This window comes from Mycobacterium sp. DL440 (assembly GCF_011745145.1).
Classification (GTDB): domain Bacteria; phylum Actinomycetota; class Actinomycetes; order Mycobacteriales; family Mycobacteriaceae; genus Mycobacterium.
Window position 1 is genome coordinate 4,342,688 of the sequence record NZ_CP050191.1, and the last position, 111,591, is coordinate 4,454,278.

General features: G+C 66.3%; 120 protein-coding genes, 1 tRNA gene and 2 pseudogenes (2 of these 123 only partly in view). 59 read left to right on the forward strand and 64 right to left on the reverse strand.

Annotated features, from left to right (window positions below):
- A protein-coding gene (locus HBE63_RS21240) for a MarR family winged helix-turn-helix transcriptional regulator (protein WP_166906513.1) crosses the window boundary here: on the reverse strand, positions 1–383 show its 5' portion. Its footprint begins 136 nt before the window's first position; only the first 383 of its 519 coding nucleotides appear in the window; its start codon is at positions 381–383; its stop codon lies beyond the left edge, outside the window.
- A gap of 88 nt (positions 384–471) precedes the next feature.
- On the opposite strand from HBE63_RS21240, the gene HBE63_RS21245 reads away from it, so the two are divergent.
- Entirely contained in the window at positions 472–1,446 is a 975-nt protein-coding gene (locus tag HBE63_RS21245; protein ID WP_166906514.1) for a zinc-binding alcohol dehydrogenase family protein, read from the forward strand.
- A 99-nt stretch (positions 1,447–1,545) separates the two neighbouring features.
- Here HBE63_RS21245 and pstB read toward each other — a convergent pair whose 3' ends face one another.
- From pstB to HBE63_RS21275, 6 genes are all read right to left on the reverse strand, one after another.
- A complete protein-coding gene (gene pstB / locus HBE63_RS21250; protein ID WP_003884662.1) occupies positions 1,546–2,322 on the reverse strand; it encodes a phosphate ABC transporter ATP-binding protein PstB in 777 nt (258 codons plus the stop codon).
- 9 nt (positions 2,323–2,331) lie between these two features.
- Positions 2,332–3,246, reverse strand: coding sequence for a phosphate ABC transporter permease PstA (pstA, locus tag HBE63_RS21255; protein ID WP_166906515.1), 915 nt, complete (start codon positions 3,244–3,246; stop codon positions 2,332–2,334).
- The gene (pstC, locus tag HBE63_RS21260; protein ID WP_166906516.1) at positions 3,246–4,298 is read right to left on the reverse strand and encodes a phosphate ABC transporter permease subunit PstC; all 1,053 of its coding nucleotides are present in this window, start codon (positions 4,296–4,298) and stop codon (positions 3,246–3,248) included. Before pstC ends, pstA begins: the two co-directional genes overlap by 1 nt.
- Positions 4,299–4,352: 54 nt before the next feature.
- Entirely contained in the window at positions 4,353–5,480 is a 1,128-nt protein-coding gene (gene pstS / locus HBE63_RS21265) for a phosphate ABC transporter substrate-binding protein PstS (RefSeq protein ID WP_166906517.1), read from the reverse strand.
- Between the two features lie 121 nt (positions 5,481–5,601).
- Positions 5,602–6,480 (reverse strand): mycothiol synthase, encoded by an 879-nt coding sequence (mshD, locus tag HBE63_RS21270; protein WP_166906518.1) that lies wholly within the window; start codon positions 6,478–6,480, stop codon positions 5,602–5,604.
- Positions 6,477–7,274, reverse strand: coding sequence for a response regulator transcription factor (locus tag HBE63_RS21275; protein ID WP_166906519.1), 798 nt, complete (start codon positions 7,272–7,274; stop codon positions 6,477–6,479). The genes mshD and HBE63_RS21275 overlap by 4 nt, the downstream gene beginning before the upstream one ends.
- A 164-nt stretch (positions 7,275–7,438) precedes the next feature.
- On the opposite strand from HBE63_RS21275, the gene lmeA reads away from it, so the two are divergent.
- From lmeA to HBE63_RS21310, 8 genes are all read left to right on the forward strand, one after another.
- The gene (gene lmeA / locus HBE63_RS21280) at positions 7,439–8,251 is read left to right on the forward strand and encodes a mannan chain length control protein LmeA (protein ID WP_166906520.1); all 813 of its coding nucleotides are present in this window, start codon (positions 7,439–7,441) and stop codon (positions 8,249–8,251) included.
- The gene (locus HBE63_RS21285; protein ID WP_166906521.1) at positions 8,251–8,673 is read left to right on the forward strand and encodes a thioredoxin family protein; all 423 of its coding nucleotides are present in this window, start codon (positions 8,251–8,253) and stop codon (positions 8,671–8,673) included. The genes lmeA and HBE63_RS21285 overlap by 1 nt, the downstream gene beginning before the upstream one ends.
- A 50-nt stretch (positions 8,674–8,723) precedes the next feature.
- The gene (locus HBE63_RS31960) at positions 8,724–8,795 is read left to right on the forward strand and encodes a putative leader peptide (protein ID WP_371815049.1); all 72 of its coding nucleotides are present in this window, start codon (positions 8,724–8,726) and stop codon (positions 8,793–8,795) included.
- Positions 8,796–8,886: 91 nt separating this feature from the next.
- Positions 8,887–9,366: a DUF4395 domain-containing protein gene (locus HBE63_RS21290; protein WP_166906522.1), complete on the forward strand. Its 480-nt coding sequence runs from the start codon at positions 8,887–8,889 to the stop codon at positions 9,364–9,366.
- 47 nt (positions 9,367–9,413) lie between these two features.
- On the forward strand, positions 9,414–10,250 hold the full coding sequence (locus HBE63_RS21295; protein WP_166906523.1) for a sulfurtransferase: 837 nt from the start codon (positions 9,414–9,416) through the stop codon (positions 10,248–10,250).
- A gap of 1 nt (position 10,251) precedes the next feature.
- Positions 10,252–10,554, forward strand: coding sequence for a DUF1416 domain-containing protein (locus tag HBE63_RS21300; protein WP_029110402.1), 303 nt, complete (start codon positions 10,252–10,254; stop codon positions 10,552–10,554).
- A 283-nt stretch (positions 10,555–10,837) separates the two neighbouring features.
- Positions 10,838–11,521 (forward strand): FABP family protein, encoded by a 684-nt coding sequence (locus HBE63_RS21305; protein WP_166906524.1) that lies wholly within the window; start codon positions 10,838–10,840, stop codon positions 11,519–11,521.
- On the forward strand, positions 11,521–11,769 hold the full coding sequence (locus HBE63_RS21310; RefSeq protein WP_166906525.1) for a hypothetical protein: 249 nt from the start codon (positions 11,521–11,523) through the stop codon (positions 11,767–11,769). The genes HBE63_RS21305 and HBE63_RS21310 overlap by 1 nt, the downstream gene beginning before the upstream one ends.
- A 310-nt stretch (positions 11,770–12,079) precedes the next feature.
- On the opposite strand, the gene HBE63_RS21315 is transcribed toward HBE63_RS21310, so the two are convergent.
- Positions 12,080–12,958: an aminodeoxychorismate lyase gene (locus HBE63_RS21315; RefSeq protein WP_166906526.1), complete on the reverse strand. Its 879-nt coding sequence runs from the start codon at positions 12,956–12,958 to the stop codon at positions 12,080–12,082.
- 66 nt (positions 12,959–13,024) lie between these two features.
- On the opposite strand from HBE63_RS21315, the gene HBE63_RS21320 reads away from it, so the two are divergent.
- Positions 13,025–14,119 carry a folate-binding protein YgfZ gene (locus tag HBE63_RS21320; RefSeq protein ID WP_166906527.1) on the forward strand — a complete coding sequence of 365 codons (1,095 nt, stop codon included), beginning with the start codon at positions 13,025–13,027 and terminating at the stop codon, positions 14,117–14,119.
- 263 nt (positions 14,120–14,382) lie between these two features.
- The gene (locus HBE63_RS21325; RefSeq protein ID WP_082449106.1) at positions 14,383–14,556 is read left to right on the forward strand and encodes a DUF3073 domain-containing protein; all 174 of its coding nucleotides are present in this window, start codon (positions 14,383–14,385) and stop codon (positions 14,554–14,556) included.
- Between the two features lie 82 nt (positions 14,557–14,638).
- Here HBE63_RS21325 and purM read toward each other — a convergent pair whose 3' ends face one another.
- Complete coding sequence (gene purM, locus HBE63_RS21330; RefSeq protein ID WP_166906528.1) at positions 14,639–15,730, reverse strand: phosphoribosylformylglycinamidine cyclo-ligase; 1,092 nt, start codon at positions 15,728–15,730, stop codon at positions 14,639–14,641.
- Between the two features lie 101 nt (positions 15,731–15,831).
- Positions 15,832–17,373 (reverse strand): amidophosphoribosyltransferase, encoded by a 1,542-nt coding sequence (purF, locus tag HBE63_RS21335; RefSeq protein ID WP_166906529.1) that lies wholly within the window; start codon positions 17,371–17,373, stop codon positions 15,832–15,834.
- Positions 17,374–17,674: 301 nt separating this feature from the next.
- On the opposite strand from purF, the gene HBE63_RS21340 reads away from it, so the two are divergent.
- Positions 17,675–18,937, forward strand: a complete 1,263-nt coding sequence (locus HBE63_RS21340) for a DoxX family protein (protein WP_166906530.1) — start codon at positions 17,675–17,677, stop codon at positions 18,935–18,937.
- A 1-nt stretch (position 18,938) separates the two neighbouring features.
- Here the strand turns inward: HBE63_RS21340 and HBE63_RS21345 are convergent, their stop codons facing one another.
- Positions 18,939–19,334, reverse strand: coding sequence for a sterol carrier family protein (locus tag HBE63_RS21345; protein WP_166906531.1), 396 nt, complete (start codon positions 19,332–19,334; stop codon positions 18,939–18,941).
- 51 nt (positions 19,335–19,385) lie between these two features.
- Here HBE63_RS21345 and HBE63_RS21350 point away from each other — a divergent pair, with 51 nt between their 5' ends.
- The gene (locus tag HBE63_RS21350) at positions 19,386–20,558 is read left to right on the forward strand and encodes an MCE family protein (RefSeq protein ID WP_166910033.1); all 1,173 of its coding nucleotides are present in this window, start codon (positions 19,386–19,388) and stop codon (positions 20,556–20,558) included.
- A gap of 62 nt (positions 20,559–20,620) precedes the next feature.
- Positions 20,621–21,886, forward strand: coding sequence for an APC family permease (locus HBE63_RS21355; protein WP_166906532.1), 1,266 nt, complete (start codon positions 20,621–20,623; stop codon positions 21,884–21,886).
- On the opposite strand, the gene HBE63_RS21360 is transcribed toward HBE63_RS21355, so the two are convergent.
- The 5 genes and pseudogenes from HBE63_RS21360 to HBE63_RS31965 form a co-directional block, all read right to left on the reverse strand.
- Positions 21,807–22,457, reverse strand: coding sequence for a CPBP family intramembrane glutamic endopeptidase (locus tag HBE63_RS21360; RefSeq protein WP_166906533.1), 651 nt, complete (start codon positions 22,455–22,457; stop codon positions 21,807–21,809). The genes HBE63_RS21355 and HBE63_RS21360 overlap by 80 nt on opposite strands.
- Positions 22,457–24,184, reverse strand: coding sequence for an alpha/beta-hydrolase family protein (locus HBE63_RS21365; RefSeq protein ID WP_166906534.1), 1,728 nt, complete (start codon positions 24,182–24,184; stop codon positions 22,457–22,459). The genes HBE63_RS21360 and HBE63_RS21365 overlap by 1 nt, the downstream gene beginning before the upstream one ends.
- Positions 24,181–26,487 (reverse strand): phosphoribosylformylglycinamidine synthase subunit PurL, encoded by a 2,307-nt coding sequence (gene purL / locus HBE63_RS21370; protein WP_166906535.1) that lies wholly within the window; start codon positions 26,485–26,487, stop codon positions 24,181–24,183. Before purL ends, HBE63_RS21365 begins: the two co-directional genes overlap by 4 nt.
- A gap of 61 nt (positions 26,488–26,548) precedes the next feature.
- Complete coding sequence (locus HBE63_RS21375) at positions 26,549–26,896, reverse strand: VOC family protein (RefSeq protein WP_166906536.1); 348 nt, start codon at positions 26,894–26,896, stop codon at positions 26,549–26,551.
- A gap of 15 nt (positions 26,897–26,911) precedes the next feature.
- Positions 26,912–27,034 (reverse strand): annotated as a pseudogene (locus tag HBE63_RS31965) (hypothetical protein); the annotation flags it as partial.
- A gap of 193 nt (positions 27,035–27,227) precedes the next feature.
- Here HBE63_RS31965 and HBE63_RS21385 point away from each other — a divergent pair.
- Positions 27,228–27,809 (forward strand): LGFP repeat-containing protein, encoded by a 582-nt coding sequence (locus HBE63_RS21385; RefSeq protein ID WP_166906537.1) that lies wholly within the window; start codon positions 27,228–27,230, stop codon positions 27,807–27,809.
- Between the two features lie 57 nt (positions 27,810–27,866).
- Here the strand turns inward: HBE63_RS21385 and HBE63_RS21390 are convergent, their stop codons facing one another.
- On the reverse strand, positions 27,867–29,132 hold the full coding sequence (locus tag HBE63_RS21390) for a M18 family aminopeptidase (RefSeq protein WP_166906538.1): 1,266 nt from the start codon (positions 29,130–29,132) through the stop codon (positions 27,867–27,869).
- Between the two features lie 50 nt (positions 29,133–29,182).
- Between HBE63_RS21390 and HBE63_RS21395 the strand changes: the two genes are divergently transcribed.
- Both HBE63_RS21395 and HBE63_RS21400 read left to right on the forward strand, forming a co-directional pair.
- The gene (locus HBE63_RS21395; RefSeq protein ID WP_166906539.1) at positions 29,183–30,193 is read left to right on the forward strand and encodes a Dyp-type peroxidase; all 1,011 of its coding nucleotides are present in this window, start codon (positions 29,183–29,185) and stop codon (positions 30,191–30,193) included.
- On the forward strand, positions 30,190–30,987 hold the full coding sequence (locus tag HBE63_RS21400; protein ID WP_166906540.1) for a family 1 encapsulin nanocompartment shell protein: 798 nt from the start codon (positions 30,190–30,192) through the stop codon (positions 30,985–30,987). Before HBE63_RS21395 ends, HBE63_RS21400 begins: the two co-directional genes overlap by 4 nt.
- Positions 30,988–31,152: 165 nt before the next feature.
- On the opposite strand, the gene purQ is transcribed toward HBE63_RS21400, so the two are convergent.
- Genes purQ through HBE63_RS21415 form a run of 3 tightly spaced genes read right to left on the reverse strand, consistent with a single transcriptional unit; the run spans position 31,153 to position 32,709 of the window.
- The gene (gene purQ, locus HBE63_RS21405; RefSeq protein ID WP_166906541.1) at positions 31,153–31,827 is read right to left on the reverse strand and encodes a phosphoribosylformylglycinamidine synthase subunit PurQ; all 675 of its coding nucleotides are present in this window, start codon (positions 31,825–31,827) and stop codon (positions 31,153–31,155) included.
- Positions 31,824–32,063, reverse strand: coding sequence for a phosphoribosylformylglycinamidine synthase subunit PurS (gene purS / locus HBE63_RS21410; protein ID WP_166906542.1), 240 nt, complete (start codon positions 32,061–32,063; stop codon positions 31,824–31,826). Before purS ends, purQ begins: the two co-directional genes overlap by 4 nt.
- Before the next feature lie 10 nt (positions 32,064–32,073).
- A complete protein-coding gene (locus HBE63_RS21415; protein ID WP_166910035.1) occupies positions 32,074–32,709 on the reverse strand; it encodes an ATPase in 636 nt (211 codons plus the stop codon).
- Between the two features lie 46 nt (positions 32,710–32,755).
- On the opposite strand from HBE63_RS21415, the gene HBE63_RS21420 reads away from it, so the two are divergent.
- Positions 32,756–33,394, forward strand: a complete 639-nt coding sequence (locus HBE63_RS21420) for an MBL fold metallo-hydrolase (protein ID WP_166906543.1) — start codon at positions 32,756–32,758, stop codon at positions 33,392–33,394.
- Positions 33,395–33,407: 13 nt separating this feature from the next.
- Here the strand turns inward: HBE63_RS21420 and HBE63_RS21425 are convergent, their stop codons facing one another.
- The gene (locus HBE63_RS21425) at positions 33,408–35,048 is read right to left on the reverse strand and encodes an FAD-binding dehydrogenase (protein WP_166906544.1); all 1,641 of its coding nucleotides are present in this window, start codon (positions 35,046–35,048) and stop codon (positions 33,408–33,410) included.
- Positions 35,049–35,110: 62 nt separating this feature from the next.
- A complete protein-coding gene (locus HBE63_RS21430) occupies positions 35,111–36,319 on the reverse strand; it encodes an RNA-guided endonuclease TnpB family protein (protein WP_166906545.1) in 1,209 nt (402 codons plus the stop codon).
- Positions 36,320–36,342: 23 nt separating this feature from the next.
- Here HBE63_RS21430 and HBE63_RS31970 point away from each other — a divergent pair, with 23 nt between their 5' ends.
- A complete protein-coding gene (locus HBE63_RS31970) occupies positions 36,343–36,750 on the forward strand; it encodes a transposase (RefSeq protein WP_208301175.1) in 408 nt (135 codons plus the stop codon).
- A gap of 76 nt (positions 36,751–36,826) precedes the next feature.
- Here HBE63_RS31970 and HBE63_RS21440 read toward each other — a convergent pair whose 3' ends face one another.
- The 3 genes from HBE63_RS21440 to HBE63_RS21450 all read right to left on the reverse strand — a co-directional run bounded on the left by HBE63_RS21440 (position 36,827) and on the right by HBE63_RS21450 (position 38,674).
- On the reverse strand, positions 36,827–37,531 hold the full coding sequence (locus HBE63_RS21440) for a DUF2334 domain-containing protein (RefSeq protein WP_166906546.1): 705 nt from the start codon (positions 37,529–37,531) through the stop codon (positions 36,827–36,829).
- 80 nt (positions 37,532–37,611) lie between these two features.
- Entirely contained in the window at positions 37,612–38,100 is a 489-nt protein-coding gene (locus HBE63_RS21445) for a glutathione peroxidase (RefSeq protein WP_166906547.1), read from the reverse strand.
- Between the two features lie 28 nt (positions 38,101–38,128).
- Positions 38,129–38,674, reverse strand: coding sequence for a TetR/AcrR family transcriptional regulator (locus HBE63_RS21450; protein ID WP_166906548.1), 546 nt, complete (start codon positions 38,672–38,674; stop codon positions 38,129–38,131).
- A gap of 85 nt (positions 38,675–38,759) precedes the next feature.
- On the opposite strand from HBE63_RS21450, the gene HBE63_RS21455 reads away from it, so the two are divergent.
- Positions 38,760–39,206 carry a DoxX family protein gene (locus HBE63_RS21455; protein ID WP_166906549.1) on the forward strand — a complete coding sequence of 149 codons (447 nt, stop codon included), beginning with the start codon at positions 38,760–38,762 and terminating at the stop codon, positions 39,204–39,206.
- On the opposite strand, the gene HBE63_RS21460 is transcribed toward HBE63_RS21455, so the two are convergent.
- Together HBE63_RS21460 and HBE63_RS21465 are read right to left on the reverse strand one after the other, a co-directional pair.
- Entirely contained in the window at positions 39,135–41,282 is a 2,148-nt protein-coding gene (locus HBE63_RS21460) for a S9 family peptidase (protein WP_166906550.1), read from the reverse strand. The two genes, HBE63_RS21455 and HBE63_RS21460, sit on opposite strands and share 72 nt — an antisense overlap.
- Positions 41,279–42,166 (reverse strand): phosphoribosylaminoimidazolesuccinocarboxamide synthase, encoded by an 888-nt coding sequence (locus HBE63_RS21465; protein WP_166906551.1) that lies wholly within the window; start codon positions 42,164–42,166, stop codon positions 41,279–41,281. The genes HBE63_RS21460 and HBE63_RS21465 overlap by 4 nt, the downstream gene beginning before the upstream one ends.
- 30 nt (positions 42,167–42,196) lie before the next feature.
- Between HBE63_RS21465 and HBE63_RS21470 the strand changes: the two genes are divergently transcribed.
- Positions 42,197–42,820, forward strand: coding sequence for a hypothetical protein (locus tag HBE63_RS21470; RefSeq protein ID WP_166906552.1), 624 nt, complete (start codon positions 42,197–42,199; stop codon positions 42,818–42,820).
- A gap of 39 nt (positions 42,821–42,859) precedes the next feature.
- Here HBE63_RS21470 and HBE63_RS21475 read toward each other — a convergent pair whose 3' ends face one another.
- Genes HBE63_RS21475 through purB form a run of 4 tightly spaced genes read right to left on the reverse strand, consistent with a single transcriptional unit; the run spans position 42,860 to position 46,989 of the window.
- Entirely contained in the window at positions 42,860–43,459 is a 600-nt protein-coding gene (locus tag HBE63_RS21475; protein WP_166906553.1) for a DUF1707 domain-containing protein, read from the reverse strand.
- Entirely contained in the window at positions 43,440–44,354 is a 915-nt protein-coding gene (locus HBE63_RS21480) for a tellurite resistance/C4-dicarboxylate transporter family protein (protein WP_208301176.1), read from the reverse strand. The genes HBE63_RS21475 and HBE63_RS21480 overlap by 20 nt, the downstream gene beginning before the upstream one ends.
- Positions 44,351–45,574 (reverse strand): cytochrome P450, encoded by a 1,224-nt coding sequence (locus tag HBE63_RS21485; RefSeq protein WP_208301177.1) that lies wholly within the window; start codon positions 45,572–45,574, stop codon positions 44,351–44,353. Before HBE63_RS21485 ends, HBE63_RS21480 begins: the two co-directional genes overlap by 4 nt.
- Positions 45,571–46,989, reverse strand: coding sequence for an adenylosuccinate lyase (purB, locus tag HBE63_RS21490; protein ID WP_166906555.1), 1,419 nt, complete (start codon positions 46,987–46,989; stop codon positions 45,571–45,573). Before purB ends, HBE63_RS21485 begins: the two co-directional genes overlap by 4 nt.
- 50 nt (positions 46,990–47,039) lie before the next feature.
- Between purB and relZ the strand changes: the two genes are divergently transcribed.
- Positions 47,040–48,764: a bifunctional ribonuclease/(p)ppGpp synthase gene (gene relZ, locus HBE63_RS21495; RefSeq protein ID WP_166906556.1), complete on the forward strand. Its 1,725-nt coding sequence runs from the start codon at positions 47,040–47,042 to the stop codon at positions 48,762–48,764.
- On the opposite strand, the gene HBE63_RS21500 is transcribed toward relZ, so the two are convergent.
- Both HBE63_RS21500 and HBE63_RS21505 read right to left on the reverse strand, forming a co-directional pair.
- Positions 48,761–50,215: an APC family permease gene (locus tag HBE63_RS21500; RefSeq protein WP_166906557.1), complete on the reverse strand. Its 1,455-nt coding sequence runs from the start codon at positions 50,213–50,215 to the stop codon at positions 48,761–48,763. The genes relZ and HBE63_RS21500 overlap by 4 nt on opposite strands.
- 10 nt (positions 50,216–50,225) lie before the next feature.
- Complete coding sequence (locus tag HBE63_RS21505) at positions 50,226–50,864, reverse strand: TetR/AcrR family transcriptional regulator (RefSeq protein ID WP_166906558.1); 639 nt, start codon at positions 50,862–50,864, stop codon at positions 50,226–50,228.
- Positions 50,865–50,989: 125 nt separating this feature from the next.
- On the opposite strand from HBE63_RS21505, the gene HBE63_RS21510 reads away from it, so the two are divergent.
- Complete coding sequence (locus HBE63_RS21510) at positions 50,990–51,823, forward strand: alpha/beta hydrolase family protein (RefSeq protein ID WP_166910039.1); 834 nt, start codon at positions 50,990–50,992, stop codon at positions 51,821–51,823.
- Between the two features lie 11 nt (positions 51,824–51,834).
- Here HBE63_RS21510 and purD read toward each other — a convergent pair whose 3' ends face one another.
- Positions 51,835–53,103: a phosphoribosylamine--glycine ligase gene (gene purD / locus HBE63_RS21515; protein ID WP_166906559.1), complete on the reverse strand. Its 1,269-nt coding sequence runs from the start codon at positions 53,101–53,103 to the stop codon at positions 51,835–51,837.
- 101 nt (positions 53,104–53,204) lie between these two features.
- Between purD and HBE63_RS21520 the strand changes: the two genes are divergently transcribed.
- On the forward strand, positions 53,205–54,449 hold the full coding sequence (locus HBE63_RS21520; protein ID WP_166906560.1) for a cytochrome P450: 1,245 nt from the start codon (positions 53,205–53,207) through the stop codon (positions 54,447–54,449).
- Between the two features lie 38 nt (positions 54,450–54,487).
- Entirely contained in the window at positions 54,488–55,117 is a 630-nt protein-coding gene (locus HBE63_RS21525; protein ID WP_166906561.1) for a TetR/AcrR family transcriptional regulator, read from the forward strand.
- A 14-nt stretch (positions 55,118–55,131) separates the two neighbouring features.
- On the opposite strand, the gene HBE63_RS21530 is transcribed toward HBE63_RS21525, so the two are convergent.
- Positions 55,132–55,830: a M15 family metallopeptidase gene (locus HBE63_RS21530; RefSeq protein WP_166906562.1), complete on the reverse strand. Its 699-nt coding sequence runs from the start codon at positions 55,828–55,830 to the stop codon at positions 55,132–55,134.
- 146 nt (positions 55,831–55,976) lie between these two features.
- Here HBE63_RS21530 and HBE63_RS21535 point away from each other — a divergent pair, with 146 nt between their 5' ends.
- The 3 genes from HBE63_RS21535 (at position 55,977) to HBE63_RS21545 (ending at position 58,553) form a co-directional block, all read left to right on the forward strand.
- The gene (locus tag HBE63_RS21535; RefSeq protein WP_166906563.1) at positions 55,977–56,528 is read left to right on the forward strand and encodes a sensor domain-containing protein; all 552 of its coding nucleotides are present in this window, start codon (positions 55,977–55,979) and stop codon (positions 56,526–56,528) included.
- Between the two features lie 259 nt (positions 56,529–56,787).
- The gene (locus tag HBE63_RS31185; protein ID WP_208301178.1) at positions 56,788–58,065 is read left to right on the forward strand and encodes an EspA/EspE family type VII secretion system effector; all 1,278 of its coding nucleotides are present in this window, start codon (positions 56,788–56,790) and stop codon (positions 58,063–58,065) included.
- Entirely contained in the window at positions 58,062–58,553 is a 492-nt protein-coding gene (locus HBE63_RS21545) for a hypothetical protein (protein ID WP_243858206.1), read from the forward strand. The genes HBE63_RS31185 and HBE63_RS21545 overlap by 4 nt, the downstream gene beginning before the upstream one ends.
- A gap of 9 nt (positions 58,554–58,562) precedes the next feature.
- Here the strand turns inward: HBE63_RS21545 and HBE63_RS21550 are convergent, their stop codons facing one another.
- The 5 genes from HBE63_RS21550 to HBE63_RS21570 form a co-directional block, all read right to left on the reverse strand.
- A complete protein-coding gene (locus tag HBE63_RS21550; RefSeq protein WP_166906564.1) occupies positions 58,563–59,789 on the reverse strand; it encodes a hypothetical protein in 1,227 nt (408 codons plus the stop codon).
- Positions 59,779–60,222, reverse strand: a complete 444-nt coding sequence (locus HBE63_RS21555; protein ID WP_166906565.1) for a carboxymuconolactone decarboxylase family protein — start codon at positions 60,220–60,222, stop codon at positions 59,779–59,781. Before HBE63_RS21555 ends, HBE63_RS21550 begins: the two co-directional genes overlap by 11 nt.
- An 11-nt stretch (positions 60,223–60,233) precedes the next feature.
- Positions 60,234–61,112, reverse strand: a complete 879-nt coding sequence (locus HBE63_RS21560) for an NAD(P)-dependent oxidoreductase (RefSeq protein ID WP_166906566.1) — start codon at positions 61,110–61,112, stop codon at positions 60,234–60,236.
- A complete protein-coding gene (locus HBE63_RS21565; RefSeq protein WP_166906567.1) occupies positions 61,109–61,861 on the reverse strand; it encodes an SDR family oxidoreductase in 753 nt (250 codons plus the stop codon). The genes HBE63_RS21560 and HBE63_RS21565 overlap by 4 nt, the downstream gene beginning before the upstream one ends.
- Positions 61,862–61,944: 83 nt before the next feature.
- The gene (locus HBE63_RS21570) at positions 61,945–63,414 is read right to left on the reverse strand and encodes an aldehyde dehydrogenase (protein ID WP_166906568.1); all 1,470 of its coding nucleotides are present in this window, start codon (positions 63,412–63,414) and stop codon (positions 61,945–61,947) included.
- Positions 63,415–63,602: 188 nt separating this feature from the next.
- Here HBE63_RS21570 and HBE63_RS21575 point away from each other — a divergent pair, with 188 nt between their 5' ends.
- The 9 genes from HBE63_RS21575 to HBE63_RS21615 all read left to right on the forward strand — a co-directional run bounded on the left by HBE63_RS21575 (position 63,603) and on the right by HBE63_RS21615 (position 70,984).
- Entirely contained in the window at positions 63,603–64,214 is a 612-nt protein-coding gene (locus HBE63_RS21575; RefSeq protein ID WP_166906569.1) for a TetR family transcriptional regulator, read from the forward strand.
- Positions 64,211–65,413, forward strand: coding sequence for a cytochrome P450 (locus tag HBE63_RS21580; protein WP_166906570.1), 1,203 nt, complete (start codon positions 64,211–64,213; stop codon positions 65,411–65,413). The genes HBE63_RS21575 and HBE63_RS21580 overlap by 4 nt, the downstream gene beginning before the upstream one ends.
- A gap of 27 nt (positions 65,414–65,440) precedes the next feature.
- A complete protein-coding gene (locus HBE63_RS21585; RefSeq protein WP_166906571.1) occupies positions 65,441–66,250 on the forward strand; it encodes an SDR family oxidoreductase in 810 nt (269 codons plus the stop codon).
- Positions 66,251–66,258: 8 nt separating this feature from the next.
- Positions 66,259–67,620: a cytochrome P450 gene (locus HBE63_RS21590; protein ID WP_166906572.1), complete on the forward strand. Its 1,362-nt coding sequence runs from the start codon at positions 66,259–66,261 to the stop codon at positions 67,618–67,620.
- 10 nt (positions 67,621–67,630) lie between these two features.
- Entirely contained in the window at positions 67,631–67,837 is a 207-nt protein-coding gene (locus tag HBE63_RS21595; RefSeq protein WP_166906573.1) for a ferredoxin, read from the forward strand.
- Positions 67,838–67,839: 2 nt separating this feature from the next.
- Positions 67,840–68,379, forward strand: coding sequence for a nuclear transport factor 2 family protein (locus HBE63_RS21600; RefSeq protein ID WP_166906574.1), 540 nt, complete (start codon positions 67,840–67,842; stop codon positions 68,377–68,379).
- 92 nt (positions 68,380–68,471) lie between these two features.
- Complete coding sequence (locus HBE63_RS21605; protein ID WP_166906575.1) at positions 68,472–69,605, forward strand: NDMA-dependent alcohol dehydrogenase; 1,134 nt, start codon at positions 68,472–68,474, stop codon at positions 69,603–69,605.
- A 96-nt stretch (positions 69,606–69,701) separates the two neighbouring features.
- Positions 69,702–70,127, forward strand: a complete 426-nt coding sequence (locus HBE63_RS21610) for a nuclear transport factor 2 family protein (RefSeq protein WP_166906576.1) — start codon at positions 69,702–69,704, stop codon at positions 70,125–70,127.
- 29 nt (positions 70,128–70,156) lie between these two features.
- A complete protein-coding gene (locus HBE63_RS21615) occupies positions 70,157–70,984 on the forward strand; it encodes an SDR family NAD(P)-dependent oxidoreductase (RefSeq protein ID WP_166910042.1) in 828 nt (275 codons plus the stop codon).
- A gap of 21 nt (positions 70,985–71,005) precedes the next feature.
- Here HBE63_RS21615 and HBE63_RS21620 read toward each other — a convergent pair whose 3' ends face one another.
- Positions 71,006–71,974, reverse strand: coding sequence for an acyl-ACP desaturase (locus HBE63_RS21620; RefSeq protein WP_166910044.1), 969 nt, complete (start codon positions 71,972–71,974; stop codon positions 71,006–71,008).
- 163 nt (positions 71,975–72,137) lie between these two features.
- Here HBE63_RS21620 and HBE63_RS21625 point away from each other — a divergent pair, with 163 nt between their 5' ends.
- A complete protein-coding gene (locus HBE63_RS21625; RefSeq protein ID WP_166906577.1) occupies positions 72,138–72,554 on the forward strand; it encodes an HIT family protein in 417 nt (138 codons plus the stop codon).
- On the opposite strand, the gene HBE63_RS21630 is transcribed toward HBE63_RS21625, so the two are convergent.
- The gene (locus HBE63_RS21630; protein WP_166906578.1) at positions 72,514–73,947 is read right to left on the reverse strand and encodes a cell wall metabolism sensor histidine kinase WalK; all 1,434 of its coding nucleotides are present in this window, start codon (positions 73,945–73,947) and stop codon (positions 72,514–72,516) included. The genes HBE63_RS21625 and HBE63_RS21630 overlap by 41 nt on opposite strands.
- A gap of 29 nt (positions 73,948–73,976) precedes the next feature.
- Positions 73,977–74,696, reverse strand: a complete 720-nt coding sequence (locus tag HBE63_RS21635; RefSeq protein WP_166906579.1) for a response regulator transcription factor — start codon at positions 74,694–74,696, stop codon at positions 73,977–73,979.
- 96 nt (positions 74,697–74,792) lie between these two features.
- Between HBE63_RS21635 and HBE63_RS21640 the strand changes: the two genes are divergently transcribed.
- The 3 genes and pseudogenes from HBE63_RS21640 to HBE63_RS21650 all read left to right on the forward strand — a co-directional run bounded on the left by HBE63_RS21640 (position 74,793) and on the right by HBE63_RS21650 (position 76,157).
- Positions 74,793–75,608 carry a hypothetical protein gene (locus HBE63_RS21640; protein ID WP_166906580.1) on the forward strand — a complete coding sequence of 272 codons (816 nt, stop codon included), beginning with the start codon at positions 74,793–74,795 and terminating at the stop codon, positions 75,606–75,608.
- Positions 75,609–75,634: 26 nt separating this feature from the next.
- Positions 75,635–75,709: transfer RNA gene (locus tag HBE63_RS21645), tRNA-Thr, on the forward strand.
- Positions 75,710–75,751: 42 nt separating this feature from the next.
- A pseudogene (locus HBE63_RS21650) lies at positions 75,752–76,157 on the forward strand (HNH endonuclease).
- A gap of 3 nt (positions 76,158–76,160) precedes the next feature.
- On the opposite strand, the gene HBE63_RS21655 reads toward HBE63_RS21650, so the two are convergent.
- Positions 76,161–76,316 carry a hypothetical protein gene (locus HBE63_RS21655; protein ID WP_166906581.1) on the reverse strand — a complete coding sequence of 52 codons (156 nt, stop codon included), beginning with the start codon at positions 76,314–76,316 and terminating at the stop codon, positions 76,161–76,163.
- Positions 76,317–76,400: 84 nt separating this feature from the next.
- Between HBE63_RS21655 and HBE63_RS21660 the strand changes: the two genes are divergently transcribed.
- The gene (locus HBE63_RS21660; RefSeq protein WP_166906582.1) at positions 76,401–78,140 is read left to right on the forward strand and encodes a DUF885 domain-containing protein; all 1,740 of its coding nucleotides are present in this window, start codon (positions 76,401–76,403) and stop codon (positions 78,138–78,140) included.
- On the opposite strand, the gene HBE63_RS21665 is transcribed toward HBE63_RS21660, so the two are convergent.
- The 3 genes from HBE63_RS21665 to HBE63_RS21675 all read right to left on the reverse strand — a co-directional run bounded on the left by HBE63_RS21665 (position 78,137) and on the right by HBE63_RS21675 (position 80,834).
- Positions 78,137–79,282, reverse strand: coding sequence for a cellulase family glycosylhydrolase (locus HBE63_RS21665; RefSeq protein WP_208301180.1), 1,146 nt, complete (start codon positions 79,280–79,282; stop codon positions 78,137–78,139). The genes HBE63_RS21660 and HBE63_RS21665 overlap by 4 nt on opposite strands.
- A gap of 91 nt (positions 79,283–79,373) precedes the next feature.
- Entirely contained in the window at positions 79,374–80,075 is a 702-nt protein-coding gene (locus HBE63_RS21670; protein ID WP_166906583.1) for a cutinase family protein, read from the reverse strand.
- A gap of 84 nt (positions 80,076–80,159) precedes the next feature.
- The gene (locus HBE63_RS21675) at positions 80,160–80,834 is read right to left on the reverse strand and encodes a M15 family metallopeptidase (protein WP_243858208.1); all 675 of its coding nucleotides are present in this window, start codon (positions 80,832–80,834) and stop codon (positions 80,160–80,162) included.
- Between the two features lie 117 nt (positions 80,835–80,951).
- On the opposite strand from HBE63_RS21675, the gene HBE63_RS21680 reads away from it, so the two are divergent.
- The 4 genes from HBE63_RS21680 to HBE63_RS21695 are packed head-to-tail and all read left to right on the forward strand — an operon-like array spanning position 80,952 to position 85,435.
- Positions 80,952–83,348: a xanthine dehydrogenase family protein molybdopterin-binding subunit gene (locus HBE63_RS21680; RefSeq protein WP_166906584.1), complete on the forward strand. Its 2,397-nt coding sequence runs from the start codon at positions 80,952–80,954 to the stop codon at positions 83,346–83,348.
- A 2-nt stretch (positions 83,349–83,350) separates the two neighbouring features.
- Positions 83,351–84,052: an SRPBCC family protein gene (locus tag HBE63_RS21685; RefSeq protein WP_166906585.1), complete on the forward strand. Its 702-nt coding sequence runs from the start codon at positions 83,351–83,353 to the stop codon at positions 84,050–84,052.
- Positions 84,049–84,936: a xanthine dehydrogenase family protein subunit M gene (locus tag HBE63_RS21690; protein WP_166906586.1), complete on the forward strand. Its 888-nt coding sequence runs from the start codon at positions 84,049–84,051 to the stop codon at positions 84,934–84,936. Before HBE63_RS21685 ends, HBE63_RS21690 begins: the two co-directional genes overlap by 4 nt.
- On the forward strand, positions 84,929–85,435 hold the full coding sequence (locus tag HBE63_RS21695; protein ID WP_166906587.1) for a (2Fe-2S)-binding protein: 507 nt from the start codon (positions 84,929–84,931) through the stop codon (positions 85,433–85,435). Before HBE63_RS21690 ends, HBE63_RS21695 begins: the two co-directional genes overlap by 8 nt.
- Here the strand turns inward: HBE63_RS21695 and HBE63_RS21700 are convergent.
- Complete coding sequence (locus HBE63_RS21700) at positions 85,413–85,847, reverse strand: YdeI/OmpD-associated family protein (RefSeq protein WP_166906588.1); 435 nt, start codon at positions 85,845–85,847, stop codon at positions 85,413–85,415. The genes HBE63_RS21695 and HBE63_RS21700 overlap by 23 nt on opposite strands.
- A 41-nt stretch (positions 85,848–85,888) precedes the next feature.
- On the opposite strand from HBE63_RS21700, the gene HBE63_RS21705 reads away from it, so the two are divergent.
- Complete coding sequence (locus HBE63_RS21705; protein ID WP_166906589.1) at positions 85,889–86,776, forward strand: NAD(P)-dependent oxidoreductase; 888 nt, start codon at positions 85,889–85,891, stop codon at positions 86,774–86,776.
- Between the two features lie 4 nt (positions 86,777–86,780).
- Here HBE63_RS21705 and HBE63_RS21710 read toward each other — a convergent pair whose 3' ends face one another.
- Positions 86,781–87,629, reverse strand: coding sequence for an SDR family oxidoreductase (locus HBE63_RS21710; protein WP_166906590.1), 849 nt, complete (start codon positions 87,627–87,629; stop codon positions 86,781–86,783).
- A gap of 11 nt (positions 87,630–87,640) precedes the next feature.
- A complete protein-coding gene (locus HBE63_RS21715) occupies positions 87,641–88,549 on the reverse strand; it encodes an enoyl-CoA hydratase (protein ID WP_166906591.1) in 909 nt (302 codons plus the stop codon).
- Between the two features lie 268 nt (positions 88,550–88,817).
- Here HBE63_RS21715 and HBE63_RS21720 point away from each other — a divergent pair, with 268 nt between their 5' ends.
- From HBE63_RS21720 to HBE63_RS21740, 5 genes are all read left to right on the forward strand, one after another.
- The gene (locus HBE63_RS21720; RefSeq protein ID WP_166910049.1) at positions 88,818–89,201 is read left to right on the forward strand and encodes an intersectin-EH binding protein Ibp1; all 384 of its coding nucleotides are present in this window, start codon (positions 88,818–88,820) and stop codon (positions 89,199–89,201) included.
- A gap of 56 nt (positions 89,202–89,257) precedes the next feature.
- Complete coding sequence (locus HBE63_RS21725; RefSeq protein ID WP_166906592.1) at positions 89,258–89,590, forward strand: hypothetical protein; 333 nt, start codon at positions 89,258–89,260, stop codon at positions 89,588–89,590.
- Between the two features lie 106 nt (positions 89,591–89,696).
- Positions 89,697–90,086 carry an intersectin-EH binding protein Ibp1 gene (locus HBE63_RS21730; RefSeq protein WP_166906593.1) on the forward strand — a complete coding sequence of 130 codons (390 nt, stop codon included), beginning with the start codon at positions 89,697–89,699 and terminating at the stop codon, positions 90,084–90,086.
- 45 nt (positions 90,087–90,131) lie between these two features.
- Positions 90,132–90,296, forward strand: a complete 165-nt coding sequence (locus tag HBE63_RS21735) for a hypothetical protein (RefSeq protein ID WP_166906594.1) — start codon at positions 90,132–90,134, stop codon at positions 90,294–90,296.
- Positions 90,297–91,748 carry a trehalose-6-phosphate synthase gene (locus tag HBE63_RS21740; RefSeq protein ID WP_166906595.1) on the forward strand — a complete coding sequence of 484 codons (1,452 nt, stop codon included), beginning with the start codon at positions 90,297–90,299 and terminating at the stop codon, positions 91,746–91,748.
- Positions 91,749–91,780: 32 nt separating this feature from the next.
- Here HBE63_RS21740 and HBE63_RS21745 read toward each other — a convergent pair whose 3' ends face one another.
- The 12 genes from HBE63_RS21745 to HBE63_RS21800 form a co-directional block, all read right to left on the reverse strand.
- Positions 91,781–92,266, reverse strand: a complete 486-nt coding sequence (locus HBE63_RS21745) for a mammalian cell entry protein (RefSeq protein WP_166906596.1) — start codon at positions 92,264–92,266, stop codon at positions 91,781–91,783.
- Positions 92,266–92,964, reverse strand: a complete 699-nt coding sequence (locus HBE63_RS21750) for a mammalian cell entry protein (RefSeq protein ID WP_166906597.1) — start codon at positions 92,962–92,964, stop codon at positions 92,266–92,268. Before HBE63_RS21750 ends, HBE63_RS21745 begins: the two co-directional genes overlap by 1 nt.
- Complete coding sequence (locus HBE63_RS21755; RefSeq protein ID WP_166906598.1) at positions 92,964–94,655, reverse strand: MCE family protein; 1,692 nt, start codon at positions 94,653–94,655, stop codon at positions 92,964–92,966. The genes HBE63_RS21750 and HBE63_RS21755 overlap by 1 nt, the downstream gene beginning before the upstream one ends.
- A complete protein-coding gene (locus HBE63_RS21760; protein WP_305848708.1) occupies positions 94,656–95,852 on the reverse strand; it encodes an MCE family protein in 1,197 nt (398 codons plus the stop codon).
- Positions 95,849–97,225, reverse strand: a complete 1,377-nt coding sequence (locus HBE63_RS21765) for an MCE family protein (protein ID WP_166906599.1) — start codon at positions 97,223–97,225, stop codon at positions 95,849–95,851. The genes HBE63_RS21760 and HBE63_RS21765 overlap by 4 nt, the downstream gene beginning before the upstream one ends.
- Complete coding sequence (locus HBE63_RS21770; RefSeq protein ID WP_166906600.1) at positions 97,222–98,280, reverse strand: MCE family protein; 1,059 nt, start codon at positions 98,278–98,280, stop codon at positions 97,222–97,224. The genes HBE63_RS21765 and HBE63_RS21770 overlap by 4 nt, the downstream gene beginning before the upstream one ends.
- Entirely contained in the window at positions 98,273–99,322 is a 1,050-nt protein-coding gene (locus HBE63_RS21775) for an MCE family protein (RefSeq protein ID WP_166906601.1), read from the reverse strand. Before HBE63_RS21775 ends, HBE63_RS21770 begins: the two co-directional genes overlap by 8 nt.
- A complete protein-coding gene (locus tag HBE63_RS21780) occupies positions 99,322–100,524 on the reverse strand; it encodes an MCE family protein (protein WP_166906602.1) in 1,203 nt (400 codons plus the stop codon). The genes HBE63_RS21775 and HBE63_RS21780 overlap by 1 nt, the downstream gene beginning before the upstream one ends.
- Before the next feature lie 6 nt (positions 100,525–100,530).
- A complete protein-coding gene (locus HBE63_RS21785) occupies positions 100,531–101,373 on the reverse strand; it encodes an ABC transporter permease (RefSeq protein WP_135452328.1) in 843 nt (280 codons plus the stop codon).
- Complete coding sequence (locus tag HBE63_RS21790; RefSeq protein WP_166906603.1) at positions 101,370–102,134, reverse strand: ABC transporter permease; 765 nt, start codon at positions 102,132–102,134, stop codon at positions 101,370–101,372. The genes HBE63_RS21785 and HBE63_RS21790 overlap by 4 nt, the downstream gene beginning before the upstream one ends.
- A 270-nt stretch (positions 102,135–102,404) precedes the next feature.
- A complete protein-coding gene (locus HBE63_RS21795) occupies positions 102,405–103,322 on the reverse strand; it encodes a 3-oxoacyl-ACP reductase (RefSeq protein ID WP_166906604.1) in 918 nt (305 codons plus the stop codon).
- Positions 103,323–103,334: 12 nt separating this feature from the next.
- Positions 103,335–103,526: a ferredoxin gene (locus HBE63_RS21800; RefSeq protein ID WP_036391771.1), complete on the reverse strand. Its 192-nt coding sequence runs from the start codon at positions 103,524–103,526 to the stop codon at positions 103,335–103,337.
- A gap of 165 nt (positions 103,527–103,691) precedes the next feature.
- On the opposite strand from HBE63_RS21800, the gene HBE63_RS21805 reads away from it, so the two are divergent.
- The 4 genes from HBE63_RS21805 to HBE63_RS21820 all read left to right on the forward strand — a co-directional run bounded on the left by HBE63_RS21805 (position 103,692) and on the right by HBE63_RS21820 (position 108,550).
- Entirely contained in the window at positions 103,692–104,870 is a 1,179-nt protein-coding gene (locus tag HBE63_RS21805) for an acyl-CoA dehydrogenase family protein (protein WP_166906605.1), read from the forward strand.
- Between the two features lie 13 nt (positions 104,871–104,883).
- Positions 104,884–105,981, forward strand: coding sequence for an acyl-CoA dehydrogenase family protein (locus HBE63_RS21810; RefSeq protein ID WP_166906606.1), 1,098 nt, complete (start codon positions 104,884–104,886; stop codon positions 105,979–105,981).
- 2 nt (positions 105,982–105,983) lie between these two features.
- Positions 105,984–107,495, forward strand: a complete 1,512-nt coding sequence (gene fadD17 / locus HBE63_RS21815; protein WP_166906607.1) for a long-chain-fatty-acid--CoA ligase FadD17 — start codon at positions 105,984–105,986, stop codon at positions 107,493–107,495.
- An 80-nt stretch (positions 107,496–107,575) separates the two neighbouring features.
- Positions 107,576–108,550, forward strand: a complete 975-nt coding sequence (locus HBE63_RS21820; protein ID WP_166906608.1) for an NAD(P)-dependent oxidoreductase — start codon at positions 107,576–107,578, stop codon at positions 108,548–108,550.
- Here the strand turns inward: HBE63_RS21820 and HBE63_RS21825 are convergent.
- Entirely contained in the window at positions 108,536–109,090 is a 555-nt protein-coding gene (locus HBE63_RS21825; RefSeq protein WP_166906609.1) for a TetR/AcrR family transcriptional regulator, read from the reverse strand. The genes HBE63_RS21820 and HBE63_RS21825 overlap by 15 nt on opposite strands.
- Before the next feature lie 43 nt (positions 109,091–109,133).
- Here HBE63_RS21825 and HBE63_RS21830 point away from each other — a divergent pair, with 43 nt between their 5' ends.
- A complete protein-coding gene (locus HBE63_RS21830) occupies positions 109,134–109,850 on the forward strand; it encodes a helix-turn-helix domain-containing protein (protein ID WP_166906610.1) in 717 nt (238 codons plus the stop codon).
- On the opposite strand, the gene HBE63_RS21835 is transcribed toward HBE63_RS21830, so the two are convergent.
- Positions 109,787–110,182, reverse strand: coding sequence for a VOC family protein (locus HBE63_RS21835; protein WP_166906611.1), 396 nt, complete (start codon positions 110,180–110,182; stop codon positions 109,787–109,789). The genes HBE63_RS21830 and HBE63_RS21835 overlap by 64 nt on opposite strands.
- A 90-nt stretch (positions 110,183–110,272) precedes the next feature.
- On the opposite strand from HBE63_RS21835, the gene HBE63_RS21840 reads away from it, so the two are divergent.
- A complete protein-coding gene (locus HBE63_RS21840) occupies positions 110,273–111,016 on the forward strand; it encodes an SDR family NAD(P)-dependent oxidoreductase (RefSeq protein ID WP_166906612.1) in 744 nt (247 codons plus the stop codon).
- 74 nt (positions 111,017–111,090) lie between these two features.
- Positions 111,091–111,591: the 5' portion of a succinic semialdehyde dehydrogenase gene (locus HBE63_RS21845; protein ID WP_166906613.1), read on the forward strand. It continues 1,053 nt past the right edge of the window; 501 of the gene's 1,554 nt are visible here — the first part of the coding sequence; it begins with the start codon at positions 111,091–111,093; its stop codon lies beyond the right edge, outside the window.

Below are 111,591 nucleotides of genomic sequence, written 5' to 3' on the forward strand. Positions count from 1 at the left end.
TCCTCGTGCAGTTGCCGGTGCAATTCGACGACGAGTTCGCCGTCGGCGGTCAGGCCGAGTTCGATCTCCTTGCGGTTGCCGGGTACCGGCGTACGAACCGCGAGCCCGGCCTCGACCAGCCGCTGTACGTGCTTGGACACCGTGCCCTTGAGCCGGCCGGTCCGTGCCGCCAGCCCGACCACGCTGACCGGACCGTCGCCGATCTCCGCCAGCAGGTGCATCGCCGACGTCGGCAGCCCCCGCACGGCGGCCTGCAACCGCTGTGGGCATTCGGCGGCCATGAAGTCGCGTTCCGCGTCGCCCTCCCCGTCATTCCCGAGCCGATCGCCCACCGTGGCCATGAGTCCGGTGATGGCGTCGATCAGCTCGAGTTTGGTTTTCACAGAAACCATCTTGCCATCCGCGGCAGTGCTCAGTAGATTGTTTCCGCAGAAACCATATCTCTGGAAACAGACCCTCGAAGGAGTCGCCATGAAGGCCGCACTGGTCACCGAATGGGGCAGGCATCCCGTCTACACCGACGTACCCGAGCCCCAGTCGCGCGACGGAGCCGAGGTGGCCGTCGTCGAAGCATCGGCCCTCACCAACATCACCCGGGGACTGGTGTCGGGAAAACACTACGCCAGCAAGGAGATTGCGCTGCCGGCCATTCCCGGGGTCGACGGCGTCGCCCGTCTCGCCGACGGCCGACGCATTTACACCGGAGCCCTCGGATACTCGGGAATGATGGCGCAGCGCGCACTCGTCGACTCCCGCGCAGGCGTCGAGATCCCCGCCCACGTCGACTCAGTGACCGCCGCCGCCCTGCCCAACCCAGGCGTCTCGGCCTGGACCGCCCTGTCGTACGCCGCAGCGGTCAAGCCCGGCGATCACGTGCTGGTGCTGGGGGCCACCGGCGTAACCGGTTCGATGGCAGTGCAATTGGCCACCGCAATGTTCGGTGCCGAAAAGGTGGTGGCCGCCGGTCGCAACACCGAACGGCTGGCGTGGCTACAGTCGGCCGGCGCGCACGACACCATCTCCCTCGGAGAGCAGGACCTGGGCGCCCAAGTCGCCGAAATGCATGCCCGGCGACCGTTCGACGCGGTACTCGATTACCTGTGGGGCGAGCCCGCCGCCCAGGTGCTCACCGTGCTGGCGGCCAGCCATCCGGCCGCGCACTACCATCCGACCCGGTTCGTGCAGATAGGGTCGATGACGGGGCCGACGCTGCCCCTGGATGCCGGGGTGCTGCGCGGTACCGGGATCACCCTGTGCGGCGTCGGCATCGGCAGTGTCCCGCCCGAGGTGCTGACGCAGGCGCGCACCGCGGCATTGCCGAAGTTGTTTCAGATGGTCGCCGACGGACAGCTCGAATTACGCACCCAGGCAAGGCCATTGGCGGACGTCGCCGAGGCCTGGGCCGGTGCTGAACCCTCGGGGACACGCGTCGTGCTCACGCCCTGACCGAGTCGCGCCCCCTTGCACGAGCAGACGCGTAGGTACCCGGGAACCCCCGAATTGGGGTACGTACACGTCTGCTCGCGGAGAAAATGCGGGAGAAACTCAGCCGAAGCGACCGGAGATGTAATCCTCGGTCGCCTTCTGAGTGGGGTTGGAGAAGATCTTCTCGGTGTCGTCAATCTCGATCAGCTTGCCGGGCTTACCGGTGGCCTCCAGATTGAAGAACGCGGTCTGATCGCTCACCCGGGCGGCCTGCTGCATGTTGTGCGTGACGATGACGATCGTGAAATCCTGCTTGAGCGTGGAGATCAGATCTTCGATTGCCAGCGTCGAGATCGGGTCGAGCGCCGAGCAGGGCTCATCCATCAGCAGCACATCGGGCTGCACTGCGATGGCGCGGGCGATGCACAGCCGCTGCTGCTGACCGCCCGACAAGCCACCACCGGGCTTGTCCAGCCGATCCTTGACCTCGTTCCACAGGTTGGCGCCGCGCAGCGAGCGCTCCGCCACCTCGTCCAGGGTCTTCTTGTTGCGCACGCCCTGCAGCTTCAGCCCGGCCACCACATTGTCGCGAATCGACATGGTGGGGAACGGGTTCGGACGCTGGAACACCATGCCGATGGTCTTGCGCACACCCACCGGGTCCACGCCGGCGCCGTAGATGTCCTCACCGTCAAGCAGCACGGAGCCCTCGACACGGGCCCCAGGGATCACCTCGTGCATGCGGTTCAGCGTCCGCAGCACCGTCGATTTACCGCAACCCGACGGGCCGATGAAAGCCATCACGCTGCGCGGCTGCACCGACAGCGAAACCTCTGAAACGGCATGGAACGCGCCGTAGTAGATGTTGACGTCCTTGAGATCCAGCCGCTTGGCCATGGATAGCTCCTACACCTTCTTGGGGGAAAAGAGTTTGGCGACCGCGCGAGCGCCGACATTGAGCAGGGCGATCAGCAGGATCAGCGTCAACGCCGCGCCCCACAGCCGGTCGGTGGGCACCGGGTTGGCGCCTGCCCCCGCCGAGATCTGGTCGTACATCATGCCCGGCAGCGATCCCATGAACCCGCCGAACATGTCGAAGTTCATCGCCTGGGCGTAGCCGACAAGGATCAGCAGCGGCGCGGTCTCGCCCATCACGCGGGCCAGTGACAGCATGATTCCGGTGACGATGCCCGACACGGCCGTCGGGATCACGATTCGGACGATGGTCTTCCACTTCGGCACACCCAGCGCATAACTCGCCTCGCGCAGATCCATCGGGACGATGCGCAGCATCTCCTCGGTGGCCCGGACGATCACCGGAATCATCAACAGCACCAACGACAGTGACACCGCGAACCCCGACCGGCCGAATCCGAGCGTGGCCACCCACAACGCGTAGATGAACAGCGCGGCGACGATCGAGGGCACACCGGTGAGGATGTCCACCATGAAGGTGGTGACCTTGCCCAGCCGGGTACCACCGCCGTACTCGACCAGATAGACGCCCACCATCACGCCGATCGGAATGGAGATCAGCGAACACACGATGCCCTGTAGCACGGTGCCGACGATCGCGTGGTAGGCACCGCCACCGGCGATGAACGTCGTCATCCCGGCCTGGGAATTGGTGAACCACGTGGCTGAGCTCAATGCGGCCCAGCCCCGGACGATCACCGAGTACAGCACCCAGACCAGGGGCACCAGGGCGACCAGCAATGACAGGGTCACCAGAACCGTGGCAAGGTGGTTGGTCAGCTTGCGGCGCAGACTCACGCCCTGGAATGCAGGCGCCTTGACCGGCCGCTCGAGGGTGGAGGTCATCAGCGCCCCTTTCCGGACACCGCAGCGCGGGCCAGCGAGTTCACCACGAAGGTCAGGACGAACAACACCAGGCCGGCGGCAATGTAGGCGCCCGCCTTGTACTGATCGTTGAATTCGCTTGCGGTGGCGGCGATCTTGCTCGCGAAGGTGTAACCGCCGTCGAACAGCGACCAACCGAACGCGGTCTGGGTGCCGCGCAGGATGATCAGCAGGGCGATGGTCTCACCGAGCGCGCGCCCCAGACCGAGCATCGCGCCGCTGACGTAGCCGGACAACCCGAAAGGCAGCACCGTCGTGCGCACCACTTCCCAGCGGGTGGCGCCGAGCGCCAGCGCGGCCTCGATCTGGCCCCGCGGGGTCTGGGTGAACACCTCGCGGGTCACCGCGGTGATGATGGGCAGGATCATCACCGCCAGCACGATGCCCGCAGTGAAGATGGTGCCGCCACCGGCCACCGAGGCATTGCCGGTCTGGAACAGGAACAGCCAGCTCAAGTTCGAATTGAGCCACACTGCAAAGGGTTTGATCGCCGGCGCCAGTACGTACAGACCCCAGACGCCGTAGACGATCGACGGCACGGCGGCCAGCAGATCCACCAGATAGGCCAGCGGGCCCGCGAGTCGCCGCGACGAGTACTGGGTGAGGTAGATCGCGATGCCCAGCGCCACCGGCATCGCCAGCACCAGGGCGAACAGGGAGACGAACACCGTCACCTGCAGCAGATCGAAGATGCCGAAGTGCATCGCGGAGGTGTCGGTGGTGATCCAGTTGCCGCCGTAGAGGAAGAAGTTCTCCTCGTTACGGGCCAGTGCCGGGATCGCGCGCCAGAGCAGGAACACCCCGATCGCCGCGATCAGCGCGACGATCAGGATGCCCGAACCCTCGGCGAGCGAACGGAAGATTCGGTCACCGAGGCGGACCTTGGCTCCCTTGGACGGATTGGTGGAGATAGGCGCCGGCTCGGGGTGGGGGGACGCGAGCGTCTCCCCCGACCCCGAATCAGCTGGATTCGGCGTTGTCACTATTGTCCCGTCGGGGCCCCTGGTCGTCATGCGGTCGGTAAATCCATCCTCGCCCAAATCCGTCCTCTAAAGCCAGTCCGGCTACTAAGCGATGGCCTCGACCGAGGTCAGCAGGCGCTGCTTGAACTCATCGGGGAGCGCGATGTATCCGGCCTGCGACAGGCTGGCCTGGCCCTCGTTGGCGGCCACCGTCAGGAAGGACTTGACGGCCGCGGCGGTGTCGGCGTCGTAGCCCTTGGAGCAAACGATCTCATAGGTGGCCAGCACCAGCGGATAGACGCCGGCTTCCTTCGAGGCGTACAGCGCGTTCAGGTCGAGGACGAGGTCCTTGCCCTCACCCTTGAACGTGGCGGCGCCGACGGCCTTGGTGGTCGACTGGTCGTCCAGCGCCACCGCGCCGGCGCCACTGTCGATCTGGGCGTAGGGCAGTCCGGCAGCGGTGGCCGGGCTCTTCTCGACGTAGCCGATCGAGCCGGGGGTGGCCTGCACGGCCTGCACGACGCCGGAGGACTTCTGCGCACCCTCACCGGCACCGCCCTGGAACTCCTTGCCTGCACCCTTGGTCCAGGTCTGCGGAGCGGCCGCGGCCAGGTACTTCTGGAAGTTGTCGGTGGTGCCCGAGGAATCCGACCGGTAAATCGGCTTGATGTCGATGTCCGGCAGGGTGGCGCCGGCGTTGAGGGCGGCCACCGCCGGGTCGTTCCACTTCTTGATCTGGCCCTGGAAGATCTTGGCGAGCACGTCCGGGTTGACCACGAGCTTGTCGACGCCTTCGACGTTGTAGGCCAGCGCGACGGGGCCGAACACCAGTGGCAGGTTCCAGGCCTCATTGCCACCGCAGCGCTCGGCGGCCTTCTTGACCTGATCGTCATTGAGCGCCGAGTCGGAGCCGGCGAAGTCGACCTGCTTGGCGATGAACTGATCCACGCCCGCGCCCGATCCGGTCGGGTTGTAGGACAGGTTCTTGCCGGAGCAGACCTGGCCCCACACCTTGTTGAACTCAGCAATGGCGTTCTGCTGCGCCGTCGAGCCCTCGCCCGTCAGCGAGTTCTTGCCGCCGCACTCCGCTGATGCGGCCGAGCTGCTGCCCGCGGCCGACGAGGTGGTGCCGGCAGCGTTGTTGTCGCTACCGCACGCGGTCAGCGTGAGCGCCGCGATCGCCGTCGCGGAAAGCGCAACACCGAACGGCTTGCCAATGCTGATGAGCTTCACTTGTCCCACTTTCAGTTGACGGCTTCGAACTCTCCGGCAACGTATTCGGCCGCAGTGGACGGCTCGCGGACGGCAGGTGAATCAGCAGTGAATAGGTTCAGCGTGCTCACAGCTAAACGGGTTAACCGGCGGCGTACGCCACGTCGACACCGAACACCTCGAAACCCAAGTTTCGGTAGGTCGCCACGGCCGCCGAGTTATCTGCCTCGACGTAAAGTAGCACCGTCGACAGGGACCGCGCGGCGAGGTGGTGCAGACCGAGCAGGGTGAGTACCGAGCCCAGGCCTCTCCCCTGCGCAGCGGGGTCGACGCCGACGATGTAGACCTCGCCGAGGTTGCCGTCATGGACCTTCGTCCAGTGGAAGCCCAGCAGTTGGCCGGTGTGTTCGTCGAAAGCCTCGAAGAGGCCGTCCGGGTCGAACCACGGCTCGTTCCGCCGTTCGACAATTTCCTGTTCGGTCCAGCCGCCCTGTTCCGGATGCCAGGCGAAGGCGGCGTTGTTGACCCGCAGGATCTCGGCGTCGTCCTGTGGCCCCGCGTAGGTACCGATCCGCACGCCCTCGGACGTGCGCAGTGGCGGCAGGTCGGTCAGCGGACGACGCATCTGCAGCAGTTCGCGGACCATCTTGAGGTCCAGCTCGGCTGCCAGGGCGCGGGCCGCCTCGAGGTTGCCGTGGGCCCAGATGCGCGTGCCTGCCGCGCCCTCGGCGAGCCCCGCACGGGCCAGCGCCGCACCGATACCGCGCCGTCGGGTGTCCGGATGCACCACCAGTTCGGCCATCGCCGGGTCCTCGTCGCCGGCCGGGGCCAGGTTCAGGTACCCGACGAGATCTGCCCCCTCGGTCGCCAACAGGTGGCGGGTTCGGTCATGGCCGAGCTCGCGCAGGACCTGATCGCCGACCGGGGCCACGCCGTCAGCCGCGGTGGCTGCGGCGATGAGGGCACGGATCCCGGCCTGTTCGGCTTCTGACAGCTCGGTACGCCAGTCGAGTTCGGTCACTGGCTGGGCAACCGCTCGGCCAACGGCTCGTCCACGTCGTCGGTTGCCGGGTCGTAGTCGTCGTCGCCGTGGTCGTCCTGCGGGGCTTCGCCGGCGCCGCTCGCCTCGGCGGCGGGCGTGCGGCCGCGTGACGGGCGTACCGCCTTGTATCCGACGTTGCGGACGGTGCCGATCAGCGATTCGTACTCGGGGCCGAGCTTGGCGCGTAGACGGCGGACGTGCACGTCGACTGTGCGGGTACCGCCGAAGAAGTCGTAGCCCCATACCTCCTGCAGCAACTGCGCACGGGTGAAGACCCGCCCGGCGTGCTGCGCGAGGTATTTGAGCAGCTCGAATTCCTTGTAGGTGAGATCGAGGGGACGCCCCCGCAGGCGCGCGGTGTAGGTGCCCTCGTCGATCGCGAGTTCACCGAGGGTGATCTTGCCGACGTTCTCCTGGTTGGCGCCGCCGGCACGCCTGCCGACCAGTAGCCGCAGGCGGGCATCGATCTCGGCCGGGCCGGTGCCGGGGAGCAGGATCTCGTCCAGGCCCCATTCGTGGTTGACCGCCACCAACCCGCCCTCGTTGATCACCGCGACGACCGGGACTGAAGTGCCCGTCGTTCCCAGTAGCCGGCACAGGCCGCGGGCGGCCGCGAGATCGGTACGGGCGTCGACGATCGCCACGTCGGCGCTGCCTGCCTCCAGCAGCGAGGACACCTCGGTCGGTGCGGTGCGCACAGTGTGCGCCAGCAGGGCCAGGGAGGGCAGCACCGACTCTGGATGCGGGTCGACGGTCAGTAGCAGTAGATCCAAGGGGGTCCTCCGGCGCGCCGGCAATCACTTCCAACGATCGCCCGGACCCCGATGTCCACACGGTCGGATTCATGACTGACATGTAGCCGTTACCGGCCTTTTGCGTGTTAACGATAACGCCTCACCTGCTGATCAGCCGCGCCGAACGCTTCCATCAGATTGCCGTGGGCGACAATGTGGCGGTGCGCAAACTGCTGATCGGGCTCACCGCGACCGTGACCGCGCTCATCGTCGGGGTTGTCGGGGCCGATTTCGGCTCCGCGATCTATGCCGAGTACCGACTGGCCCGCAACGTCCGCACTGCCGCCGGCCTGAACTGGGACCCGTGGGTCGCGATCCTGGGTTTCCCCTTCCTCACCCAGGTCCGCAACCATCGCTACAAGGAGATCGAGATCCGTGCCGCCGGCGTCGATCACCCGGTGGTCGGCAGGGTCTCGCTGGAGGCCACCCTGCACGGCATCGACACCATCGATTCGTCGTGGCTGATCCCGCCCGACGCGAAACTGCCCGTCACGAAGGCCGAGAGCCGCATCATCATCGACTCCACCCACATCGGCAGGTTCATGGGCATCGACGACCTGTTGGTGGAGGCTCCCTCGCGGGAAACCAACGACGCCACCGGGGGCACCACCGAGTCCGGCATCTCCAGCAGTCAGGGGCTGGTGTTCACCGGAACCCCCAAGGGCTCCGGGTTGGACAAGCGGGTCAGCGTCGCGGTCGACCTGTCCTTCGCCGACCGGGACGACACTACCCTGGTCCTGACCGCGACCGGGATCCTGACCGGCCCTGGAACCGCTGACGAGCCGGTACCCGACGAGAAGACCGCAGCGGTGCTGGCCGAGTTCAGCCACACCATCACCGGGCAGAAACTGCCGTTCGGGATCGCCCCGACCACGGCGGGTGCGCGTGGCTCCGACGTGATCATCGAGGGGATCGCCTCGGGAGTAACCATCGACCTGGCGGGGTTCAGACAGTAATGAGCTCTTCGATGGTGCTGGCGATCGTGGTGCTGATCGCCGCGCTCGGGGTGGCCTACGTGATCGGTCGCCTGATCACGCTGCGCTCCGGCCTGATCAGGGCGGGTGACGAGGCTGCCAGCATCGACACCAGTGACCTCGGGCTGTCCCACACCGGCCCGACGGTGCTGCACTTCACGGCCGAATGGTGCGGGCCCTGCGCCGGGGTGCGGCGTGTTGTCGACCAGGTCTGTGCCGAGCTACCCGAGGTTGCTCACGTCGAAATCGACATGGACGCCAATCCCGAAGCCGCCAGGCGGCTTTCGGTGCTGTCGCTCCCCACCACCATCATCTTCGACAGTGATGGACGGCCCCGATACCGCACCAGCGGGGTCCCCAAGGCCGCTGACCTGCGCTCCGCGCTGGAACCACTGTTGGCTTGACGCGGCGGTTATTGGGTAAGCTGTCGGTCGTGTCAGCCCGCCTTGAGCTTGTGCTCACCAAGCGCCGCGCAGTAGATCTGTGCCGCGTCGCGGGTTGCTGCTGTTGTTGTTGCTGCTGTTGAGCGCAGCCGCGCGCTTTTGCGCGCCCGCTCGGGCCTTGTGCCCTGAGCCTGCACACAACCGGACCTTCGACAACACCAGGAGTTTGTTCACATGCCATCGACATCAACCCCTATCGCTGGCGTTCAGCCTGCCCAGGTGGACGTGCGGGGGCCGCGGTTCGCGGCCTGGGTCACCACCGCGGTACTGATCGGCACGCTGCTGGTCGCCGGGGTCAATGAGCTCGCGGCCGCGGCGCTTTTGGGCGCCCAGGCGGTGGTGTTCGCGATCGGCGCGGTCGGCGGCCCGCGCAAGCATCCGTACGGCCGGTTGTTCGCCACCTTCATCGCACCGCGCCTGGCGCCCGTTGCCGAACGTGAGCCGGTGCCGCCGCTGAAGTTCGCCCAACTGGTCGGCTTCGTGTTCGCCGTCGTGGGTACCGCAGGGTTCGCCTTCGGCATCACCGCGCTCGGCCTGACCGCCACCGCGTTCGCGTTGGTGGCGGCCTTCCTCAACGCCGCCTTCGGCATCTGCCTGGGTTGCCAGATCTACCCGCTGGTGGCCCGGTTGCGCCGCGCCCCCAGTCCCGCATGACATCCGCCCGACATATCAAATAGCAAGCAACCGAAAGGAATTCGTACATGGCACGTTCCGACGTCCTGGTCTCGACCGAATGGGCCGGGAGCAACCTCGACACCGCCGGCGTGGTGTTCGTCGAGGTCGACGAGAACACCAGCGCTTACGACGACGAGGGGCACATCCCCGGCGCCGTGAAACTCGACTGGAAAGACGATCTGCAGGACGCCGTCAAGCGTGACTTCGTCGACCAGCAGCAGTTCTCGAAGCTGTTGTCCGACAAGGGCATCGGCAACGACGACACGGTGGTCCTGTACGGCGGCAACAACAACTGGTTCGCCGCCTATGCCTACTGGTACTTCAAGCTGTACGGCCACGCCGACGTCAAGCTGCTCGACGGTGGCCGCAAGCGCTGGGAGCTCGACGCACGTCCGCTGGTCAAGGACGCCGTCAGCCGCCCCGCCACCTCCTACGCCGCCCAGCCCCTCGACAACAACATCCGGGCGTACCGCGACGAGGTCATCGACGCGATCGGTACGAAGAACCTGGTCGACGTGCGTTCGCCTGACGAGTTCTCCGGCAAGATCCTGGCGCCGGCGCACCTGCCGCAGGAGCAGAGCCAGCGGCCCGGGCATATCCCCAGCGCCATCAACGTTCCGTGGAGCAAGGCAGCCAACGAGGACGGCACCTTCAAGTCCGACGAGGACCTGGCCAAGCTCTATGCGGCGGCGGGTCTCGACGGCGAGAAGGAGACCATCGCCTACTGCCGGATCGGTGAGCGTTCCTCGCACACCTGGTTCGTGCTGCAGGAGCTGCTGGGACACCAGAACGTCAAGAACTACGACGGCAGTTGGACGGAATACGGCTCCCTGGTGGGCGCCCCGATCGAGTTGGGAAGTTGATATGTGCTCTGCACCGAAGCAAGGACTGACGTTGCCGGCCGGCGTCGACCTGGAGAAGGAAACCGTCATCACCGGTCGCGTGGTGGACGGCTCCGGCCAGGCGGTCGGCGGCGCCTTCGTGCGCCTGCTGGACTCAAGCGACGAGTTCACCGCTGAGGTTGTGGCCTCGGCAACCGGCGATTTCCGGTTCTTCGCCGCTCCGGGCACCTGGACGCTGCGCGCCCTGTCCCCCGCGGGCAACGGCGATGCCAGCGTGGCCCCGTCCGGCGCCGGCATCCACGAGGTCGACGTCAAGGTCGCCTAGCGACGATCAAGGCGAGGCACGAGCCGATGAGGAGCTAGGCCATCGGCACCGCTTAACACCCAACCGCTCGAACGTGGGCTTGTGTACGAGGATTCGCACGTTTCCCGCACACAGGCCCGCGTTCGGCTGGTATAGGGCGTCCCGACCCGGGGCGCCGACACCCTCGACTAGGAACTAGACTCTCTCCCGTGGTGCTCTTCTTCGAGATAATGCTCGTCGCGGCCGTCGTGGTTATCACGTGGTTCGCGTTGTACGCGCTGTACCGCCTCGTCACCGACGAGTCGTGACCTCCGACCGAGACATTCCACCCGACGCCCCGGCCACGCAGCCGGGGTCCGGTGACCGCGCCGTAGCGGCAGCCGCCGAACGGGCCAAGGTCACGGCCGCCCGCAACATTCCGGTCTTCGACGATCTGCCGATGCCTGCCGATACCGCGAATCTGCGCGACCGCGTCGGTCTCAACGACGCGCTGCTGGCGCTGCTGCCATTGGTCGGCGTCTGGCGCGGTGAAGGCGAAGGCCGCGACACCCACGGCGACTACCGGTTCGGTCAGCAGATCGTCGTCTCCCATGACGGTGGCGACTACCTGAACTGGGACTCTCGGTCGTGGCGGTTGAGCGAATCGGGTGAATACGACTCACCGGGCCTCCGCGAAACCGGGTTCTGGCGATTCGTGACCGATCCCGACGATCCGACCGGCCGCGACGAGTCACAGGCCATCGAACTGCTGCTGGCCCATTCGGCCGGCTATGTCGAACTTTTCTACGGCAAGCCCCTCACACAGGCTTCCTGGGAGCTGGTCACCGATGCGCTGGCCCGCAGTAAGTCCGGGCTGCTGGTGGGCGGCGCCAAACGGCTCTACGGCATCGTCGAAGGCGGCGACCTGGGCTACGTGGAGGAACGTGTGGACGCTGACGGCGGTCTGGTACCGCATCTGTCGGCCCGGCTGTCACGGTTTGTCGGCTGATGCGCCGGCCCATCATCGCGGCAGGTCTGCTTGCCGCAGCAGCATTCCTCGGTGCGTGTTCGTCGGAAGGGCCGCAACCGGCTCCGACTTCGCCGCCGCCCGAGCACGGGACCTATGCACACTGCCTGTCCGAGCACGGTGTGCCCTCGGCGCCGGGCCCGGTCGCCGGGCCACCGTCGGGGGTCGACGAGCAGACCTGGCAGCAGGCCATCAAGGCATGTTCGACGCTGGCGCCGGGCCCGAGTTAGTTCTCGCCTTAGTTCTCGCCGCGGCGCCGCACCGTCCTGGGGTCGCGAAGGCCCGTTGGACGCACCAGGTTCGGCCTGCCCCAGACATGGGGCGGCCCCCGAGCCTTGGTACCTGGTTGGACTGACCGAGGGGCTCGGGGGCCGGGTGGCTGCGGGGAATTCGCCAGCGCGCGCAGGCAATACCCCGGCGCTGCTAGCGGGCAGCCACCTCACATGTCCATAAGTCATTCACTTGACGGACCACCTCCTTCCCTGTGTGTCCACGAAGGTACCCCCGTCTGACCAGCCCGACAAGCGATTTAACTGCAGCTCAGCGATCGCAGACGATCGCCGCGTCCACCAGGCCGGAGATGTCGGCGGCGAGCGGCGCATCGGGCAGTCGCTGCCCGTCCAATGTGTGCACGCGAGCTGCGAGGGTGATACTGGAAACCAGCCAAACCCCTTGCGCGGTAAACAGATCCGCCGGTTTGAGCGCGCGGAAGTCGCAGTCGTAGCCTTTGTTGCGGGCCACCTCGAACAGGGCCTGCTGAGTGGTGCCGCGCAGGATCGGGTACCAGGGCGGCGGTGTGAGCAGCAGTGGCTGGCCGTCGGGGCCTTCGCTCGCGATCACCACGGTGGAGCGCGGGCCTTCCAGCAGATAGCCGTCGGAGCTCACGAAGATCACGTCGCCGGCGCCGTGACGTTCGGCGTGCCGCAGCGCGGCCATGTTCACCGCGTAGGACAGGGTCTTGGCACCCGCTGCCAGCCACGGCATGTCGCCGGCCCCCAGCGGCAACCCGCGGTCCAGGGTGATCGCCGCCAACCCGTCGCGTCGCACGCCGGCCACCCGGTCGGCCAGTGCGCCGATGGTGGTGAATGCGGTCGCCGGGCCGCCGCTCTCGCGGCCCCGGCTGTACACCAGGCGCAGCACGCCGTCGCCGTCGTTGTCGGCGATCCAGCACTCGGTCCCCAGAGCTATCGCCGCTCGCCAGGCGTCCAGGTCCGGCTCGGGCAGATCCAGCATCTTGGCGGATTGGGCCAGCCGGGCCAGATGCGCCTCCAGCAGGCAGGGGCTGCCGTCGCGCACCAGCAGCGTCTCGAAGACCCCGTCGCCGCGTACCGCGGCCAGGTCGTCGGCGTGCAGCAGCGGGGCGTTGGGGTCGTGGATCTGCCCGTCAAGGGTGACCAGCACGGCTGGTGGGCTCGCCATGGGGCCCCAGCGTAGTTTGCGCCCGCGAGCAGCTTGGAGGAAGAGCGACAAACGTACAGTTGGCCTATGACTGCACTACCGTCAGCGGTTCCGGCGCCCGAGGCAGGTCCAGACGCGGGCGCCATTTGGCATTACGGTGATCCGCTCGGGGAACAGCGCGCCGCAGCAGACGCCGCGGTCGTGGTGGACCGGTCACACCGGGCAGTCCTCACCCTGGCCGGCAAGGACCGTCAGACGTGGCTGCACAGCATCTCCAGTCAGCACGTCAGCGCGTTGCCGGACGGTGCGGTCACCGAGAATCTGAGCCTGGACCTGCAAGGCCGTGTCGAAGATCACTGGATCCAGACCGACCTCGGCGGCACCACCTACGTGGACACCGAACCGTGGCGGGGCGAGCCGCTGCTGGCCTACCTACGCAAGATGGTGTTCTGGGCCGACGTGCAGATCGAGCCGGCCGATATGGCGGTGTTGTCACTACTGGGGCCGGGGCTGGCCGATGAGCAGGTCATCACGGCCCTGGGTTGCGAGGAACTGCCACAGGAGTCGACGGCGGCGGCGCTGCCCGGCGGCGGCTTCCTGCGCCGGCTGCCTGCCCCCGGATTCGAACTCGACCTGGTGGTGCCGCGTGCGTCAGTCGCCGAATACACCCGGCGGCTCACCGACGCCGGGGTCCGGCCGGCCGGGGTGTGGGCCTATGAGGCGCACCGGGTGGCGGCCGGAAGGCCGCGGCTGGGGGTGGACACCGATGAGCGGACCATCCCGCACGAGGTCGGTTGGATCGGCGGCCCCGGTTCCGGTGCGGTGCACCTGGACAAGGGCTGCTACCGCGGCCAGGAGACCGTCGCGCGGGTGCACAACCTCGGCAAACCACCCCGGATGCTGGTGATCCTGCAACTCGATGGCTCCGCTGACCGACCAGTGACCGGCGACACGGTGACCGCGGGCGGGCGCAATGTCGGCCGCATCGGCACCGTCGTCGAGCATGCCGACGACGGACCGATCGCGTTGGCCCTGCTCAAGCGGGCATTGCCGGTCGATACCGAGCTGGTCGCCGGGGCCGAGGCGCAGGCGCCGGCCGTGATCGACCCGGATTCCATGCCCGGCGCCGATGCCACCGCCGGAGCCGGCCGGGCTGCAGTCGAGCGGCTCCGGCGCCGTTAGCCCGTGAAACTGCGCATCAGCACGTAAGCTCACCCGGTCAACGACGACGTGACGTCCGTCTCTTCGCGAATTCTGCGTTCCTGGTGACGGTCGTGAAGCTGTGCGACGACGCAGGGCAGCCGGGCCCCCTCCGCTCACCGTGAGGCAGGGCCTGACAGCACTTCGCGGGCGGGCACGGTAAAGTGTCGGCAGGACAATAAAGACACACAGATCGGAGCCGCCTAGCTATTGGGCCGCTCCGTTATTGCGCGAGGGGGTCCCCCATGGGCCGCGGCCGGGCTAAGGCAAAGCAGACCAAGGTTGCACGTGACCTGAAGTACAGCTCGCCGAATACCGACTTCAGTCAGCTCCAACGTGAGCTGTCGGGATCTCCCGATTCCGGTGACGCCAATGACGACGCCGAAGACTGGTCGGGCGAGGATGACTGGCGGCGCTGAGCCGTCGCCACTCCGTTTTAGAACTTAGATCCAGGTCGCGCTGACTGCGTACGTTGCTTATCAGCGCGACCTGTCTAATCACCTAAAACCGCGGATGCTGTCCAACCAGCTGGGCGCGCACACTGTCCTTGCCGCCCTTCTTCACGGTTCCCAGCGTCCAGCAGTTCAGGTGACGTGCGGTCAGGATTGCCAGTGCACGGTCGGTGTCCTCAGGGGCGACGACCGCGACCATCCCGATACCCATGTTGAGCGTCTTCTCCATCTCGGCACGCTCGACGCGGCCGCGCTGGGCGATCATCTGGAACACGGGTGCCGGTGTCCACGTGCCGCGATCCAGTTCTGCGGTCAGTCCGTGGGGCACGACGCGCTCCAGGTTGCCCGCCAATCCGCCACCGGTGACGTGGCAGAACGTGCGGACCTGTGTCTCGGCGGCCAGCGCCAGGCAGTCCTTGGCGTAGATGCGGGTCGGCTCCAGCAGCTCCTCGCCGAGCGTGCGGCCGAATTCCTCGACGTGGCCGGCCAGGTTCATCCGGTCGATCTCCAGCAGCACCTTGCGGGCCAGCGAGTAGCCGTTGGAATGCAGTCCGCTGGATGCCATGGCGATGATCACGTCGCCGGGTCGGACCCGGTCGGGACCGAGCACGTTGTCCGCTTCGACGATGCCGACGCCGGTCGCGGAGATGTCATAGTGGTCGGGTTCCATCAGTCCGGGGTGTTCGGCCGTCTCGCCGCCCAGCAGGGCGCAGCCCGCCTGGACGCAACCCTCGGCGATACCGGACACGATCGCGCTGACCCGCTCCGGAACGGTGCGGCCGACAGCGATGTAGTCCTGCAGGAACAGCGGTTCGGCACCGCACACTACGAGGTCGTCGACCACCATGGCGACCAGGTCCAGCCCGACGGTGTCGTGCTTGTCCATGGCCTGTGCCACGGCGAGCTTGGTGCCCACGCCGTCGGTCGAGGCGGCCAGCACCGGCTCGCGGTACCCGCCCCGCAGGGCGAACAACCCGGCAAAGCCGCCCAGGCCACCCCTGACCTCCGGACGGGTCGCCTTCGCGGCGAGAGGTTTGAAGAGTTCGACGGCGCGGTCACCGGCTTCGATGTCCACTCCGGCCGAAGCGTAGGAAATGCTGCTGTGTTCGGCGATGCCGTGCTGTTCGGCGCCCTTAGTCATCGCAAGCAAGGCTACCGCCCCGCCATTGCACGGGTATAGCGCAGGAGGCGTTAAGGCCTCTTCAAGGCTGAGCCGTCAAGGACGCCACGACGGCTGAGCCGTCAAGGACGCCTGAGCGCCGATGCGTTGTCGTTGTCGGGCTGCAGCGGGATACCGGTGCGCGCCGCGGTGGCCAGCATCTGCTCGACGACGTTCTTGCCCAGCGCGGTCTCGCCGGGCAGCTCGATCGGGTAGTTCCCGTCGAAGCAGGCCGAACACAGCCGGGTCGGGGGTTGTTCGGTGGCCGCGATCATGCCCTGCTGGGAGATGTAGCCCAGGCTGTCGGCTCCGATGGCGTGCCGTACCGCCTCCAGCATCTCGCCCTGGTGCTCGGCGGGTGCGGCGTTGGCGATCAACTCGGCCGGGGTGGCGAAGTCGATGCCGTAGAAGCAGGGCCAGCGCACCGGCGGCGAGGCGATCCGGACGTGGACCTCCAGCGCTCCGGCCTCGCGCAGCATCCTGACCAGTGCGCGCTGGGTGTTGCCGCGCACGATCGAATCGTCGACGACGATCAGCCGTTTGCCGCGGATCACTTCCCGCAGCGGGTTGAGCTTGAGCCGGATGCCCAGCTGCCGAATGGTCTGCGAGGGCTGGATGAACGTGCGGCCCACGTAGGCGTTCTTCATCAGGCCCTGGCCGAACGGGATCCCGGATTCCTGCGCGTAACCAACAGCGGCCGGCGTTCCCGACTCGGGGACGCCGATCACCAGGTCCGCGTCGATCGGGTGCTCGCGGGCAAGCCGACGGCCGATGTCCACGCGCGTGGCATGCACAGAGCGGCCACCGATCACGCTGTCCGGGCGGGCCAGGTAGACGTACTCGAAGACGCAACCCTTGGGTTCGGGGTTGGCGAACCGGGTGGAGCGCACCCCGTCGGCGTCGATGGCCAGCAGCTCACCGGGTTCGATATCGCGGACGAACGAGGCGCCGACGATGTCGAGCGCGGCGGTCTCGGAGGCGACCACCCAGCCGCGGTCGAGCCGGCCCAACGCCAGTGGACGCACCCCGTGCGGGTCACGCGCGGCGTAGAGGGTGTTCTCATCCATGAAGGTCAGGCAGAAGGCGCCCCGCACGGTGGGCAGCAAATCCAGCGCGGCCTGCTCCAGGGTTGCGTCGGCGGCGCCGTGGGCCAGCAGTGCGCCCAGGATGTCGGAGTCCGTTGTGGCGGCGATGGTGGCCGTCGACGATCTCGTGTCGATCAGCCCGGCTTCGCGGGCCCGGGCGGCCAGTTCGGCGGTGTTGACCAGGTTGCCGTTGTGGCCGAGTGCGACGCCGGTGCCGACGGCGGTATTGCGGAACACCGGCTGGGCGTTCTCCCACGTGGTGGACCCGGTGGTGGAGTAACGGCAGTGCCCGACGGCGACATGGCCCGGCATCGCGGCCAGAGTCTGCTCGTCGAACACCTGGCTGACCAGACCGAGATCTTTGAACACCAGGATCTGCGAACCGTCGGAAACTGCGATGCCCGCGGCTTCCTGGCCACGGTGCTGCAACGCGTACAGGCCGTAGTAGGTGAGCTTGGCGACGTCTTCGCCCGGGGCCCAGACCCCGAATACACCGCACTCTTCGCGCGGTTCGTTCTCGTCGAGTTGCTGACCAGTCACGATAGGGCTGCTCCCGGGGCGGCGGTTGGTGACATAACCGAGTCTACGGTCCAGGTGGGCCAAGGAAAGAATCGAATGGCCGCTCTGGCTCCGGCATTTACAACAGCGGACGGCATGATCGCGATTCCCGCGCCGCTGCCCGGTGGTGTGGCCGGCCACACCCGAATCCGTCGGGATAACCCCATCGACCCACCACATGCCAACGGCAAGGATGGTTTTCGTGACGCGCCACCTCTCGGAGAAACCGACAACCGAACCCCTCGATTCCGACGCGGCGACTGGGCGGCAAACGTGGCCGGAGGTGACGAAGATCGCATTCCGGTTCTGCTTCCTGTACTTCGGCCTGTTCTGTCTGTTGTTCGCGCAGATCACCTTTACCTTCCTGGGGGTTGTCAGCCGCTGGCTGCCGGAGCAGGCGGTGATGTGGCAGATGACTGTGCTGGACCCGGTGCTGCGCTGGGTCGGCAGCCATGTCTTCGGCGTCGAGGCGGCGCTGCATCAGGACTCGGGCAGCGGGGACCAGGCCGCGATCTGGGTGATGACCTTCTGCCTGCTCGCGTTTTCGGTCGTCGGCACTGCGGTGTGGTCGTGGGTGGACCGGCAGCGGCAGGACTACTCGAGGCTGTGGGCCTGGTTCCTGACGTTTGTGCGGCTGTGTGTGGCCGGTCAGATGCTGTTCTACGGATTCGCCAAGCTGATCCCGACACAGATGCCGGCTCCGCCGCTGGCGGCTCTGCTGCGCCCGTACGGCGACTTCAGCCCGGCCTCGGTGCTGTGGCTGCAGGTCGGTAGCTCCTATCCGTACGAGATGACGCTGGGTGCGGTCGAGGTTCTCGCCGGGCTGCTGTTGTTCCTGCCGCGGACCGCGACGCTGGGCGCGTTGCTCGGGGTGGCCAGCATGGTGCAGGTGTTCCTGCTGAACATGACCTTCGACGTGCCGGTGAAGATTCTGTCCGGACATCTGCTGTTGATGGGTCTGATCCTGCTGGCCCCGCAAGGCCGGCGGCTGGCCGACTTCCTGGTGCTGCAGCGCAACACCGAACCAGCCGTGCAACCCGAACTGTTCGCCGGTGCCCGGGCCAACAGCATCGCGACGCGGTTCCAGGCCGTACTCGGCATCTGGATGGTGGTCGGCTGTCTGCTGACCGGCTGGCAGAGCTGGAGCGAGTACGGCGGTGGCCGCGCCAAACCCGAGTTGTACGGGATCTGGACGGTGAGCCGGTTCGATGTCGACGGCAGGACGGCACCCCCGCTGACCACCGATCAATACCGTTGGCAGCGAGTCGTTTTCGATTTGCCCGAGGTGCTGACCTATCAGCAGATGAACGGCGAATTGGTGGATGCCCCGGTCGAGGTCGACGGGGATCGGCTGACGGTGTCGGGACCGGACGGCTCACCTCTGGCCAACCTGACCGCATCGCGACCGTCACCGCAGGAATTGCAGCTCACCGGTGAGTTGTCCGGCCGGAGCGTCATGATCCGGCTGGACCGGATGGATCTCCACCAGTTCACTTTGCGTAACCGGGGCTTCCACTGGGTGCAGGAGTACCCGTACTTCAGGTGAATCAGTGAGGTCGGTCCGCCAACGGCACCAGCGGCAACCACCGCGCCAGTTCACCGGCCCGCGATCCCGACATCTGCACCGCGGAACCGGCTGCGTCGAGATCGAGCAGTCCGGTGGCCAGCAGCAGCCAGGTCCGCGGGTCGGTTTCCACCACGTTGGGCGGATTGCCGCGGGTGTGCCGCGGCCCGGCGATGCACTGCACCGCGACGAAGGGGGGCACCCGCACCTCGACGCTGGCACCCGGGGCCATCGCCGCCAGGGTGCGCGCGGTCAGCCGGACCGCCTCGGCAAGTTCGGTGCGGGCGGGTTTCGGATGGCTGGGTGCGCGCAACCAGTCGGCCACGACGGCGACCGCCGCCCTGGTCTTTTGCGGATCAACACTGCCTCGCGGGGCCATGCCATAGAGTCTCGCAAAGTGTTTGCCGATCACCGAAATCCGCCGTACCGCATGGCCGGTGCAGTGTTTCTGGCGATCATTGCGCTGATCCTGGGGTTGATCGTGGCGCAGTTCCGGGGCACTTTCGAACCCAAGGCTCCGCTGATGCTGCTGGCCTCACGCGCAGGCCTGGTCCTCGATCCGGGTTCGAAGGTGACCTTCAACGGGGTTCCGATCGGCCGGGTGGGCGCGGTGAGCGCCGACTCTGATCCGGTCCGGGCTCTGGTACGTCTCGACATCAACCCGAAGTACCTGGACCTGCTGCCGGCCAACGTGCAGACCTCGATCCAGGCAACCACCGTGTTCGGCAACAAGTACGTGGCCTTCACATCACCGGAACATCCGAGCCCACAACGGGTTTCGAGTTCCACCCCGCTCGACGTCACGGCAGTCACCACCGAGTTCAACACGTTGTTCGAGACGATCACCGCGATCACCGAACAGGTCGACCCGATCAAGCTGAACCAAACCCTGTCCGCCACCGCCCAGGCGTTGTCCGGGCTGGGCAGTGCTTTCGGACAGTCGCTGGCCGACGGCAACACCATCCTCGACGATGTGAACCCGCGCATGCCTGCGCTGCGCCACGACATCGCCGCGCTGGCCGATCTCGGCGAACGCTATGCGGCGGCCGGACCTGACCTGTTCGACGGCCTCGCCAACGCCGTGAGCAGCGCCGCCACGTTCAACTCCCAACGCGGTCACCTCGACGCCGCGCTGGTCGCGGCGATCGGTTTCGCCGGAACCGGTTCCGACATCCTCGAGCGCGGTGGCCCGTATCTGCAGCGCGGGGCGCAGGATCTGATCCCGACGTCGACGCTGTTCGACAAGTACCAGGGGCAGTTGTTCTGCACTATCCGCAACTACCACGACGTCGCGCCCGCCTTCTATGCGACGTTCGGCGGCGACAACGGATATTCCTTCGAAAGCACGGGGACCTTGTCGAGCATCGGTGTGGGCAACACCTACGTGTACCCGGACAACCTGCCCCGGGTGAACGCCAAGGGCGGGCCCGAGGGTAAGCCCGGCTGCTGGAAGCCGATCACCGCCGACCTGTGGCCTGCGCCGTATCTGGTGATGGACACCGGGCTGTCGATCGCGCCGTACAACCACGTCGAGCTGGGCTCGCCGATCTTCGTCGACTACGTCTGGGGGCGGCAGATCGGTGAGCCCACGATCAATCCGTGACCGCTCTACGATCTTGACCCAGAGGATTCGGGCGAGAGGGGACTTTGTGAACGGTAGTGCGGATGCCTAAACGCGCAGTATCGGCGAGCCCGGAGTCGCCCGCAGCCTGGCCGCCCGCCCTGCCCGCGTGGCGCGCCATCGGCCTGTCCCTCGCACCGATCGGCGCCGCGATCTTCAACGGGGTGGCTGGCTTGTGCGCTACGGCGATCGCGGCGGTATTGGTCTTCGCGTTCGCCCGCCTGCACCGGTACGCGCCGCAGGCGGTGTCGACTGGCGACCTCGTCGCCGCCACCGTCGGTCCGGCGGCCGGGCGGTTCACCAGCCTCGTCCAGCTGGCGGCATATGCGTTGTTGGGTGTGGGCGCCGCCCTGACGCTCGCGCTGCAACCGTTGACTGGCGCACCCGACCTGGAGACGGCGCTGGCCGGCTGGTGGTGGCCCGGTTGGTCGGTGGCCGTGGTGGTCATCGCCGGTGCGGTGGTGGCCTACCTGCCCACCCGGGCGGTGGGTGCGACGGCCGGCGTGCTGGCCGGCGTGGGCCTGTTGGTCTTCTTCTATCTGGCACTGGCGATCTTGGCTCGGGTGGCAGCGGGCACACCGCCGATGATGATGGGCGGCTCCCATGTCGATTCGGTCCTGCTGGCCACGGCGGCGGCCATACCGCTCGGCCTCGGCCTGGTTGGTTTCGAGGCTGCGACGGTGGTGAGTGGCCGCCTGGAGTCGGTGGCGCGACCGGTGGGCACCGCGGTGGGGATCACCGCGCTGGGCGCGGCGACGCTGTTGGTGGCCGCAAATGTGGGCGCGACGGGTGGTTTTCACAACACCGCGGTGAATCTTTCACTGATCATCTCGCAGTTCTTCGCCGATGCCGGGTACTACTGGTTCACCACCGGGGCGTTGTGCCTGGGCTCGGCCGCATTGCTGGCCCTGATGTGGGCGGCAACCCGGGTCGCGGGGCGACTGTTCGGCGCCGGCCCGGAGGTGGCGCTACTGGTTCCTGCGGTGATGTGCGTGCTGGCCTTGGCGTTCTCCCGGTTCCAGGATTACCTCGGCAGGCTGCAGATGGCGGTCCCCGCGCTGCTCCTTCTGGTGGTCTATGTGCTTGTCACCGAAGCCAATTCGCGTATCGAGGGTTCGGCTGCGGCACAGCAGACACCGCGGCTCATCCTGGTCGTGGTGGGGGTCGGTGTGGTGTTGATCCCATTGCGGGTCACCGATTTCTCGATGCCCGCGTTGTGGCCCCTGGTCGTCACGGCCGCGATCCTCGCGGTGGCAGCGCTGCTGGCGCGGCTTGGTAGGCCAGTGCAGCCAGCGCGCCCGCCTCATTGATCGCCAGGTGCGCCAGCATCGGCGCGGCCAGACTCGCCGATCGCTGCGCGAGCCAGCCGAACACCCACCCGGCTACCCCGGTGACCAGCACGGTCGGAATCACGGGTTGGCCTGCGGCGCGGGCGTCGGCAATGTGTGACAGCCCGAAGGAGGTGGCCTGCAGTACCTGACCGCCGGCCGGACCGAACGCTTCCGCGCCGACCTTGCCCAGTGCACCGCGGAAGGCGGCCTCCTCCGGCCAGACGGTCCCGAGCGGGATCCGCAGCGCCAGCCAGCTGCCGGGCGCTGCGGGCAGGACCTTTTCGCGCATCCCGGCGCGGACGATCGGCACCGCCGAGGTCGCCGCCACACCGGCGCTCACCGCCGTCGCGGCCGCAGCGCCCAGCCGCACACCCGACCACAACGCCGGTGGCCGCAGACCCGGCCGTGCCCCGGTTCCGAGCAGCAGTGCACTGCCGAGGGCCGCCCGCACCAGCGGCTGCCACCGGGCCGGCAACCTCGGATCAACGAGGCCGTTCCACGTCACCAGACCCGCCGCCAGCGCCACGGCGCGAATCCGGCCGGGCGCCATCAGTATTCGGGTCCGTCGTTGGCTGTGGTCTTCTCCAGCGCCAGCCGGATACGTTCGGTGTCGTCGGGCTTCCAGCCCTCGGGCGGGGCCACCGCAGCCCAGCCGTCGAGCACCGATTCGCCGTAGTTGTGCCCGTGTCCGTTGGGCACGCTGGATGCGTTGGTGATGTCGGCGGCCACCTGCCAGAACGTGATGATCGGATACCAGCGCATCGAGGCAGTGCGGTCCCCACCCGGCGGCTCGGCCAGCCAATCCGGTTCGGAGAACAGCAGATCCGCCGACCACCAGATGATCGGGTCGGACGGGTGTTGCAGGAACAGGACCCGGGTACCTTCCCACGGCGCAGCGGCGTCGTCGGCGATCTCGGCGGCGTCGGCGGCCTCCGAGAACCGCACGGTGCGACCGTTGTCGTAGCGGGGGCGCACCTGCGGGGTGCCCGGATCCCGGCGCGCGATCAGGCCGCGCCACAGCGGGCTGGCGTTGGGCGGGCCGACCCACAGCACCGAGGAGAAGCCCATCCTGGAGATGTCGGGCAGCCAGCTGAATGCGCCCTGCCCTGCCATGGATCCCAGGCTCTCCCCGTAGAGCACCAGCCTGGGACGGTGCTCGGGGGGCAACTGCTCCCAGCGGCCGTGGATCGCGTCGATCATCAACCGGCCGTTGTTCATCGACTTTTCCTGATCGCCCATGAACGAGATCCAGCTCGGCAGATAGGAATACTGCATGGCGACCAACGCGGTGTCACCGTTGTACATCAGCTCGAGCGCGCGGGCGGCCACCGGGTTGACCCAACCGGTACCGGTGGTGGGGACGATCACCAGCAGCTTGCGGTCGAAGGCGTGAGTGCGTTCAAGCTCGCTGAGCAGCACCGCGATCCGCTGATCGTCGGTGTCTGCGGTGGACAGGCCTGCGTACACCCGGATGGGTTCTCTGGCCGGCGCACCGTTGACGTGTTCGAGCTCGGCGGCCCGCGGGCCGGTCGCCACGAAATTGCGGCCCTGGAAGCCCAGAGAATCCCACGCCGCGAATGAGTCTGGGCTGCCCGACCTTTCGAGCTCGGACGGCTGGACGATGCCCTCGCCGGTGGTGGTGTTCTGCGGTTGGAACACCCGGCTGGCCCCGGCCAGAAACCCGCGGTAGAGCACGCCGTTGACCAACGTGACCACCAGCACCACCACGATCGCGGTGCCGATGAACTGGGCCACCTCCCGGTGCAGATGCCAGCGTCGGATGAACACCTTGGCCAGTAGTCGCACGGCATCGCGCAACACGCGTGCGGTGCCGATCAACGCGCCCCCCACCGCCAGCGCAATGATCAGAGTGCGCAGATAGCCAAGGGTCGCCGGGCCTTCCATGCCCATCAGCGCCGAGACCTGCCGCTGCCAGGCCGCCGCGGGGATCAGCATCAGGATGGATGCCGTGATCGCCCCGGCGATGACGACTGCCTTGAGTCCGAGCAATACGCGCTTACCCGGGGGCCACCACGCCCTGCGCCGTAACGCAAAGCGGTACAGCGCTTTTCCCAACACCACCCCGATGCCGTAGCCGATCGCGGCGTTGATTCCGCCGATCAGCCCGGCGAACAGCCAGTCACGCGGCAGCAGCGATGGGGTCAGTGAGAGGCAGAAGAACAGGGCTCCGACGGCGATACCGGTGAAGTCCAGTCGCACCAGGCTCCAGGCCCAGCGCAGCAGAGGATGACGTTCGTCGAGGGTCTTCCCCGTCACCCGAACAGCCCGGGCAGCACGCCCTCCGACGTGCTCCGTAGCTCCGCGAGGGTGATGCTGAACTGTCCCTGGACCTCGATCGAATCGCTCCCCTGGTCCACCACGCCGACCCGCGTGACGGGTAGGTCCCTGGCCTCACACATCGATCGGAACCGGCTCTCTTCGGTGCGCGGCACGGCCACCAGCACCCGGCCGGCGGACTCCGAGAACAGGAACACGAACGGATCGATGCCTTCCGGCAGATCCTCCGGAAGGATGACGCGGCAACCGGTTTCACCCGCCAGCGCGGCCTCCACCACGGCCTGGATCAACCCGCCCTCGGACAGGTCGTGCGCCGCGGAGATCAGTCCGTCGCGCGAAGCCGCGGTAAGCACCTCGGCCAGCAGTTTCTCGCGGGCCAGATCCACCTTCGGCGGAACTCCGCCGAGGTGGTCGCCGGTGACCTGCGCCCAGACCGATCCGTCGAACTCGTCGTGGGTGTCACCCAGCAGCAGCAGCGTCTCACCCGGCTCATGACCCAGGCCGGTGGGGATACGTCGTTTCACGTCGTCGATCACGCCGAGCACCCCCACCACAGGGGTGGGCAGGATAGCGGTGGAGCCGGTCTGGTTGTAGAAGCTGACGTTGCCGCCGGTCACCGGAATGCCAAGGGCGGCACAACCATCGGCCAATCCGCGGACGGCCTGGCTGAACTGCCACATCACGCCGGGATCCTCGGGGGACCCGAAGTTGAGGCAGTTGGTCACCGCGACCGGGGTGGCCCCGGTGACCGCGACGTTGCGGTAGGCCTCGGCCAATGCCAGTTGTGCGCCGGTGTACGGGTCGAGCTGGGTGTAGCGGCCCGACGCGTCGGTGGAGATCGCGACGCCGCGGCCGGTGGTCTCGTCGATGCGCAGGACGCCACCGTCGGCGTGCTCGGCCAGCACGGTGTTGCCGCGCACGTAGCGGTCGTACTGCTCGGTGATGAACGCCCGGCTGCACAGGTGCGGGCTGCCGATCAGCGCCAGCAGAGTGGCCTTGAGCTCGTCGCCGGTCTTGGGCCGCGGCAGCTTGGCAGAGGTATCGGCGACCAGGGCGTCCTGGCTGTCGGGGCGGGCCACCGGACGCTGGTAGACGGGGCCCTCGTGGGCCACGGTCCGCGGCGGCACGTCTACCACGGTGTCGCCGTGCCAGGTGATCTGCAGCCGGTCGCCGTCGGTGACCTCACCGATGACCGTGGCCAGCACCTCCCACTTGCGGCAGACGGCCATGAACGCGTCGACGTTCTCCGGCGTGACCACGGCGCACATGCGTTCCTGCGACTCGCTGGAGAGCACCTCGGCCGGGGTCATGTCCTTGGCCCGCAGCGGCACCTGATCCAGTTCGATGTGCATGCCACCGTCGCCGGCGGAGGCGAGTTCAGAGGTGGCACAGGACAATCCGGCACCGCCGAGGTCCTGGATACCGACCACCAGGCCGGCCGAGTAGAGCTCGAGGCAACACTCGATGAGCACTTTCTCGGTGAACGGGTCGCCCACCTGAACGCTCGGCAGCTTCTTACGCCCGGCACCGGATTCGTCACCGCTGAAGGTGTCCGACGCCAGCACCGAAACCCCGCCGATGCCGTCCAGGCCGGTGCGCGCACCGAACAGGATGATCTTGTTGCCGGTGCCCGAGGCGAAGGCCAGGTGCAGGTCTTCCTTACGCAGGGCACCCACGCACAGCGCGTTGACCAACGGGTTGCCCGCGTAGGAGGGGTCGAAGATCGTCTCGCCGCCGATGTTGGGCAGGCCCAGCGAGTTGCCGTAGCCGCCGACACCGCGCACCACGCCGTCGAGCACACGGCGCGTGTCCGGTGCGTCGGCCGCGCCGAAGCGCAGCTGGTCCATGACCGCCACCGGTCGGGCGCCCATCGCCATGATGTCGCGGACGATGCCGCCGACGCCGGTGGCCGCACCCTGGTAGGGCTCCACGTAGGACGGGTGGTTGTGCGACTCCACCTTGAAGGTGACGGCCCAGCCGTCGCCGATGTCGACGACGCCGGCGTTCTCGCCGATACCGGCCAGCATGCCGGCGCGCATCTCGTCGGTGGTGGTCTCACCGAAGTAGCGCAGGTGCACCTTGGAGGACTTGTAGGAGCAGTGTTCGCTCCACATCACCGAGTACATGGCCAGCTCGGCGTCGGTGGGGCGGCGACCCAGGATCTCGCGAATCCGCTCGTACTCGTCGTCCTTGAGGCCGAGTTCGCGGTACGGCTGGGGCTGATCAGGGGTGGCGGCTGCCCGCTGCACCGTGTCGATATCGTGGGTGAGCTCAGACGTCACGCCCAAGAGTCTATCGTTGCCGATCTCGCACGTCCGACCGGCGATTGCTTCCGTCTCGGCGCTATGCACCCGCGATACAGAACGCGTTGCCTTCGGGATCGGCCAGCACGACCCAGTTGAACTCGGGGCCGAAGCTGTGCCGCCCGGTCTCGGTGGCCCCGAGGCCCACGAGCCGGGCCACCTCGGCTTCCATGTCCGCAGCGTGGAAGTCGACGTGTACGCGGTTCTTGCCCGGAGTCGGGTCGTCGACGTGCTGAAAACCGAGGTTGGGCCCGTTGGACAGGTCGACGAGGACGAATTCGCCTGGGACAACGGCATTTACCGTGCCGTTGACAGCCTGCGCCCACCATTGGGCCAGCGCATCGGGATCGATGCAGTCGACTGTGATCATCTCCACGGAAAGTGCCATGGAGCCGACCCTAGATCAGGCCGGTGACAAGAATCCTTGTAACGCGGCCGAGTAGGCGGCGACATCCCGGGCGCCCATGAACTCGCGCGCGGAATGCATGGCGAGCTGAGCCCCGCCGACATCGACGGTCGGGATCCCAGCGAGCCGAGGTCACCTGAGCAGCCCATTCGGTGTCGTTTTCGACGATGCCCTCCTCGGTCGGAAGCCACCGTCGGACCGGCAGTCGAATTACGCGAGTCCAGCAAAGGTGCCCACAGGCCGCGTTCGGGTCGATAACATCGCCAACGGCTACGGCCTGGCCGTGGCCAGCCAACTCCGAAAGGGAATGCCAATGCAGCTAGCAACGAAACGAACCGTCACCGTCACCGCCGCCGTACTCGGGATCGCCCTGGCCGGCGCCGGCTGCCAGTCGGCCAAGGACACCGCCGAAGGTGCGGCCAGTTCAGCGAGTTCAGTGGCGTCGTCGGTCTCGTCGTCGGTCGCCGCTCCCGACGAGACCACCGCCGGTGCGGCCACCACCCCCGCCGAGGCAGGCAGCACCGAAGAAACCAAGATGAAGGGCGCCGACGGCACCGAGTTCACCGTCGCCGGGCCGATCCTCGCCAAGTACAACACGCTCGACGACGCGGCCAAGACCTCTCTCGGCGCACCGACCGGTGCGGAGCAGAAGAACGAAGACGGCGGCGTCTACCAGCAGTTCGCCGGCGGCGTGATCATTCACTCCACCAAGTCCTATGTGGTGTGGGGCAAGATCCGCGACAAGTGGAACGAACTGGGCGGCTCACAGGGTGAGCTCGGCTACCCGACCAGCGATGAGACCACCAACCCCGACGGCAACAAGCAGACCACGTTCGAGCACGGCATCGTGACCTGGAATCCGACGACCGACGAAGTCGTCCTCACCAAGCACTAAACACCGAGCCAAGCCGAGGAGGTCGGGCGACCCGTCGGGGCGCCCGACCTTTCTGCGTTACCGGTCCGGCGCCAGGAAGGCTTGCAGCGCCGCGGAGTAGGCCGCCACATCCTTGGCTCCCATGAACTCGCGCGCCGAGTGCATGGCCAACTGTGCCGCGCCCACGTCGACGGTCGGGATCCCGGTGCGCGCCGACGTCATCGGCCCGATCGTCGACCCGCACGGCAGATCGGCGCGGTGCTCATAGCGTTGCAGCGGCACCCCAGCCTGATCGCACGCCAGCGCGAACGCCGCCGCGGTGCGGCCGTCGGTGGCATAGCGCAGGTTGGGCTGCACCTTGAGCACGGGCCCGGCGTTGACCTCGATGAGGTGTCCGGGCTCGTGGCGGTCCGGGTAGTTCGGGTGCGTCGCATGCGCCATGTCCCCGGACGCCACCATGGAACCGGCTGCACGGCGCAGGAAGTCCTCCCGGGTACCGCCCGTGGCGAGCACGATGCGCTCCAGCACGGTCGGCAACAGTTCGGACTGGGCGCCGTGATCCGAGGTCGAGCCGACTTCCTCGTGGTCGAAGAGCGCCAGCACCGGCACATGGGTGCCGGTACCCGTGGCCAGGAACGCCTCCAGTCCCGCGTAGCAGGTGGCCTGGTTGTCCAGTCTGGGCGCGCTGACGAACTCCCCATCGGCGCCGGTGATCGCCGACGGCGTCAGGTCGTGGGTCATCAGGTCGAAACCCAGCACGCCGTCCTCGCTGACCCCGGCCCGCTCGGCCACGAATCCGACGAAGGACCGCGGACGCTCCCCCAGGCCCCACACCGCGTTGACGTGGCGCTGTGGGTCGGGGCTGACGCCCTTGCGGTCCTCGGACAGGTGGATGGCGAGTTGCGGCACGCGCAGGATCGGATCATCGATCCGGATCAGGACGTCTTCGATCGCGCCGCCCCGGCGTACGGAGAGCCGACCGCTGATCCCGAGGTCGCGGTCCAGCCAGGAATTCAGCCAGGCACCGCCGTACGGCGCCAGCGCGACCACCTGCCAGCCCGCGACGACGCGGTCCGGGTGCTGTTTGACCCGGAGATTAGGGCTGTCCGTATGGCCGCCGACCACCCGGAACGGGGCATGAGGGTCGGCCCCCTCGGCATTCCAGGCGACCAGCGAACCCGCCCGGATCGTGAAGAACTTTCCTCGCGAGCCCGGCCAGCTGTCGATTTCGGCCAGCTCGGTGTATCCCGCGTCACGCAGCCGGTGCGCGGCGGTGGCGCACACGTGGAACGGAGACGGGGAGGCGTCGATGAACTCGCACAGGCCCTGAGCGCTAGCTGGCATCTTTTCATCTTGACCGGCGAACCGGTCGCCGGTGTCGGTAGGGTCGGTTTGTGCCCGATCCGATCCCGCAGCCGGTGCTGAACCTTCTGACGCGGGCGGCCATCTTCCTGGTACTGACGATCGAAGACGACGGTGAGCAAGCCGTTCACGACGTGCTTCCCGACATTTCGGGCATCGTCCGCTCGATCTGGTTCCGCGATACCACCAAGGAGCTGTCGCTGGTGGCTGGGATCGGTTCGGCGGCCTGGGATCGCCTGTTCGCCGGGCCGCGTCCGGCCAATCTGCATCCGTTCCTCGCTCTCGACGGCGGACGACATCAGGCACCGTCCACCCCGGGTGATGTGTTGTTGCACATCCGCGCGGACACCATGGACGTGTGTTTCGAGTTGGCCGACCGCATGCTGCAGGAGTTCGGCAGTGCCGTCACGGTTGTCGACGAGGTGCACGGGTTCCAGTACTTCGACAACCGGGACCTCCTCGGCTTCGTCGATGGCACCGAGAACCCCAACGGGTCCACCGCGGCGGCCGCCGTTCAGATCGGGGCCGAGGATCCCGATTTCGCCGGGGCCAGCTATGTCCACATCCAGAAGTACGTGCATGCGATGAGGGACTGGCGCTCCCTGTCGGTCGAGGAACAGCAGCGCGTGATCGGGCGAACCAAGCTCGACGACATCGAAATGTCCGACGACGTCAAGCCTTCCAACTCTCACATCGCGCTGAACGTCATCACCGACGAAGACGGCAACGAGCTGAAGATCGTGCGCCGCAACATGCCGTTCGGTGAGCTCGGCAGCGGTGAATTCGGTACGTACTACATCGGATACTGTGCCGATCCGGCCATCACCGAACGCATGCTGACCAACATGTTCATCGGCGATCCACCCGGTAATACCGACCGGATCCTCGATTTCTCCACTGCCGTGACCGGCGGCATGTTCTTCGTCCCCACCATCGACTTCCTCGATGATCCTCCGCCGCTTCCGGTCTCGGTCGAGGAACCGGCGGAGCCCGAGAAAGACCCCTCCCTTGCGATCGGCAGCTTGAAAGGAATCCCGCAATGAACAACCTGTACCGCGAGCTTGCTCCGATCACCGAGTCCGCCTGGGCCGAGATCGAACTAGAGGCCAGCCGAACCTTCAAGCGCCACATCGCCGGCCGGCGCGTGGTCGATGTCAGTGAGCCCGGCGGTCCGGTCACCGCGGCGATCAGCACGGGGCATCTGCTCGACGTGAAGTCACCCGGCGACGGCGTGGTCGCCCACCTGCGCGGTTCCCGGCCGCTGGTGCGCCTGCGCGTGCCGTTCACGGTGTCACGCGCCGCGATCGACGATGTCGAGCGCGGCGCTCAGGACTCCGACTGGGATCCGGTCAAGGACGCCGCCAAGAAGCTGGCCTTCGTCGAGGACCGGGCCATCTTCGAGGGGTATCCGGGGGCCGAGATCGAAGGCATCCGCAGCTCCAGTTCCAATCCGGCGCTGGCCCTGCCCGACGATGCCCGCGAGATTCCCGACGTGATCGCCCAGGCCCTCTCCGAGCTGCGACTGGCCGGTGTCGACGGGCCGTACTCGGTGCTGCTCTCGGCCGAGATCTACACCAAGGTCAGCGAGACCACCGCGCACGGTTATCCGATCCGTGAGCACCTGAGCCGGCTGGTCGACGGTGAGATCATCTGGGCGCCCGCGATCGATGGTGCATTCGTGTTGTCCACCCGCGGTGGCGATTTCGACCTGCAGCTGGGCACCGACGTTTCGATCGGCTACCTGTCCCACGATGCGGAGAGCGTGCAGCTGTACCTGCAGGAGACCCTGACGTTCCTGGCCTACACCGCCGAGGCGTCCGTCGCCCTCACCGCGTAAGTGCTCTACGCTGCGGGCATGCCTCCGTGCGCGCCCGCAGCGTGAGGGCAGGCGCTGTCGATCTGGCGAGCAGATATCCCGGCAACGCCTTCCGCAGGGTCATTTTGGACACATTAGTTCGCCGATGCCTCTGCTGAAATTTGCGCCCGCCCAGAGAAATCTGCGCTAAACCGAGAGAACCGCGTCCAACGCGGAATAGAACAACCCGAGCCCGTCATCGGACGGACCGGTCAGCGCCTCAGTGGCGTGTTCGGGGTGCGGCATCAGACCGACAACGCGACGGTTCTCCGAGCACACTCCGGCGATGCCGCGCATCGAGCCGTTGAGGTTCTCGCGGTAGCGGAAGACCACACGGTCCTCACCCTCGAGTTCGTCGAGCACGTCCTCGGAGGCGACATAGCGGCCCTCGCCCGACTTCAGCGGGATCAGCAGGTCCGCGCCGGCGTCATACCGGGTCGTCCACGCGGTGGTATTGGAGGCGACCTCCAGCCACACGTCGCGGCAGATGAAATGCAAGCCGGCGTTGCGGGTCAGTGCACCCGGGAGCAGCCCGGCCTCGCACAGCACCTGGAAGCCGTTGCAGATGCCGAGCACGGGCATGCCCTTACCGGCCGCCTCGACGACCGAACCCATGACGGGGGCGAACTTCGCGATCGCCCCGCAACGCAGGTAGTCGCCGTAGGAGAAGCCGCCGGGCACGACGACCGCGTCGACGCCCTTGAGGTCGGCGTCCGCGTGCCACAGGCTGACCGCCTCGGCACCGGCCAGACGTACCGCACGGGCCGCGTCGACGTCGTCGAGCGTCCCGGGGAAGGTGATCACCCCGACACGGGTGGTCACGAGCCCTCCCGGCTCACCGAAAAGTCCTCGATAACCGTGTTGGCCAGCAGAGATTCGGCGATCTCGGCCAAAGCTTCGTCAGCTACGGAGTCGTCGACTTCGAGCTCGAAACGCTTGCCCTGACGGACGTCCGAGATACCACCATGTCCAAGCCGACCAAGTGCCCCGACGATCGCCTGACCCTGAGGGTCGAGGATCTCCGTCTTGGGCATGACGTGCACAACCACCTTTGCCACGGCGCACACTCTACCGGCACGACCCGATGTAAGCCGTGCACAGTGGGTCGGCCAGCGCATCGAGCACCTGGCGATCCGATGGCGCCGACCATGGAACCTGCGGTGGCTCGCTCGACCACATGGCCAGCTCCACCACCGTGCTGTTGTCCGGATCGGCGAGAAGGTACTGGTGCATGGCCCTGAGGTTGCCGAAGTTGATCGCCGCCACCAGCCGCCCGGGCCGGTCGGTGGTGATCGACGTCCCGGCCCCCGGACAGCTACGCAGCGCGTCGGCCGCCCCCTGCACCACTGCGAGCGCGGTCTGACCGCCCTGCCATGTCTCCCCGCGCCAATGGAGGACCTGGACCCGCAGTTGCCAGTGCCCGGCGGGCCGCGTCACCTCCGATCGCGCCGCGACGGCGTAGCCGCGCGGATCTCCGGGCACGAGTGGCGACCCACACTCCTCCTCGAGGCGGAAGCGCGGTGCCACTGCGGTCACGGCCAAGCCGGCCAGCCCGGGCCAGCGGTACTCGCGAGCCAGCGGTAGTTGCGACGCGGGCACCCATGCCGAATCCGGGATGCGGTCACACAGCGGCGGGCAGTCCGCGCTGGGCTCCGACCACGCCGGAGGAGGCGCTGCGGCCAGCCCGCAGAGCACGATCAACATCGCCACGATCACCCGCCATATCCCCACCGAGCGCCACAATATAGGTATGCAACTCACGCATTTCGGACATTCGTGCCTACTGGCCAGCATTTCGGACACCACTGTGCTGTTCGACCCGGGCACCTTCTCGCACGGTTTCGAGGGCATCACCGGCTTGTCGGCCATCCTGATCACCCATCAGCACCCCGACCACGCCGATATCGCCCGGTTGCCCGCGCTGATCGCGGCCAACCCGCAGGCGGCGCTGTATGCCGACCCGCAGACGGCCGCCCAACTGGGCGAGCCGTGGCAGGCTGTGCATCCCGGTGACGCGTTCCGGGTCGGCTCACTGAATGTGCGGGGCACCGGCGGCCGGCATGCCGTGATCCATCCGGAAATCCCTGTGGTCGACAACATTTCGTACCTGCTGGGCGACGACGAGCATCCCGCGCGGCTCATGCATCCGGGGGACGCACTGTTTGTCCCCGGCGAGCCGGTCGACGTGCTGGCCACCCCGGCGGCCGCCCCGTGGATGAAAATCTCTGAGGCCGTGGACTTCCTGCGCGCGGTCGCACCGACCCGGGCGGTGCCGATCCATCAGGGCATCATCGAACCGGGTGCACGCGGCATCTACTACGGACGGCTGTCCGAGATGACGAAGACCGACTTCCAGGTACTCACCGAGGAAAACGGCACGCAGTTCTGACCGCGAGCGGGGCTCAGGCGATATCCGCAGCCGCGCCGCGTCCCGCCGCCCGGCCCGAGAAGATGCAGCCGCCCAGGAACGTGCCTTCCAGGGACCGGTAACCGTGCATCCCGCCGCCGCCGAATCCAGCCGCCTCCCCCGCCGCGTACAGGCCCGCGAACGCGGTACCGTCCTCCTTGAGCACCCGGGAGTCCAGATCGGTTTCCAACCCGCCCAGAGACTTTCGGGTCAGGATATGCAGTTTGACGGCGATCATCGGACCGGCCTTCGGGTCGGTGAGGCGATGCGGGGCGATGACGCGGAACCGGTCACCGAGATAGCTGCGGGCCGCCCGGATCGCGGTGACCTGGCCGTCCTTGGTGAACCTGTTGACCACCTCGCGGTCGCGTGCGGTGACTTCGGCGGCCACCGTGGCGTAGTCGAGTTCCAGCACGTCGGGCACGTCGTTCATGGCGGCCACCAATTCGCGCAGTGAACGCGCGCTGACGAAGTCGACACCCCGGTCGACGAAGGCCTGCACTGGCGCCGGCGCGCCGGGGCGCACCCGCGCCAGCACGTCACGTACGCTGCGCGAGGTGAGGTCGGGATTCTGTTCCTGGCCGGACAACGCGAATTCCTTGGCGATGATCCGGGCGTTGAGGATGAACCAGGTGTAGTCCTGCCCGGTGCGGCAGATGTGTTCGAGCGTGCCGAGAGTGTCGAAGCCGGGATACAGCGGCCCGGGAAGTCGATTTCCGTTGGCGTCCAACCACAATGACGACGGTCCGGGCAGGATGCGAATCCCGTGGTCGGGCCAGATCGGATCGTAATTGGTGATGCCTTCGGTGTAGTGCCACATCCGGTCGCTGTTGATGACGTGTGCACCGGCGTCCTCGGAGATGCTGATCATCCGACCGTCGACGTGCGCGGGCACGCCGCTGAGCAGCTGCTCGGGTACGCGGCCCATCCGAGCCGGCCAGTTCTTGCGCACCAGATCGTGGTTGCCACCGATCCCACCGCTGGCCACGATCACCGCGGACGCACGGAACTCGAAGTCTCCGACGATGTTTCGTGACGATGGCGCCCCGCGGGGCGCGTCGGAGGGCTCCAGCACCGAACCCCGGACCCCGACAACGGCGCCTTCGGAGACAATGAGTTCGTCGACGCGGTGGCGGTGGGCGAACCTTACGCGGGGCTCGTCCAGCAGGCGGCGGGCGAACACGTCAACAATGGCCGGCCCGGTCCCCCAGGTGATGTGGAAGCGCGGCACCGAGTTGCCGTGCCCCAGCGCCCCGTAGCCACCCCGCTCGGCCCATCCAACCAAGGGGAAGGTCTGCAGACCCCGAGCCCGCAACCAACTGCGTTTCTCTCCGGCGGCGAAGTCGACGTAGGCGTGCGCCCACTCCCGGGGCCAGTGATCCTCGGTCCGGTCGAAGCCTGCGGTGCCCAGCCAGTCTTGCAGTGCCAGTTCCTGGCTGTCGCGGATGCCGAGCCTGCGTTGTTCGGGGCTGTCGACGAAGAACAGGCCGCCGAACGACCAGAACGCCTGGCCGCCCAGGTTGGCGGCATTCTCCTGATCCAGGATCAGTACCTGGTGGCCACCCGCGGCCAGCTCACCTGCAGCGACCAATCCAGCCAAACCCGCACCCACGACAATGACATCGGCGTCTGCCATGGAACGCAAGACTAGCCCTATTGACGTGCTCCCGGCCTGAAGGCCGAGGATTCCCGGGGCGGCTATTCCGCTGTCGGGTTGCTTCCTGCTTCAACACCCACTGCCGCAACAGGTTGCGGTCTTACGCGGGCTCCACAGGCGTTTAGTCTCTCTGCCCGCCCGGCAGCGAGAATCACCTTGGCAGCATTGTGGTCGCGGTCGTGAACCGACAGGCATGACGGGCACACCCAAGTACGGATCTGCAAGGGCAGTTCATCGAGCCGGTGCCCGCATGCCGAGCAGGTCTTACTCGACGCCAACCACCGCGACACCCGGTGCACAGTGCGCCCGTAATGGTCGGCTTTCTCCCCGATGATCTTCACGAACTGCGCCCACCCCGCATCACTGATCGCACGTGCGAGCCGCCGATTGCGGACCATCCCAGCGATGTTGAGGTCCTCGACGTGGATCACTTGATTCTCGCGAACCAACGCCAAAGCCGCCTTGTGGTGATAGTCCCGCCGAGCACGGGCCACCTCGCTATGAGCGATGGCGACCTTACGCCGCGTCTTGGCCCTGTTGTTCGATCCTTTCTGCCGGCGGGACTTCTCCCGCTCCAACCGCGCCAATTTCGCCAGCTTGCGACTCAGATACTTCGGATTAGCGATATCCGAGCGTGCTCCATCAGTGGCAGCGATTATGGCCAGCCGAGCGACACCGACATCCACCCCAGCCTCGCGGGCCACGGGCGGCAATGGCGATACCGCGACCTCGACGACGAAACTCGCGTAGAAATGGCCATCGGGTTCTCGGATAACCGTGACACTCGAGGGTGTGCTGGGCAGCTCACGCGACCACCGAACCGCGACCTCACCGACCTTGGCCACGAACAACCGGCCGTTGCCTTTCAGGCTGAAACCGTTGCGGGTGAGCCGGAACGACTGCCGATGATCCTTGCGGGACTTGAACCGTGGGCGGCCCACCCGCCGACCCTTGCGTTTCCCGCTGGCCGAGTCGAAAAAATTACGCCACGCCCGGCGGGAATCATTGACCGACTGAACCAACGCCACACTGGGCACCTCGCACAACCAGGCCCGCTCCGCGGTGGTCTTGGCCATGGTGATCACCCGACGCTGAATCTCGGTATCGGACAGCTTGATCCCGGACCGATACGCCTCATCCCGGATCCGTAGTGCGTCGTTGAAAACCACCCGAGTGCATCCGAACACCCGCGCCAACAACGCCTGCTGGGCCGGTGTCGGTTCGATGCGATACCGACAACGCATCTGCATACCCACGACGGTAACGACCACCTGTGACAACCCCGACCTACCGCCCGGCACAGCGTGTCCTCGCAGCACGCCCATCCGGTCGTCGTCACGAAATACCGACCGGCAGTGTTCACCGACGCCATGCTCACCTACTGCGAAACCACCAGGCGCGACGGTGCGACGACCCGGGCTCCGAGTTGGTCGAGTTCAACGGCGAAGCCAGCCACCTGCACCTGCCCGTTGCCTACCCGCCCACACTGGCGATCTCCACCCTGGCCCAAGGCTCAAGGGCCACACCACCTACGCGGTGCGTGCGCGAATACACCGGCGTCTGTGTCCGCGCACGCATGCGCGGACACCTCCGGTCGCCCTCCTACTTCGCCGTCTCCTGCGGCGGGCCACCCTCGTCGATCATCAAGCAATACATCGACAGCCACGCCCGACCACTCTGACCGCCGGGCTACACCTGCGAGAAACTGGATGGGCTCACCCCGGACTAAAAGCCGAAGCTTGCGCCCAAGAAATCGGTCAGGCGGCCTCGGTCAGTGCTGAAAATCCTCGCCACTGGTAAACGGTGGGCACGCACCGGTGCAGCAAAGCCAGGTCGATTGCATCCAGCATGGCCTGCCGGGGACCGGGCCGCCGCAGGTGCCGCGCCGCGACCGCGACCCGCACCATGCCTTCGCGTCGCGCAGTGCGTTCGGCGGCGAGCACCACTGTCCGGCACCACCACGGCTCGGACAGAAATCCCTCGCCGATACCAACGACCCGCGCTCGCGTCGTGGTCTGACGGACCAGGTCGCTGATTCCGTTCAGATCGGCGAGCAGTCGAAAGCCGTTGCGCGGCAAAACCGTCACGGTGCCCTGAGATACGGTCCAGCCCGGGGCGGCAAACAGCCGGGTGCGCAGGCCCATGTGTTCGAGCACCCGGTCGGCGCCCATCAACCGCAGGTTCGCCTCATGAGCGGGCAACGAAGCGAACTCGCCGCGGTGCTTCTTGGTCGCAGCCTCGTCATAGCCGTGGAGCACGATGGCGTCACCGCCGCGGCGCCGACGGACCAGCCATTCCACCGTGTCGGCATCGCGGTCTAACCGGTAACCACCTTTGAGCCGCGGCGCCACCATCATCGAGGCAGGCACGCCACGGGTGTCGAGCTCGGCGCAGAACGACTCGACGTCAGCCATCGTGCGATCGCTGATCTGCGATATCGAGACGATGAGTTGTCCGGTCACGCTGCCAGTGTGGCAACGTCACATGTCGGGACGGTGTCGAACACTCTGACGCCGAGTGTCCATTGAGATAGACCCTGCGATCAGGCGGGCAGGACCGCTTCGATGGCCGCGATCACCTCGGGTGCGTCCGGCTCGGTGCGGGGCCGGAACCGGTTGGCCACCGTCCCGCCCGGGGCGAGCAGAAACTTCTCGAAGTTCCACTGGATGTCCCCGGCCTCGCCGGCAGCATCGGCGGCCTCGGTCAGCTCGGCGTAGAGCGGATGACGGTCGGCGCCGTTGACGTCGATCTTGGCCAGCAACGGGAATGTCACGCCGTAGGTGGCCGAGCAGAACGTCTGGATCTCCTCGGCGGTGCCGGGCTCCTGGCCCATGAACTGGTTGCAGGGCACGCCGACGACGGTCAGCCCGCGCGCGGAGTAATCCTGTGCGAGCTTCTCCAGGGCGCTGTACTGCGGTGTCAACCCGCATTTGGAGGCCACGTTGACCACCAGCGCTGCGCCGGTTGCCAACTCGGCCAACGTCGTCGGTTTTCCGTCGAGAGTGGTCAGCGGAATCTCGTTGAGGCTCATGTGCGCGAGGTTACCGGAGCCATCCCACCTAGTTGTCGAACAGGATCGCGGCCAGACTCTCCACCTTGGCGATCGGATCGCCTGCGGTGTCGATCGCGTCGTTGAGCCACAACATCGAAAACCCGTGCACCAGCGACCATGCGGCCAGCGCGGCGCTTTCCGGGTCGGCGGCGGCCTTGGGATCGGCCAGGGTGCCGACGCCGCGGTTGAGTTCGGCATCCGCGGCCGACGCGGCCGCGGCCAGGTCGGCATCGGTGTCGTCGTAGAGCGATTTGTCGAACATCACCTCGTAGTGGCCCGGGTGGTCCAGGGCGAACCGCACATAGGCCTTGGCGGCGTCGATGAATTGCGGCCTGGCCCCGGTCAGCGCCGCGGCCAGCAACTGAAATCCTTGGGTGGCCAGTGCGGTGAACAGCCCGCGCCGGTCGGTGAAGTGGTGCGCGGGGGCCGCGTGTGAGACGCCTGCGGCCCGCGCGAGTTCGCGTAGCGAGATGCCGTCGGCGCCGCGTTCGGCCACCAGGGTGGCGGCCTGCGCGAGGATCGCGGCCTTGAGGTCGCCGTGGTGATAGCCCATGTGGACCATCCTAATCCCGCATCTTGACAGCGGCTAGATCAGGCGTAACGTGTCGATCTAGACATTGACAAGATTGGAGCCTGCGATGGCCGTCCTTCTGACCCTGATCGTGGGCAGCGTGGCAGCTCGGATCATCGGGCTGCTGGGCGTGGACTACGTGGCCAGCTGGCCCCGCGCCATCGCGGTCGGGCTGGCCGCGATGTTCGTCATGACGGGCGTCGCGCACTTCGTCGATCCGTTGCGGCGCGACATGATCGCCATCGTGCCTCCGGCACTGCCCGCCCCGGGCGCGCTGGTGACGGTCACCGGCGTGCTGGAACTGGCCGGCGCGGCAGGGCTGCTCTATCCGCCCACCCGGGTAGCGGCCGCAGGATGCCTGTTCCTGCTCATGCTGGCGATGTTCCCGGCCAACGTGTATGCGGCACGGATGCCGAACCCGCCGAAGTCGATGACCTCGCGGTTAGGCGTCCGGACCGCCGAAGAGGCTGTGTACCTGGCCGCTGCCGTAGTTGTCGCGGTCGGCGGAAGCTAGCAACCAGGCGTACTGGAACGCGGCTTCCTTCCACCGCTCGTAGCGTCCGGACAGACCGCCGTGGCCGGCCACCATCTCCGTCTTGAGCAGCACGGGATGCCCGTCGGTCTTTGTGTGCCGCAGGGCGGCAACCCATTTGGCGGGTTCGACGTAGTACACCCGGGTATCGTTGAGTGAGGTCATCGCCAGGATTGCCGGATAGTCCTGCGCCGCCACGTTCTCGTAGGGCGTGTAGGCCTTCATATACCGGTACACCTCGGGGTCCTCCAACGGATTTCCCCACTCGTCCCACTCGGTCACGGTCAACGGGAGCGAGGGATCCAGGATCGTCGTCAGTGCATCGACGAACGGCACCTGGGCCAGAATCCCGGCGAACAGCTCCGGGGCCATGTTGGCCACCGCGCCCATCAACAATCCGCCGGCGCTGCCGCCGAGAGCCACCAGATTCTGCGGGCGGGTCACGCCGCCATCGACGAGATGGTGTGCCGCCGCGATGAAATCGGTGAAGGTGTTCGTCTTCTCCAGCAGCTTGCCGTGCTCGTACCACGGCCGGCCCAGCTCGCCGCCGCCGCGCACATGCGCGATCACGAACACCATGCCGCGGTCCAGCAACGACAACCGGGCGATCGAGAATCGCGGATCCTCACACGACTCGTAGGCACCGTAGCCGTAGATCAATGCCGGCGCCGGGAACTGCAACCCGGCCCGGTGGATGATCGAGATCGGGACCCGCGCCCCGTCGGATGCGGTCGCCCAATCCCGGCGCTCCACATAGTCTTCCGGCCGGTAGCCGCCCAGCACCGGCTGCTCCCGCAGCAGCGTGCGCTCACCGGTGGCCAGGTCGAGGTCGTAGATCCGCGCGGGAGTGATGAACGAGGTGGCGCCGATCCGCAACTTCGGCGCGGACCAGTTCGGATTGCCACCCATCCCCGCGGCGGTCAGCTCGGAATCGAAGGTCAGTTCCTCGCGCGTGCCGTAACCGTCCGCGGTGAGCGGCCACAGTGCCATCTTCGGCAATGCCTCACTGCGGTAACTGATCACCAGGAACCCGTCGAACGCGTCGACACCGTCCAGACGCACGTCCGATCGGTGCTCGATCAGGGTGCGGACATCGCTCGGGTCGCTGACCGGGGCCTCCACCAACATGAAGTTCTCGGCACCGTCGTTGTGCAGGATCAGGAACCGGTCCTCGCCCCCGACCACAGCGTGCTCGACGGAGTACTCCACCAGGTCGCGTCGCTCCCAGACCGTGGTGAGCTCGGCGGTCGGGTCATTCGCATCGACATAGCGGACGTCGGTGGTGACTGCGCTGCCCGACGCGACGAACAGGTATCTGTCGCTACGGCTGCGACCGATCGCGACCCAGAACCGTTCGTCCGGTTCGTGATACACCTTCTCCGCAGACAGGCCCGACGCCAGCCGGTGCCGCCACACGGTGTCGGGCCGCCAGGCGTCGTCCACCGTGGTGTAGTACAGCGTACGGCTGTCGGCGGCCCAGGTGCCGCCGGCGCCGATCCCGGCGATCGTGTCGTCATAGAGCTCACCGGTGCGTAAGTCCTTGAACTTCAAGGTGTATCGCTCGTCGCCCAGGACGTCCACCGAATAGGCCAGGATGTTGCCGTCCAGGCTCACCGTGGCCGCGCCGAGCGAGAAGTACTCGTGACCGTCGGCCTCGACATTCTCGTCGAGCAGGACCTGCTCACCGGGAATATCGGCACCCTCGTCGAGCTGAGGCGGCGTCCAGTCGTCGGGATCGCCGATCGGGCACCGGCAGTGCACCGCGTACTGCTTGCCCTCGAAGCTGCGCGCGTAGTACCACCAGCCGGCCCGGCGCATGGGCACCGACAGATCGGTTTCCTTGGTACGCGCCTTGATCTCGTCGAAGATCTTCTGCCGCAACGGCTCCAGCTGAGAGGTGGCGACCTCGGTGTAGGCGTTCTCGGCCTCGAGGTGCGCGATCACCTCGGGATCGTCCTTGTCGCGCAACCATTCGTAGGGGTCCATGAACACATCACCGTGGTGCTCGCGGCGATGGTTGCCGCGCTTGGCGACCGGCGGCTGGACAGATGGGGTCATGCGCCAATCCAATCCTCGAACCGCAGGCCCGAAATCCGTTCGTACGCCTCGATGTACCGGTCCCTGGTGGCGGCCACGATCTCCTCGGGCAGCGGTGGCGGCGGAGTGTCGCTGCGCCGGTCCCAGCCCGAGTCCGGTCCGGTCAGCCAGTTGCGGACGAACTGCTTGTCGAAGCTGTCCTGAACCACCCCCTGCTGATAGGTCTCTGCGCGCCAGTACCGCGACGAATCCGGGGTGAACACCTCATCGGCCAGCACCACATTGCCGTGCCCATCGACTCCGAACTCGAACTTCGTGTCGGCGATGATGATGCCCTTGGTCAACGCACGGTCCGCCCCCTGCAGGTAGGTCTGCAGCGTGCGTTCCTTCAACTGGTTGGCCAGCACCGGCCCGACCAGGTCGATCACCTGCGCGAACGAGATGTTCTCGTCATGCTCGCCGATATCGGCCTTGGTGGCCGGGGTGAACAGCGGCTCGTCGAACTTGCTCGCCTCCCCCAACCCGGGCGGCAGCGGGATACCGCACACCGAGCCCGATGCCTGGTAGTCGAGCAGCCCGGAACCGGTCAGGTAGCCACGGGCCACACATTCCACGGGCAGCATCTTCAGTTGCTTCACCACCAGCGCACGGCCCAGCACCTCGGCGGGGATGCGCTCATCGTCCGGCGGCCCGGCCAGGTGGTTGGGCGCGCTGATCAAGTCGAAGAAGAACACACTCATCGCCGTCAGAATCCGGCCCTTGTCCGGGATCTGCGAGTCGAGGACGTAGTCGTAGGCCGAGATGCGGTCGGTCGCCACGAACAGCAGGTGCTCGTCGTCGATGCGGTACAACTCGCGGACTTTGCCGCTGGCCAGGTGCTGGTAGTCGGGCAGAGCAGGGCGCATTGGGCCAGCCTATGTGTTGGGATCGGTCTCATGAGATCGCGGTACCTGCCCTATGCCAGCAGACCCGGCCGCTTGTTGGCCCAGTTGTTCAGCGACGTGGCCGTCATCACCTGGACCGCAGTGTGGATATTGGTCGGGATGGCTGTGCATTCAGCGGTGTCGACCATCGCCGAGGTCGGCAGACAGGTCGAGAGCGGCGCCAACGGGGTTGCTGACAACCTTGGCTCCGCCGGTGACAGCACCGACAGCGTTCCCCTGGTCGGCGACACGCTGAGCAAGCCGCTACGTGCTGCCAGCGAGGCGGCGCTCGACATTGCCGGCGCCGGCCACAACCTGGACAGCACGGCGAGCTGGCTGGCCTGGGTGCTTGCCCTGGCGGTGGCCGCCGCACCGATCCTGTTCGTGGCGATGCCCTGGCTGTACCTGCGGGTGCGGTTCTTCCGGCGCAAGTGGACCGCGATCACCCTGGCCTCGACGGCCGCCGGGGAACAGCTGCTCGCGCTGCGGGCACTGGCGAACCGGCCGCTGGCCAAGCTGACCGCGGTGTCCGATGACCCAGTCGGAGCGTGGCGCAGTCAAGACCAGCGGGCCATTCGCGGCCTGGCCGCCCTGGAGCTGCGTTCTGCCGGCATGCGTCTGCGCCGCATCGACTGACTTTCCCGGTGATTTGGGTGATCGCCGAAATCACCTTCGCTATCGAGTGCCGTTCAGGCGCCGCAGCCAGCTTCCGAACGAGTGCCGCACGGTCACCGAACCCATCCTGACCCGACCGCGCACGATGAGGTGCAGCTGGTCCGATGGCGGGCTGGAGCGAACTTTGACCGTGGCGCTTCCCGCGACGGCGTTGACACCGTTGAGATCGGCGGTGGCCGAGTCGGGCACGATGAGCTCCGTGCTGCTGCAGTAGTCGTCGATGACGATCTCGACCACGGGCCCGGACAGAGTCGCAGAGGTGAAGTCCAGGGTGGTGCTGCACAGCCGGGTGTTGAGATGCAGGGCCGGCGCCACCCTCCACTGCCCGCGCCGCACGATCGAGGACATCCAGCCCCGCAACTCCTCGGGTGCCACCGCGGGCCGGTGCGACGTCGGGACGGCCGGGGGCAGGGCCATCGGCAGATCGGCCATCACTGCGCTCAGCTCGCCGCGGGTGCGGGCAGCCAACGCGGCGTCGTAGCGCTCGCTGAACTCGTCGAGCGTGATCATGCCCTCGGCTACCGCGCGTTCGAGTAGTTGTCCCACCTTCGCGCGCTCGGCGTCGGAGACTCGGAGATGGTCATTCTGGCCTGAGTCCATGTACCGAGGTTAGGCGAATGACGCGCCGGACCAGGATGCCGACCACCAGCAGCCACGCCACGAATGCGATCCAGAAGAACACATGTGATACGACAATCAGTGCATTCCAACCGGTTTCGACAGTCAGGCCATAGGCGGTCACCGAGTACATGCCCAGCGGGAACACTGCCGGCCAGTCGAGCATCTGACGCCAGCTGGTGATGGCCAGAGGCAGGATCTGCACTGTCGCGACGGCGAACGTCACGAGGGTGAGCCCGCGCACCGTATCGGCGAACGGGCCGGGAGACAGCCCGACGTGGATGTGCTCACCGGCCAGTGTGGCGATGGCAATGCCACCCATCAGGATCCAGTGATCGGGTGGGACGTTGCGCCGGACCTCGGGCTCTGCCAGTGCCCGCCACGCGATGAGCCCGGTCATCAGGCAGTACAGGCCCAAGGCGGCCACCCAGAAGATGAACGCCCAGAACATGATTCCCTCAACCATGAACACCAGCGACAGCGCCGACGTCCCGACGCTGGCCAGCTCCCAGGTGCCACGTGCACGATCCCGCAGGCCGGCGAGGCCCAGCCTCCGCATCCGCACCAGCAGCATCGGGGTCAGCGACAGCCAGCCGGCGAGGCCCATCGCCCCCAGAATCCACAGCGCCGGCCGATACTCGGCGAATCGGGCGGCCACCACCGCGCACGCCGCCACGTAGGTGAACAGTCCGACGATCGTGTCGATGCTCCGCAGATCAAAGGATCGCCGGCGGGTTGCCACCAGGTACATCAGCACCGGCAGCCCGAGAGCCGCGAGTACCGCCAGCGGCCAACTGATGACGCCGTAACCGTGCTGCACGGCGGAGATCGACACAATGCCGGTCGCCATCACCGCGGCAAATGCCTCGGGTTTCACGCCCCGAGCTCCACCACCAGATGCCGGATGCCGGTGTGCCGGTTGCTGCGGGTCCACTCGACGGGCTTGACCAGGCGGGCGCTGTCGAAGCGGGCCAGCAGCTCCTCGAACAACACCCGTAGCTCCAGCCGGGCCAGGTTGGCACCCAGGCAGTAATGGATGCCGTAGCCGAAACCCAAGTGCGGATTGGGTTTACGGGTGATGTCGAAAACATCCGCCCGCTCGAACACCAGCGGATCCCGGTTCGCCGAGCCCTCCCAGACCTGCACCTTCTGCCCGGCCTCGATGTCGCATCCGCCCAAGGACACGGCACGGGTGGCGGTGCGCCGCTTGGACGGTGACGGCGAACTCCAGCGCACCATCTCCTCGATGGCGGTGGGTAGTTCCCCGAGATCGTCACGCAGCAAGGCCATCTGCGAAGGGTTTTCGATCAGTGCCAGCAGCCCGCCCGCCACCGAGTTGCGGGTGGTCTCGGCGCCCGCGCTGAACAGCAGGCTGAAGAACAGATACAGCTCCAAATCAGATAGAGCCGCCGCTTCATCATCGCGAAAGGCGTTGGCCACCACCGAGAGCATGTCGTCGGTCGGCTGGGCGCGTTTGGCCGCAATCAACTCGGAGCCGTAGGTGTACATCCGCGAACCGGCCTCTTCGACGGACATCTGCGGCATAGCCGCCGAGCGTGAACCGCCGAAGTCGAACTGCGGCTCGATCGCATGGAACAGCCAATGCCGTTCGGATTCGGGCACTCCCAGCAGTATGCAGATCATCTGCATGGGCAGTTCGGCGGCCACGTCGACCAGGAAATCAAACCCCACGCCAGGCTCGATCCCGTCGAGTAGCCGGCGCGTGCGAGTCCTCAGATCGTCTTCGACTCGCCGGATCATGCGCGGGGTGAGCCCGGAGCTGACCAGCCGGCGGATCTCGGAATGCCGCGGGTCGTCCATCATGTTGAGCACCTGCCCGGCGATGGACAGGTCTTGGAGCAGGGTGCCGCCGTAGGGCCGGTCGCCACCGGTGACCGAGGAGAAGGTTTCCGCGTCCCGCAGTACCGCAAGGGTTTCGGCGTGGGTTGCCACCGACCAGAAGCCCTCACCGTCCGGAGTGTGTTCCGTCGGAGAGTGCCAGTACACCGGCGCCTCGCGACGGTGCACGTCGAACAACTCGTGCGGGAAACCGGCAGCGAAATTGTCCAGATCGGTGAGGTCGGCCACCAACGTCACAAGATGGCACCCGAGGTGTACTTGGCGGCCTCCGGGTAGCGGCTGACCAGTTCGTCGACGGCTGCGACGACTCCGTCGACCTGGGCCCCGGCCGCTCCGGTGAAGGCCTGCTTGTCGGCCAGCGCGGCCTCCAGGGCGGCCCGGTCCAGCGGCAGCCGCGGGTCGCCGGCCAGACGGTCCAGCAGGTCGGGTTCGAGACCGCGCTCACGCATGCCCAGCGCGACGGCGACGGCGTGTTCCTTGATCACCTCGTGGGCGGTTTCGCGGCCCACCCCGGCCCGCACCGCGGCGATCAGGATGCGTGTGGTGGCCAGGAACGGCAGGTAGCGGTCCAGCTCGCGCTGGATCACGGCCGGGTAGGCGCCGAACTCGTCGAGCACGGTCAGGAACGTCTCGGTTTGCCCGTCGACGGCGAAGAACCCGTCCGGCAGCGCGACGCGGCGCACCACCGAGCAGAACACGTCGCCCTCGTTCCACTGCGCACCGGCCAACTCGGCGGCCATCGAGGCATATCCGCGCAGCACCACCTGCAGGCCGTTGACCCGCTCACACGAGCGGGTGTTCATCTTGTGCGGCATGGCCGAGGAGCCGACCTGCCCGGGCGCGAAACCCTCGGTGACCAGTTCGTGGCCGGCCATCAGCCGGATGGTGTGCGCCAGCGAGGACGGGCCGGCCCCCACCTGCACCAGCGCCGAGAGCACGTCGTGGTCCAGCGAGCGGGGGTACACCTGCCCAACGCTGGTGAAAACGTCTGTGAATCCCAGAAATTGGGCAACCCGACGCTCCAGCTCGGCCAGTTTGTCGGTGTCCCCGTCGAAGAGGTCGAGCATGTCCTGGGCGGTGCCCATCGGACCCTTGATACCGCGCAGCGGGTAGCGGTCGATCAGCTCACGCAGCCGGGTCAACGCCAGCAGAGTCTCCTCGGCCGCCGAGGCGAACCGCTTGCCCAGCGTGGTGGCCTGGGCGGCCACATTGTGCGACCGGCCCGCCATCACCACGTCGCGGTAGACGACGGACCGCTCGGCCAGTCGGGCGACGACGGCGACACCGTGGGCGAATACCAGCTCCAGGGAGCGGCGGATCTGCAGCTGCTCGACGTTCTCGGTGAGGTCGCGGCTCGTCATGCCCTTGTGCACGTGCTCGTGGCCGGCCAGCGCGTTGAACTCCTCGATGCGCGCCTTGACGTCGTGGCGGGTGACGCGCTCGCGGGCCGCGATCGAGGCGAGGTCGACGTTCTCCAGGACGCGCTCGTAGTCGTCGACCACGCCGTCGGGAACCGCGACACCCAGCTCTGCCTGCGCACGCAGCACGGCGAGCCAGAGTCGCCGTTCGGCGACGATCTTGGCCTCCGGCGACCAGATCGCGACCATTTCGTCGCTCGCGTAGCGGTTGGCCAGAACATTCGGGATCGTCACGAACACACAGCTTACGGCCCGGGCCGGGGTACCAATGAGACAGTGGACGGATGTACTTCGTCGGGCTCGACCTCGCGTGGGGCGAGAAGAATCAGACGGGTGTCGCTGTCATCGACTCCAGTGGCCGGGTCCTTCACGTGGGCGTGGCGCAGGACGACGACGACATAAGGGCGGCGATCGAGCCCTACATCAGCGGCGACTGTCTGGTTGCCATCGATGCGCCGCTCATCGTGAAGAACCCGACGGGCCACCGGCCGTGTGAGCGGGATCTCAACCGGGATTTCCAGCGGTTCGACGCCGGGGCGCGCCCGGCGTTCACCGAGCGGCCCGAGTTCAAGCATCCGCGCGGCGCGCGTATCGCGTCGGCACTGGGCCTGGACCTGGATCCGTCGTCGCCGTCGAATCGGCGCGCGATCGAGGTCTACCCGCACCCGGCGACCATCGTGCTGTTCGGGCTCGACAAGACCTTGAAGTACAAGCGCGGCGCCTTCGGCGACCGGCAGCGCGAGCTGCTGCGGTTGATGACATTGATCGAGGAGCTCGACACGGCGACGCCGAGGCTGCGGGCGAACCGCAATGTCAACTGGGTGGAGCTGCGCAAGCGGATCGAGGCAGCCACCCGGCCGGGCCAGCTCGACCGGGACGAGGATCCCGTCGACGCCATGCTCTGTGCCTACATCGCGTTGTACTGGTACGACCGGCCGGAGGATGTGACGATCTACGGCGACGTCGCCTCGGGTTACATCGTCACCCCGTCCCTGCCCGTAACGCGCCTGCCTAGACCCCGACCCGCACCGGTCAGCGACGCGGCACCCTCGACGGCGGTCGCCGAGTACGGGGCCCGCCGCCCGGACCTGGTGGCCGCCACCGAGCAGTACCTCAAACTGGTCACCGGGCTGCTCGACGAGGCGGGCATCAACTACCTGAGCATCACGGCACGTACCAAGAGCATCGATTCGTTCGCCGCGAAAGCCACCCGGCGTGCCCCCGATGGCACACGGATGTACAGCGATCCGTTGGTGGAGATCACCGATCAGGTGGGCCTGCGCGTCATCACCTATCTGCGTGAGGACGTCGACGCGGTGGCCAACCTGCTGGCCGAGGAGATGCGGCTGCTCGACGACCAGGACATGGGTCTGCAGACCGCCAGGCAGGGCCGGTGGGGCTATGCGAGCCGGCATCTACTGTTCGGGGTCGAGGGCGAACAGTATCCGGCATCCATCCAAGTGCGGACCGTGCTGCAGCACGCGTGGGCCGAGTTCGAGCATGACGTGCGATACAAGGGTTCGATCCCGCCTGAGCACGTCAGCGAGCTGGACCGCCGATTCACGTTGGCAGCCGGGCTTCTGGAACTGGCCGACCGTGAGTTCACCGAGATCCGGGAACGCCTGCGGCTGACCATGACCGAGGGGGAGGAGGCCGAATCCCCGGAGTTCTCCAGGGACTCACGCATCGCCACCCCGGTGCTGGCCACCTATCTGGGCAACCGTTTCGCCGATGCCGGCTGGTCGCGCACCGACCACTACGGGTGGATCTCCGGGCTGCTGCTCGAACTCGGCATCACGTCACTGGAAGCGCTTACCGGCGTGCTGGACTCGGTGGACACCGACGAGATCAACCGGCTCATGGACTACCGATACCCGCCCGGCGCGGTGCGTCGACTCGATGACGCGTTGTTGGCCGTGTTCGACGACCGCTACCTCGGTCTCGACGGCAATGCGCACCGGGTTGCATTGCTGCAGAACCGGATTGCGAAACTTCGCACCGAATCCTAGGGAGCGTCACCGAGGTGGGTGGGGTCGGTGATGCCGGCCCCACGAATGCCGAGTTGCCGATTGATCACCATGGTGATGCCGAACAGTACGACTCCGGTGACGACGAGCGCCAGGGCGAGGATGTACTGCTCCGCCGGCCGTCCCGAGGTGGGCAGCACCAGATACAGCGAGGCGACGACGCCGACGACGGGCAGCACGGTCGGAGTCTTGAAGTGGCCGCCCCCTTTTCGGACATCGCGGCGCAGCACCAGCACCGCCACGTTGACGACCGAGAAGACCGCGAGCAGCAGCAGCGATGTGGTGCCGCCGAGGATCGCGACGGTGTCCCCGCTCGCGAACGCCGACACGTAGAAGATGAGTCCGAACGCGATGAGTGTGGTGAACATGATCGCCACCCACGGCGTGTGGCGCTTCGGATGCACCGCGCCGAGCATCGGCGGCAACACATGCTGGCGGGCCATGCCGTAGATCAACCGACTGGCCATCAGCATGTTGATCAACGCGGTGTTGGACACCGCGAACATCGAGATGATCGGCAGGATGTTTGAGAACGGAAGGCCCGGCGCCGCGGCTTCCATCACCTTCACCAGCGGGGACGAGTCAGACTCGGCAAGTGTTCCGACCGGTACCAGTGCGACCGCGATGATGGCGACGACGACGTAGACCAGGCCGGCGATACCCAGACCGGTCAACAGCACCTTCGGGAAGATCCGCACCGGATCCTTGGTCTCCTCAGCCATGTTGACCGAGTCCTCGAATCCGACCATCGCGAAGAACGCCAGCGACGTCGCAGCGGTCACCGCGACGAAGGCATTCTTCTCACCGGAGGTGTCGAAGGCGACGACGCGGGAGAAGTCGACATCCACCCCGCTGACGATGGCCCACAATCCGACCACGACCACGATCACCAGGCCGGTGATCTCGATGAACGTCAGAACCACGTTCAGCTTGACGCTCTCGCTGACTCCCCGCAGATTCACCGCGGCGATCAGGGCCATGAACAGCAGAGCCAGCAGGACGACTCCGACCACTTTGAGGCTGGCCACGTGATCGGCGTAGAACTGCCCGAGATTGACCTCGACCGCATCGAAGAAGCTGATCGCGAAGAACCTCGAAGCCGTTGAGGCCGAGGTGATTCCGGAGCACATGACGATGAAGGCCACCAGGAAGGTGACGAACTGGATGCCAAATGCCTTGTGCGCGTAGAGCGCTGCACCCGCCGCTTGCGGATACTTGGTGACCAGCTCGAGATAGCTGAATGCGGTGATGGTGGCGATCAGGAAGGCCGCGAGGAAGGGAACCCAGGCGGCGCCGCCAACTTCCTTGGCGACCTGCCCGGTCAGCGCATACACACCGGTGCCGAGGATGTCTCCGACGACGAACAGCAGTAACAGTCCGGGACCCATCACCCGCTTGAGCTGTGGCTCCTCCGCGGTTGTGGGTTGCGACATTCCCCCTCCTTCAGCCGGTCAGACGCGTCCCCGCCTGCTCGTCGACGGGCGCAAGGACGTCGATCACGTCGATTAACGTGGCGCGGGCGTTGACTCTGGCCCCTTCGCCTTCGTCCACCAACGATGCAACCACGGCTCCATCGACGGCGCACACCAGGGCGGTGACCAATTCGGCTCGCACCGAGCGGCCCGAGCGTTCCACCACCTCAAGCACCGCATCGGTGCGCTGTTGCAGGATGCGACGTTGGATGTCGCGCAGCCCGGGCTGTCGGGCGCAGGCGATATAGCGCTCGTAGCGCGAGATCAACTCCTCGCTTCCCGGCCGCTCCAGAGATTCTCCCAGCAACAAATCGACCAGGACGCCGGCGGTCGACTCGGCACCGCGACGCCGCCGCGACAGGTTGGCCACACCGACCTTCAGTTGTTCGGCCTCCCGGGTTCCGATGTATTCCACGGCCTTCCCGATGAGGTCGTCGAGAGACGAGAAGTAGTACGTCGTAGAGGCCAACGGCAGGCCGGCCCGGCGCGCGACGGCACGATGCCGGACGGCGTCGAAACCGCCTTCACAAAGCAACTCAGCGGCCGCCCTGACGAGGGCGTACCGCCGACGCTCCCCTTTAGGGGTGACCGCTGCCGTCACCTTCCACATGCTGCCAGCACGGTCCCGTCCACATCGGGCTTTCGGTCAATCATCAGGCTCTACTCAGGTTTTTTAGCGCGCCGGCGTTGCCGCGAGAACGCCGCTGACCGATGCCTTTGTCGGGCGATGGCAAGATGGCCCGCATGCCCAACTTGAGCCGTCGCGCAGTCTTGCGCCTCGGCGTCGGTGCGGCCGCCGGCGCCGCCGGCGCCTTCGCCCTCGCCTCCGCCCCGGGTTCGATGGCCAGCCCCGTCGCAGCGCCCACGATGACGAGCGGCTCGTTCACCTCGGCCGCCCGCGGCGGGACGAACACCAACTGGGCCATCGCGCGCCCGCCGGGCCAAACCGGCAAACTCCGTCCGGTCATCGCCCTGCACGGCAAAGGTCAGGATGCCGCCGGTGTGATGGCCGGAGGCGTCGAGCACGGCCTGGCCGAGGCGGTGGCGGCCGGGTTGCCACCGTTCGCGGTGGTCGCCGTCGACGGTGGTGGAAGTTATTGGCACAAGCGCGCATCCGGGGAGGACTCGGGCGCGATGGTGCTCGACGAGCTGATCCCGATACTCGGCGATCAGGGCCTGGACACCTCGCGGGTGGGCTTCCTGGGCTGGTCGATGGGCGGCTATGGCGCACTGCTGCTGGGTTCGCGCCTGGGACCTGCGCGCACGGCCGCGATCTGTGCGGTCAGCCCGGCGCTCTGGACGTCGTCGGGTGCCGCAGCGCCGGGGGCCTTCGACAGCGCAGCCGATTACGCCGCCAACAGCGTCTGGGGCCAGCCCGCGCTGGGATCGATTCCGATCCGGATCGATTGCGGCAACAGTGATCCGTTCTATTCGGCCACCAAGCAGTTCATCTCCGAACTGCCCAATCCTCCAGCCGGCGGCTTCTCCCCCGGTGGGCACGACGGCAGCTTCTGGAGTTCGCAACTGCCCGCCGAGATCTCCTGGATGGCCCCGCTGCTGGTCGCCTGACTCTCACGGCGCTAAACGGTGATCCGGCCCTCTGCGGCGGCGAGACCGATGTCACTGCGGAAGTGACTGCCCGGCAAGCGAACCGACTTGGCGAGTGCGTACGCCACGTCGCGGGCGGCAGGTAAGTCGGTACCGGTGCCGACGACCGAGAGCACCCGGCCGCCGGAGGACACCACCTCACCGTCCTCGCGGCGCGCGGTGCCGGCATGCAGCACACCGTCGGCTTCCGAACCGTGAATGACGTCGCCGACACGCGCCCGGCCCGGGTAGTTCTCCGCGGCCACCACCACGGTCACGGCATAGCCGTCGCGCCACTGCAGGTCGCCGAAGGAGGCGAGCTCACCGGTCGCTGCAGCGTTCAGCAGTTGCCCCAGCGGCGAATCCAGCAGGGCCAGAACCGATTGCGTCTCCGGATCGCCGAAGCGGCAGTTGAACTCCACCACCGCTGGACCGTTCGAGGTGATCGCCAGGCCGGCGTAGAGCAGGCCGGAGAACGAGCTGCCCCGGGCAACCAGTTCTGCCGCAACGGGGTTGACAACCTCGTCGACGATCTGGGTTTTGACCGAGTCCGGCAGCCACGGCAGCGGGGCGTAGGCTCCCATGCCGCCGGTGTTGGGTCCGGTGTCTCCGTCAGCGACCCGCTTGAAGTCCTGGGCGGGCAGCAGCGGGACCACGGTGGCGCCGTCGACGACACAGAACAGCGACACCTCGGGGCCGTCCAGGAACGACTCCAGCAGCACCGGGTGCCCGGAGTCGAGCAGGCTGGCGGCGTGGGCGCGGGCGGCGTCGCGATCGGCGCTGACCACCACGCCCTTGCCGGCGGCCAGGCCGTCGTCCTTGACCACCCAGGCGGCCTGGCCGGCGGGCGGACCGAAGCGGTCCAGCGCGGCGTCCAGGTGTGCCGGGTTGTCGACGATCTCGCTGCTCGCAGTCGGCACCCCGGCCGCGGCCATGACGTCCTTGGCGAACGCCTTGGAGCCCTCGATGCGGGCGGCGTCCTTGCTCGCGCCGAAGCAGGCGATCCCGGCGGCCCGCACGACGTCAGCCACGCCGAGCACCAGCGGAACCTCGGGGCCGATCACCACCAGGTCGCTTTCGAGGCGCTGGGCCAGCTTCACCACGGCCTCGCCGGAGGTGATGTCGACGTCGTACTGGTCGGCAATGGATTGGGTCCCGGCGTTGCCGGGGGCCACCGCCAACTCCTCCACCTGCGGGTCGCGGCGCAGGGCCAGCAGCAGGGCGTGTTCACGGGCTCCGGATCCGATAACGAGGACGCGCACGGTCGTAGCGTAGCGGGAAACCTACGGGCATACACTTGACGCCACGGTGTATGGTCGAATCCAGGAATGTGCCCGCCGTCACACAAGGAGATGACCCCGGCATGACAACGATGAGCGCCTGCCCGTTCGGCGCCGGCTACGACTTCACCGATCCCGACGTCCTGCTCCGCGGAATCCCCGTCGAGGAGTTCGCCCAACTGCGCAAGACCGCGCCGGTGTGGTGGAACGAGCAGGGCGAATCGATCTTCAACGACGGCGGCTACTGGGTGGTCACCCGCCACGAGGACATCAAGACCATCTCCCGCGACGGCGGCGCAGTGTGGTCGACAAACGCCAAGGGTGCCGTCATGCGCCTTCCCGAGGGGGTGACCTCCGAACAACTCGACCTCACCAAGGCGCTGCTGATCAACCACGACGCGCCCGAGCACACCCGGCTGCGCAAGCTGGTGTCGCGACTGTTCACCCCGCGTTCGGTGGCCGCGCTGGAGGAGAAACTCGCCGTCGCCGCGCGGGAGATCGTGGCCGCGGCTGCGGAACGAAACTTCGGCAATTTTGTTGACGAAGTGGCGATGCCGTTGCCGCTGCTGGCGATCGCCGACCTGATCGGCGTACCCGAGGAGGATCGGGAGAAGTTGTTCCACTGGTCCAACGCGATCATGAACACCGACGACCCGGACTTCGACGCCGATCCGACGATGGCCAACGCCGAACTGATGGGCTACGCCTACAACATGGCCGAGGAGCGTCGGAAGTGCCCGGCCGACGACATCGTGACGCGTCTCGTGCAGGCCGACATGGGAGAGGAAGGCGGCGAGGGCATCACGGACGTCGAGTTCGCGTTCTTCGTGATCCTGCTGGCCGTGGCCGGCAACGAGACCACCCGCAACGCCATGACGCACGGCATGAACGCCTTCCTCGAAAACCCCGACCAGTGGGAGCTTTTCAAGCGTGAACGCCCCGAAACCGCGGTCGACGAGATCATCCGCTGGGCCACGCCGGTGCACTGCTTCCAGCGCACCGCCCTGGTCGACACCCAGATCGGCGATGTCACCGTGAAGGCCGGGCAGCGTGTCGGCCTGTTCTACAGCTCGGCCAACTACGACGAAGAGGTGTTCGAATCCCCGTTTGATTTCAATATCCGGCGCAACCCCAACCCGCACCTGGCCTTCGGCGGAAACGGCGCGCACTTCTGCATCGGCGCCAACCTGGCGCGGATGGAGATCAAGCTGATGTTCAACGAGATCGCCGATCAGATCCCCGACATCACCAAACTGCGCGAGCCCCAACGTCTCCGGTCGGGATGGATCAACGGCGTCAAGGACCTGCAGGTCTCCTACCGCGGCTGATCAGCGGCTTGGTCGATCCGTTGTTCTAGGATTCGCCTATGCGAACGCACGGGTGGTCCGGCTCGGCGCCGGCCAGCGACGAGGAGGCGATTGCCCGCATCCTCGTCGCTGCGGGCAACGCCATCGATGAGCGGGGCGCCGACTTCTCCATCGCCGACGTGGCGCGCACGCTCGGGGTCACCCGCCAGACCGTGTACCGCTATTTCCCGAGCACCGACGCCTTACTGGTGGCGTCCGCGGTGTATGCGGCCAGCGACTTCCTGGACCGGGTGGCCGCCCACCTGCAGGGAGTCACGGACCCGGTGGAGGCGGTCGCCGAGGGTATCGCCATTGCGCTCGATTGGCTCCCCAAGGACAAACGCATCGGTTTGCTCGTCGCTCCCGGTCGCGCCGACGTGCACACCGAGTCGGTGACCTCCGATGTCGCGGTCGACTTTGCCCGCGCCCTGTTGCGCAAGTTCGACGTCGATTGGGCCGGCCTCGGCTACACCGACGCCGAGCTCGATGAGCTCGCCGAGCACCTCCTGCGGATCATCCAGTCGTTCGTCATCGACCCGGGCCGGCCTCCGCGCACCGGCGAGGCGCTACGTAGCTACCTGCGCCGGTGGGTCGGATCGGCCGTCGTGGCCGGGAAACTGGCGCCCAAAGCGCCGTCCGCCGGGATCTAGACGGGTTCAGCGCGTCAACGTCGTTCGAAATGCTGATAGTCGACCGGGTCCAGCCAATGTCCACCCCACCGCCAGCCACGCTCGCCGAAGGTCCGGACCACCACGTCACCGTCGCGGATCATCCCCTGATCGGTGCGGGTGCGGTCCAGGTACACCCGGGCCGTGACCGGCTGCAGGTCGCCGGAGGCTGAGATGTACGGGTTGATCAGGGGGTTGAGGTCGACCGCACGGCCGTACGCGTGCAACGACCACGATCCGCTCGGCAACGGCCGGCAATTGAACGCCGAGGTGTTGTTGTCCTCCATGGACAGCTCGTCGTCGGCGCGCGGATAGTGGTCCACCGTGCGCACCTTCTCGATCGGGAATCGGGCCGAATACAACTCCGTGAAGATCGCGATCACGTCGCTGACCGCATCACGGTTGACCACCAACTCACCACGGTGCGATCGGCCGTCAAAACCGAGATAAGACAGGGTGATTCGGCGGAGGTCGGCGGGCGGTACCGGGCATCCCGGCCGCCAGCTGGCACCCAGCGCGGCCTCGTCCACCGGCTGCACCCGCGCCGGTTGCTGCGCCACCGAACCCGGCTGCGGCCAGGTGATGGGAGTCCTCGGCGCCGTGACCGAATCCGGCGCACCAGCGGCGCACGCCGTCGTGCACCCCGTGAACAGACCCACCACCAGGGCACATGCGCGGACCGTTGAGACGCCCACCCCGCGACTCTAGATCGTGGAAGCGACAAATCCGGCGGCAGCGCCCGTGCCTCGGCAAATTGGCGTCGGACCGGCCGTTTACCCACGTCGCAGCATTCTGCGGTTTCACAGTTCTGGACACGGCGTGTAGCACCGGCGTACCCACCATGCCCACAAAAGCGACGAGCGCGGATTCAACTGAGGCCACGGTGCTAAGCGTTGAAGAAGTACGAAGCATCTCCGGCGTCGCCGGATTTCACGAAGTACCGGAATTGAATGCCACGGCACCGTCTACGGTCCCGGATACACCTGAAGTATGTCGTGCGGTGTTCGACCCACCCACCGTATTAGGTACCGGCTGCATGCGGTTCCGGGCAGCCGGCTACGCCACACAGCTTGACACGCCGATACTCCCGACCATCGCTGATGTTCGCCAAATGGTTGCCGTCTATCCCGACTCAGCGACGGCGCAGGCAACCTTCGATCGGCTTGCTTCAGCCGTGCTCGACTGTAAGGCGACAGGCACCGGTTACTACGACCGAACTGTCGAAGAACCTGACCCAAACACCTTGCTGCTCAACGACGATGAAGCCGACGGAGCCTACGCCACGTATCGGCTCACTGGCACCACACTGATCAGCTCAAGTGCGCTCGGTCTACCCGACGGTGAGCGCGTCACACTGGAAGTTCTCGACAGGCTCGAAGATGCACAGCATTAGCAGGCACCCGCGCCCCGGGTCGGCCAGCAGTGGGCGGAACCTCATCAGGAGGACGTTGATTGCGGCCCGATCGCCAGTGGTGCGCGTCCTTTCGACAGACGTGATACTGCGCCCGGAGGGCGGGGGCTATCTGGGACTGACGTTGCCGAACTAGCGTCCCCTCGGTGGGGACCAGCTCGACCTGGCGAAATCCGATGTGCTTGCGGCCGTCGTCTCACATTTAGACTGAGCCCGGAGGCTGTGATCAGGAGGGGAACGCATGGGTGCGCTAGACGCCTTCTACTCGACGTGGTCGCGTGCCCGGGAGACATTCGGTGCCGGGGTACCGCAGGACGGTTCCCAATTCGGCGACGGCAGTCGGCTGCGTCAAATGCAGTCCACGATTGAGTCCGCAGCACCCGACGACCGCTGGCAGGGCACAGCCTCCCAGGCCTACGCTGCCAAGAACGCCGAACACGCTGCCGTCTACGGCAAGCTGGCCGACCTTGACCAACGGATGGCCGCCGAGGTGACCCGGGCCGCCGGGGTGGTCACCACGGGTCGGCAGACTCTCGATCAGATCCATGCCTGGGTGACCGACGCAGCCGCATCTGTGCCCAGCGGCGAATCTGGAGAACGGGCGAAGCTCGCCATCGCGAACAGAGGCATCGGCCAGGTGAACGATGTCATTCGGCAGTCGAACGGCGAGATGGCCGCCATCGGCGAGCGCATCCAGGGCCTCGGCAGGGATTACGACGAGATCGGTGGGCCGAAGCAAGGAGGGGCCGACACCGGTGACAAACCTACGGGCACCGAGATTCCAGGGCCGAAACCACCACCCGAGCCCGACGACGGTCAGGCACCACACGGGTCACAACCGTGGTACAGCCGGGCCGACGACGTGGCGTTCAAGGAACTCGCGGAGAAAGCTGCCGATGCAGCCGAGGCACGTGGATGGACCAACGCCGCAAGGCATCTCAGGCACTACCTCGACAATTCAGGTGAAGACCTTGCCATTGACCCCGACCAGCTTCAGCGTGATGTTCCCAAGATTCAGCAACAGACGGACACCATCGTCAACGCGGAAGTCCAACGCATAGCCGCTGAAGCGGCCGCGACGGGCAACTACGGAACGCCTGTGCCCTTCCAGTCGGAGTGGAAAGGCCCTTACATCCGCCAAGAAGACAACCCGGATTGGTTCTACGCGATGGGTGGCATACAACAGTCGGTGACCGGCGTCGTGACGGTACAACCCCCGGCGGTTCCGGGAGGCGAACCAACGGTGAGTGTGGATTATCAAACCCACATCTTCGACCGGTACAACTGGGACGGCACGAAATCGACGACCATCCCCATCCCAGGGACTGACGGCATCACGATCACCGACGCCAGAATGGGAGCCCTGCACACCGCCGGAATTGCCCAGGAGTACAACATCACTGGCACCGGAAGCGTGTTCCATTACGACGGCACGGTGCCGTCCAACGCCCCCCTCAACTTGCCCAGCGCCCCCGACAACCGTGACGGCACAAGATCCGACCCAGGGAGACCTCAATGAATCTCATGCAGACGAAGCGTCCGTCCTTACTCGGACTTGCCGCCGTCGCCTTGTTCATGGCGGTTGCCTGCGCTTCACATGATGACCCGGTCGGCCGCACCCTCGGCTCCCGTGACGAGACCTCGACCATCCCCGAATTGGTCAAGCAGGCAACCGAATTCGGCGGCATCGCGATACCTCCCGGCGCGGAGGTGCTGCAAGCTCACGTCGACAGCGCGATGGACACCAGATACCAACTGGTACTGAAGATGCCATCCTCCGACCTGCCTACGCTTCTGACGGAGTCACATTTCACCGAGCCACTCGCCCGGGCCTATCCCCCGTTCGAACCGATCATCGCCGGCCCGGATCTGGCGAGCTCTCCGTCGGTGGTCAGTGCGCAGGACCGCTATCGCAACTCTGAGGGCAAGTCGGTGTACCGCACGGTGATCATCGACGAGCGCGATCCCAACGTCCGCTTCGTCCACCTGAACATGAACACCACCTAGCCGTACGAATCACACCACGGTCAGTGGCAATGACTTCCGTGGCTGGAACACGAACTCCGCGCCTCCGCTGAACTTCACCACCGCGACTTCACCGAATTCCTTTGCCGCGGTCTCGGTTTCGATCACCCGAGCGGTCCACTCCGCGTCCGAACCGATCACCTCGACGGAAAGGTGCGGGTCGACGGCGGCGACGATGGCCTGCAGGGGCCGGGTCTCGGCCGGCGAAACCAGGGCCACCCAGGACCCGTCCTCGTGCGCCGGCGAACGAACCACGGACACCGTGTCGGGACCGAACTCGGCGTCGACGTAGGCGGCCGGGTTGAGCAGCGGATGCAGTTCCAGCACGCGCACCGCGCCTTCGATGCCGCCGGGCAGGCCCAGCGCCTTATGGATACGCTCGGCGCCGATCCCGGCCACACCAATCAGCTGCTTGGTGCAGATGTCGGTTGCGAGCGCGGTATCGGTACCGGCCCGCTTACCCACCGCGAGAATGAACGACAGGTTCAGCAGGTGCATCTGCAGGCACACCTCGTCGGCCATCCGGACCAGCGCCGAATGCGAGAACGCTGCGAAATCGAAATCCGACACCAGCGGCCCTGAGTAGTCGGACGCACCCTCATCGGACGGATCGATCGGGTCCAATTCCGTTCGGGCAGCCCGGGTCCGGCCGATCACATCGAGCGCCGGTATGTCGTCGACCTCGGGGTAGGACTCGTCGATGATGACCGTCCAGGCGCAATGCGGCTGCCGGTCGGCGGGCGTGCGGGGCGGCCGGTGAATCGGGCGCACCTGGCATTTGCGGTTGGTGGCCAGCGCGGTGGCGTCAAAGGTCGGGTCCTCGATGTCGTGGCACATGCCGCGCACGTAGTCCTCGCCCATCGGCTCGACGTCGAGCAGCGCCCCGCAGTGGTCGAGGTGGAACTCCCCGTGCCAACGGTCGTGCACGGTGTAGCGGAAATCCATGAACTGCGGCGGGGCGCCGATGTCGAGCTGGAGCCCCTTGAAGATGGTGATGACGTCGACGCCCTCGTACTTCAGCGCCTTCTGCATCCGCCGGGTGTAGATCGGGCTGGACGCCGCCCACTCCTCGATCGCGATCTGCAGCATCTCTTCGCGGCCGAAATTGCTGATGCACCAGGCCATCCCAGAGCGGTCGATCATCTGGCCCATGAGCAGGAGCTCGGGCACCAGCTTGACCAGTTCGTCGTGGGTCAGCGAGGCATACCTACTTGTCATCGAGCTCGCTCCCGGTATTCATCTTGACGGCGGCGTTCACATTGGCGCGCCGGTCCTCGTCCAGCCCCTTCTCGGCGGCCTTGCGCCGCTTGGCCACCACCTTGGACACTGTTCCGTTGAGGCCGGAACCGAGAGGGAAGCCGAGGTACTGGGTGAGGAAGATGGCGATGTCCTTGAGCTCTTCCTCGGTGAACTCATCGTTGAGCAGCGCGGCATTGACCTGAATCTCGGCGAGGTCCTGCGAACCAACCGCCGTCACCGCCGACAATGTCATCAGCCGCTTCTCGCGCATCGACAGCCCGGGCTTGTTCCAGATGGTGCCGAACAGGTGGTCGACGGTGAGATCGAAGTACGGATCACCTTCGATGTTCGGCATCTCCCAGCCGTAGACCTCGTTCATCTTGGCCAGGCCCTTGGCGCGCAACTCGTCCATCGAAAGTTCTCCTAATCGTTCTTGTGCGGAACGCCGAGGCCGTCAGCGAGCCGCTGCAAGGCCACCTGGGCCAGCGGAAGATCCACTCCTACAACATCACCCAGGCCGATGGCCAGGCTCAGATCCTTTTCCCCCAACCCGCGGGTGTGGGTGAAGGCGTCGTAGAGCCAATGATCCGGGGCCAGCTCGGCCATGTTCTCGCGCACGATGATGGCACCCGGCCCACTGGTCAACGCATCGGTGTGACGCACCACGCGGCCCAGTGCGCCGAGGTCCAGTCCAGCCGCCTCGGCCAGCTTCATCGCCTCACACGCCGCAGCGTAGGAGGTGAAGGTCAGCATGTTGCGGGCCAGCTTCATCCGGGTACCGGCACCGGGATCGCCGGCATGGATCACCATCGAGCCGAACTGCTTGAGCGCCGGCTTGATCCGCTCATAGACGGGCCGATCGGCGCCGACCATGATGGCCAGCTCACCCTTCTCGGCAGCCGCGCCGCCACCGCTGACCGGGGCGTCCACGACGTGGATGCCCTGGGGCTTGTACTGGTCGGCGAGCTCCGCGGCGGTGGTGTCGCTGATCGTCGAGTGGATCACAATCACCGTTTCCGGCTTCACCTTTGGTGCCAGCTCGGCGATCACCGAACGCACCTGCTCGTCGTTGAGCACCGTGATGCTGATGATGTCCGCGTCGGCGACGTCGACCACGTTGTCTGCCAACGTCCCGCCGAGTTCCCCGAAAGGTGCCATCGCATCAGCCCGCACGTCGTACACGATGAACCCACCCGGCCATTCGGCCAGGCGTTTGGCCATCGGGGCACCCATGTTGCCCAGGCCGATGTAGCCGTACACAGTGCTGGTCGGCTCCTCGCGTAAGCGCTCGTCGGTGCTCATGACCGGATGATCTGTCCGCCGTCGACGTTGAAGATCTGGCCGGTGATCCACTTGGCCTGATCGCTCAGCAGGAACAGGCACATACCGACGAGGTCTTCCGGCTGTCCCATGCGCGACAAGGGGATTCCCTTGACGATGTCGTCGACCATCTCCTTGGGCGTGGTGGTGCGGTTGGCCTCGGTGTCGATCGGGCCGGGCGCGATGGCGTTGATGCGGATGTTCTGTCCGCCGAGCTCGCGCGAGAGCTGCTGGGTGAGGCCGTTGATGCCGACCTTGGCCAGACCGTAGTAGTTGGCGTACAGCCACGCCGCGGTCGAGGACTGGTTGACGATCGCCCCGCCGCCGCGCTTGGCCATCTTGCGGTACACCGCGCGGGTGCACACCAGCGCGCCATCGAGGTTCACGCTCATGAACTTCTTGTAGTAGTCCCAGTCGACGGTAAGCAGGAAGTCCAGCTTCATCCCGCCGAAGATCGCGGCGTTGTTCACCAGGTAGTCGATGCCGCCGAACTCCGAAAGCGTCTGCGCGGCCATGTCCTTGGCCGAGTCGATGTCGGAGACGTCGACTCGCACCGCCAGGGCATTGCCGCCCTCACCCTTGATGCCGTCGGCAACCTTCTGCGCGCCCTCGGTGTTGATGTCGGCCACCACGACCGCCGCACCCTCACGTGCCAGCGCCTCGGCGTAGGCCTGGCCGATTCCGCCACCGGCCCCGGTGACAATCGCTACCTTCTCGTCAAACTGTCCCATGTCTTATTCCTTTCCCGCCCAGCGGCCAGTTATCGCACGGTTTTCGCGAGATTGCGTGTCACAACTGGCCACTCGGCACCTCCCTAGTTGGCCAACGTGGCGATGGTCTTGATTTCGGTGTATTCCTCAAAGCCGGCCAGGCCCATCTCGCGGCCGACCCCGGATTGCTTGTAGCCGCCGAACGGGGCATCTGCCGAGTACCAGATGCCGCCGTTGACGTTGACGGTGCCGACCCGCATGCGAGCGGCCACGGCCTGGGCGCGTTCGTCGTCACCGGAGAACACCGTGCCGGACAGCCCGTACGGCGAATCGTTGGCGATGCGCACCGCGTCGTCGTCGCCGTCGTGGGCGATCACGGTCAGCACGGGCCCGAAGATCTCCTCGCGGGCCACCCGGGCGTCGTTGTCCAGGCCGGCGATCACAGTCGGCTCGATATAGAACCCGGTGTCCAGATCTGCCGGACGTCCACCGCCGCAGGCGAACCGGCCACCTTCCTGCAGAGCGAGATCCAGGTAGGACTGGACCCGGTCGCGCTGGCGCGCCGAGATCAGCGGCCCGCAGACGGTGCGCTTGCTGTTGGGATCGCCCGGCTTGATCCCGCCCAGCGTGGCGGCGGCGATCTCGACTGCCTCGTCGTAGCGTGCCCGCGGCACGACCAGGCGGGTGGTGATCGCGCAGCCCTGACCGGCGTGCATGGCAACCGTGAAGGCCGACATTGAGCAGGCCCCAGCCAGGTCGGCGTCATCGAGCACCAGGAATGCCGACTTGCCGCCAAGCTCCAGGAACACCTTCTTGATGGTCAGCGCCGCGTCAGTCATCACGGCGCGCCCGGTTGCGGTCGATCCGGTGAACGAAACCATGTCCACCCGAGGATCTTTGGACAGCAGCGCTCCCACCGAGTGATCGCTGGAGGTGACGATGTTGATCACACCAGCCGGGAAGTCGGTCTGCTCGGCGATGATCTGGCCGATGGCCGCAGCCGCCCACGGAGTGTCGGGAGCCGGTTTGAGGATCAGGGTGTTACCTGCAGCCAGGGCCGGGCCGACCTTGGCCAGGTTGATCTGGTGCGGAAAGTTCCACGGGGTGATCGCACCGACGACGCCGACGGCTTCGCGCGCGATCTTGCGATTGGTCGGGATGCCCTGAGGAGTGGCGTAGCCGAGATCGGTGGTCCATTCGTAGTTCTCGGCGGCATCGGCCGAAAAAGCCAGGTCGTCGATGGGGCCTTCCAGATGCGCACCGGCGGTGAGCATGCGCGGGGCGCCCACCTCCGAAATCGTCAGTTCCCGAAGGTCTTCCAGGTTTTCGCGCAACGCGTCGCGCAGCTGACGCAGGCAGCGCACCCGCAGCGCGTGGTTCGTCGACCAATCGGTGTCATCAAATGCCCGACGCGCGGCGTTAATGGCGTTGCCCATGTCCTCGGCGTTGGCGTCGGCGGCGACGCCGAGCACCTCCTCGGTGGCGGGATTGACGGTCTCGAATGTTCCGCCGCCCCCGGCGACGAGCTTGCCGTCGATAAGCAGTTGACTCTGGCGATCGGCCAGTACCGGCATCGGTGAACTCCACTTCACGAATTCTGGACAACTGTCCGGCTGTCTCGTCTCGAACGATAGCCGCAGACAATGTCGAGCCGCAAGGGCGTCCCCCGGCCCTGTTCACTCCGTATCAAAATGACCAGTTCATCCTAGCCTTTCCGGACCCACACTTGCTGAACCTCGGCATCGTCGGATAACTTGGACATGTGTCCAGCGATGCCGTGTCTGCAGTCACAGAACCCGCTCCGGAGCCAGAGAAGGAATCGCCGCGCAACCGCCGGCAGGAAGAAACCTTCCGCAAGGTCCTGACCGCCGGAACCGAGATGCTGCGCGAATCGTCCTATGCCGATCTGACGGTGCGCGCGGTTGCCGCACGCGCCGGCGTCGCGCCGGCCACGGCCTACACGTACTTCTCGTCGAAGAACCACCTGATCGCCGAGATGTACCTGGACCTCGTCAGCCGATGCCCCTACTTCACCGACGTGAACAACTCCATGACCGCCCGGGTCGATGCGGCGCTGCGGGCACTGACCCTCGTCGTCGCCGACGAGCCCGAGGTCGCGGCCGCCTGCACCACAGCCCTGCTGGGCGGCGGCACCGATCCCGCGGTGCGCAAGGTGCGCGACCGTATCGGCGCCGAGATCCACAAACGCATCCGTTCGGCCGTCGGACCGGACGCCGATTCCCGCATCGTCTCCGCCCTGGAGATGACGTTCTTCGGTGCGCTGGTCAATGCCGGCAGCGGCGCCTTCACCTATCGCCAGATCGCCGACCGTCTGACCTACGTGGTCGGGTTAATCCTGGGAGAAGACAAATGAGCTTGAACACCGTCGATCTGATCCTCGACCCGTACGACTACGACTTCCACGAAGACCCGTATCCGTACTACCGCCGACTGCGCGACGAGTCACCGCTGTATCACAACGAGGATCTCAAGTTCTGGGCGTTGTCCCGGCACAAGGATGTGGTCGCCGGTTTCCGCAACAGCGTCACTCTGTCCAACAAACACGGCGTCTCGCTGGACCCGATCTCGCGCAATGACGAAGCCCACCGGGTGATGTCATTCCTCGCCCTCGACGATCCCGGCCATCTCCGGTTGCGCACGCTGGTCTCGAAAGGTTTCACCCCGCGCCGCATTCGCGAACTGGAGGGCCGGGTCACTGAGATCGCCCACCAGCACCTGGACATCGCGTTGCAGAGCAACAGCTTCGACTACGTCGACGACTTCGCCGGCAAGCTCCCGATGGACGTCATCTCCGAACTGATGGGCGTGCCCGACGAAGACCGGGCCCACATCCGGGCGCTGGCCGACGCCGTGATGCACCGCGAGGACGGCGTCGCCGACGTGCCCGATTCGGCCATCGCCGCATCCGGCGAGCTGCTGGTCTACTACGCCGACATGGTCAAGCAACGCAGGAAGAATCTGACCGACGACCTCACCTCGGCACTTGTCGAAGCCGAGATCGACGGCGACAAGCTCACCGACGACGAGATCATGGCGTTCCTGTTCCTCATGGTGGTCGCGGGCAACGAGACCACCACCAAACTTCTTGCCAACGCCGCATATTGGGGCCACAAGAACCCCGAACAGCTGGCTCCGGTGTTCGACAACCACGACTTGGTCGTGCCATGGGTCGAGGAGACCCTGCGCTATGACGCCTCCAGTCAGATCCTGGCCCGTCTGGTCACCGAAGACCAGACGTACTACGACACCACCGTTCCCGCCGGCGATGTGCTGGTCCTGTTGATCGGCTCGGCCAACCGCGACGAACGGGTCTTCGATAATCCCGATGAGTACCGGATCGACCGCGAGATCGGTCCGAAGCTGGTGAGTTTCGGCAGTGGTGCCCACTTCTGCCTCGGCGCGCATCTGGCACGCATGGAGGCCCGGGTGGCACTGACCGAGTTGTTCAAACGAATCCGCGGATACGAAATAGATGAATCCGCGGCCGTGCGGGTGCATTCCAGTTCCGTACGAGGATTCGCGCACCTGCCCATTGCGGTGTCCCACCGCTGAAACCCATCACAGATTAAGGCACGCTAAATGGCCCGTTTCGAACCCCATCCCGACCGCCGACCCGCCATCGTGGCCGGCGCGTCGTCAGGCATCGGCGCCGCCACGGCGACCGAGCTGGCCGCGCACGGCTTCCCGGTCGCCCTCGGCGCACGCCGCGTCGAGAAATGCCAGGAGCTGGTTGACGAGATCAAAGCCGGTGGCGGTCAGGCGATTGCATTGCCGCTCGACGTGACTGACGCCGAGTCGGTCAAGTCGTTCGTGCATGGTGCCACCGAGGCGCTCGGGGACATCGAACTGCTGGTGGCCGGTGCCGGTGACACCTTCTTCGGTCAGCTACACGAGATCAGCACCGACGAATTCGAGAATCAGATCCAGATTCACCTGATCGGTGCCAATCGCCTTGCCACCGCGGTGCTTCCGGGCATGGTGGAACGCCGGCGCGGCGACATCATCTTCGTCGGCTCCGACGTGTCCCTGCGGCCTCGGCCGTACATGGGCGGCTATGGCGCGGCCAAAGCCGGCCTGCTGGGCATGGCCAAGACCCTGCAGATGGAGCTCGAGGGCACCGGTGTGCGCGCCTCTGTGGTCCATCCAGGACCTACCAAAACCTCCATGGGCTGGAGTGCGCCCATGGACAAGGTCGGCGAGATGCTCGAGGACTGGGCCAAGTGGGGCCAGGCTCGGCACGACTACTTCCTGCGCGCAGCCGATCTCGCGCGGGCCATCACCTTCGTCGCGGAAACCCCGCGCGGAGGCTTCATCGCCGAACTGGAGATTCAGCCCGAAGCTCCGCTCGCCGACGTCAAGGATCGCCAGAAGCTGAAAGTGGAAGGCTGAGAAGGATAATGACAAGCTCAGAACTCAAGGAAGTGCAGCGCGTTTCGGGCGGTGAAGGCGAGGAACACGGACACCTCGAAGAATTCCGCACCGACCCGATCGGCCTGATGCAGCGCATCCGTGACGAGTGTGGCGACGTCGGCTGGTTCCAGCTCGCCGACAAGCAGGTGGTGCTGCTGTCCGGCGCGGAGGCCAACGAGTTCTTCTTCCGTTCCAGTGACAGCGACCTCAACCAGGCCGAGGCCTACCCGTTCATGACGCCGATTTTCGGTGAGGGTGTCGTGTTCGATGCCGACCCCGAGCGTCGGGCCGAGATGCTGCACAACACCGCGCTGCGCGGTGAGCAGATGAAGGGCCACGCGGCCACCATCGAAAACGAGGTCAAGAAGATCATCGCCGACTGGGGCGACGAGGGCGAGATCGAACTGCTCGACTTCTTCTCCGAGCTGACGATCTACACCTCGACAGCGTGCCTGATCGGGCTGAAGTTCCGCGAGCAGCTGGATCGCCGGTTTGCCGAGTACTACCACCAGTTGGAGCGGGGCACCGACCCGCTCTGCTACGTCGATCCTTACCTGGACATCGAGAGCTTCCGGATCCGCGACGAGTCGCGCGTGAAACTCGTTGCGCTGGTCCAGGAAATCATGGACGGCCGGATCGCCAATCCGCCGAAGGGCAAAGAGGATCGCGACCTGCTCGACGTGCTGGTCTCGATCAAGGACGACGACGGCAACCCCCGGTTCACGGCCAACGAGGTCACCGGGATGTTCATCTCGCTGATGTTCGCGGGCCACCACACCAGCTCGGGCACCTCGTCGTGGACGCTCATCGAACTGCTGCGCAACCCCGAGGTGTACAGCCAGGTGCAGCAGGAGCTCGACGAGCTCTACGCCGACGGTCAGGAGGTGAGCTTCCATGCGCTGCGCCAGATTCCGAAGCTCGACAACTCACTCAAGGAGACGCTGCGCCTGCACCCGCCGCTGATCATCTTGATGCGGGTGGCCCAGGACGAGTTCGAGGTGGCGGGCCATCCGATCCACAAGGGCCAGATGGTGGCGGCCTCCCCGGCGATCTCCAACCGGATCCCGGAGGATTTCCCAGAGCCGGACGCCTTCGATCCCGCCCGCTACGAGAAGCCGCGCCAGGAAGATCTGATCAACCGGTGGACCTGGATCCCCTTCGGTGCCGGCAAGCACCGCTGCGTGGGTGCGGCGTTCGCACAGATGCAGATCAAGGCGATCTTCTCGGTTCTGCTGCGCGAGTACGAGTTCGAGATGTCACAGCCGTCGGAGAGCTACCAGAACGACCACTCCAAGATGGTCGTGCAGCTGGCCCAGCCGGCCAAGGTCCGTTACCGGAAGCGGGTTTAGGAGCGCACCCATGGGTTGCTACCGCGTTGAGGTCGACGAGGATCTGTGCCAGGGCCACGCCATGTGTGAGCTCGAGGCTCCGGACGTGTTCCGGGTTCCGAAACGCGGCGTCGTCGAGATCATCGATCATGAACCACCCGACGAGCTCCGTGATGCCGTCGAGATGGCCGTCGAAATGTGTCCTACCCAAGCACTATCCATCACAGAGAAGGAATGACAATGGCGTCACGCGAAGAACTAGAAGCCTGGTCCGACCGCTGGCTCAAGGCCAATCAGGATGCCGAGAAGGCCGGAGACTGGAAGCCGCTGGCCGACTTCTACACCGAAGATGCGACCTACGGCTGGAACATCGGCCCCAAGGAAGACGTGATGTGCGTCGGGCGCGATGAGATCCGCGATGTGGCCCTGGGCCTTGAGATGGAGGGCCTGGAGAACTGGGTCTACGAGTACCAGCGGGTGCTGATCGACGAGAAGCAGAACGAGATCGTCGGTTTCTGGAAGCAGATCGCCAACAAGTCCGACGGCACCCGCGACGAGATCTACGGCATCGGCGGCAGCTGGTTCCGGCTCAACGATCAACTGCTCATCGAGTGGCAGCGGGACTTCTTCGACTTCGGCCACGTGGCGAAGGGGTACGGGAAGCTCATCGAGTCCGGCGACCTCACCCCGACGATGCAGAAGCGCATCGAGCGTTCGCTGTCCGGGGAGAAGCTGCCCGGCTACTACCCACTCGGTAACGCTCCGGTCAAAATCTGGTAGCTCCCGGCCAAGCAGTTGCTTGGGGGTGGGTGTGACCCACGCAACTAATGGCTCTAGTCTGTGGTCAACGGCTCTAGTGGAAGGCACACGCGATGAAGACCAAAGGCGCTCTCATCTGGGAGTTCAACCAACCGTGGACGATCGAGGAGATCGAGATCGGTGACCCCGTCAAGGACGAGGTCAAGATTCAGATGGAAGCCGCGGGCATGTGCCATTCGGACCACCACCTGGTGACCGGCGACATCCCGATGGCGGGTTTCCCGGTGCTCGGCGGCCACGAAGGTGCGGGCATCGTGACCGAGGTCGGCCCCGGCGTCGACCACCTCCAGCCCGGCGATCACGTCGTGCTGTCGTTCATCCCATCTTGCGGCGAGTGTCCGGCCTGCCAGGAGGGCCTGCGGAACCTGTGCGACCTGGGCGCCCTCCTGCTCTCGGGGACCGCGGTCTCCGACGGCACCAACCGCATCCACGCCGTCAAGAATGGCCAGCCGGTCATCCCGATGACCCTGCTGGGCACGTTCAGCCCATACATGGTGGTGCACAAGAGCTCGGTGGTGAAGATCGACCCGTCGATCCCGTTCGAGGTGGCCTGCCTCGTGGGTTGCGGTGTCACCACCGGCTACGGCTCGGCCGTCCGCAGCGGTGACGTCCGCCCGGGTGAGGACGTCGTCATCGTCGGTGTCGGCGGTGTCGGCACCGGCGCGCTGCAGGGCGCCCTGGCCGCCGGCGCCCGCAACGTCTTCGCAGTCGACCCGGTCGAGTTCAAGCGCGACAATGCGCTCAAGTTCGGTGCCACCCACGCCTACCCGGACATCTTCTCCGCGATGGCCGGCGTCGCCGAGGTCACCCAGGGCCGGATGGCGCACAAGACGATCGTCACCGTCGGTGAGCTCAAAGGCGAGGACATCGACCACTACATGAACATCACCGCCAAGGGCGGCACCGTCGTGGCCACCGCGGTCGCCAACATGGCCGAGAACGACGTGAAGCTCAACTTGTCGATGCTGACGCTGCTGCAGAAGCGCCTGCAGGGCACCATCTTCGGCGGCGGCAACCCGCACCACGACATTCCGCAGCTGCTGAGCATGTACAAAGCGGGCCGGCTCAACCTGGACGACATGGTGACCCGGCAGTACAAGCTCGAGCAGATCAACGACGGCTACGCCGACATGCTCGAGGGCCGCAACATCCGCGGCGTCATCCGCTACACCGACGCCGATCGCTGATCCCACACCAGTTGCCCGCGAAACGGCATTCCAGCAGGAAAAGGTCGAGTGACCTCCTGCCGGAATGCCGTTTCGGCATATCTAGGAAGGAATTTCGTGACCGAGACATCCACTGAGACACCCGTCGTCGTCGCTTCGCGATCGTCGTGGAAATGCGTGCAGTCCGGTGACCGTGAGGGCTGGCTGGCGCTCATGGCCGACGACATCCTCGTCGAGGACCCGATCGGTGAGGCTGTCACCAACCCCGACGGCACCGGCGTGCGTGGCAAGGAAGCGCTCGGCGCTTTCTACGACACCAACATCGGGCCCAACGAGCTGACCGTCACGTGCGAAGAGACGTTCCCGTCCAGCTCGCCGAGTGAGATCGCCTACATCCTGGTGTTGCGCACCAAGTTTCCCAACGGGTTCACCGCCACCGTGCGCGGCGTCTTCACCTACAAGGTGAACGACGAAGGGCTGATCACCAACCTGCGTGGCTACTGGAACATCGGCGCCATGGTGTTCGCGCAGGAAGAGAGCTGACCGGCGGAGCGCTCGCCGGCCGCGGCGCGATCGTGGTCGGTGGCACCCGCGGCATCGGCCTGGCGGTCGCCGAGATGCTGGCCGCCCAAGGCGCGGGCGTCGTGGTCAACGGTCGCGACCTGGCGGCTGCCATAGCCGCGGCCGAATCCATTTCCGGTGTCGCCCATGCCGGTTCGCCCGCCGAGCCTCAAGTGGCCGACGCGCTCGTCGATACCTGTGTGGCCGAGTTCGGTCGCGTCGACATCCTGGTCAACTGTGCCGGTACCGCCGAACCGGCGGGGTCCTCCATCTTGAACGTGACCAGTGACGAGTTCCGGAACCTGCTCGACGCGCACCTGGGCACGGTGTTCGAGACCTGCCGCGCAGCGGCGCCGAAAATGGTGGCGCAAGGGGGCGGCGCCATCGTCAACACCAGTTCCTTTGCGTTCCTGGGGGATTACGGCGGCAGCGGCTACCCGGCGGGCAAGGGCGCGGTCAATGCGCTGACCCTGGCGATCGCCGCCGAACTCAAGGAGCACGGAGTGCGGGCCAACGTGGTGTGCCCGGGCGCCCGCACCCGACTGTCCACCGGCTCGGACTACGAGCAGCACATCGCCGATCTCAACCGGCGCGGCTTGCTCGACGACGTCAGCATGCAGGGCGCGCTGGACGCCGCACCGCCGGAATACGTGGCCCCGACGTATGCCTACCTGGTGAGCGACGCCGCACGGGGCGTGACGGGCCGCATCTTCATCGCCGCGGGCGGGTTCATCGGCGAATTTGCCCGGCCTGCACCAGGTTTCATCGGATACCGCGACCACCACAGCAAGCCACCGTGGACTGTCGAGGAACTGCACGAGTCCATCTCCGGGGCCTAGCTCGCGCCGGCGCCGCCGGGTTCAGGATGCTGCGAGCTCGCGTTTGGCGGCCTCGCGGGCCAGCATGCGGTCACGCTGCTCCTCGAACTTGATCACCTTCGTCTGTAGGCCTTCCAGGAACGCCGCCAACTGATCGCGACGGGCCTCACCGGCGGCACTGAAATCGTCGCGCTCGAAGATCCGCCACTTGCGCAGGGTCGGCATGACCACCTCTTCGAGGTGCTGGCGCAGGTCGTAGATCCCGTGTTTGGCCATCAGCACACCGTTGCGGCGAAAGTCCGGCATCCCCTGTCCCGGCATCCGGAAATTCTCGACGATGCAGCCGACGGCATCCAGGGCCTGGTCGGGCGAGAGTTCCAGGGCGGCCTCACACACGTTCCGATAGAAGATCATGTGCAGGTTCTCGTCCGCGGCGATGCGCTGCAGGAGCCGGTCGGCGATCGGATCGTGGCAGACCTTCCCCGTATTGCGGTGGCTGACCCGGGTGGCCAATTCCTGGAAGGTCACGTACGCGACCGTCATCAGGAATTCGGAGTTGTGCATGGCCCGCTCTTCCTCGGTCGAAGCGAAGCCGTTGGTCACATGCTCCATGCGGGCCTGCTCCAGCGCGGCGAGATCGACACCGCGGGTGACCACGAGGTAATCCCGGATTGCGATGCCGTGCCGGTTCTCCTCGGCGGTCCAGCGGTTCACCCAGGCTCCCCAGGGCCCGTCCTGGGAGAAGCTGCCGGCGGCCTCGCGGTGATACGACGGCAGGTTGTCCTCGGTGAGCAGGTTGGTGATCATCGCCGCCCGGGCCACGTCGCTGAGCTGCGAATGCTCAAGATCCCAGTCCTGGCCGCCCGAGGCAGCGAAGGTGCGGCCCGACTCCCACGGGATGTAATCGTGCGGATACCAGTCCTTGGTGGTGGCCAGGTGCCGGTTGAGGTTTTCCTCGGCTATCTGCTCGAGTTCAGCCTGCAAAACCGTATCTGCGAGCTCCTTTTGCACGAGTCCCATGAATCCCCCGAAATCTATGTGCGGCCACATCGGACCAGCTAAAGTCTCCCACCCCGTCCAGCAAAGATAGAACACGTTCGGTCAGGACCGCGATTCCGCGGGACTGCACCAAACGCTTCGCCGGCCCGCCTCGACCGATCACTATGCTCTCACCATGGCGTCCGTCTTCACGAAGATCATCAACGGAGAACTGCCCGGGCGGTTCGTCTACCAGGACGATGACATCGTCGCGTTCCTGACCATCGCGCCGATGACGCAGGGCCACACGCTGGTGGTGCCCCGGGCCGAGATCGACAACTGGCAGGACCTCGAGCCCGCGGTGTTCGGTCGGGTGATGGAAGTTTCACAGCTGATCGGCAAGGCCGTCTGTCAGGCGTTCGGTGCGCAACGCGCCGGGGTGATCATCGCCGGTCTTGAGGTGCCGCACCTGCATGTTCACGTGTTCCCCGCCTACAACCTGGCCGATTTCGGCTTCGCCCACGTCGACAACAATCCGTCGGCCGAATCCCTCGATGCGGCACAGACCAAGATCAAAGCCGCGCTGGCAGATCTGCAATCCTCGGCAAGCTGACGGTGAACCGGCACCCCTGACCCGGCGCGGTGGTGACCTTGACGGTGCCGCCGTGGGCCAGCACCAGGGAATGCACGATCGACAGGCCCAGCCCGGTCCCACCGCTCGCGCGGGTGCGTGAGGTATCAGCGCGGTAGAAGCGTTCGAACACGCGTCGCGCATCGTCGGAACTCATGCCGGGACCTTCGTCACACACCTCGATGACGGCGTCGTCGCCGTCGGTGCCCACCCGCACCGTGACCCCGGCGGTTTCCGGGGTGTGCTGCACCGCGTTGGCGACCAGGTTGCTCAGCACCTGACGCAACCGGGCCTCGTCACCCAGCACCTCCGGGGTGCCCGGGCCGTCGAACACCTCCATGCGCACCCGGCGGTTCGGGGCGATCGACTGCGTGTCATGCACGGCATCGGTGGCCAGGGTCAACAGGTCGACCCGATGCCGATCGAGTGGGCGCTGCGCATCGAGCCGAGCCAGTAGCAGCAGATCCTCGACCAGCAGGCCCATCCGCCGCGATTCGCTCTCGATCCGGCCCATGATCATCTCGACGTCGCGCGCGGCGCCCTGGCGGTACAACTCGGCGAATCCGCGGATCGTCGTCAGCGGCGTCCGCAACTCGTGGCTGGCATCGGTGATGAAGCGGCGCATCCGTTCCTCGGAGGTCCGCGCCTGCTCGGCCGAGGCGTCCGAAGCCGCCACCGCCCGCTGGATCTGCGCCAGCATGCCGTTGAGCGCCAAGGACAGCCGTCCCACCTCGGTCCGCGGATCACGTTCGGGGACACGGCGATCCAACTGTCCGGCCGCGATGGCCGCGGCGGTTTGTTCCACCTCGACGAGCGGACGCAGGCTGCGGTGCACGACGGCGTAGCCGACGACGCCGAGCACCACCAGCACGACCGTACCGATGCCGACCTGCGACCAGATCAACGCGCGTACCGACGACTGGACGTCGGAAAGATCGATCGCGACGGTGGTGAGCTCGCCGTTCGGACCCTGTACGGTCATGGCCCGCCACTGCACGTCCGAGGACCCGACGGACTCGACCGTCACCGGCGCGGGACCGACGTTGTTGTCATCGGGAAGCTCGGGTTCCGCCTCGCGGTCGTTGATCGCGATCCAGGTCCGGCCGTCTTGATCGACGCCGCGGACATAGAAGTTCGACGGCGGGCGCGCGGGATTCGGCCCTTCCAAAGGTGTCGAGGGCAGGCGGCGCGGCTCTTGGGCCCAGCTCTGCGAGGCATCGAGCAGGGTCTGATCGATACGACTGATCTCGGTGTGCCGCATGATCGAGGTCACCGCGACACCGGAAGCGAGCAGCCCGCACGCCACCAGAACCAGGGCCGCGGCCACCAGGCCGACCCGCAGCGGCACTCCTCGCCGCTCTACCCGGTCAAACACTCCAAAAGTATGCCGCCGAAATCGAGGCGTCAGCGTGGCTCGCGCAAAACGTAACCGACCCCGCGCAGAGTGTGCAGCAGGCGCTTGTCGCCGGTATCGATCTTGCGGCGCAGGTAGGACACGTAGGACTCGACGACGTTGACGTCACCGCCGAAGTCGTAGCGCCACACGTGGTCGAGGATCTTGGGCTTCGACAGCACCGTGCCCGCATTGATGATGAAGTAACGCAGCAGGGTGAATTCGGTGGGCGACAGCGAAACGGGCTCGCCGGCCTTCCAGACCTCGTGCGTGTCCTCGTCGAGTTCGATGTCGGCGAAGGACAGCTTGGCGCTACGGGGTTCCTCAATGCCCCGGCCGGACCGGCGCAGGATCACCCGCAGCCTGGCCACCACCTCTTCGAGGCTGAACGGCTTGGTCACGTAGTCGTCGCCACCGAGGGTCAGGCCGGCGATCTTGTCCTGCAGGCTGTCGCGCGCGGTCAGGAACAGCGCGGGCGCGTCGATGCCGTCGGCGCGCAGCCGGCGCAGCAGCCCGAAGCCGTCCATGCCGGGCATCATCACGTCCAGGATCACGGCGTCGGGCCGAACTTCCCTGGCCTTGTCCAGGGCGGCGGCGCCATTGGACGCGGTGTAGACCTCAAAACCCTGGAACTTCAAGCTGACAGACAGCAGCTCCACGATGTTGGCCTCGTCGTCGACGACGAGAACCCGGGCCTCCGGGACGCTCTCAGGTAATGCAGGCATGGCCATTCCCTGATGTTGGTGGTGCCTGTTGAACTCAACCTGCATGCACGCTGTGCACTTCCTGTGAGTTTAACTGTGATCGGGGTAACTACACTGACGCCCATGAACCTCGCCAAGACGCTGGTCCAGGTTGCTACTGCGCCCGTGCGAATCGGGCTGGCCGTGGCCGACGCCGGTCTCGGCATCGCCAACGAGACACTCAACGCGGTGCAACGCGGCATCGGCGACGCGAACCCTCTGAACGGCAGGTCATCGATGGCCTCGCTGTTCGGCATCGATGATGCGGTGGAGCGGGCGAACCGCTTGGCCCGGCTGCTGGACGACGACGCGCCGCTCGGCCGGGCGCTGGCACCAGAGGGCCCGATCAACCGTTTGCTGCGACCGGGCGGGATCGTCGACCAACTGACCGCCGAGGGTGGCCTGCTGGACCGGTTGACCGCGGACAACGGCGCCGTGGCCCGGGCGGTGGCCCCCGGCGGCCTGGTCGATCAAGTCACCACGGAGGGCGGCCTGCTGGACCGGCTGACCACTGCCGATGGCGCCGTGTCCCGGGTGATTGCGCCCGGCGGGCTGGCCGATCAACTGTTGGCCAATGACGGCCTGTTCGAGCGGGTACTGCGCGAGGACGGGGTGGCCGACAAGCTCCTCGCCGAGGGCGGGCTGCTGGACACCCTGACCGATCCCGACGGCCCGCTGCTCAAGCTCGCCGACGTCGCCGACACCCTCAACCGGCTGGCGCCCGGGTTGGAAGCACTCGCGCCCACGATCGACGCGTTGCACGAAGCGGTCATCACGCTCAGCCAGGTCGTCAACCCGCTCAGCAACATCGCCGACCGCATCCCGCTGCCGCGGCGCTCGTCCCGGCGAACCTCCCCGAAGCCGGTCAGCTCGCAGCGAGTTATCGACGCCGAGAGCTGACCCGCTAAACTGGGCGCGTTCCACCCGCCTCCTTAGCTCAGTGGTAGAGCGTTCGCCTTGTAAGCGGAATGTCATCGGTTCAATCCCGATAGGAGGCTCCACGCGCACCGATTGTTGTCGGTACATGTCAGTAACTTCCTCACATGAGGCTCTGTCGCAGCTGTGGTTCACCACTGGAGAAGCGCAGTCAGAAGGTCTACTGCAGTAACGCATGTCAGGGATCAGCCCGCCGAAAAGCCAGCACAGAACGCTGGCTCGAATCCGGCGAGGCGTCCATCACCTCTCTCCACAGGCACTACATCCGCCTTTAGCCTCACGGCCGCTCAGTCGGGCTGTTGCGCGATCTGCAGCGAGGCCGGCACGTGGCAGGGCCTACCCCTCATCTTGGTGATGGACCACATCGACGGGAACCCGACCAACAATCGGCGGGAAAATCTCAGACTGGTCTGCCCGAACTGTGACTCCCAGCTGCCGACGTACAAGAGCCGGAACCGTGGCAACGGCCGCTTCTACCGCCGCGAGCGCTACGCCAACGGACAGTCGTTCTAGCGTTCACGTCTCGTCGGCGATGTTCTCGTGACTCTCGTGGAGTCCCGGCCCCTGAGGATCCTCACCCCGACGGTCGAATTCGTCCTGCAGCTCCTCTTGTCCCTCAGTAACTTTGCGGGCGTCTTTCGGTATCGGTCGGCCACCGTCATGTTGATCCATAGTCCTCTGAATCCCCGCATCGACCACGGCTAAACACGAGCCCTCCGCTTCCGTGTCGTCCGTAGCGTGATCTAGCCTCCAGACATGAGGCGTCTGGGGTCAACGCTCGTGGCATTGCTGCTCACCGCAGGGTTCCTGCAGGCCTGTGGTACCACCGGCGACCAGGCCGCCGATTCCGGGGACCAGGCGTTCCGCCGGCTCGCCACAGAGATCCTCGATTACACCTACCGGCAGAACCCCTCGAATGCCACGCATCTGGGCATCCACACGTACGACGACCTGATACCCGACTATTCGGCGGCGGCGGTCACCGCCAATGTGGAAGCCGTCAAGTCGTACCGGGCGCGCCTTGACGGTATCGACGCCAGCACATTGACGTTGGACGCCCAGCTGGACCTCGAGCAGACCAAGCATGCACTCGACGGAATGTTGTTGCGCGAGCAGGTTATTCGTCCATGGGCGAAGAACCCCGACACATACAGCAGCGGTATCACCAACGACGCATACGTCATGATCTCGCGCAGTTTCGCTCCGCCCGAACAACGTCTGCGGTCATTGACCAGCAGGTTGAAGCTGATGCCGGCTGCGCTCGCCCACGCCCGTGAGAATCTCGACGATTCGCCGCGAATCTACACTCAGGTCGCGATCGACCAGGTCGACGGCAACCGCCATTTCTTCGCCCACGACGTTCCCGCAGCGTTCGCCGGCGTGAAAGACCCTGCATTACTGGCCGAGTTCGGCAAGGCCAATGACGCGGTGGTCACGGCACTGAGCGACTACAAGGCCTGGCTGGAGAACGACCTACTGCCACGGTCCAACGGTTCGTTCGCGTACGGCGCGGAAACGTATCGGAAGGTACTCGACGCCGACGAGATGATCACCACGCCACTGCCCGATCTGCTGTCGGTGGCAAACGAAGACCTCGCACGCAACCAGAAGGCCTTCACCGAGGCGGCCCGGCAGATCGATCCCGCCAAGGCTCCATTCGACGTGTTGGCCGACGTACAGAAGGACTTCCCGCCTGCCTCGGACCTGCTGGCGGCTACCCAGGAAAATCTCGACAGTCTGGCCCAGTTCGTCCGCGAGAAGCAGATCGTCGATGTCCCACCGGCTCCGCCGGCGAAGGTGGTAGAGACACCGCCGTTCATGCGCGCCACCACCTCGGCATCGATGGACATCCCCGGACCGTTCGAGAAGGCGGCGACCGAAGCGTATTTCAACATGACCCTGCCCGATCCATCCTGGCCGAAAGACGAGCAGGACGAGTTCATGTCGCAGTGGTATCGCCCGTCGATCAGCAATGTATCCGTCCACGAGGTGTGGCCTGGGCACTACCTGCAGTTCCTCTACGCCAAGGACTATCCGTCCGACGTCCGCAAGGTGTTCGGCGCGACAAGCAATTTCGAGGGATGGGCGCACTACTGCGAGCAGATGATGCTCGACGAAGGGTTGCACGCCGACGATCCGCGCTACCGGTTGGCCCAGGTCCAGGATGCCCTGCTGCGCGATGTCCGATTCATCGTCGGCATCAAGATGCACACCGAAGGCATGACCGTCGAACAGGCCCAGCGAATGTTCGTCGAGCAGGCCTATCAGCCTGAACCGGTCGCGGAATCGGAGGCCAAGCGCGGTACTTCGGACGCCACCTACGGCTACTACACCATGGGCAAACTGGCCATCCTGAAACTGCGTGACGACTACCGAAAAGCGGTCGGTGACGCATTCTCGCTCAAGGCTTTCCACGATGCGTTCGTGAGGATTGGGCCGCTCCCCCTGCCGCTGATCCGCAAGGTGATGCTGGGCCAGACGGGTGATCTGTTCTAGACCCGGGTGGTCAGCTTCCGCAGTGTCTGATATTCGGCGTCGCGATAAGGCCGTCCATCCGGCTGCAGCAGATCGCTGAACCACACATTCGGCACCTTCGTATAGGGCTTGTCCCACGAATCCCACGGAAAGTACGTCTGGGTCTTGCCGGCCACCAGGCCCCAGCTGTAGGCACCGACGTTGTGCCGCTTGGCAACCGGAAGCACACCTTCGACGGTGCTGCCCTGGTCTCGAGCCAGGTACTCGGTGCACAGGATCGGCCTACCCAACGGGGCGAGTTCGGCGATGCGGGCTTCGAATTCGGCAGGGCCGGCGTACGAATGGAACGAGATGATGTCGGAGTTGTCGAGCTGGAAGCTGTCCATCTCGCTGCGGCTTCCGCGGTCCCAACTGCCCTGCCACACGCCGCTGGTCAAGGGCTGCACGGCATTGACCGAACGCGCCCAGCCGAACACCTGGGGCAGCAGTCCCCCGACCGCGTCGATCTTGTCCTTGCGTTCGACCTTGCGGTACTGCTTGGCGGGGTTGTCCGGCTCGTTCCACAGGTCCCAACCCAGGACCCGGTTGTCGTTGCGGAACTGGCTCATCACCCCGACCACGTAGTCACGCAGCACGGGCCGGTAGCGAGGGTCGTCGATGCGTTGCGCCCCGGGGCTCTGCACCCAGCCTGAGTTGTGCACACCCGGCGTCGGTGCCCGCTGCGCACCGACCTGCGGATTCGGATCCCAGCACGAGTCGAAGAACACGAACAACGGCTTGATGCCTTGACGCGCCGCGATCCCGACGAATTGGGCCAGCCTGCTTTGGAATCCGGCACGGTCCTGCGCCCACAGCAGATCGTGCAGGAACACCCGCACCGTGTTGAACCCGAGTAGGCGGCACGCCCCCAATTCACTGTCGATGCGCCGCGCGTCGTAGGTGCCGGGGGCAAACATCTCGATCTGGTTGATCGCGTTGGAGGTGATGAAGTTGGTGCCCACCAACCAGCCCTGCGCCTGATACCACGCGTTGGCCCGTTCGACCGGCCACTGGCCTGGTGCGGCGGTCGCCCGCGGGATCATGGAAAGAGGGGCCAGTACCTGAGGAAGAGCCGCCGCTGCTGCCAGTACCAGCGGGATCTTGAGGGCCGTTCGACGGTGCACCTAGTGAACATAGTGGTGCTCAGCAAATACCCCGACCTCCCGGATGGCATTGCAACCATTGAGGTTTCAGATCGTTATCAATTCGGCACCCTCAGAGCTTGCTCACCGTGAAATCCGCCGCCTGCCCCGGCATCCCGTTGAGCAGGTAGGCGCTGTGCGCGAAGTTGGGGACCCCGGCCGGCGTTCCGTCGCAGATGGTGTCACCCGGCTCGCACAACTCGATGGTCTTGTCCTTGAACCGGGGGCCGATCACCATTGCCGGCGCGCCGATGTCGCGCATGAACTCGTCGGACGGCGTACCCAGTAGCACCACCGAGGCCACATGGTCGGCCACCGCGGGAGGCATGGGCTGGGGGATGAACTCCTTGTACTCGGGCGGGATGCCGTCCGGAATGGTGGCCGCAGTGGTGTAACCGGCTACCACGGCGCCCTGGGAGTATCCGCCCAACACCACCTTGGTGTTGGGGCAGTCCCTGGCCGTGGCCTCGATGTGGCTGGACGCATCCCGGATGCCGTCGACGACCGTCTTGGCGAATTCGATCCGGTCGCCGAAGTTCCCACTGGCTTGGTAGTTCACCGGATACACCTCGACCGACCGTTGTCCGGCACGTGCACGCAGCGCGTCGACAAAGGTCTGTCCGGGGCCGCCGACCCCGGGCGGCTCGTAGGTGCCGCGGGCGAACACCACCTCGACATCCGGGCACGGCTGCGCCGACGCGGCGGGCATGGGTGCGATGGGGACGGCGCAAGCAGCGATCAGCGCCGCGCCCTGGAACAATTTGAAGACGTTCATTTCGACTCCACGCCTACCGGATCGTGTCGAACGTTACGGTTCCCTATGCTGGCACATCCCAAACCTCAAAAACAGGGCTCGGGACTATCCCAGCGGTACATCCAGGTAGGGCCGCGGGTCGGCCGCACCCGGACCGTCGAAGTGCCACCATTCCCCCGAGTACACGGCCAGCCCGCCGGCTTTCATGGCCTCGCGCAGCCTCGCCCGATTGGCCTGAGCCGCGGGGCTCACCCCATCGGTGGCGTACGCCAAGCTGCGCGGCGTGAAGTCGTCGAACCCGGTGCCCATGTCGACCAGCGACCCCCCGCTGGCGATCGTCACGTCGACCGAGCGGCCGGCCTCGTGACTGCGGGCGTAGGCGCTCGGGCGGGCCACCCAATTGGGATTCGACACCACCTCGAACATCCTCACCTGAACCTCATGTGGTCGGTAGCAGTCCCAGAACACCAGCTTGTCGGGCCGCAAGGCGGCGGCCGCGGCAGCGAGCCCGGGGGCCATGGACTCGTGCACCAGGCAGGGAGCGCCGGCCGGATAGAGCCGCTGACCGACGAAGTTGTCGGTGGTCGCATACCGGAGGTCGATCACCGCGTCGGGCACCACCGAGCGCACGTCGACCAGCCCGGCCTCAGCCGCCGGCCTGGCTGACGCCACCGGCGCCCAGACGAGGCCGGCCAGCAGAAACAGACAGCCCGCGGCCGCCAGTACCGTGGCGAACAGCCGACGCACTATTGCGGAAATGGCACTCTCTTCTTTAGGCATATCGCTTTCCGATGTACGATAATCACACTCTTGATGCGGGCGTCGGAACCCCGACGGCCGGTGGGTTATGCGCATAAGTGCTGCGCCCAAACTGACCGACGGAATTGGAGTGATCCTATGGCGTCAGCCGTACCGGAGACCGTCGCAACCCGCTATGCCGGCAGACGGGTCGAGCGGGTCGAGGACACCCGCCTGCTCACCGGACGCGGCACGTACGTCGACGACATCACGCGGCCCGGCATGCTGCACGCCTGCTTTGTCCGCAGTCCCTACGCGCATGCGAAATTCACCGCCATCGACGCCGCCGCGGCCCTGGCGTTGCCCGGCGTGCACGCCGTGCTGACCGCCGCTGATCTCAACCCCGAGGTCAAGGAGGCCTGGCACGCCGTCGCCGGCAAGGACATCCCCGACACCCCGCGGCCACCCCTGGCCGAGGGCGAGGTGAAGTTCGTCGGCGATCCGGTGGCCCTTGTCATCGCCGAGAGCCGCTACATCGCCGAGGATGCGGTCGACCTGGTCGACGTCGACTACGAACCGCTGCCCGCGATCGCCGACTTCCGCGGGGCCCTGACCTCCGACGTGTCCGTCCACGAAGCCTTCCCCGACAACAATGCCGGCGGTATGGCGGGAATGCCGCCGGACGAGGAGGTTTTCGGTGCCGCTGCGCATGTGGTGAAGGAACACATCTATCAGCAGATGCACGTGCCGGTGCCGATCGAGTGCCGCGGCATGGTCACCGAATGGACGCAGTCGACCGGCGAGCTGACCATCTGGGCGTCCACCCAGACCCCACACGAACTCCGCGCGTTCGCGGCCCGCTTGCTCGGCATCCCGGCCCAGCACGTGCGGGTCATCATGCGCGACACCGGCGGCGGGTTCGGGCAGAAGGTCGTCCCGATGCGCGAGGACATGTGCATCATGCTGGCCGCCCGCAAGGTTTCCACCGCGACGTCGAACGCGCGATCAGGCACAGCGCTGAAGTGGATCGAGGACCGCCGCGAGAACTTGATGTCGGCCGGTCAGTCCCGCCACGTCGACGGCGACGTACGGATGGCCTTCGATGACGCCGGCAACATCTTGGCCGCCGACATCGACTTCGTCCAGGACGTCGGCTCCTACCCCACCCCCTACCCGGTGCTGACCACCGCGGCCATCGGCATGTTCTTCCCCGGCCCGTACCGGGTGCCCAAGGCCAGCTTTAACTACAAGACAGTGTTCTCCAACACCGCGGGCCTGCACGCGTACCGCGGGCCGTGGCAGTACGAAACCCTCACCCGCGAAATACTTCTCGACATCGCCGCGCGCAAGATGGGCCTGGATCCGGTGGACCTGCGGCGCAAGAACCTGCTCCGCAGGGACGAGATGCCCTATTTCAACCCGAATGGCATGCCCTATGACCACGTCGCCCCGATCGAGACCTTCGAGCAGGCGGTGAAGATCCTCGACCACGAGGGCTTCCGTAAAGAGCAGGCCGAGGCGCTGGCCCAGGGCCGCTACCTCGGGCTGGGCTTCTCGGCCTACATCGAGCCGACCGGCGCGGCCACCGGCCACCTGGCCAGCGAGGGCTGCACCATCCGGATGGAGCCGACCGGCAAGATCAACGTCTACGTCAACGGCGGATCCACCGGAAACAGCTTGGAAACCACCGTCATCCAGCTCACTGCCGACGCACTGGGCGCCGATATCAACGATGTCGCCACCATCCAGGGTGACACCGCGGTGACCCCCTACGGCGCGGGCACCCAGGGCAGCCGCAGCGCCCCGATGACGGCCGGCGCGGTCAACGAGGCCGGCACCATCCTGCGCAACCAGCTGGTCGCGATGGCCGCAGCCCGACTCGAGGTCGAGGAGTCCGAGATCGAGCTCGGCGGGTCGAGGGCAGTTGTCCGCGACGATGCCGAAAAGAGCGTGAGCTTCGCCGATCTGGCCTTCCGCGCCCACTACGAGCCGCAGATGCTGCCGCCGGGCATGTCGGCGAACCTGGAAGCCACCGCGCGATTCGTCTCGCCGCCGACCGCAATGATCCACTGGGCGAACGCGACCCACGCCTGCACCTGCGAGGTCGACGTCGTCACCGGGCATGTCACCCTCACCCGCTACATCGTCAGCGAGGATGTCGGCCCGATGATCAACCCCAACGTGGTCGAGGGCCAGATCGCCGGTGGCACCGTCCAAGGTATCGGCGGGGCCCTGCTGGAGAAGCTGTCTTACGACGATGCCGGAAACCCGTTGTCCTCAACGTTTGTCGACTATCTGTTGCCCACCGCCACCGAGGTTCCCGTGATCGAATACGGCCACGTCGAGATCCCCGGCCCCGGCATCGGCGGCTACAAGGGCGCGGGCGAGGGTGGTGCCATCGGTTCGACGCCCGCGGTGATCAACGCCGTCAACGACGCGCTGGCCCCACTCGGGGTCACCCTGACCACCCTGCCCGCCACCCCGGCAGCCATTGTCGAAGCCATCGAGCAGGCGCAGGAACCCCGCTCGAAGAAACAACACGGAAGGGACCACTGATCGTGGAGCTCAACAACGAATTCCGGGTCGCGGTACCGGTGGCGAAAACCTGGGAGGTTCTCACCGACGTCGAACGCGTCGCCCCGTGTCTGCCCGGCGCTACCCTCCTGAGCGTGGACGGTGACGACTTCACCGGTGCGGTCAAGGTCAAGGTCGGCCCGATCACGGTGTCCTACCAGGGCAATGCGACGTTCCAGGAAAAGGACGCCGCGGCCCAACGGGTCGTGCTCAAGGCCAACGGCAAGGAGACCCGCGGCAACGGCACCGCCTCGGCCATCGTGACGGCCCAACTGAAGGACGAGGGCGATGCCACGTTGGTTGTCGTCACCACAGATCTGGCCATCTCCGGCAAGGCCGCCCAGTTCGGCCGCGGCGTGCTGGCCGATGTGTCGGGCAGCCTGATCGACCAGTTCGCCAAGAGCCTGGAGACCGAGTTGCTCGGTGGCACCGCTCCTTTGGCTGAAACCGGCTCCGCCGCAGGGTCATCCGAACAGGCGCCGCAGGAAGCGGCCCCGATCAACGCGCTGGCCCTGGCCAAGGTGATGGCGGTGCCGATGGCCAAACGCTTCGCCCCGGCCATCGGCGCGGTCGCCGCCGCAGGTGTGCTCGGCTTCCTGTTCGGCCGGGCCGGTCGCAACAAGCGGAAGAGCAGCGGACTCACCACCGAGGACCTGCACGCCGCGCTGCTCCGGTTGGTGTCATGAAGTCCGCCCCGTTTGCGTATCACCGGCCCGAGACGGTGACCGAGGCAGTGTCCATGCTCGGCGAGTTCGGCGAGGACGCCAAGATAATCGCGGGCGGGCAGAGCCTGGTGCCCATGCTGGCCATGCGCCTGACGCACTTCGAGAACCTGATCGACATCTCACGGCTGCCCGAATTGAACGATATATCACTGCAGGGCAACGAGGTTCGGATCGGCGCCGCCACCCCGCACGCGATGGTCGGACTGGACGACGAAGTCGCCGATTCGGTCCCGCTGCTGACCATGGCCACGCCGCACATCGGGCACTTCCAAATCCGCAGCCGCGGCACCCTGGGCGGTGCCATCGCACATGCCGATCCGGCCGCCGAGTACGCGGCCGTCGCACTGGCCCTCGACGCGACCATCGAGGCCACCTCGGCGCGCGGCACCCGCCAGATCCCGGCCACGGAGTTCTTCACCGGCCTGTGGGAGACCTCGTTGGCCTCCGACGAGATCCTGACCGCGGTGCGCTTCCCGGTGGCGTCGGGCCGCTGCGGATTCGGGATCGCCGAATTTGCCCGTCGCCACGGCGATTTCGCGATCGCCGGCGCGGTGGTCGGGTTCGAGCTCGACGAGGACGACCGGATCACCCGCTGCGGCATCGGCCTGTTGGGGCTGGGCTCCACGCCGCTGCGCGCCACCGGAGCTGAGGCTGCGGTGCTCGGCACTCCGATCGGCGGCATCACCGCCGACGAGATCGGCCGGCTGGCGATGTCCGAGCTCACCGACATTCCTTCCGATCTGCAGGGATCGGCCTCCTACCGGGCGCGGATCGGCGCCGCCATGGTGTCCCGAGCCTGGACCCAGGCAATCACCCACGCCACCGAGGAGGCCCTCAATGCATGAACTTCCGGTTGCGCTTTCGGTCAACGGCCGTGACTACCAGGATGTTGTCGAGCCCCGCGTAACGCTGGCCGATTTCCTGCGGGACAACTGCGGCCTCACCGGTACCCACCTCGGCTGCGAGCACGGCGCCTGCGGTGCCTGCACGGTCCTGCTGGACGGCCAGGCGGTCCGGTCGTGCCTGGTGTTCGCGGTTCAGGTGGACGGTCAGGAGGTGACGACGGTCGAGGGCATCGCCGGCCCGGGTGGCGAGCTGTCTCCGGTGCAGTCCGCCCTCAAGGAATGCCACGGACTGCAGTGCGGCTTCTGTACCCCGGGATTCGTCACCTCGATCACCGCGTTGCTGCGCGACAACCCGAACCCCACCGATGCGGAGATCCGCGAGGGTCTCTCGGGCAACTTCTGCAGGTGCACCGGCTACCAGGGCATCGTCAACGCCGTGCACCGGGCCTGCAACCACGCTGAGAACACTGCCGAGCTCAAACCTCTAGCTCAGCAATGACTTTCGCGATGCGCCGGGATCGGGTCTCAGCGGCCTTGGCTCCTTGAACCGCCGTGACGTGGGCTTTCTGCTTGCTGTAAGACAGGCGTTCCCACTTGGCGGCGGCCCCCGCTGATCCCGCCAGGGCGGCCCGCAGATCATCGGGCACCTCCACGGTGCGCGGTTCGATGTCGACAGTCAGGTCCACGTCGATGGCATCGCCACCGCCGATACCGGACTCGTTGCGACGCTCGGCGCTGAACGGAATCAGGAACTTGCCGCCCATCGGCGCGATCGTCGAGCGGTACCGGTAGCCGTTCACGTCGACCACGACTGCGGGGCGCTTTCCTGCTTGCAGCGCCTCCACCACGTGAGCGGGTACCTCGATACCGGTGTTGTTGCCGTCCTGGAACATCGTGGTCGAGAACTTCATGAATCCTCCCTTGGCCAAACGTAGCCGGTAAGAGTGGAGGGATGAAGATCGGATTCATCGGCCTGGGCAACATGGGCGCGGCCATGGCCGCCAACCTGCTCAAGGCCGGACACGAGGTCACCGCGTACAACCGTTCCCCAGACAAGGTGACCGCGCTGGCCGCCCAGGGGGCACGACCGGCAGCTTCGGTGGCCGACGCCTGTCAGGGCGATGTCGTCGTCACCATGCTCGCCAACGACGACGCGCTTGAGGCGGTGACATTCGGGGATCGTGGCGTGGTGGCCTCCCTGTCCGAAGGTGCCGTTCACGTCTCGTCATCGACCATCAGTGTCGCGCTGGCCCAGCGGCTGGCCGAGGCCCATGGCGGGGCGGGCCAGGGATTCGTCGCCGCACCGGTGTTCGGACGTCCTGATGCGGCCGCAGCGGCCAAGTTGTTCGTCATGGCGGCCGGCGCCCCGGCAACTGTCGAGACGGTGTCGCCGATTTTTGATGCGATCGGGCAGCGCACGTTCGTGCTCGGGGACGAACCTCAAGCTGCCAACCTGGTGAAGATCAGCGGAAATTTCCTGATCGCCTCGGTGATCGAATCCCTCGGTGAGGCAATGGCACTCGTAAGCAAGGCGGGGGTGGACAAGGAGCAGTACGTGGAATTGCTGACCTCCACGTTGTTCGACGCGCCCGTGTATCGCACCTACGGCGGGCTGCTGGCCCGCGAGGAATTCACCCCGGCCGGTTTCGCCGCCACCCTGGGCCTCAAAGACGTCAAGCTGGCCCTGAGTGCGGGCGAGGCGCTAGAGGTGCCGCTCCCCGTCGCCAGCCTGCTTCGTGACCGTTTCCTCACGCTGCTGGCCACCGGCGGCGGCGAATTGGACTGGTCGGCGGTAGGTGCACTCAGCGCGTGGGAGGCCGGAGGAAAACCTCCGGCCTAGCTCCCTAGGAGTCTGCTGCGACGACTCCGCGCAGGCCGTCGGCGCCGTACAGCGGTTCCAGCATTCCCGAGATATCGGGGCCGCGGCGCAGAGCGTGCCCGCCGTCAACACCGATGGCCTGACCGGTGATCCAGCCCGCGGCGTCGCTGAGTAGGAACACCGCCAGGTTGGCGATGTCCTCGACCTCGCCGAACCGCGGCATCGGCGTGCAGGCTTCGTAGTCCTCGCGGGCTGCCGGGAGTTCGAACACCGGGCCGACCATCTCGGTGCGGGTCAAGCCGGGACGGATGCTGTTGAACCGCACCGACGACGGCCCGAGCTCGTCCGCGGCCAGCTTGAGCAGATGGTCGAACGCCGCTTTGCTCACGCCGTATGCGCCGAACCACCGGTGGGTGTTGCTCGATGCGATCGAGGAGATGCCGACGAACGAGCCACCACCACCACGGACCATCTCCCGGCCGGCGTGCTTGATCAGATACATCGTGCCGTTGACGTTCAGATCAACCGTCTGGCGCCACAGTTCGGAGTCGATCTGGGTGATCGGCCCGATGGTGAGCGAACCACCGGCGCTGTGCACCACACCGTGTAGCTGGCCATGCCAGGCAGTGGCCGCGTCGACGGCGCGGCGGACCTCGTCTTCGTTGGTGACGTCGGCAGGTTCGTAGCGCACCGATCCACCACCGGTACCGAGCCCGGCGTTCAATTCGTCAGCAGCAGCGCTCAGCTTGTCGGCGTTGCGTCCGAGCAACATGGCGTTGCCGCCTGCGGCGACGATGGCAGCCGCGGCGCCCTTACCGATGCCGCTACCGCCACCGGTGACGAGGTAGGTGCGATCCTTCAACGACAGTTCCATTTGACTCATCCCTATGGTGTATCGCGCTGGGCCGGTTTCGGGGCCCCCAACGTCCGCCAGTCTGGAACATCGGGCGGCATCCCCACCGGCCAGCGGTTCTCGTTGACTGACGCCCAGTGCGCGTGCCCGAGTTCGTGAATGTGGAATGCATGGCGCAGCGCTTCGGTGAAGCCCATCGCGTCGCTCGCCGCGTTGACAGAATCCTTGACCAGCAAGGCGGCCATCGTCGGCCGCTCGGCGATGCGCCGTGCGAATTCCAGTGTCTTGTCTTCAAGCTCGTCGCGCGCGAAGATCTTGGACACCATGCCCAACCGGTACGCCTCATCCGCGTCGATCGAATCACCGGTCAGCAGTAGCTCTTTGGCCTTGCGGGCGCCGAACTCCCACGGGTGGGCGTAATACTCGACCCCCGGCATCCCCATTCGCACCCCGACGACATCGCTGAACTTCGCGTCATCGGCGGCCACGATCAGGTCGCAGGCCCAGATCAGCATCAGGGCCGCTGAGATCGCGTTGCCCTGCACCTGTGCGATGGTGATCTTGCGCAGATCGCGCCAACGCCGGGTGTTCTCGAAGTAGAAGTGCCATTCCTGCAGATATGTCCGCTCGGTGACGCCGGCGGCAGTGGCACCGTGGGAGCGGAAGGTCGGGTGCTGCGCCGGGCCCGGCGTACGTTCGGCCAGGGCCTCTTCGGAACCGAGGTCATGGCCGGCCGAGAAGTTCTTGCCACGTGCAGCCAGGATCACCACGCGGACCGCATCATCGGCCTCGGCCCGGCCGAACGCCTCGTCGAGTTGCACCAGCAAGGTCCGCGACTGGGCGTTCTGCGCATTCGGACGGTTCAGCCAGATCCTGGCGATGCGGCCGTCGTCGAGTGTCTCGTATTCGACCTGACGGGCTGTGTCATCGGGACCGGCCATATCGGACCACCTCTTAGTCAGGGTAAGTAAGTTACGGACTGCACATTACGTGTATCACGTAACCCGGCTCACACCGGGATCACAGCTATCATGCAGCAGCTTCACAGCACGCCACCCCACATGGCCGTGCTGGAACCGTTTGCACAGCGATTTACCCTTGTAGAGCGTAAAATATGAAAGACAAGAAGACTTCACGGACAACCGTGATCGGACCACCGCGGCCGGGTATTCAGCAAACCTTTTCAGGCCTTGAAGAGAAAGCATGACAATGGCCATCTCCCCGTCCCACATCCGTCGCTTCGCCGTCGCGGCAGGCTTCGCCGCAGCCATCGCCGCGGCCCCCGCCATGACGGTGCTCTCGACACCCTCGCAGTCACTGGCCTCATGCCCCAACGGGGAAACCGAGGACACCTTCACGAACGTGTGCGTCCCCGACATCGTGCCGAACTCCCCCGGCAATTTCAGCAGCATCGCAGGCAACCCCAACCTGCCCGCCGTGAACGAGCCCGGCGGCGGCGGCTCCATCCCCTGCACCGGCGCGAACTCCGGTGAGTGCATCGGCCTGGCCGAGGAACAGCAGTCCGAGGGGCCGCAGCCCGTGCCCGAGTCGACCGTCGGCAGTAGCCCGACCGTGCACGGTTCCATCGGCTGACACAGCGCGGCCGCAGACACCGCACAGTAAACCCTCAGCAGTCCTAGACTGCGGAGGTGAATTCGGTCGTTGTACCCGCCGCACTGTCCGGTGCCGGCTGCGCGCTGTTCCTCCTGCTCGGCGCGCCGGTGGCCCAGGCAACCTGCACCTCCGGTGAGGATGAGGACGTCTACACGACCACCTGCACCCCGTTCCTGGTGCCGAACTCACCGTCTCCGTTCAGCGGCATCCCCGGCAATCCGGACCTGCCGGCCGTAGACCTACCCGGCGGAGGCGGAGCCATCCCGTGCACCGGCCACAATGCCGGGGAATGCATCGGCCTGGCCGAAGAGGACGAGTCCGAAGGACCGCAACCGATTCCGCGCTCAACCATCAGCGCCAGCCCCTAGTAACCCCCGAGGGGTCCCAGCTACCTCATAGAACTAATGCAGAACTTTCTCAGCTTCCTTAGAATCCCAGCAACGAAACAATCGAATACCTAGAGAAAGCGTGACGATGGCGACCTTCCCGATCTCGATGCGACGACTGATCATTGCCGGCGGATTTGCAATCGCTGCGGCCGCCGCCCCAGCGATCGCCGCGTTCTCCGTACCTTTGTCTTCCGGTCCGGCGATCGCCTGCCCCACGGGCGAAGAAGAAGACCTCTACACCAACATGTGTGTCCCGCACACCGTGCCGAACTCCCCCGGCAATTTCAGCAGCATCGCAGGCAACCCCAACCTGCCCGCCGTGAACGAGCCCGGCGGCGGCGGCTCCATCCCCTGCACCGGCGCGAACTCCGGTGAGTGCATCGGCCTGGCCGAGGAACAGCAGTCCGAGGGGCCGCAGCCCGTGCCCGAGTCGACCGTCGGCAGCAGCCCGACAGTGCACGGTTCCATCGGCTGACAGCGTGTGGCGACCGGGGTTCTCCCGGTCGCCTACAGTTGTGTCATGCCTGCGAAACCTGATACCGCCGAGATCGACGACGTCGAACCGCTCGCCGACAGCACCGCCAGACAGGCCCGCCGCGTCGTCGCGACCTACGCCACCGACGCCGACGAGTGCCGGATGTTCCTCTCGATGCTCGGCATTGGACCGTCGAAAACCGAGGCCTGAGTGAGTCCGGATGACGACCGGCAGGTCGTCTCCGGGCACTCCGACTTCGTCGTAGTCGCCAACCGCCTACCCATCGACATGGAGCGGCTGCCGGACGGAAGCACCACCTTCAAGCGGAGCCCGGGCGGTCTGGTCACCGCGCTGGAGCCGCTGCTGCGTAAACGGCGCGGCGCGTGGATCGGCTGGCCCGGCATTCCCGACAGCGACGAAGAGCCGATACTCGACGACGACCTGCAGCTGTTTCCGGTCCGGCTGTCCGCGGACGACGTGGCCAACTATTACGAGGGTTTCTCGAACGCGACGCTCTGGCCGCTGTACCACGACCTCATCGTCAAGCCCGTGTACCACCGGAAATGGTGGGACAGCTACGTCGAGGTGAACCGGCGTTTCGCCGAGGCCACCGCCCGGGCCGCCGCACCCGGCGCCACCGTCTGGATTCAGGACTATCAGCTGCAGCTCGTCCCCAAGATGCTTCGCATGCTGCGTCCCGACGTCACCATCGGTTTCTTCCTGCACATCCCCTTCCCACCGGTCGAGCTGTTCATCCAGATGCCGTGGCGTACCGAGATCATCGAGGGGCTGCTCGGGGCCGACCTGGTCGGATTCCACCTTCCCGGCGGCGCCCAGAACTTCCTGGTGCTGGCCCGGCGGCTGGCCGGGGCGAACACCACCCGGGCGTCGGTGGGCGTGCGGTCGCGCTTCGGCGAGGTGTCCTACGGGTTCCGCACCGTCAAGGTCGGGGCCTTCCCCATCTCGATCGACTCGGCAGATCTGGACGCCAAGGCACGTAACCGCAGCATCCGGCAGCGGGCCCGTCAGATCCGCGCCGAGCTCGGGAACCCGCGAAAGATCCTGCTCGGCGTCGACCGGCTCGACTACACCAAGGGCATCGACGTCCGTCTGCGCGCCTTCACCGAACTGCTCGAAGAGGACCGGATCAAACGCGACGACACCGTGTTCGTCCAGCTGGCCACACCAAGCCGCGAACGGGTCGAGAGTTACATCGCGATGCGCGAGGACATCGAGCGCCAGGTCGGTCACATCAATGGTGAGTACGGCGAGGTCGGGCACCCACTGGTGCACTACCTACACCGGCCGGTGCCGCGTGAAGAGCTCATCGCATTCTTCGTCGCTGCCGACGTCATGCTGGTCACCCCGTTACGCGACGGCATGAACCTCGTCGCCAAGGAGTACGTAGCGTGCCGCAGTGACCTCGGTGGAGCCCTGGTGCTGTCGGAGTTCACCGGCGCGGCTGCCGAGCTGCGCCAGGCCTATCTGACCAACCCGCACGATCTCGAGGGTGTCAAGGATGCGATCGAGGCGGCGCTGAGCCAGAGCCCAGAGGAGGGCAAGCGGCGGATGCGCGCACTGCGTCGCCAAGTGCTGGCCCACGATGTCGACCGGTGGGCCCGCGCGTTTCTGGCCGCGCTGGGAAGCGCGAATTCAGCCTGAGCGCTGGGCTCAGATCGGCTTGAGCGCTGGGCTCAGATCGGCTTGATCGCATTGATCAACCAGTCCCCGCCGATCTTGCGATAATCCACGCGCAGTCGGCTGCCGTCATACAGCGGCTGGCGGGACTGGTCGGTCACGGTGCGGTTCATGTACACCAGCACGGATCCGGAATCGCGCTGCGCCGCCATCACACCAACGCCGACGACGCTGATCTGGACGACCAGCTGACGCTTGCGTGCCTCGGGGATCACCTTGGCGGTGGCGTCCTGTTCGAACTGCTGCCGGAAGTCCGGGGCGAGCAGCGGATACGTCTCCATCAGACTGCGCTCGACGGTCTGGTAGTCGTAACCGAACACCTTCGGGATCTGCTCGGCTGCCAGCGTCGGCAGTTCAACCCTGGCGGACTCCTGGCCACGCTGGGACACCCGGTTCCAGTACAGCGAGCCACCTACGGCGGCCAACCCGACGAACGCCACCGTGAGCAGGCCGATCAGCAGGGAACTGAGTTTAGAGCGCATCAGTTTCCACCGTCGGGGTACTTGAGGTCGTATCCGGTCATATGCCCGTTGTCGTCCTCGTGCACGATCACCCGCAGTCGGTACGGGCGCGTCGGGGAATTGACGCCGTCCAGGTCGGTGACCGTGACGCGGACCGCCACCAGCACCGAGGCGTTCCCGGCGATCTCGTCGACCTTCTCCAGCGCCGCGCCGTTGATCACAGCCTCCGAGCTGGCCTGGGTGTCGCGGAACAACGCCTTGAGGTTGTCGGCGTTGCTCCCCTGGCTCATCATGTCGCGCAGCGGGCCGCTGGTGCCGTCGACGAAGCGGTTGACGCTCTCGTCGATCGTGTCCTGGGTGTAGCTGAACATGTTGATCACGGTCTGCTTGCCGGTGTCGACGAAGCTCTCGTCGCGGGCCTGCACGGCGTCTACCGCATGCTGCTGATCGCGCATGACGTAGGCCAGCACTCCCAGCGCAACGGTCCCCAGGCCCAGCACCAGGGCCGCCACCAGGGCCACCAGGGTGCGGTGGGCGCGCCGCCGGGGGGGAGCCTTGAGCGGTGTCGGCTGGGATGGCCTGGCCGTTGCCTCGGCCGAGGGTTCCTCCGACAGCGCGGTGACAGTCACCTCGCCGGCGGTCCCAACCCCCGTGGGGCCGGCCGCCCTGGACGCGCGCCTACGCACCGGCCTCGTGTTCGAGGCGGTTTCTTCGGTCATCAAGCCTGCCTTGGATCCAACATCAGGTCTACCCAGGTCTCCGCTGGCGCCAGATTGTCGGCACCGGCCGCGTACACGCCGGTGCCTCCGTCGGCGTCGGCGAAGACCCCACTGTGCTGATCGTAGGTGGCCATTCCGGGTGCGCCGGCCAGAGGTGGTGCTTCGGCCGGTAATGGGGCTTCCGGAGCCGGTGCCGGAGCGGGTGCCGCTTCCGGCGCTCCGGGAGGCGTCCGTCCGTACGGCGGCACGATCTGGTCCGGCGGCGCGAAGTACGGCCACGGCGGCGGCGGGGTGCCCGGCTTGTTCGGCGGTACCGGCAGCGGGAACGGCGCGTGCGGCGCGGGGCCGGGGCCGGGTTCGACCCCGGGTGGCAGATGCACCACGGGCGGGCCCGGATCCGGATCCACCTGCGGAGGAATGTTCGGGAACTTGTTGGGCGGCAGGATGTTACGCCCGTCCTCGATCGGCGTGCCATACGGAACCGGCGGCCCGCGCCACGGGTTGCTGCCGATCGGCACATAGCCCTTGGGATCGCGGCACAGCTGGATGGTGGGCGCCCGCTTTCCGGGGAACTCCATGCACGGGTAGTTGCGCGCGCCGCGCACCACCGCAGGGTCGTTCTGCGCGGTCTTGCAGTAGAGATCGGGCGGAAGTTCGCGCAGCGTCTCGTCGGCCGGTGACCGGATCTGGGTCGCCGGGATGAAGCCCGTGTTGCACGGCGGTGGGTCCTGCAGGTCGATCTTGAAGTCCAGCTTGGCGCCCTCGTCGGCAGGTGCCCCGCCGGCCACGGTGTTCAGCGCAGCCATCAGGGCCGGGAAGATCACCAGCGCCTGCTCGATCGACTTGCTGTAGATCACCCCGATGCGGCCGAAGTTGGCCAGGTTGGCCGCCAGCACCGGGAAGGTCGGCCGGATACCGCTGAACGCGGTGTTGGCGGCCTCGGTGGCGCCCGGAACGGTCTTGAGGGTGGCGCGCAGCTGCGGGTCGGCCTTGTTCACCTCACCGGTGAACCGGGCCAGCCCGTCGGCCAGCGAGCGGATGTTGTCGCCACTGCGCATCTGGGCTTCCAGGAACGGCCCGGCCTGATCGATGAGCTGAGTGGTCTCACCGTAGTTGGCGTTGGCCTCGTCGATCAGCAGCCGTGAGGATTCGATCAGACGGGCCAGCTCCGGCCCCGACCCGTTGAACGCCTTGAACGTCTCGCGCAGCAGATCCTGCAGCCGGCTGTTGCCGATGCTGCTGACCAGGGTGTCGGCTTCGTGCAGCATCCCGGCGATGTCCTGGCCGACCCGGGTGTTCTCCTGTTTGATGGTGGCGCCATTGCGGAGCTTGTCGGTCGACGGTGACTCCGGCGGGATCAGATCGATGTACTGCTCACCGACGGCCGAGACACTCTTGACCGTGGCGGTGACGTTGTCGGGGATCGCTGTGCTGCTGTTGAGCTGCATCTTGGCGACCACGCCATCGGTTGCCAGGCCGACCGAATCCACCCGTCCCACCGTGACGCCACGGTAGGTGACGTTCGCGTTCTGGTAGATCCCGCCGCCGGCCAGGAAGTTGGCGTTGACGTGATAGGTGCCGATGCCCACCGCGGCGGGCAGGTGCAGATAGAACAGCGAGATTGCACCCACGGTGAGCACCGTGACGACCCCGAAGATCATCAGCTGCATACGGGTGAGCCGGTCGATCATCTACGGCTTCTCCTCGTGCTGGGTGGCAGTTCCGGCCGGAATCTTGAACGGATCGGCGGCCTGACCGGACAGGTTGGCCATCGCCCCGGTCAGGAAGTCCGGCGGATTGATCACCTCGCTGAGGTGCTGCATGTTCGGGTCGAACCCCCCGGTGGTGAAGATCGACTCACCGAACCGGCGCAGGGTCAGGTCGAAGGTGACGTACACGTTCAGGTAGTCGCCTCGCACCGCCTGGCGCAGATACTTGTAATGGAACGGGAAGGTCGGAAGGAACTCCAAGTCCTTGATGAAGTCGTCGGCGTTGTCGTTGAGCGCCTTGATCACCGGATACAGATCCTTGAGATCGGCCGCAAAATCGTCCTTCGTCTGCGACAGGATCCGCGAGCCGACCTGGGCGAAGCCGCGCAGCGCGGTGAACGCGTCGACGATGTTGGACCGGTTGTCGTTGAGCACCTTGAGCGCGCCGGGCAGCGAGTCGAGCGTGCGCCCCAGGCTGTCCTGGCTCCGGGCCAGGATCGACGCGAATCGGTTCAACCCGTCGGCAGCCGCGATGATGTCGTTGGTCTGCTGGTCCAGTGACGCGGTCAGTTCGGCCAGCCGTGGAATCAGGTCGGCGAAGGTCCCCGCCCGCCCGGCGACGGCCGCGTAGGCCTCATCGGTGATGTCCTGCAGCGCACCGAGATTGCCCTTGTTGACCACCATGCCCAGCGAGGAGAGCACTTCCTCGGTGGTCGGATAACGATCGCTCTGGGACAGCGAGATGTTGGAACCTTGACCCAGGTGCCCCTCGGCCGGTCGATCGACAGGCTCGGCCAACTCGATGTGCTGGGAGCCGAGCAGCGATGTCTGGGCAACGCGCGCAACGGCATTCGCCGGGAGCTTCACATCACCATTCAGCGACAGTTGCACCGCCGCATAGAAGGTGCCATCCGAGCGCTGGACCGCATCCACCCCCGACACGCTGCCGACGGTGACGTCGTCGACCATCACCGGCGAGTTCTGCGGCAGGGTCGCCACATCGGGCAACTGCACGGTGATGGTGTAGGAACCGGACCCGTGCCCGGCGGTACCGGGCATGTTCAGCGAGTTGAGTCCGCCGAACTGGCAGCCGGCCAGCAGCATGGCGCCACTGCCGATCGCCAGCGTGCGACCGCCGATCCGGGATGCCTTACCCCTCAATGCTTTACCCTTCATCATCCGCCGGCACCAGCTTCAGCGGGTGCGGGCGCGGCTGCGGGTCCGGGTGCGGGCCCTACTCCGGTTCCGGCTGCCGGCGCGGGTGCATCCGGTGGCAGGATCAACGAGCTCAGCGTTGCGTCCGGCGGGATCTGCGGCGGGGTGACGCCCGGAGCGTTCTGCCACTGCAGGTACGGCACCGGAGTCTCAGACTTCTCCTCGGTCGCCGGGGTGTCGTACTGGATCTGCCCCTTGTAGGCCGTGATGCTGTTGATGGGATGGAACAGCACCGGCGGGTAGTTCATCGTGATGCGGCGTAGCACCGGGCCCATCCGCTGGCGACAGATCTCGGCACGCTTGTAGTTGTCCGGGTTCGCGCCGGTGTCGAAGTTGCCGCCGCACAGGAACTGCACGGGGTTGGCGAAGTTCGGCAGGGTCAGGAGCCCACCGACGGTGCCCTGCGCCGGGTTGTAGATGTTGTAGAAGTTCGCCAGGCCGTTGGGCGTGACGTGCAGGATCTGTTCGATGTCGTCACTGTGGTCGGTGAGGATCTGGGTGAAGTCGGCCAGCTTGCCCACCTGGGCGATCAGCGCATCGTTGTTCTCGTTCAGGAAACCACGCACGTCGCCGAGGGCCTGGTTCAGCGTGCCCAATGTCTCGTCGAGGCCGCTGGCGCTGTCCGCCAGCACCTGCGACACCGACGCCACGTGATTGGTGAACTGCACGATCTGCTCGTTGCTGTTGGACAGCGCGTCGACGAGGATCTGCAGGTTCTTCACCGTGCCGAACAGGTCGGTCCGCGAATCCCCCAACCGGCCTGCGGTTTGCGACAGCTCGCGCAGCGCATTGCGAAACGAGTCGCCGTTGCCGTCGAACGTGGTGGCGGCCTGGTCGACGAACGCCGCGATCGGGCCCTGCACCGAGTTGGCCTGCGGTCCGAGTTGCGAACTGAGCTGGGTGAGTTGTTCCTTGACCTCGTCCCATTCGACGGGCACTCCGGTGCGGTCGAGTCCGATCGACGCGCCGTCGGCGATTACGTCGCCCTCCGTGTAGGCGGGGGTCAGCTGAATGAACCTGGCCGACACCAGGTTCGGCGACAGGATCAGCGCCTTGGCATCGGCAGGCACCTTGACGCCGCGGTCCAGGGTCATCTCGATCTTGACATCCGTTGGCCGCGGTTCGATGGAATCGATCGTGCCAACCGGCACACCGACGATCCGCACCTCGTCGCCGGGGTACAACCCGACGGCGTTGGTGAAGTACGCGGTGAGCTTGGGCCCGGTGCGTGACGGCCACACCTGGTACACGCCGACGGCGAGGACCGCCAGCAGCACTGCGGCCAGCGCAATGCGCAACCACCGGTTGCGACCGGATACCGAATTCTGTTGGGTCATGGTGATTTCGGCCTAACGATTACCCGCTCGGAGATATAGCCGCGCAACATGTCGGACAGGCTGTCGGGCAGTTTGCCCGGCTGGAAGTAGGTGTCGAGAAGCACCTCGGAGATGGCCGCAGGCGGCAGGCCGTACAGGTTGATCTGGAACCCGGGGCCCGAGCCCACCACTTCGCCGAGCGCGGTGGCATACCCCGGCAACCGCTTGAGCGCCTCACCGATGTGCTCGCGCCGCTCCAGCAGGTTGTCCATCACCAGGTTGAGTTTGTCGAGCGCAGGCTTGAACTCCTTGCGGTTGTCGGCGACGAATCCCGAAAGTTGTTTGGACACATCGTCGATACCGGCGATCAGGTTGCTGAGCGCCTGCCGGCGCTCATCGAGCGCGGCGAACAGCTGATTGCCGTCGGTCAGTAGTTGGTTGACCTGCCCGGCTCGCTTGGCCAGGAGATCCGACACCCGCTTGGCGTGGGCCAGCAACCCCTCGAGAGCCTCGTCCCGCTTGTTGATGGTGCGAGACAGGTTCGTGACGCCGTCCAATGCACCGCGCAACTGCGGGGTGGCGTCACGCAACGTGTCGGTCAGTGTCTGCAGCGCCTGCTCGAACTTCGGCTTGTCCAGCTCGCTGACGTTCTGCCCGAGATCCTGCAGCGCAGTGTTCAGCGTGTACGGAGTCGTGGTGCGTCCCAATGGGATAACCGTCGACGTACCGAAGCCCTTCGGGGTCACCGAAAGCGACTTCTGGCCCAGCACCGTATCGGTCTTGATCGCCACCAGCGACTGATCGCCGACTTTGATGTTGCGGTCCACGGTGAACTTGACCTTGGCGGCATCGCCGGCCAGGGCGATGTCGGTGACCTTGCCGACCGTGATGCCCGAGATGTTGACATCGTTGCCCGGCGAGATCCCACCGGCATCGCTGAAGTAGGCCTCGAACTGCTTGCCCTGCGGGAAGAACGGCAGGCCGGTGTAGCCGAACGACACCAGGACCAGACACGCCACCACGAAGATGCCGAGGATCCCGGTACGCACGGGATTCGACTCATGCGAACTAGTCATTCTTCGGCGCACACCTCCCCTTGGACGGGTCCGGCGGGCCGCCGAACGGAATCAGGATGTCGCTGCCTGCCGGTCCGTTGACCTTCAGGCGGACCGAGCAGTAGAAGATGTTGAAGAACGAGCCGTAGGCACCGAGCGCGTTGAGCCGCAGGTAGTTCTCAGCCAGCGGCTCGATGACCTTGTTGATGTCACCCTTCCGCTCGTCCATGCGCTGTGCGAGCGGCCGGGCATTCTCGATGACCCCCTGCAGCGGGCGGCGGGACTTCTCCAGCATGTCGGTCAGATCGTTCTCGGCCGAGGCCAGCGGGGCGATCGCACCGGCGATCGGATCGCGCCCCTCGGACAGACCGGTGATCAGCTTCTGCAGCTCGTCGACGCTGGTGTCGAACTGAGAGCCTTTCTCGTCCACCGTGCTCAGCACCGTGTTGAGGTTGGTGATCACGTCGCCGATGACCTGATCGCGGGCGGCCAGGTTCTGGGTGAAAGCGCTGGTGCTGGTCAACATGTTCGCCAACGCGCCGCCCTGACCCTGCAGCATCTCGATCACCGCGTTGGAGATCTCATTGACCTTCGCGCCGTCCAGGCCCTTCAGTACCGGCCGCAATCCGCCCAATAGGGCATCGAGGTCGAGGGCCGGCTGGGTGTTCTGTACCGGGATGGTCGCGCCGGGCGCCAGCTTGCGCAGTTCCCCTGGGCCCGAGGTGATCTCCATGAAACGATCGCCGACGAGGTTCAGGTACCGCACCTTGGCCTGGCTCGAGGTGTAGAGCTGGTACCGCTTGTTGACGTCGAAGGTGACGTCAACGGTGTTGTCGGGGTTGAGCTTGACGTCGTTGACCTTGCCCACCGGAACCCCGGCGATGCGGACGTCCTGCCCGGCCTTCAGCCGCGACGCCTCGCTGAACGTGGCGTGGTAGCTGTGGGCCGAGGCGAAGCGGAACTCGCCGAAGACCACCACCAGCATGGCCGCCACCAACAGCATGGCAACCGTGAAGATGCCGACCTTGAGCATGGTCCGATCAGTACCCGCGCCGGACGTCATCAGAATCGGTCCCTTTCTGCGAACGCACCGTTGAACAAGAACTGCAGCGTCGCGGGTGCGTCGAACTGCACCTCGGTGTTCGGCTGGTACGGCACGTAGGCGTTGTCGGTGACCAGGAAAGGTGAGTGGTACCAGGTGCCGCCGTACTGCTTGGTGGGCACGTCGGGAAGACCACGGCAGTTGGGCCCGCCGGTGGCGTTCACCAGTGGCAGGCTCTCCGGATAGGTGTAGCCCGGGGACCCCGGCAGGAAGTTGGAGTTGACGAACAGTCCGGGCCGGATACCGCCGATGATCGGAGCGAACCGGTCCACCGCGATGGAACTGCCCTTCAGGAAGCAACCGAACTCCGGGGAGTAGTCGCCGAGGACCTTCAGCGGTGCACGCAACCGCTGGATCGCCGCGATGTAGTCGTCAGCCGCCGGCTCCAGGGTGGCGGTGCCGTTGTTGGCCAGCCCGGTGGCCGCCAGCAGCGTGGCGTTGAGGTTCGTCTTCTCATCCACGATCGTCTTGTTCAGCGCGGGCACGTTGTCGATGATCCGGGCCAGGTCCGGGCCGGCGTCGCCGTAGATGTTGGCCACCACCGCGGCCTTGGCAAAGTCCTCCTGCAACGTCGGCAACTTCGGGTTCAGTTGCTGCAGGTAGGAATTCAAGCCCGACAAGGCCGCGCCTGCATCGTCTCCGTGGCCGCGCAGGCCCTCGCCGAGGGCTGACAGCGTGGCGTTCAGGCTGACCGGATCAATCTTGTTGAGCACGTCCGACAGCGTCTGGAAAAGGGTGTTGACCTCCAGCTGCACGTCCTTGGCGGCCACCGTGCTGCCCGGCCGAAGCGAGCCCTGCGGCTGCTCCGGCGCCAGGAACTCCACCGACTTGGCGCCGAAGATCGTGTTGCCGGCGATCCGCACGGTGGCGTTGGACGGGATATAGCGCATCTCGCCGCGCTTGATGGACAGCGTCAGCTTCGCCTCGTGGCCGGCGTACGCGATCTCGGTGACCTTGCCGATCTGGATGCCGCGGTACTTCACCTTGGCATCGCGCTCCATCACCAGGCCGGCCCGCGGCGCGGTCAGGCTGACGGTGTCGGTCGGCGTGAACGCGGCTGTGTACGACAGGTAGGTGAACACCACGGCGGCGGCCACGATGGCCGCGAGGATTGCCGCAGCGATCCTGACATGCCGGCGCGGCTTGGGGTTTCCGTCTGACATCGTCGCCTACCCGGAAAGGTTGAAGTTGCCGGACGCGCCGTACACGGCCAGGGAGATGAACAGGGTGATGGTGACGACGACGATCAACGAGGTGCGCACGGCCTGGCCGACTGCGATCCCCACGCCGACCGGCCCGCCGGAGGCGTTGTAGCCGTAGTAGGTGTGCACCAGCATCACCGCGATGGCCATCACGATCGCCTGGAGGAACGACCACAATAGGTCGCTCGGTATCAGGAAGGTGTTGAAGTAGTGGTCGTACAGGCCCGCCGACTGCCCGTTGATGAACACCGTGGTGAACCGCGCGGCGAAGAACGCGGCGAGCACCGACAGCGAGTACAGCGGAACGATCGCGATCAGCCCGGCCAACAGTCGGGTGGACACCAGATAGGACACCGCGTGGACGGCCATCGCTTCGACGGCGTCGATCTCCTCGGCCACCCGCATCGCGCCGAGCTGGGCGGTGGCGCCCGCGCCGATCGTGGCCGCCAGGGCAATGCCGGCGATCACCGGTGCCACGATGCGCACGTTGAGAAACGCCGAGAGGAAGCCGGTCAGGGCCTCGATGCCGATGTTGCCGAGTGACGAATAGCCCTGAACCGCAATGACGCCGCCCGAGGCCAGGGTGAGGAAGGCCGCGACACCGACTGTGCCACCGATCATCACCAGGGCGCCTGCGCCCATGGTCATCTCGGCTACCAGGCGGATGGTCTCCTTGCGGTAGCGGTTGACCGCGTTGGGCAGGTACCGCATCGTCTCGCCGTAGAACAGCGCCTGCTCGCCGATGTTGTCGACGGTCTTGGGCACACTGCGGAACAGCCGCCGGAAGCGGAGGGTGGCGTCATAGCTCATCGGACCAGCACCCGAACCCCGATAGCGGTCATGATCACGTTGATGACGAACAGGCAGATGAAGGCGTAGACCACCGTTTCGTTCACTGCGTTACCGACACCCTTCGGGCCTCCTTTGACGGTCAACCCGCGGTAGCAGCCGACCAGGCCGGCGACCACGCCGAACAGCAGTGCCTTGATCTCGGCCAGCACGAGTTCGCCGAGCCCGGTCAGCACGGTCAGGCCGTTGATGAAGGCGCCGGGGTTCACCCCCTGGAGAAACACCGAGAAGGCGTAGCCGCCGGCGATGCCGATCGCACACACCAGACCGTTGAGCAACAGCGCGACGAACATCGACGCCAGCACGCGGGGCACCACCAGTCGCTGGATCGGGTCGATGCCCAGCACCCGCATCGCGTCGATCTCCTCGCGGATGGTGCGGGCGCCGAGGTCGGCGCAGATGGCCGTGGCGCCGGCACCGGCGACCACGAGCACAGTCACCACGGGACCCAACTGGGTGATGGTGCCGAAGGCAGTACCCGCGCCCGACAGATCGGCTGCGCCGATCTCACGCAGAAGAATATTGAGAGTGAAGGCCACCAGCACCGTGAACGGGATGGCCACCAACAGCGTGGGAACCAGCGAGACGCGGGCAATCATCCAGGTCTGGTCGAGGAATTCCTTGAGCTGGAAGGGTCGACGAAAGATCTTGGCAAAAGTGTCCAAGGACATCTCGACGAAACCGCCAACGGCCCGGGCGGGAACCGCAAGCTGTTCGATCAACCTGGACTCCGTTCTCGGGGCACTGGGGCGGGGAAATTTCGCGGAAACTCGCGTTAGCGAAAAATTGACGGCCACATGTCGTGGCTGTCCTCCCACCCCTTGGTCTTATTGCGCTCTTAGTGAGCCGGATCATATTAACTAGAACATGTTCGCACTGTCAAAGAATTCAAATTATCGGCTTCAACAGCAGTTTTCCCAGCTCAGGACAGCTGGGGTCAACCCTCGAATAGAACGCGTTCCAGTGCCGTTGAGTGGCCCTCAACGAGACCGTCAGTCTCGCGAGGCCATCAGCTCGGTGGCCGAGAATCCACGCTCGAGGTCACGATCAGCAAAGTATTCGTGCAGTGCCCCGCTGAGCTCGGCCGGGTTCCAGGCAGCGGAGTCCGCAGTGAAATGCATCTCTGCCGTGGGGGGCGCGACCAACGTGACAGTTGGACCATAGACGATGAACAGCTGACCGTTGACGGCTTCGGACGCGGGCGCGGCCAGGAATCGCACAAGGGTGACGACGTGATCGGTCGACAGCGGGTCGACCTGTCCGTCGGCCACTTCGGGTGCGTCGCCGAAGACGCCTGCGGTCATGGCCGTGCGGGCCCGCGGCGCGATCGCGTTGGCCCGTACGCCGAAGCGCTCCAGAGCCCGGGCCGCCGACACCGTGAGCGCCGTGATGCCCGCCTTGGCGGCTCCGTAGTTGGGCTGACCGACCGGACCTGACAGTCCGGCCTCCGACGAGGTGTTGATGATCCGGCCGTAAACCGTGCCATCCCCCGCCTTGGCCTTGTTGCGCCAGTAGACCGCGGCATTCCGGGTCAGCAGGAAGTGACCGCGCAGGTGCACCGCGATGACCGCGTCCCACTCCTCGTCGCTCATGTTGAACAGGATCCGGTCGCGGGTGATACCTGCGTTGTTGACGACGATGCCGAGGCCGCCCAGACCGTCGGCGGTGGCGACCAGCTCATCGGCGGTCGAGCGCGCGCTGATGTCTCCGGCAACCGCGACGCCCTTGGCGCCGGCGGCCGCGATCTCGTCGAGCACATCAGAGGCGTCCAGCGCGGCGGCCATGTCGTTGACCACCACGGTCGCCCCGGCCTTGGCCAGGCCGATGGCTTCGGCACGGCCCAAGCCCGCGGCCGCGCCTGTGACCACGGCCACTTTTCCGGACAGATCGATCTGAGCGTCGTCGGTCATTTATGAATACCTCTAGTCTTTTCGGATCAGGGCTGCACGGGGGCATTCGGCGATGGACTGCTCGGCCAGATCCTCCTGGTCGGCAGGCACCGGATCGGACTTGACCACGGCATAGTCGTCGTCGTCAAGGTCGAACAAATCGGGGGCAATACCCACGCAGACCGCATTGCCTTCGCAGCGATCACGGTCAACTTCTACTCGCATAGCGACCTCCTCACGACGTGTGCACGCACGGGGCTGCGGGCGTGCAGCCACAGAATACGACCACACCTGACGGATACCAGTCAGACACCGGCCTGGATCCTAAGACTAGAACGTGTTACAACCAGGTGAGAACTCAGGTCTAACAAGCAGTGAGGATGCAGCGCAATGCGGATCGGTTACACCCCTGAGCAGGAGGAGCTGCGCCGCGAGTTGCGCGCTTACTTCGCCAAATTGATGACGCCCGAACGGGTCGAGGCTCTCAGCTCGTCCGAGGGCGAGATGGGACGCGGCAACGTCTACCGCGACACCGTCGCGCAGATGGGCAAGGACGGCTGGCTGACGCTGAGCTGGCCAGAAGAGTTCGGCGGCCAGGCCCGCCCACCGATGGATGGGTTGATCTTCACCGACGAGGCCGCGATCGCCGGTGCGCCGGTGCCGTTCCTGACCATCAACAGCGTCGCGCCGACGATCATGCACTTCGGCACCGAAGAACAGAAGAAGTTCTTCCTGCCCAAGATCGCCGCGGGCGAGCTGCACTTCGCGATCGGTTACTCCGAGCCCGGTGCGGGCACCGACCTGGCGGCCCTGCGGACCACCGCAGTCCGCGACGGCGATGACTATGTGGTCAACGGCCAGAAGATGTGGACTTCGCTCATCGCCTACGCCGACTACGTGTGGCTGGCCGTGCGCACCAACCCTGAAGCCAAGAAGCACCGCGGCATCTCGATGCTGATCATGCCGACCACGGCCGAGGGTTTCTCCTGGACGCCGGTGCACACCATGTCCGGCGTCGACACCAGCGCCACCTACTACCAGGACGTGCGCATCCCGGCCACCAACCTGGTCGGTGAGGAGAATGCCGGCTGGAAGCTCGTGACCAACCAGCTCAACCACGAGCGCGTCGCGCTGGTGTCCTCACAGCCGATCTATGTCGCGCTCGACGGGGTCCGCGAGTGGGCCCAGAACACCAAGGACGTGCACGGCAAGCGGATCATCGACTCCGAGTGGGTGCAGCTCAACCTGGCCCGGGTGCACGCCAAGGCCGAGGTTCTCAAGCTGATCAACTGGGAGCTGGCCTCGGCCACGTCCGCCCCCTCACCCGCGGATGCGTCGGCGGCCAAGGTGTACGGCACCGAATTGGCCACCGAGGCCTACCGCCTGCTGATGGAGGTGCTGGGCACCGCGGCGACGTTGCGCCCGGACAGCGCGGGCGCGCTGCTGCGTGGCCGCATCGAGCGGTTCCACCGCTCGGCGCTGATCCTGACCTTCGGCGGGGGCACCAACGAGATTCAGCGTGACATCATCGGCATGGTCGCGCTCGGCCTGCCCCGAGTGAACCGGTAAGGACGGCACACCAATGGATTTCAAGACGACCGAAGCGGCCGCCGACCTCGGTGGCCTGGTGCGCACGATTACCGAATCGGTGTGCACGCCCGAACGTCAGCGTGAGCTCGACGGCCTCGAGCAGCGTTTCGACGCCGACCTGTGGGCCAAGCTGGTCGAGGCCGACGTGCTGTCGGCCGCGGCGCCCGAGTCGGTGGGCGGCGGTGGTTTCGGCGTGCTGGAGCAGGCCGCCGTGCTGACCGCGCTGGGCCGCCAGTTGGCCGCCGTGCCCTACCTGGATTCGGTGGTGTTGGGCGCGGGCGCGCTGGCCGCGTTCGGGTCCGAGGAGCTGCGCACCGAGTGGGCGGCGCCTGCGGTGGCCGGCGGCAAGATCCTCGCGGTGGCCCTCGACGGCGAGATGGGTCAGGGCCCGGTGCAAGCTCAGGCTGACGGTCCTGGGTACAAGCTCACCGGCACCCGCACCCAGGTGAACTACGGGCCGATCGCCGACGCGTTCCTGGTTCCGGCCGAAACCGATTCCGGGGTCAGTGTTTTCCTGGTTTCCGGTGATGATCCGGGCGTGACGGTCAGCGTGCTGAGCACCACCGGCAAGGGCAGTGTCGCCCATCTGGAGCTGCAGGCCACCACCGTGGACGCGGCACGCGTCGTCGGTGGGGCTGAGGTCGCGGAGTGGCTCACCACGCACGCGACCCTGGGCCACAGCGCCTTCCAGCTCGGTGTGCTGGAGCGGGTGCTGGAGCTGACGTCCGAGTACGCCCGCGAGCGCGAGCAGTTCGACCGACCGATCGGCAGCTTCCAGGCCGTCTCGTCGCGACTGGCCGACGGCTACATCGACGTCAAGGGCCTGCGTCTGACGCTGACCCAGGCGGCGTGGCGGTTGTCCGAAGATCTGCCTGCCGACATCGATGTCGCCAGCGCGGCGTTCTGGGCTGCCGAGGCGGGTCATCGCGTCGCACACACCGCCGTGCACGTGCACGGTGGTGTCGGCATCGACATGGACCACCCGGTGCACCGGTACTTCCTGGCCGCCAAGCAGACCGAGTTCGGGGTCGGCGGGGCCACCGGGCAGCTGCTGAGCATCGGCCGCGAACTCGCCGACACCCCGGTCTAGGGATGGGGGGTCCAACCGTCGATCCGACAGTCTCCGAGCTGCTGGTCCCGCTGGCCGACGTCACTGACCGTGGTGTCTACCAAGAGGATTCGTTCGTCAGCTGGGCTGACCATATCGCCGCCGGGGCGCAACTCGCCGCGGCGCTGCGGGCACGGTTGGACCCCGCCAAGCCTCCGCATGTCGGGGCGTTACTGGGCAACACCACGTTCTTCTCCAGCCTGTTGGTGGGTGCCAGCCTGAGCGGGCTGGTGCCCGTCGGGCTCAACCAGACCCGCCGCGGCGAGGCACTGGCCCGCGACATCGCCAAGGCCGACTGCCAGCTGGTGCTGACCGACAACCCCGACGCCGTCCCGGCCGGGGTGGACTTCATCGATGTCGAATCTGCCGGGTGGGCAACCGAACTCGCGTCGTACCGGGACACCCCGGTGACGTTCGCCGACGTGTCGGCCGACGACCTGTTCATGCTCATCTTCACCTCGGGAACGAGCGGTGATCCCAAGGCCGTCCGGGTCACCCATGACAAGGTGGCCTTTCCGGGCCGGATGCTGGCCGACCGCTTCGGGCTGGGGCCGGGCGACACCGTGTACCTGTCGATGCCGCTGTTCCATTCCAATGCGATCATGGCGGGCTGGGCCGTCGCGGCCGCTGCCGGTGCGTCGATTGCGTTGCGGCGCAAATTCTCCGCATCCGGATTCATCCCCGACATTCGGCGCTTCGGCGCCACCTATGCCAACTACGTCGGCAAGCCGTTGTCCTACATCCTGGCCACCGATCCGGCACCCGACGATGCCGACAACTCGTTGAAGATCCTCTACGGCAACGAGGGGTCGGCGCGTGACCTGAGCCGGTTCGCCGAGCGGTTTGGCGTGACCGTGGTCGACGGATTCGGTTCCAGCGAGGGCGGTGTGGCGATCGCCCGCACCCCCGACACCCCCGAAAGCGCCCTCGGCCCGCTCACCGATCAGGTGGCGATCGTCGATGTGGACACCGGTGAACCGTGTGCGCCCGGTGTGGTCGGCGAGTTGGTGAACCCGACGGGGGCCGGCTGGTTCCGTGGCTACTACAACGATCCCGACGCCGAGGCGGCCCGGATGGCCGGCGGCGTCTACCACACCGGCGATCTGGCCTACCTCGACGAGGACGGCTACGCACACTTCGCCGGGCGACTCGGTGACTGGATGCGGGTGGACGGCGAGAATCTGGGTACCGCACCGATCGAGCGAATCCTGTTGCGCTACCCCGACGTTGCCGAGGTTGCCGTGTACCCGATCCCCGACCCCGATGTGGGTGATCAGGTGATGGCCGCACTGGTCCTGGGGGCGGGCGCACCGTTTGATGCAGAGAAGTTCCGCGCCTTCCTGGCTGAGCAGCCCGACCTGGGGCCCAAGCAGTGGCCGTCCTATGTGCGCGTCGGCGCCGCGTTGCCGCGCACCGAGACGTTCAAGGTGATCAAGCGGCAACTCTCCGCGGAGGCCACCGAGTGCGCTGACCCGGTCTGGCCGATCTCCCGCTAGCCTTCTTCGCGCTGTCACCCCGGGCGGTCGTACCGCTACCCCTTTCGATACCATCGGCATCGAAATATGGGAGGCGCAGCATGCATATCGCAGTAACCGGCGGCACCGGCTATCTCGGCGCCCACACCGTTCGAGGCCTGCTCGCCGCGGGACACCGCATCCGACTGCTGGTCGCACCGGGATGCGGTGACGACGAGGTGATCGGTCATCTTGCCGCGCTCGGCGAGATGTCCCTGCTCGAGGGCGACATCCGCGACGTCGACACCGTCAGGAGACTGCTCTCGGGCTGCGACGCGCTGATTCACGCCGCGGGCATCGTCGGCACCGACCAACGCCGGGAAAAGTTGATGTGGGAGATCAACGCACACGCAACCGAGGCCGTGCTGAACCGCGCCGTCGAGTTCGGGCTCGATCCCATCGTCTCGGTCAGCAGTTACAGCTCACTGTTCCCGCCGCCGAACGGGGTGATCTCCGCCGACACCCCGCCGGCACCGGGCCGCAGCCCGTATGCGCAGACGAAGGCGTATGCCGATCGGGTCGCCCGGCGGTTGCAGGACGCCGGGGCACCCGTGGTGGTCACCTACCCGTCGAGCGTGGTGGGCCCGGCGTACTTCACCGCCGCCGGGGTTACCGAGCGCGGCTGGGCGCCAATCGCCAAGGCCGGTGTGGCGCCACGGATGACCGGCGGCATGCAGATGATCGATGTGCGTGACGTAGCGCTGGTGCATGAGCGGCTGATGTCCCCCAGGCGGGGCCCCAAGCGGTATGTCTGCGGTGGCGTGATGGTGTCCTTCAACGAGATGATCGACGTGCTCGAAGAGGGAGCCGGGAGCAAGATCCGCCGAATCCCTGTGCCGGCGAGCCTTTTCCGCGGCATCGGCTGGTGCTCGGATCTGCTCGGCGGGGTCCTGCCGCTCGGCGACGGGATCAGCTACGAGGCGGCCATGCTGCTCACCGCCGCCACCCCGACCGACGACAAGAGCACGCTCACCGATCTGGGGATCGATGCCTGGCGTTCGCCGCAGGCAGCGATGCTGGCCTCATTCGGCCGGTGACACCCCCAGCGCGCGGCTGAGCAGCCGCACCAGGCGCTGCTGCAGTTCGGGTGAATCGTCGTCAGTGGCCACCGTGGTAGTGAACAACGCCGCCCCGGCCGCCAGGGAAAGCACAGCCTTCGCGTCCGATTGGGTCCCGTAACCCTTGGCCGCGAACATCTCGATCGCCGGCCCGCTGAACCCTTCCCACAGCGCCTTGCGCATCGCATCGTTCTCACGCAGCGCCAGCAGCAGCCCGGGCACCGCCTCGCTCACGTCCGGGCGGCTGAACAATTGATGGCTGCCGCGCACCACCCAATCGATCCAGCCGGCCAGGTCGGTATCGGAAAACGGTGACATATCGGGTGCTTCGCCGAGTATCGCGTGCAGCACCAGTTCCGCTTTCGACGACCAGCGCCGGTTCAGGCTGGACCTGCCCACCCCGGAGCGGGCCGCAACCAGCCGAACGCTGAGATCGTCCCAGCCCACCTCGACCAGCAACTCACGGGTGACCGCGAGCACCCGCTCGTCGATCGAGACATCACGTGGTCGGCCGGCCATTCCCCGATTCAACCGCATAAACCGCGCGGGTAGCGTCGGGGACGTGGGCTACCGCGAACAGGATCCGCCGCCACACCTGCTCGAGCTCGTGGAGTGCCAGTGGGTCCGCACCGGTCCGGCCGAACCTGGCCGGATTCTTCCCGACGGCTGCATGGACCTGATCCAGATGGCCGACAGGATCGTCGTCGCCGGCCCCGACACCACGGCGTTCGTCGCTGCCGGGAGTCAGGACCCGGTGCAGGGGTTACGGTTTCGTCCAGGCGCCTTGCCCCGTCTACTCGGCGTCCCGGCGTCCGAACTGTGCAACACCCGAGTCGACCTACGCGAACTGCGCACAATCGCCCGGGACGGTTCACTCGAAGAGCTCGCCGCAACGCTGGCCTCGCAGCAGCCTCGCGCCGATACGGCCCCGTGGCCGCTGCCCGCGCTTCGTGAAGTCACGCGCCGGCTCGCGGCCGGGGAATCGGTCAGTGCAACGGCAAGGCATGTCGGTTGGTCGGACCGAACGATGCAACGGCAGTGCGCGGCGGTCTACGGATACGGGCCGGCCACACTGCGGCGCATCCTCCGCTTCCGCCGAGCGGTGCGACTCCTCGACAGCGGACTGGCACCGGCCACCGTCGCAGCCCAGGCCGGCTATGCCGATCAGCCGCACCTGCACCGCGAAGTTCGCACCCTCGCCGGGGTGCCGTTACGTCAGCTATCCAGCGCCGCAAACAGATCCACCGAGGTACCGTCGGGATCTTCGACCGTGGCATAACGGTGACCCCAGGGTGCGTCGTAGGGCTTGAGCGTCCGCGGATGGCCGGCAGCGGTGAGCCGCTCATAGAGTTCGTCGACCTCGGCGGGCGAGTCGAGCCCGAACGCCAGCGCCACCCGACCGCGCCCGGTCGGGGGCACCCAGCCGGGATGCATGCCGGCGATCACCTCCTCGGTGTCGAACGCGAGCCGGTTGCCGCCGGGCAGCGTCACCTCGACATGCGGACCTTCGGGTTGGGGGACTTCCAGGCCGAGCAGCCGGTAGAAATCCAGGGATCGGTGCAAGTCTTTGGCGACGATCTCGATGATCGCCGAAGTCAGGTTCAAGGCCATACCCGCAGGTTAGATGCGCAGGCGGCGCGGATCTTGAACGAATCGGACAACCGCGGGCAGTAGCGTCGAAAACGAGCGGAAGGACAGGGCATGAGGCTGCAGGGCAAAACCGCGATCGTCACCGGCGGTGCGGGCGGGATCGGACGCGGTATCGTGCGGGCCTTCGTCAAGGAGGGCGCCCAGGTACTGATCGTCGACATCAACGACGAGGCCGGCAACGCGCTGCAATCCGAACTCGGCGATGCCACCAGCTATCTCGGCATCGACATCTCCCAGCAGCCGGCCGCGGCGCAGATCTGCGCTGCCGCCGTCGACGCCTTCGGATCGGTGAGCGTGCTGGTCAACAACGCGCACGCGTCGCGGCAGGCCCCGTTGCTGGACACCACCCAGGAGATGCTGGACCTGTCCTTCGACACCGGCTTCTACCCGACCTGGTGGCTGATGCAGGCCTGCCACTCCCAGCTCAAGGCCAGCGGCGGGTCGGTGATCAACTTCGCCTCCGGCGCCGGCATAGAGGGCCAGGCCAACCAGGCGTCCTACGCCGCGGCCAAGGAGGCAATTCGGGCGATCAGTCGGGTGGCGGCCAACGAATGGGCGGCCGACGGCATAAACGTCAACCTGATCTCCCCGCTGGCGTTGACCGAGGGCGTCAAGGCCTACCTCGCGGCCAATCCTGGCATCGAAGAGAAGCTGCTGGCCGGCACCCCGATGCACCGGTTCGGCGACCCCGAGGCAGACATCGGTCGGGTCGCGGTGTTCCTGGCCAGCGAGGACGCCCGCTACATGACCGGGCAGACCCTGATGGTCGACGGCGGAACCATCAAGCTGCGCTGAGCGGCGTTGTGACCATCCCGGCCGCCGAGTAGGTTGGTGCCAACCATTGTTACTCGCCAGTAGGGAGGGCTGTAATGCCTGCTCCATCCGCTGCGGATTTCGCTCGCCTGCGCGCGCTCGTCGCGATCGACGACATCGGCGCCCGGCAGTCCAAGCCGATCGACGAGGTCTTCACCGGCAAGGAACTGACCACCATCCCGATCGGTACCGCCGAAGACGTGACCGCCGCCTTCGTCAAAGCCCGTGCCGCGCAGGCACAGTGGGCGAAGCAGTCGGTGAAGGAACGCGCCGACGTCATCAAGCGGTTCGGCGCACTGCTCGCCAAGAATCGCGACTTCCTGATGGATGTGGCCCAGGCCGAGACCGGCAAGGCCCGCTCAGCCGCGCAGGAAGAGATCGTCGACATGATCTTGAACGCGAGCTACTACGCGCGCGAGGCAGCCCGGCTGCTCTCGACGAAACGGGTACAGGGCCTGCTGCCGGGATTCGTCAAGACCGTGGTCAACCACCACCCCAAGGGCGTCATCGGCGTCATTTCGCCGTGGAATTACCCCATGACCCTGTCCATCTCGGAT

Bases quoted from the DNA above. Each gene is read 5' to 3' on its own strand.
- HBE63_RS21565 (WP_166906567.1), bottom strand. From the start codon at position 61,861: ATGGGACAGTTTGACGAGAAGGTAGCGATTGTCACCGGGGCCGGTGGC.
- HBE63_RS21300 (WP_029110402.1), top strand. From the start codon at position 10,252: ATGTGCTCTGCACCGAAGCAAGGACTGACGTTGCCGGCCGGCGTCGAC.
- HBE63_RS21810 (WP_166906606.1), top strand. From the start codon at position 104,884: ATGGATTTCAAGACGACCGAAGCGGCCGCCGACCTCGGTGGCCTGGTG.
- HBE63_RS21525 (WP_166906561.1), top strand. From the start codon at position 54,488: ATGCGAACGCACGGGTGGTCCGGCTCGGCGCCGGCCAGCGACGAGGAG.
- HBE63_RS21535 (WP_166906563.1), top strand. From the start codon at position 55,977: ATGCCCACAAAAGCGACGAGCGCGGATTCAACTGAGGCCACGGTGCTA.
- HBE63_RS21660 (WP_166906582.1), top strand. From the start codon at position 76,401: ATGAGGCGTCTGGGGTCAACGCTCGTGGCATTGCTGCTCACCGCAGGG.
- purM (WP_166906528.1), bottom strand. From the start codon at position 15,730: ATGACTAAGGGCGCCGAACAGCACGGCATCGCCGAACACAGCAGCATT.
- HBE63_RS21375 (WP_166906536.1), bottom strand. From the start codon at position 26,896: ATGGCACTTTCCGTGGAGATGATCACAGTCGACTGCATCGATCCCGAT.
- HBE63_RS21390 (WP_166906538.1), bottom strand. From the start codon at position 29,132: ATGCCAGCTAGCGCTCAGGGCCTGTGCGAGTTCATCGACGCCTCCCCG.
- HBE63_RS21580 (WP_166906570.1), top strand. From the start codon at position 64,211: ATGAGCTTGAACACCGTCGATCTGATCCTCGACCCGTACGACTACGAC.
- pstA (WP_166906515.1), bottom strand. From the start codon at position 3,246: ATGACCTCCACCCTCGAGCGGCCGGTCAAGGCGCCTGCATTCCAGGGC.
- HBE63_RS21320 (WP_166906527.1), top strand. From the start codon at position 13,025: ATGACTGCACTACCGTCAGCGGTTCCGGCGCCCGAGGCAGGTCCAGAC.
- HBE63_RS21415 (WP_166910035.1), bottom strand. From the start codon at position 32,709: ATGTTGATCGTGCTCTGCGGGCTGGCCGCAGCGCCTCCTCCGGCGTGG.
- HBE63_RS21775 (WP_166906601.1), bottom strand. From the start codon at position 99,322: ATGACGTCCGGCGCGGGTACTGATCGGACCATGCTCAAGGTCGGCATC.
- HBE63_RS21350 (WP_166910033.1), top strand. From the start codon at position 19,386: ATGGCCGGTGCAGTGTTTCTGGCGATCATTGCGCTGATCCTGGGGTTG.
- HBE63_RS21780 (WP_166906602.1), bottom strand. From the start codon at position 100,524: ATGTCAGACGGAAACCCCAAGCCGCGCCGGCATGTCAGGATCGCTGCG.
- HBE63_RS21595 (WP_166906573.1), top strand. From the start codon at position 67,631: ATGGGTTGCTACCGCGTTGAGGTCGACGAGGATCTGTGCCAGGGCCAC.
- HBE63_RS21295 (WP_166906523.1), top strand. From the start codon at position 9,414: ATGGCACGTTCCGACGTCCTGGTCTCGACCGAATGGGCCGGGAGCAAC.
- HBE63_RS21475 (WP_166906553.1), bottom strand. From the start codon at position 43,459: ATGGACTCAGGCCAGAATGACCATCTCCGAGTCTCCGACGCCGAGCGC.
- HBE63_RS21290 (WP_166906522.1), top strand. From the start codon at position 8,887: ATGCCATCGACATCAACCCCTATCGCTGGCGTTCAGCCTGCCCAGGTG.
- HBE63_RS21445 (WP_166906547.1), bottom strand. From the start codon at position 38,100: ATGAGCCTCAACGAGATTCCGCTGACCACTCTCGACGGAAAACCGACG.
- HBE63_RS21835 (WP_166906611.1), bottom strand. From the start codon at position 110,182: ATGGCCTTGAACCTGACTTCGGCGATCATCGAGATCGTCGCCAAAGAC.
- HBE63_RS21560 (WP_166906566.1), bottom strand. From the start codon at position 61,112: ATGAGCACCGACGAGCGCTTACGCGAGGAGCCGACCAGCACTGTGTAC.
- HBE63_RS21325 (WP_082449106.1), top strand. From the start codon at position 14,383: ATGGGCCGCGGCCGGGCTAAGGCAAAGCAGACCAAGGTTGCACGTGAC.
- HBE63_RS21355 (WP_166906532.1), top strand. From the start codon at position 20,621: ATGCCTAAACGCGCAGTATCGGCGAGCCCGGAGTCGCCCGCAGCCTGG.
- HBE63_RS21345 (WP_166906531.1), bottom strand. From the start codon at position 19,334: ATGGCCCCGCGAGGCAGTGTTGATCCGCAAAAGACCAGGGCGGCGGTC.
- HBE63_RS21285 (WP_166906521.1), top strand. From the start codon at position 8,251: ATGAGCTCTTCGATGGTGCTGGCGATCGTGGTGCTGATCGCCGCGCTC.
- HBE63_RS21745 (WP_166906596.1), bottom strand. From the start codon at position 92,266: ATGCGCTCTAAACTCAGTTCCCTGCTGATCGGCCTGCTCACGGTGGCG.
- HBE63_RS21555 (WP_166906565.1), bottom strand. From the start codon at position 60,222: ATGGACGAGTTGCGCGCCAAGGGCCTGGCCAAGATGAACGAGGTCTAC.
- HBE63_RS21770 (WP_166906600.1), bottom strand. From the start codon at position 98,280: ATGACTAGTTCGCATGAGTCGAATCCCGTGCGTACCGGGATCCTCGGC.
- HBE63_RS21605 (WP_166906575.1), top strand. From the start codon at position 68,472: ATGAAGACCAAAGGCGCTCTCATCTGGGAGTTCAACCAACCGTGGACG.
- HBE63_RS21360 (WP_166906533.1), bottom strand. From the start codon at position 22,457: ATGGCGCCCGGCCGGATTCGCGCCGTGGCGCTGGCGGCGGGTCTGGTG.
- HBE63_RS21545 (WP_243858206.1), top strand. From the start codon at position 58,062: ATGAATCTCATGCAGACGAAGCGTCCGTCCTTACTCGGACTTGCCGCC.
- HBE63_RS21820 (WP_166906608.1), top strand. From the start codon at position 107,576: ATGCATATCGCAGTAACCGGCGGCACCGGCTATCTCGGCGCCCACACC.
- HBE63_RS21470 (WP_166906552.1), top strand. From the start codon at position 42,197: ATGAGATCGCGGTACCTGCCCTATGCCAGCAGACCCGGCCGCTTGTTG.
- HBE63_RS21840 (WP_166906612.1), top strand. From the start codon at position 110,273: ATGAGGCTGCAGGGCAAAACCGCGATCGTCACCGGCGGTGCGGGCGGG.
- HBE63_RS21460 (WP_166906550.1), bottom strand. From the start codon at position 41,282: ATGACCCCATCTGTCCAGCCGCCGGTCGCCAAGCGCGGCAACCATCGC.
- HBE63_RS21705 (WP_166906589.1), top strand. From the start codon at position 85,889: ATGAAGATCGGATTCATCGGCCTGGGCAACATGGGCGCGGCCATGGCC.
- HBE63_RS21755 (WP_166906598.1), bottom strand. From the start codon at position 94,655: ATGATCGACCGGCTCACCCGTATGCAGCTGATGATCTTCGGGGTCGTC.
- HBE63_RS21730 (WP_166906593.1), top strand. From the start codon at position 89,697: ATGGCGACCTTCCCGATCTCGATGCGACGACTGATCATTGCCGGCGGA.
- HBE63_RS21500 (WP_166906557.1), bottom strand. From the start codon at position 50,215: ATGTCGCAACCCACAACCGCGGAGGAGCCACAGCTCAAGCGGGTGATG.
- HBE63_RS21520 (WP_166906560.1), top strand. From the start codon at position 53,205: ATGACAACGATGAGCGCCTGCCCGTTCGGCGCCGGCTACGACTTCACC.
- HBE63_RS21640 (WP_166906580.1), top strand. From the start codon at position 74,793: ATGAACCTCGCCAAGACGCTGGTCCAGGTTGCTACTGCGCCCGTGCGA.
- HBE63_RS21785 (WP_135452328.1), bottom strand. From the start codon at position 101,373: ATGAGCTATGACGCCACCCTCCGCTTCCGGCGGCTGTTCCGCAGTGTG.
- HBE63_RS21720 (WP_166910049.1), top strand. From the start codon at position 88,818: ATGGCCATCTCCCCGTCCCACATCCGTCGCTTCGCCGTCGCGGCAGGC.
- HBE63_RS21635 (WP_166906579.1), bottom strand. From the start codon at position 74,696: ATGGCCATGCCTGCATTACCTGAGAGCGTCCCGGAGGCCCGGGTTCTC.
- HBE63_RS21465 (WP_166906551.1), bottom strand. From the start codon at position 42,166: ATGCGCCCTGCTCTGCCCGACTACCAGCACCTGGCCAGCGGCAAAGTC.
- HBE63_RS21805 (WP_166906605.1), top strand. From the start codon at position 103,692: ATGCGGATCGGTTACACCCCTGAGCAGGAGGAGCTGCGCCGCGAGTTG.
- HBE63_RS21765 (WP_166906599.1), bottom strand. From the start codon at position 97,225: ATGACCCAACAGAATTCGGTATCCGGTCGCAACCGGTGGTTGCGCATT.
- HBE63_RS21715 (WP_166906591.1), bottom strand. From the start codon at position 88,549: ATGGCCGGTCCCGATGACACAGCCCGTCAGGTCGAATACGAGACACTC.
- pstC (WP_166906516.1), bottom strand. From the start codon at position 4,298: ATGACGACCAGGGGCCCCGACGGGACAATAGTGACAACGCCGAATCCA.
- HBE63_RS21455 (WP_166906549.1), top strand. From the start codon at position 38,760: ATGGCCGTCCTTCTGACCCTGATCGTGGGCAGCGTGGCAGCTCGGATC.
- HBE63_RS21670 (WP_166906583.1), bottom strand. From the start codon at position 80,075: ATGAACGTCTTCAAATTGTTCCAGGGCGCGGCGCTGATCGCTGCTTGC.
- HBE63_RS21795 (WP_166906604.1), bottom strand. From the start codon at position 103,322: ATGACCGACGACGCTCAGATCGATCTGTCCGGAAAAGTGGCCGTGGTC.
- HBE63_RS21315 (WP_166906526.1), bottom strand. From the start codon at position 12,958: ATGGCGAGCCCACCAGCCGTGCTGGTCACCCTTGACGGGCAGATCCAC.
- HBE63_RS21825 (WP_166906609.1), bottom strand. From the start codon at position 109,090: ATGGCCGGCCGACCACGTGATGTCTCGATCGACGAGCGGGTGCTCGCG.
- HBE63_RS21710 (WP_166906590.1), bottom strand. From the start codon at position 87,629: ATGGAACTGTCGTTGAAGGATCGCACCTACCTCGTCACCGGTGGCGGT.
- HBE63_RS21655 (WP_166906581.1), bottom strand. From the start codon at position 76,316: ATGGATCAACATGACGGTGGCCGACCGATACCGAAAGACGCCCGCAAA.
- HBE63_RS21550 (WP_166906564.1), bottom strand. From the start codon at position 59,789: ATGACAAGTAGGTATGCCTCGCTGACCCACGACGAACTGGTCAAGCTG.
- HBE63_RS21510 (WP_166910039.1), top strand. From the start codon at position 50,990: ATGGCCCGCATGCCCAACTTGAGCCGTCGCGCAGTCTTGCGCCTCGGC.
- HBE63_RS21385 (WP_166906537.1), top strand. From the start codon at position 27,228: ATGCAGCTAGCAACGAAACGAACCGTCACCGTCACCGCCGCCGTACTC.
- HBE63_RS21310 (WP_166906525.1), top strand. From the start codon at position 11,521: ATGCGCCGGCCCATCATCGCGGCAGGTCTGCTTGCCGCAGCAGCATTC.
- HBE63_RS21680 (WP_166906584.1), top strand. From the start codon at position 80,952: ATGGCGTCAGCCGTACCGGAGACCGTCGCAACCCGCTATGCCGGCAGA.
- HBE63_RS21400 (WP_166906540.1), top strand. From the start codon at position 30,190: ATGAACAACCTGTACCGCGAGCTTGCTCCGATCACCGAGTCCGCCTGG.
- HBE63_RS21760 (WP_305848708.1), bottom strand. From the start codon at position 95,852: ATGATGAAGGGTAAAGCATTGAGGGGTAAGGCATCCCGGATCGGCGGT.
- HBE63_RS21625 (WP_166906577.1), top strand. From the start codon at position 72,138: ATGGCGTCCGTCTTCACGAAGATCATCAACGGAGAACTGCCCGGGCGG.
- HBE63_RS21700 (WP_166906588.1), bottom strand. From the start codon at position 85,847: ATGAAGTTCTCGACCACGATGTTCCAGGACGGCAACAACACCGGTATC.
- HBE63_RS21430 (WP_166906545.1), bottom strand. From the start codon at position 36,319: ATGCAGATGCGTTGTCGGTATCGCATCGAACCGACACCGGCCCAGCAG.
- pstB (WP_003884662.1), bottom strand. From the start codon at position 2,322: ATGGCCAAGCGGCTGGATCTCAAGGACGTCAACATCTACTACGGCGCG.
- HBE63_RS31185 (WP_208301178.1), top strand. From the start codon at position 56,788: ATGGGTGCGCTAGACGCCTTCTACTCGACGTGGTCGCGTGCCCGGGAG.
- HBE63_RS21690 (WP_166906586.1), top strand. From the start codon at position 84,049: ATGAAGTCCGCCCCGTTTGCGTATCACCGGCCCGAGACGGTGACCGAG.
- HBE63_RS21585 (WP_166906571.1), top strand. From the start codon at position 65,441: ATGGCCCGTTTCGAACCCCATCCCGACCGCCGACCCGCCATCGTGGCC.
- HBE63_RS21420 (WP_166906543.1), top strand. From the start codon at position 32,756: ATGCAACTCACGCATTTCGGACATTCGTGCCTACTGGCCAGCATTTCG.
- HBE63_RS21750 (WP_166906597.1), bottom strand. From the start codon at position 92,964: ATGACCGAAGAAACCGCCTCGAACACGAGGCCGGTGCGTAGGCGCGCG.
- HBE63_RS21800 (WP_036391771.1), bottom strand. From the start codon at position 103,526: ATGCGAGTAGAAGTTGACCGTGATCGCTGCGAAGGCAATGCGGTCTGC.
- HBE63_RS21735 (WP_166906594.1), top strand. From the start codon at position 90,132: ATGCCTGCGAAACCTGATACCGCCGAGATCGACGACGTCGAACCGCTC.
- HBE63_RS21245 (WP_166906514.1), top strand. From the start codon at position 472: ATGAAGGCCGCACTGGTCACCGAATGGGGCAGGCATCCCGTCTACACC.
- HBE63_RS21425 (WP_166906544.1), bottom strand. From the start codon at position 35,048: ATGGCAGACGCCGATGTCATTGTCGTGGGTGCGGGTTTGGCTGGATTG.
- HBE63_RS21590 (WP_166906572.1), top strand. From the start codon at position 66,259: ATGACAAGCTCAGAACTCAAGGAAGTGCAGCGCGTTTCGGGCGGTGAA.
- HBE63_RS21675 (WP_243858208.1), bottom strand. From the start codon at position 80,834: ATGCCTAAAGAAGAGAGTGCCATTTCCGCAATAGTGCGTCGGCTGTTC.
- HBE63_RS21505 (WP_166906558.1), bottom strand. From the start codon at position 50,864: ATGTGGAAGGTGACGGCAGCGGTCACCCCTAAAGGGGAGCGTCGGCGG.
- relZ (WP_166906556.1), top strand. From the start codon at position 47,040: ATGTACTTCGTCGGGCTCGACCTCGCGTGGGGCGAGAAGAATCAGACG.
- fadD17 (WP_166906607.1), top strand. From the start codon at position 105,984: ATGGGGGGTCCAACCGTCGATCCGACAGTCTCCGAGCTGCTGGTCCCG.
- HBE63_RS21695 (WP_166906587.1), top strand. From the start codon at position 84,929: ATGCATGAACTTCCGGTTGCGCTTTCGGTCAACGGCCGTGACTACCAG.
- HBE63_RS21450 (WP_166906548.1), bottom strand. From the start codon at position 38,674: ATGGGCTATCACCACGGCGACCTCAAGGCCGCGATCCTCGCGCAGGCC.
- HBE63_RS21570 (WP_166906568.1), bottom strand. From the start codon at position 63,414: ATGCCGGTACTGGCCGATCGCCAGAGTCAACTGCTTATCGACGGCAAG.
- HBE63_RS21600 (WP_166906574.1), top strand. From the start codon at position 67,840: ATGGCGTCACGCGAAGAACTAGAAGCCTGGTCCGACCGCTGGCTCAAG.